This window comes from Burkholderia pseudomultivorans, assembly GCF_001718415.1.
In the GTDB taxonomy this organism is placed as follows: domain Bacteria; phylum Pseudomonadota; class Gammaproteobacteria; order Burkholderiales; family Burkholderiaceae; genus Burkholderia; species Burkholderia pseudomultivorans_A.
The window spans coordinates 4,111,675-4,224,676 of record NZ_CP013378.1 but is presented as its reverse complement, the minus strand read 5'-3'; the positions used below and the strand labels follow the sequence as shown (position 1 = coordinate 4,224,676).

The following is a 113,002-nucleotide window of genomic DNA, read 5'->3' as shown; positions in this document are numbered from 1 at the left end:
GCTTCGCGAGGTCGCCGCCGGGAATCTCGACGGTGTCGCCGCACGCGTCGCAGATCAGGAACTGGCCTTCGTGCGGCACGCCGATTTCACAGCACGCGAAGAACGCGTTCTTCGACTCGATCCGGTGGATGAAGCCGTGCTCGACGAGGAAGTCGAGCGCGCGATAGACGGTCGTGGGCGGCACGCGGCCGCGCTTCGGTTCGAGTTCGGCGAGCAGGTCGTATGCGCCGATCGGGCGCTGCGCGGCGAGCACGTGCTCGTAGACCTGGCGGCGCAGCGGCGTCCAGGCGAGCCCGTGCTCGGCGGCAAATGCGTCGGCCCGGGACAGCCGGGCGGCGAGGGAGGAGGAGGTAGCCATGGCGTCAAGCAGGCGATGAAACGGAGTACGGCGATGATATAACGTATCGCCTTCCCGTGCAGCCCGATTTCCGCCCCGTTTCTTCCCCGGCGCGCCATCCAGCCCTGTTTCCGCCACGCCCGCCGCACCGCATCGACACGCAAAGCACATTGCCGGGCCTGCGTCGCGGCCCGAGACCGCACGCCGCCGTGCGGCGGCGCATCATCGAAAGCTGTCGTCCCGCCTTGACAGCGCGAATCGCGTATCCGATCATTCGACCACCAACAGAGCAATTGTTCGTGCCGCGAGCGTTCGCTCACTTCGCGGCCGTCGTACAGCAGAACGAACCGGAGACACCAGTGAGACTGGAAGACAAGGTCGCGATCCTGACGGGCGCCGCAAGCGGCATCGGCGAAGCGGTCGCGCAACGCTATCTGGACGAGGGCGCGCGCTGCGTGCTGGTCGACGTGAAGCCGCCGAGCGGCTCGCTTGCGAAACTCGTCGAGACCCATCCCGGCCGCGCGGTGGCCGTCACCGCCGACGTCACGCGTCGCGACGACATCGAGCGCATCGTCGCGACCGCGGTCGAGCGCTTCGGCGGCGTCGACATCCTGTTCAACAACGCGGCGTTGTTCGACATGCGTCCGATCCTCGACGAATCGTGGGACGTGTTCGACCGGCTGTTCGCGGTCAACGTGAAGGGCATGTTCTTCCTGATGCAGGCGGTCGCGCAGCGGATGGTCGAGCAGGGGCGCGGCGGCAAGATCGTCAACATGTCGTCGCAGGCCGGCCGGCGCGGCGAGGCGCTCGTCTCGCACTACTGCGCGACGAAGGCGGCCGTGATCAGCTATACGCAGTCGGCCGCGCTCGCGCTCGCGCCGCACCGGATCAACGTCAACGGCATCGCGCCGGGCGTGGTCGACACGCCGATGTGGGAGCAGGTCGACGCGCTGTTCGCGCGCTACGAAAACCGGCCGCTCGGCGAGAAGAAGCGGCTCGTCGGCGAAGCGGTGCCGCTCGGCCGCATGGGCGTGCCGGGCGACCTGACGGGCGCTGCGCTGTTCCTCGCGTCGGCCGACGCCGATTACATCACCGCCCAGACGCTGAACGTCGACGGCGGCAACTGGATGAGCTGACATGGCATCGTCCGTCTGCGCCGCCGCCTGCGCGATTCCGCCCTGCCTGCCGACAGCCCGCGCGTCGCACGATGCGGCGCGCGTCGCACGAGGGCTCGCATGATGGCCGAGATCGTGGTCGCCGGCGAACTGCTGGCCGAATTCGTCGCCGCCGAGCGCGGCCAGGGCTTCGATGCGCCGGGCCTGTTCGCGGGGCCGTTTCCGAGCGGCGCGCCCGCGATCTTCGCGGACCAGGCCGCGCGGCTCGGCGCGCGCGTCGCGTATGCGGGCTGCGTCGGCCGCGACGCGTTCGGCGATGCAATCGTCGCGCGGCTCGAACGCGACGGCGTCGACGTCGCGCGGATCCGCCGCGTCGAACGTCCGACCGGCACCGCCTTCGTCGCCTACCGCGACGACGGTTCGCGCAGTTTCGTATTCAGTCTCGCGACGAGTGCGGCCGCCTGCGTCGATGCGTCCGACGTCGACGCGTCGATGTTCGACGGCTGCCGCTATTTCCACGTGATGGGCTCGTCGCTGACGAGCGAATCGGCGATCGCGGCCGTGCAGCGCGGCGTGATCGAGGCGGCGCGCGTCGGCGCGAAGATCTCGTTCGACCCGAACGTGCGCCGTGAAATGCTGAGCTTCCGCCCGATGCGCGCGGCGCTCGACGAGATGCTCGCGGCCTGCCACCTGTTCCTGCCGAGCGAGGCCGACCTGCCGTTCTTCTGCGGGCCGCAGCCGGCCGAGCGCGCGATCGCCGGCCTGCTCGCGACGCATCCGCTGCTCGAACGCGTGGTGCTCAAGCGCGGCGCGGCCGGCAGCGTCGCGTTCGATCGCGCGAGCCGCGTCGACGCGCCGGCCTGGCCGGTCGACGAGGTCGATCCGACCGGCGCCGGCGACTGCTTCGGCGGTACGCTGGTCGCGAGCCTCGTCGCCGGCGCGCCGATCGACGTCGCGCTGCGCCGCGCGAATGCGGCCGGCGCGATCGCCGTCACGCGGCGCGGCCCGATGGAGGGCAACAGCAGCGCCGCCGAAATCGACCGTTTCCTGACCGAACGAGGTGTCGCATGTCCGGCCTGACGACCGTCGCCGAGCGCGTGCACGGCGCGCATGCGCAGGCCGTGCTGCGGATGATCTTCGACGCGAACCGGGCCGACGCGCAGCGCGGCATCTATGCGGTCTGCAGCGCGCACCGGCTGGTGCTGGAGGCCGCATGCGAAGCCGCGCGTGCGGACGGCTCGCCGCTGCTGATCGAGGCGACCTGCAACCAGGTGAATCATCTCGGCGGCTATACGGGCATGACGCCCGCCGATTTCCGGCGCGACGTCGACGCGATCGCCGCGCGCTGCGGGCTCGCGCCGTCGGCGCTCGTGCTCGGCGGCGACCATCTCGGCCCGAACCCGTGGCGGCACCGCCGCGCGGCCGACGCGATGCGCGAGGCCTGCGCGATGGTCGCCGCGTATGTCGAAGCCGGGTTCGAGAAGATCCACCTCGACGCGAGCATGGCCTGCGCGGACGATCCGGCGCCGCTCGACGACCGCACGATCGCCGCGCGCGCGGCCGAGCTGTGCCGTGCAGCCGAAGAGGCGGCGTCGCGCGCCGGCGTCGCGCCCGTCTACGTGATCGGCACCGAGGTGCCGACGCCGGGCGGCGAATCCGGCGGCGACGCGATCGCGCAGATCGCGGTCACGCGCAGCGACAGTATCGCGGCGACGCTCGACGCGCATCGCGCCGCGTTCGCGGCGGCCGGGCTCGACGGCGCGTGGACGCGCGTCGTGGCGATCGTCGCGCAGCCCGGCGTCGACTTCGACGATCGCCACGTGCTCGACTACGACAGCGCGAAGGCCGCGTCGCTCGGCGCGAGCATCCTGCGCACGCCGCGCCTCGTGTTCGAGGCGCACTCGACCGACTACCAGACCGAGGGCGCGCTCGCCGCGCTCGTGCGCGACCACTTCGCGATCCTGAAGGTCGGCCCCGCGCTGACCTTCGCGCTGCGCGAGGCGCTGTTCGCGCTGAGCTTCATCGAGGACGCGCTGATCGACGACGCGGCCGGGCGCTCGCGGCTGCGCGAGGTCGTCGACGAAGCGATGCGCGCGCAGCCCGAGCACTGGGCGCCTTACTACCGTGGCGACGAGACCGCACAACGGCTCGCGCGCCAGTTCAGCTACAGCGACCGGATCCGCTACTACTGGCTGCAGCCGGCGGTCGCGGCCGCGGTCGAGCGGCTGTTCGGCAATCTCGCGCGGCAGCCGGTGCCCGAGACGCTCGTCGCGCAGTGGCTGCCGGACGTCTACGCGGCGTGCCGCACGGGCGGGCTCGCGCACGAGCCGCGCGCGTGGGTGCGCCACCGGATACGCGACGTGATCGCGCACTACGCGCGCGCGTGCGGAATGCAGCGGCCGGCCTGACGGCCGGCAACGACACCACGCAACACCGACGACCCTAACAATCACAGGAGACATGCCATGCAACGAACGATGCTCGCCGCCGCCGCCCGCCGCTTCGCCGCGGTCGCGCTCGCGACGGCTGCCGGCGCCGCGAGCGCGGGCACGCTGACGATCGCCACGCTGAACAACCCCGACATGATCGAGCTGAAGAAGCTGTCGCCGGCGTTCGAGAAGGCGAACCCCGACATCAAGCTGAACTGGGTGATTCTCGAGGAGAACGTGCTGCGCCAGCGCGCGACGACCGACATCACGACCGGCAGCGGCCAGTTCGACGTGATGGCGATCGGCACCTACGAGACGCCGCAGTGGGGCAAGCGCGGCTGGCTTGCGCCGATCACCGGGCTGCCGGCCGACTACGACCTGAACGACATCGTGAAGACCGCGCGCGACAGCCTGTCGTACAACGGCCAGCTCTATGCGCTGCCGTTCTACGTCGAAAGCTCGATGACGTTCTACCGCAAGGACCTGTTCGCGGCCAAGGGGCTGAAGATGCCCGACCAGCCGACCTACGACCAGATCGCCGAGTTCGCCGACAAGCTCACCGACAAGTCGAAGGGCACCTACGGAATCTGCCTGCGCGGCAAGGCCGGCTGGGGCGAGAACATGGCGTACGTGTCGACCGTCGTGAACACGTTCGGCGGCCGCTGGTTCGACGAGAAGTGGCATGCGCAGCTCACGTCGCCGGAATGGAAGAAGGCGATCACGTTCTACGTGGACCTGTTGAAGAAGAACGGGCCGCCGGGCGCGAGCTCGAACGGCTTCAACGAGAACCTGACGCTGACCGCTTCGGGCAAGTGCGCGATGTGGATCGACGCGACGGTCGCGGCCGGGATGCTCTATAACAAGCAGCAGTCGCAGGTGGCCGACAGGATCGGCTTCGCGGCCGCACCGGTCGCCGTCACGCCGAAGGGCTCGCACTGGCTGTGGGCGTGGGCGCTCGCGATCCCGAAGACCTCGAAGCAGCAGGACGCCGCGCGCAAGTTCATCGCGTGGGCGACCTCGAAGCAGTACATCGAGATGGTCGGCAAGGACGAGGGCTGGGCGTCGGTGCCGCCGGGCACGCGCACGTCGACCTATCAGCGGCCCGAGTACAAGACGGCCGCGCCGTTCTCGGACTTCGTGCTGAAGGCGATCGAGACGGCCGACCCGAACGATCCGTCGCTGAAGAAGGTGCCGTACACGGGCGTGCAGTACGTCGGGATTCCTGAATTCCAGTCGTTCGGCACGGTGGTCGGCCAGGCGATCGCGGGTGCGGTCGCCGGGCAGATGACGGTCGACCAGGCGCTCGCCGCCGGACAGGCCGCCGCCGATCGCGCGGTGCGGCAGGCCGGCTACCAGAAGTAACGCGGACTGCGCCGTCGTGCACGGCGCGGCGGCAACGCGGGCGCGCCGTTCGCGCCCGCGCGTCAACCGGAGGGACTCCGATCATGCGTCATTTACGTCTTCCCCTGAGCCATGCGTCGTCGGTCGGCGATGCGTCGTCGCCGCCGGGCGAACCGCGTCGCGCGCGCGGCGGCGCGAGCTGGCTGGTCTCGCCGTCCGTCGCGGTGCTGCTGCTGTGGATGTCGATTCCGCTCGCGATGACGATCTGGTATTCGTTCTCGCGCTACAACCTGCTGAACCCCGACGTGAAGGGTTTCGCCGGGTTCGACAACTACCGCTTCCTCGCGACCGATCCGTCGTTCCTGCCGGCGATCTGGCACACGCTGGTGCTGATCGGCGCGGTGCTCGCGATCACGGTGATCGGCGGCGTGCTGATGGCCGTGCTGTTCGACCGCAAGTTCTACGGGCAGGGCGTCGCGCGGCTGCTCGCGATCGCGCCGTTCTTCGTGATGCCGACGGTGTCCGCGCTGATCTGGAAGAACATGATCCTGCATCCGGTGTACGGGCTCGTCGCGAACGCGATGCGTGCGCTCGGCATGACGCCGATCGACTGGTTCGCCGACTATCCGCTCACCGCGGTGATCATGATCGTCGCGTGGCAGTGGCTGCCGTTCGCGTTCCTGATCCTGTTCACCGCGATCCAGTCGCTCGACCAGGAGCAGAAGGAAGCCGCGCGCATCGACGGCGCCGGCCCGTTCGCGATGTTCTTCTACATCACGCTGCCGCACCTGAAGCGCGCGATCGCGGTGGTCGTGATGATGGAGACGATCTTCCTGCTGTCGATCTTCGCGGAGATCTACACGACGACCGGCGGCGGCCCCGGCGACGCGACCACCAACCTGTCGTACCTGATCTATGCGCTCGGCCTGCAGCAGTTCGACGTCGGCCTCGCGTCCGCCGGCGGGATCATCGCCGTGGTGGTCGCGAACGTCGTGTCGTTCTTCCTGGTGCGGATGCTCGCGCGCAACCTGAAGGGGGAGTACGAGAAATGAGCGACCTGACTTTCGAAAACCGGCGCGCGCCCGCCGTGTTCGATCTCGTGCGGCGCGCGCTGCCCGGCACGCTCGCATGGCTGATCGCGCTGCTGCTGTTCTTCCCGATCTTCTGGATGGCGATCACCGCGTTCAAGACCGAGCAGCAGGCCTACGCGTCGACGCTGTTCTTCATGCCGACGCTCGACAGCTTCCGCGAGGTGTTCGCGCGCAGCAACTACTTCGCGTTCGCGTGGAACTCGGTGCTGATCTCGGCGGGCGTCACGGTGATCTGCCTGCTGTTCGCGGTGCCGGCCGCCTACGCGATGGCGTTCTTCCCGAACCAGCGCACGCAGAAGGTGCTGCTGTGGATGCTGTCGACCAAGATGATGCCGTCGGTCGGCGTGCTGGTGCCGATCTACCTGCTGTGGAAGAACGCGGGGCTGCTCGATACCGTGTCGGGCCTGGTGATCGTCTATACGCTGATCAACCTGCCGATCGCGGTGTGGATGACCTTCACGTACTTCAACGAGATCCCGAAGGACATTCTCGAAGCGGGGCGCATCGACGGTGCGTCGACGTGGCAGGAGATCGTCTACCTGCTGATGCCGATGGCGCTGCCGGGGCTCGCGTCGACCGCGCTGCTCCTGGTGATCCTGTCGTGGAACGAGGCGTTCTGGAGCATCAACCTGTCGAGCTCCAACGCCGCGCCGCTGACCGTGTTCATCGCGTCGTACTCGAGCCCCGAAGGGCTGTTCTGGGCGAAGCTGTCCGCCGCGTCGCTGCTCGCGGTCGCGCCGATCCTGATCGTCGGCTGGCTGTCGCAGAAGCAGCTGGTGCGCGGGCTCACGTTCGGGGCCGTCAAATGAGCGCCGGTGCGACGGGCGAAGGCGCAGCCGCGTTGATCTGCGACTGCGACGGCGTGTTGATCGACAGCGAGGCCGTCGCCGCCGACGTGCTCGTGCGCGAGCTCGACGCGCGCTGGCCGGGCGTCGATGCGCGGCCGGCCGTGATGCCGCTGCTCGGGCTGCGCATCGAGCGCGTGCTGGCCGGCGCGAGCGAGGCGGTCGGCCGCACGCTGAGCGCCGCCGACGTCGACGCGATCCGTCGCACGGTCGAAGCGGCGGCCGTGCATGCACCGATGGTCGACGGCATCGACGCGGCGCTCGCGGCGATCGAGCTGACCAAGGCCTGCGCGAGCAACAGCTATCGCGGCTACGTCGAAGCGGCGCTCGCGCGCACCGGCCTCGCGCGCTTCTTCGGCGACCGGCTGTTCTGCGCGGACGCCGTCGCGCGGCCGAAGCCGGCGCCCGACGTGTATCTCGCGGCCGCGCACGCGCTCGGCGTCGCGCCCGCGCAGTGCCTCGTCGTCGAGGACAGCGCGACCGGGATCACCGCGGCGGCCGCGGCCGGCATGACCGTGCTCGGCTTCGTCGGCGGCGGGCATGCGGCGGCCGCGCAGATCGACGCGCTGCGCGGGATCGGCGCGCGCCACGTATTCGACGACATGCACGAGCTGCCCGGCTACGTCGCGCGCTGGCAGGCGACCGGCGCGGTGCTGCCGCATTAGAACCGATTGCGCGCCGCCGGAAAGCGGCGCATCACGAACGAACGGAGACAGATCATGGCAAGCGTGCTCCTGCGCAATATCGCGAAGCGCTACGACGACAACGAAGTGCTGCGCAACGTGAACCTCGACATCGCCAACGGCGAATTCGTCGTGTTCGTCGGCCCGAGCGGCTGCGGCAAATCCACGCTGATGCGGATGATCGCGGGGCTCGAGGACATTTCGAGCGGCGACCTGCTGATCGACGGCGCGAAGGTCAACGACGTGCCGAGCGCGAAGCGCGGCATCGCGATGGTGTTCCAGTCGTATGCGCTGTATCCGCACATGACGCTGTACGACAACATGGCGTTCGGGCTGAAGCTGGCGGGCGCGAAGAAGCCCGAGATCGACCAGGCCGTGAAGAACGCCGCGAAGATCCTGCACATCGATCACCTGCTCGACCGCAAGCCGAAGCAGCTGTCGGGCGGCCAGCGGCAGCGCGTCGCGATCGGCCGCGCGATCACGCGCAAGCCGAAGGTGTTCCTGTTCGACGAGCCGCTGTCGAACCTCGACGCGGCGCTGCGCGTGAAGATGCGGCTCGAATTCGCGCGGCTGCACGACGAGCTGAAGACGACGATGATCTACGTGACGCACGACCAGGTCGAGGCGATGACGCTCGCCGACAAGATCGTCGTGCTGTCCGGCGGCGCGGTGCAGCAGGTCGGCACGCCGAACGAGCTGTACCACGCGCCCGCGAACCAGTTCGTCGCGGGCTTCATCGGCTCGCCGAAGATGAACTTCCTGAAGGGCACGGTCGAGTCTGCGGATGCGGCCGGCGTGCTGGTGCGCTTCGACAGCGGCGACACGCAGCGCGTCGCGGTGGACGCGGCCGGCCTGCAGCGCGGCGCGTCGGTGACGGTCGGCGTGCGGCCCGAGCATCTGCTGGTCGGCGCGGCGGGCGAGGGCGTCGTCGCGAAGACGATGGCCGTCGAGTCGCTTGGCGATGCCGCGTATCTGTATGCCGAAGCGGCCGTCGCGCCGGACGGCCTGATCGCGCGGATTCCGCCGCTCGACACCTATCGCACCGGCGAGGCGCTGCGCGTGCACGCGGATGCCGCGCACTGCCATCTGTTCGACGAGCAGGGCCACGCGTTCCGGCGGCTCGGCGTGCATGCGAAGGCCGCGTGACGCACGGCGCGCGTCACAGGGGCAGGTGCTCGACCATGTGGTCGACGAACGCGCGCAGCTTCGGCGTCGGATGGCGGCCTGACGGCCACAGCACGTAGACCGGCGTGCGGCTCGCGACATGGTCGTCGAGCACCGTGCGCAGCGTGCCGGCGTCGATCGGCTCGCGCACGAAGAACTCGGGCAGGCACGCGATGCCGAGCCCGCGCAACGCGAAGCACAGGCGCGTTTCCGCGTTGTTGCTGACCATCGACACCGGCACGTCCGGCGGCGCGTGCGAACGCGACGTGCGCAGCGGCCAGATCTCGAGCTTGCCGCTGCTCGGGAACCGGTAGTGCAGGCAGCGATGGCGCACGAGATCGGCCGGCGTGCGCGGCGTGCCGTGCCGTTCGAGGTAGTCGGGCGACGCGACCAGATGCTGGCGGAAATGCCCGAGCAGCCGCGACGACAGCCGCGAGTCGGCCGGGCGGCCGGTGCGCAGCACGGCATCGAAACCTTCGTCGACGACGTCGACGAGCCGGTCGTTGAAATCGAGATCCAGCTCGATCTCCGGATACGCGGCCATGAAACCGGCGAGCACCGGCAGCATCAGCGTGCCGATCGTCGGCAGGCTGACGCGCAGCCGCCCGCGCGGCGCTTCGACGCTTTGCGTGAGCTCGCGCTCGGCCGCGTCGATTTCGGCGATCACGCGGCGGCATCGATCGAGAAAGCGCGCGCCTTCGGCCGTCAGCGTGACGCTGCGCGTGCTGCGGTGAAACAGCCGCACGTTCAGGCGCGCCTCGAGCCGCGCGATGCGTTTGCCGACCGCCGACGCGGACAGCCCGAGCGCGCGACCGGCCGCGACGAAGCTGCGCGTTTCCGCGACCTGAACGAATACGATGAAGCCGCCCAGATTCTCCATGCAGGTTCCCGATTACGGACGTCGGTGTCCGGATTGTCCGGAACTCTAGCCCAGTTTTTCTTCGTTTGCCGGCTCCCTACGATGAGCGTTCGTTCACTCATCGAGGTCATTGCCATGTCATCCCTGCCTGTGATTGCCCGCGACAGCGAGGCGGACGCCGCGCTGCACGTGCGGCTCGACGACGCGCTCGATCGCGTGCTCGCGGACGAGCGCGTCGTCGGCGCGGTCGTGATGGTCGCGCGCGACGGCGAGCTGCGCTATGCGCGCGCAGCGGGCCTTGCGGACCGCGAGGCCGGCACGCCGATGCGCGAGGGCACGCTGTTCCGGCTCGCATCGGTCACCAAGCCGATCGTGACGGCCGCCGCGATGCGGCTCGTCGCCGCCGGCCGCCTCGCGCTCGACGAGCCGGTTGCGCGCTGGCTGCCCGCGTTCCGGCCGACGCTGCGCGACGGCACGCCCGCCGCGATCACGTTGCGGCATCTGCTGTCGCATACGGCCGGCCTCGGCTATCGCTTCCTCGAAGCCGACGGCGACGGCCCGTATGCGCGCGCCGGCGTGTCCGACGGCATGGACGGCGCGCGCGTGTCGCTCGCGGAGAACCTGCGGCGCATCGCGAGCGTGCCGCTGCAGTTCGCGCCCGGTACGTCGTGGGGCTATTCGCTGGCGACCGACGTGGTCGGCGCGCTGATCGAGGCGGTCGACGGCCGGCCGCTCGCCGATGCGGTGGCCGCGCTGGTCACGACGCCGCTCGGGATGACCGACACCGCGTTCGTCGCGCACGACGCCGCGCGTGTCGCGACGCCTTACGTGAGCACGGCAGGCGCGCCGCGCCGGATGGCGGACGACGATCTGGTCCCCGTGTACGACGGCACGATCGGCATCCGTTTCGCGCCCGCGCGCGTATTCGACGCGGATGCGTGGCCGTCGGGCGGCGCGGGGATGGCCGGCACGGCGCGCGACTGCCTGACGCTGCTCGACGCATTGCGCACCGGTCGCGACGGCTGGCTCGGGCGCGCGTGGATCGACGAGATGGCGCGCATCCAGCCGGGCGCGCACGAACTCGCCGACGCACCGGGCTTCGGCTTCGGGCTCGGCTTTTCGGTGCTGCGCGATCCGGCGGCCGCGCAGTCGCCGGAGTCGGTCGGCACCTGGCGCTGGGGCGGCGCATACGGGCATGCGTGGTTCGTCGATCGCGCGGCGGGTCTGACCGTCGTCGCGTTGACCAATACGCTGTACGAAGGCATGCACGGGCGCATCGTGACCGACGTGCGCGATGCGGTTTACGGCACCGACGGACGGAGTGCGACATGAGCGACTGCCTGTCGGCGGACGATCGGTCCGCGCATGCAAACGGGCGCGCCGCCGCGCCGCGCGAAGGCCTGCCGGTCGCGAACCTGCTCGCGCTTGCGACGGCCGGCTTCATCACGGTCCTGACCGAAGCGCTGCCGGCCGGCCTGCTGCCGCTGATGAGCGCCGACCTGCGCGTGACCGAGGCGCTGATCGGCCAGCTCGTGACCATCTACGCGCTCGGTTCGATCGTCGCCGCGATTCCGCTCGTCGCGGCGACGCGCGGGATCGGGCGACGCCGTCTGCTGATCGCGGCGCTGGCCGGCTTCGTCGTGTCGAACGCATTGACGACCGTGTCGCCGCACTACGCGCTCACGCTCGCCGCGCGCTTCGTCGCCGGCATGTCGGCCGGGCTGCTGTGGGCGCTGCTCGCCGGTTATGCGAGCCGGATGGTCGACGAGTGCCTGCGCGGCCGCGCGATCGCGGTCGCAATGCTCGGCGTGCCGGTCGCGATGTCGGTCGGCATTCCGGCCGGCACCGCGCTCGGTGCGGTGTTCGGCTGGCGCATCGCGTTCGCAGGCATCACGCTCGCGGCGCTCGCGCTGATCGGATGGGTGCGGCTGCGCCTGCCCGATCATCCGGGGCAGCCGGCCGGTTCGCGCGAACCCGTGCTCGCGGTGATGCGGCTGCCCGGCGTGCGGGCGGTGCTGGCCGTGATGTTCGCGTACGTGCTCGCGCACAACATGCTGTACACGTACATCGCGCCGTTTCTCGCGGGGGAGCGGATGGGCGCGCAGGTCGATACGGTGCTGCTCGTGTTCGGCGTCGCGTCGCTGGCCGGGATCGCGCTGACGGGCGCATGGATCGGCGCCGCGCAGCGGCGGCTCACGTTCGCGAGCATCGCGTTGTTCGCGCTTGCCGCGCTGATGCTTGGTGCCGGCGCCGGCATGGCGGCCGTCTATGCGGGCGTCGCGCTGTGGGGGCTCGCGTTCGGCGGCGCGCCGACGCTGTTCCAGACGGCCGCCGCGCAGGCTGCCGGCGACGCAGCCGACGTCGCGCAGTCGATGCTCGTCACGGTGTGGAACCTGGCGATCGCCGGCGGCGGCATCGCGGGCGGCATGCTGCTCGACGCAGTGGGCGCCGGCCCGATACCGTGGGTGCTCGTCGCGCTGCTGGGCGCGGCCGCGCTCGGCGCGTGGCGTGCGCGCCGGCACGCGTTCGCGGCGCCGCGCACCGCATGAGCACGGCGGCGTGCCGGGAGCGGGCGGCGCGCCGCCCGCGGCGTCAGTTCGTCGCGTCGAGCGCGGCGCGCGCGCAGGTTTCGTCGGTCACCAGCCCCGACAGCCAGCCGCCGCGCAGCGCGGCGATCACCGCGTCGCGCTTTTTCGGGCCGCCGGCGAACGCGATCGTCGGGCGCTTCGGCGGCGTCGCGAGCGACACGCTGGTCACGCGTGCGCTGGTCGACACGTCGACCAGCCTGCCCTGTGCGTCGATCGGCACGCCGAGCAGCTCGGCGACCGCGCCGCGCGCGGTCATCTCGTCGCGTTCCTGCTCGGTGATGAAGCCGTCCTCGTACAGCGGGCAGTGCGGGCCGATGTTGCCGATCCCGACGAACGCGACGTCGGCCTTGCCCGACAGCGCGTCGACGATCCGGTACAGCCGGTGATTGCACCACTGCGCGCGCTCGGCGCCGCTGTCGGCGAACAGCGGCGCGGGCAGCAGGAAGTGCTTGCCGCCGGTTTTCTCGGAGATGTATTGCGCGACGTCGTAGCGGTTCGACGAGCCGTCGGCCGCGATCGCGCCGACCATCGACACGAGCCGGTGCTGCGGCCGGTCGATCTGCGCGATCTGCGCGACCGCGGCCTTCAGCGTCCGGCCGCTGCTCACCGCGATCACCATCGGCCGCGTCTCGCTCAGGTAGCGCTCCATCACCTGCGCGCCCGCGACCGCGAGCTTGCGGTCGATCGCGTCGGGCGTGTCGGCGTCGACCGGCACGACTTCGCACATCGCCAGGCCGTAGCGCTTCGACAGCTGCGCGCCGAGATCGAGGCAGTCGGCAAGCTGATGGTCGACGCGCACGCGGATCAGGTTCTTCTCGACCGCGAAGGCGACCAGGCGCTGCGCGACGGGGCGCGACACCTGCAGCTTCTCGGCGATTTCGTTCTGCGTGTCGCCCGCGACGTAGTAGAGCCACGCGGCGCGCGTGGCGAGATCGAGTTTTTCTGAGGACTTGGACACGATAGCGTTTCGGTTCGGATCGGGGCCGGCGGGCGGCGCAACGGCATCCACTGTAGCGCATGCCTGCCGCCTGCCGCGCGTGCGCCTGGCAGGCGCGACGCCTAGGCAAGCCGCGCGCGCGACGGTTCGTAAAGCGGGCGCACGTGGCGATACAGCGCGCGGAACGCGTCGAGCCGTTCGCGCAGCGTCGCGTGGCGCGCGGCGTCGGGCGCGTATTCGGCGCGCACCGGCGGCTTGGTCAGCACCGCGTGCGGATCGCCGCCGACCGCCAGCCAGCCGAGCCGTGCCGCGCCGAGCGCCGCGCCGGTCTCGCCGCCGCCGTGCTGGCGCGTGCGCACGTTCAGCGCATCGGCGATCAGCTGCGCCCAGAACGCGCTGCGCGCGCCGCCGCCGATCAGCGACAGCCGGTCGGTGGCGACGCCGGCTGCATGCAGCGCGTCGAGGCCGTCGGCGAGGCCGAGCGTCACGCCCTCGAGCACCGCGTAGCCGAGATGCGCGCGCTCGGTCGCATGCGTCATGCCGAAGAACACGCCCTGCGCGTACGGATCGTTGTGCGGCGTACGCTCGCCGGACAGGTAAGGCAGGAACAGCGGCGCCGTCGCGAGCGCGTCGGCGTCGAGCGCCTCGACTTCGGCGAGCAGCGCGGGCTCGTCGGTGCCGGTCAGCTTGCAGACCCAGCGCAGGCAGCTCGCGGCCGACAGCACGACGCTCATCAGTTGCCAGCGATCGGGAATCGCGTGGCAGAACGCGTGCACGGCCGACGCCGGATTCGGCGTGAAGCGGTCGCCGACCACGCTCAGCACGCCCGACGTGCCGAGCGACACGAAGCCGTCGCCCGCGTGGATCGCGCCAATGCCGAGCGCGCTCGTCGCGTTGTCGCCGCCGCCGCCCGCGACCACGACGGCTTCCGACAGGCCGAGCACGCGCGCGACGTCGGCGCGCAGCGTGCCGGACGGCGCGTTGCCCTCGACGATGCGCGGCATCTGCGCGCGCGTCATCTCGCATGCGCCGAGCAGCGCGTCGGACCAGTCGCGTCGCGCGACGTCGAGCCACAGCGTGCCGGCCGCGTCGGACGGGTCGGAGACTTTCGCGCCGGTCAGCCGGAAGCGCAGATAGTCCTTCGGCATCAGCACGCATGCGGTGGCCGCGAATACGTCGGGTTCGTGACGCGCGACCCACAGCAGCTTCGGCGCGGTGAAGCCCGGCATCGCGAGATTGCCGGCGAGCGCATGGAGGTCGGGCGCGCGTTCGGTGAGCAGCGCGCATTCGTCCGCGCTGCGCATGTCGTTCCACAGAATCGCCGGGCGCAGCACGCGATCGTCGCGGCCGAGCAGCACCGCGCCGTGCATCTGGCCGGACAGGCCGATTCCGCGCACCTGCGCGAACGCATGCGGATGTCGCTCGCGCAGCGCCGCGAGCGCGGCGAGCGTGCCTTGCCACCAGTCTTCCGGATGCTGTTCGGCCCAGCGCGGATGCGGGCGCGACACGGTGAACGGCGTGCCCGCGGTGCCGACGACCGTGCCGTCCGGGGCGAGCAGCAGCACCTTCACTTCCGAGGTGCCGAGGTCGATGCCGAGATACATGAGCGATCCGTTCCGTCAGTGAGGAGCCGCTACTTTAGCCGCACGACCGGGCGCCTGCCAACGCAGGTTCGCCCGGACGCGGGCCGGCTGCCGAGCGCGTCAGTGCTGCGCGAGCCACGCGTCGACGCGCGCGAGCCCGGCGCGCAGCGCCTCGAACAGCGCCGCGTTGCCGGCGAGCGAGCCCCACAGCGCGCGGCTCGCGCAGAACGCGACGACGGGATCGGGCGCCGCGACGATCGCGTGCGCGGCGTCTTCGTCCATCACGCCGTCCTGGTACGCGTAGGGCAGTGCGCCGCGCGCCCAGCGTTCGAGGAAGCGCAGGAACAGCGCGGGCAGCACCGCGGTCGCGACCGGCGTCGCGCCGCGCGCGAACGATTCGACGAGCGTCGGCGCGATGAAGCCGGGAATCTTCGAGAAGCCGTCGGCCGCGACGCGCTGGTTCGTGTCGAGCACGTACGGGTTGCCGAAGCGTTCGAGCACGACGTCGCGGTAGCGCGCGAGATCGAGCGGGCTCGGCGTGAGGCACGGGATCACGTCCTGCGTCACGTAGTCGTGCGCGAAGCGGCGGATCGGCGCGTCGTGGGTGCCTTCGTGGATATACGTGTGGCCCGCGAGCGTGCCGGCCCACGCGATGCAGCTGTGCGTCGCGTTGAGGATGCGGATCTTCGCTTCCTCGTACGGATGCACGTCGTCGACGAGCTCCGCGCCGGCCAGTTCCCACTTCGGCCGGCCGGCCGCGAAGCGGTCCTCGATCACCCACTGGATGAACGATTCGCCCATCACCGGGCACGCGTCGTCGACGCCGGTGGCCGCGCGCACGCGCTCGCGCACGTCGGCGGTCGGGCGCGGCGTGATCCGGTCGACCATTGCGCTGGGCGTGGCGACCTGGGCGTCGAACCACGCGAGCAGGTCGGCCTGGCCGCGCCGTTCGAGGAATTCGCGCATCCCTGCGCGAAAGCGTGCGCCGTTGTTGCGCAGGTTGTCGCAGCTCTGCAGCGTGAGCGGGCCCGCGCCGCGCCGCATGCGCTCGGCGAGCAGCGCCGCGAGCGCGCCGTACAACGTGGTGCGCGCGCCTTGCAGGTCGGCCGCGAGATCGGGATTCGCGACGTCGAGCCGGTTGTGCTCGTCGAGGTAGTAGCCGCCTTCGGTGACGGTGAACGACACGATCCGGCACGCGGGATCGGCGCCCGCGTCGATCAGCGCGGCGAGGTCGATCGACCAGGGCAGCACGCGCGTGATCGCGCGGATCGTCTCGTACGCGCGCTCGCCTTGCGGCGTGACGGTTTCGAGCGTGTAGGCGCCGTGCTGCGCGGCGAGCGCGTCCATCGTCGCGCGCATGTCGTCGCGGATGTTGCCGACGGTCAGCGACCAGCGTTCGTCGGCCGGCACGGCCGCGTTCACGCGATGCAGGTACCACGCCTGGTGCGCGCGGTGGAACGAGCCCGCGCCGATGTGCAGCAGCACGGGCGTGCGGGCGGAAGGCGATTCGATCATCCGGTGTCTCCTGTCGGCCCCGGTTAGCGCTTTAGCGCTTACCGGGGCCCCATGCTTTGCGGTCGGTCCCGGTTGGCGCTTTGGCGCTTGCCGGGGCCCCATGCTTTGCGGTCGGCTCCGGTTGGCGCTTCCCCGGAGCCAGTGTTTCGCGGGTTCCATGCGCGAGCGCGCGCCGCGCCATCCTTCGACGGGCGCGCCGGCTCCGATGCCGGATCGACGCTCGCGTGCGTTCGCGATGCGCGCCGTGTCGATACGATCATTTGCTCTTTACGTGAGCGAATGATCGTATCGGGGCGACCGAAAGTCAAGGCGGGGAAACGGCATTTCGATGGTGCGCCGCGGCGTGCGCGCCCGCGGCCGGTGAGCCGGCCGACGCGCAGGCACCGCGGCGAAAGGGAGGGCGCGTCAGCGCGCCTCGCGTGTCAACGCGACCAGTTCTTCCAGCAGCTTGCCGGCCGGCCCCGGCAGAATCCCGTGACGGCGGCGGAACGCGGTGAGCGTGCGCTGCGCGACCACTTCGCGCACCGGCAGCGTATCGATCGTGCCGGCGCGCTGCTCGGCGCCGTACATCGGCTCGGCCATCCAGCACAGAAAGCCCGCATGCGCGACGAGGCTCTTCAGCGTCGTGACCGAGCGCGTCTCGACCGCGATATCGGGCAGCGGCAGCCCGTGCGCCTCGAAGGTCGCGCGCATGTGGTCGAACGGCGCGGTGCCGCGCGGCGGGATCGCCCAGCGCGCGTGCAGCGTGTCGGCGAGCGTCGGCGCGCGGCCGAGCGCACGCAGCGGATGGTGCGGCGCGGCAACGATATGGCTGCGATCGGTCCAGCGGCATTCGGGAATCGCGACGATTTCATCGGTGTCGGGCCCGTGCGCGGACAGCGCGAGGTCGATCTCGTGCTTGAACAGTCCTTCGGCGAGCCGGTCCCACACGCCTTCGATGATCTCGACGCGCAGGTTCGGCCAGCGGTCGAGCACGCGGCCGACCGCGACGGGCAGCACGAGGCTCGCGATGCTGCCCACCGTGCCGACCTTGATCGTGCCCTTCGCGAGGCCGCGCATCGCGTCGAGTTCCTCGCGCGCGTGCTCGGCCTCGTGCTGCAGCAGCGTCGCGTGCGGCAGCAGCGCCTCGCCGAACGCGGTGAGCTGCACGCCCTTCGAATGGCGCTCGAACAGCGGCGCGCCGACCTGGTCCTCGAGGCGCTTCAGGATCCGGCTCAGCGCCGGCTGCGTGACGTGCAGCGCGTCGGCCGCACGGCCGAGGCTGCCGCACGCGACGATCGTCGTGAAGGCGCGCAACTGGCGGAGATCGAAAGTCATGCTGGAGCGGTATGGGTTTTTACAGAAAATACAGTATCCGAGAATGGCTTGCGCTTCGATACTGTGGAAACCGATTAGCCTTCAAGGAGACGCCGAGCATGTCCGGCCACCCAACCCCGTCCGCCGCGCCCGTCACCGTCCGCGACGCGGTGATCGACCTGCTGCGCCAGTTCGGCATCGACCGCGTGTTCGGTAATCCCGGCTCGACCGAGCTGCCGATGTTCCGCGATTTCCCGTCCGATTTCCGCTACGTGCTCGGGCTGCAGGAAGCCGTCGTGGTCGGCATGGCCGACGGCTACGCGCAGGCGTGCGGCAATGCGGCGGTCGTCAATCTCCATTCGGCGGCCGGCGTCGGCAACGCGATGGGCAATATCTTCACCGCCTACAAGAACCGCACGCCGCTGATCATTACCGCCGGGCAGCAGGCGCGTGCGATCCTGCCGTTCGATCCGTTCCTCGGCGCCGCGCAGGCCACCGAGCTGCCGAAGCCTTACGTCAAATGGAGCATCGAGCCGGCGCGCGCGCAGGACGTGCCGGCCGCGATCGCGCGCGCCTACCGGATCGCGATGCAGGAGCCGCGCGGGCCCGTGTTCGTGTCGATCCCGGTCGACGACTGGGACCAGCCGGCCGAACTGCTGCCGGCGCGCGACGTGAGCCATGTCGTGCGGCCCGACCCCGACGCGCTCGCGCGGCTCGGCGACGCACTGGATGCCGCGCGCCGTCCCGCGTTCGTGGTCGGCGCGGCGATCGATCGGGCCGGCGCATGGGATGAGGCCGTGCGGCTCGCCGAGCGGCATCGCGCTCGCGTGTACGTCGCGCCGATGTCAGGGCGCTGCAGCTTTCCCGAAGACCATCCGCTGTTCGCCGGTTTCCTGCCCGCGATTCGCGAGAAGATCGTCGCGCGGCTCGACGGGCACGACCTCGTGTTCGCGTTCGGCGCGCCCGCCTTCACCTATCACATCGAGGGTTTCGGCCCGCACGTGCCGTCCGGCGCCACGCTCGTGCAGCTCGTCGACGATCCCGGTACGGCCGCCTGGACGCCGCAGGGCGACGCGGTCGTCGGCAACCTGAAGCTCGCCGCGCGCGACCTGCTCGCGCGGCCCGCGCCGGCCGAGCGGCCGATGCCGGCCGCGCGCGCGCCGCGCGAGCGCGTCGCACCGCCGGCCGCCGGCGAGCGCATGTCGGCCGCGTTCGCGCTGCAGACGCTCGCCGACCTGCGCGATGCGCACGACATCGTCGTCGAGGAAGCGCCGAGCGCGCGGCCGATCATGCAGGCGCATCTGCCGTTCACGCAGAGCGGCACGTTCTACACGATGGACAGCGGCGGGCTCGGCTACGGGATGCCGGCTGCCGTCGGCGTCGCGCTGGCACGGCCGGGGCGGCGCGTGATCGGGCTGATCGGCGACGGGTCGAGCCTGTATTCGATCCAGGCGCTGTGGAGCGCTGCGCAGCTCAGGCTGCCGATCACATTCGTGATCCTGAACAACCGGCGCTACGCGGCGCTGCAGGATTTCGCGCCGGTCTTCGGCTTCGGGCCGGACGATCCGGTGCAGGGCACCGATCTGCCCGATCTCGACTTCGTCGCGCTCGCGGTCGGGCTCGGCTGCCGCGGCGTGCGCGTCGGCGACCCGGCGCGCCTGCGCGACACGCTGGCCGATGCGCTGCGTGCAACCGCACCGGTCGTCGTCGAAGTCGAGATTGCCTGATGCGCCCCGCGCGTCATTCCGGAGAGACCATGCAAACCGTATCGATGCTGATCGGCGGCGAACGCCGCCAATCGTCCGACGGCGCGACCTTCGTGCGCCGCAATCCGCTCGACGGCGCGATCGCGTCCGAAGCGCCTGCGTGCACCGTCGACGATGCACGCGCGGCGGCCGACGCGGCCGGCCGTGCGTTTCCCGAGTGGGCCGCGCTCGGCCCCGGCGCGCGGCGCGCGCTGCTGCTGAAGGCGGCCGACGCACTCGACGCGAAGCGCGAGCAGTTCGTCGGGGCGATGGCGGCCGAGACGGGCGCGTCGGCGCTGTGGGCGGAATTCAACGTGCAGCTCGCGGTGAGCGGGCTCGTCGAGGCCGCGTCGCTGACCACCCAGGTCGGCGGCGAGCTGATTCCGTCCGACGTGCCCGGCTCGCTCGCGATGGGCGTGCGCCAGCCGGCCGGCGTCGTGCTCGGCATCGCGCCGTGGAATGCGCCGGTGATCCTCGGCACGCGCGCGCTCGCGCTGCCGCTCGCATGCGGCAACACGGTCGTGCTGAAGGGCTCGGAGCTGTGCCCGGTCACGCACGGGCTGATCGTCGAGGCGCTGCAGGACGCCGGGCTGCCGCCGGGCGTCGTCAACTTCGTGACGAACGCGCCCGACGATGCGGGCGCCGTCGTCGACGCGCTGATCGCGCATCCGGCCGTGCGCCGCGTGAACTTCACCGGGTCGACGCGGGTCGGCCGGATCGTCGCCGAAGCGTGCGCGCGCCACCTGAAGCCGTCGGTGCTCGAACTCGGCGGCAAGGCGCCGCTCGTCGTGCTCGACGACGCGGACCTCGATGCCGCGGTCGCGGCCGCCGCGTTCGGCGCGTTCGCGAATTCCGGGCAGATCTGCATGTCGACCGAGCGAATCGTCGTGGATGCGTCGATCGCCGATGCGTTTGCCGCGAAGCTCGCCGACAAGGCCGCGTCGCTGCCGCTCGGCGATCCGCGAAACGGGCCGGTCGTGCTCGGTTCGCTGATCGACGCGAAGGCCGTCGAACGCTGCAACGCGCTGATCGACGATGCGCTCGCGCACGGCGCGACGCTGCTGTGCGGTGGCAAGGCCGACAGCACGCTGTTCCCGGCGACGCTGCTCGACCACGTGACGCCCGCGATGCGGATCTACGCGGAGGAATCGTTCGGTCCGGTGAAGGGCATCGTGCGCGTCGACGGCGAGGCGGCCGCGATCCGCTGCGCGAACGACAACGCGTTCGGCCTGTCGTCGGCCGTGTTCAGCCGCGACGTCGCGCGCGCGTTGCGCGTCGCCGCCCGCATCGAGTCGGGCATCTGTCACGTGAACGGCCCGACCGTGCACGACGAGGCGCAGATGCCGTTCGGCGGTGTGAAGGACAGCGGCTTCGGCCATTTCGGCGGCAAGGCCGGCATCGCGGCCTTCACGGACCTGCGCTGGATCACCGTGCAGACCGCGCCGCGCCACTATCCGTTCTGAGAGGCCGCCAACGATGAGAATCGCGATTCTGGGCGCCGGCGCAATGGGCTCGCTGTTCGGCGGGCTGCTCGCGGAAAGCGGCGAGGACGTCACGCTGATCGACGTCAACGACGCGCATCTCGACGCGATTCGCCGCGACGGGCTGCGCATCGACGACGACCGCGGCGAGCGCCGCGTCACGACGTTGCAGGCGCTGCGGCCCGAGGCCGCGAATGCGTCGGCCGGCACACCGTTCGATCTGCTGATCGTCTTCACGAAGTCGCTGCATACGCGCGTCGCGCTCGACGGCGTGCGCGCGCTGCTGACGCCGCACACGCATGTGCTGACGCTGCAGAACGGGCTCGGCAATGTCGAGACGCTGAACGCGTTCGTGCCGCTCGAGCGGATCCTGGTCGGCGTCACGACCTGGCCCGCCGATCTGGCCGGCCCCGGGCGCGTGCATTCGCATGGCGCGGGCACGATCCGCATGATGACGGCCGACGGCGCGGGCAGCGCGTTCGCGGCGGCGGTGGCCGACGCGCTGTCGAGCGCGGGGCTCGCCTGCACGCTCGATGCGGACGTGTGGGCCGCGATCTGGGAGAAGGTCGCGTTCAACGCGGCGCTCAACACGCTGTGCGCGGTGACGCGCTGCACGGTCGACCAGCTCGGCGAGCATCACGACGGGCCGCGCCTCGCGCAGGCGATCGTCGCCGAGACGGCCGCGGTCGCGCGTGCGAAGGGCATCGCGGTCGACGCCGCGCGCATCGCGCGCAACGTCGAGCATGCGATCCGCGAACATCGCGGCCATCGTCCGTCGATGCTGCAGGACGTGCTCGCGGGTCGCCGCACCGAGATCGACGCGATCAGCGGCAAGGTGGTCGCCGCCGCGCGCGAGGTCGGGCTGGCGGTCCCGCATACCGAAACGATGCTGGGCCTGGTGCGCGTGATCGACGCGCAGGCGGGCTGAGCGTCACGCCGGCGGCCGGCTTGCGCCGCGCGACGAGATACAAGAGCGCCGGGCATCGCCACGGCGCCGGATCGTCATCTCGCCTGGCACGAGGCTGGCGTGCGAGGCATGGGGTCCGGATCGGCGCTGCTGCGCCGGCCGGGTCGAACGGGAAGCATCGGAAGGAGACAGGATGAAAGCACTCGATTGCCGCAGTTTCGCCGCGCACGGCATGCGCACGGTTCCGCCTTGTGCGGGATGGAGGCACGCATGAGCACGCGCGACGACTCCACTGCGCCGGCCGTCGACATCGGCGCGACGCTCGACGACGGCCCGTTTACGACGATGCAGAAATGCGTGGTGCTGCTGGCCGCGCTGTCGATCGTGCTCGACGGTTTCGACGGCCAGCTGATCGGCTTCGCGATTCCGGTGCTGATCAAGGAATGGGGCATCACGCGCGGCGCCTTCGCGCCGGCGGTCGCGGCCGGGCTGATCGGGATGGGGATCGGCAGCGCGTGCGCGGGGCTCGTCGCCGACCGTTTCGGCCGGCGCGGCGCGGTGCTCGGCAGCGTGTTCCTGTTCGGGGCCGCGACCTGCGCGATCGGGCTCGCGCACAACGTCGAGACGATCGCCGCGCTGCGCTTCGTCGCCGGCCTCGGCATCGGCGGCGCACTGCCGACCGCGACCACGATGACCGCCGAATACACGCCTGCGCGGCGCCGCACGATGATGGTCACCGCGACGATCGTCTGCGTGCCGCTCGGCGGCATGCTGGCCGGGCTGTTCGCGCACGAGGTGCTGCCGCGCCACGGCTGGCGCATGCTGTTCTTCGCGGGCGGTGCGCTGCCGCTCGTGCTCGGCTTCGTGCTGGCGGCGGCGCTGCCGGAATCGCCGCGCTACCTCGCGCGGCGTCCCGCCCGCTGGGCCGAGCTCGCGGCGCTGCTGGCGCGGATGAAGCGTCCGGTCGCGCCGGGCGCCGTGTTCACCGACCTGCGGGATGCGCATGCGCACGGCGGCAGCGGCGGGTTCCGCTCGCTGTTCGCGGGCGGCCAGGCGCGCGACACGATCGCGCTGTGGTGCGCGTTCTTCATGTGCCTGCTGGCCGTCTATGCGGCATTCAGCTGGCTGCCGACGATGCTCGCCGCGAGCGGGCTGAGCGTGTCGGTCGCGGGCGCGGGGCTCACCGCGTACAACCTCGGCGGCGTGATCGGCGCGCTGCTGTGCGCATGGACGATCGCGCGCGTCGGCTCGCGCTGGCCGCTCGTGCTGTGCAGCGTCGGCGGCGCGGCGAGCGCGGCGTGGCTGATGGGCGTCGATGCGGGCAGCCATACGAGCTGGCTGATCGTCGGGCTCGGCGCGCACGGCCTGTTCGTCAACGCGGTGCAGTCGACGATGTATGCGCTTTGCGCGTACATCTACCCGACGGCGGTGCGCGCGACCGGCACCGCGAGCGCGCTCGCGTTCGGCCGGCTCGGTGCGATCCTCAGCGCGTTCGCGGGCGCGTTCGTGATCACGACGGGCGGCGCGACCGCCTATCTGACGATGCTGGCCGTCGCGATGGGCATCGTCTGCGTCGCGCTGCTGGTCGTGCGGCGGCATATCCCGAAGCTGTCGCGCGAGCCGGCGCGGCCGCGCGAGCGGGAGGAGCTGGTCCGCACGTCGTCGTGACGGCGGGCGTCGCGCGTGCGTTGCGTATTCGCGCCGCCTGCCGGATGCCGCCGGGTGCCGCCCGGCGGCGGCTTCGCGCGTTACAGCGTGGTGCGTACGTGCCAGAGCTCGGGGAACAGCACGACGTCGAGCATCTTGCGCAGATAGGGCGCGCCGCTCGTGCCGCCGGTCCCCTGCTTGAAGCCGATGATGCGCTCGACGGTCGTCACGTGCCGGAAGCGCCACTGGCGGAACGCGTCCTCGAGATCGACGAGTTCCTCGGCCATCTCGTATAGTTCCCAGTGCTGTTGCGGATGCCGGTACACCTCGAGCCACGCGGCCTCGACGGTTTCGTCGTGCTGCGTCGGCTGCGTCCAGTCGCGCTCGAGCCGCGACGGCGCGATCGGGAAGCCGCGCCGCGCGAGCAGGCGCACGACTTCGTCGTAGAACGACGGTGCGTCGAGCGTCGCGCGCACCTGTTCGAGGATGTCGGGGCGGTGCGCGTGCGGCTGCAGCATCTGCGCGTTCTTGTTGCCGAGCAGGAATTCGAGCTGCCGGTACTGGTACGACTGGAAGCCCGACGACTGGCCCAGATACGGCCGCATCGCCGAATACTCGGACGGCGTCATCGTCGACAGCACGTTCCACGCCTGCACGAGCTGCTCGAGGATGCGCGACACGCGCGCGAGCATCTTGAACGCGGGCGGCAGCGCATCGCCGCGCACCGCGTCGAGCGCGCCGCGCAGTTCGAACAGCGCGAGCTTCATCCACAGCTCGCTGGTCTGATGCTGGATGATGAACAGCATCTCGTTGTGATCGGGCGACAGCGGATGCTGCGCATTCAGGATCGCATTCAGCGACAGGTAGTCGCCGTAGCTCATCGACTTCGAGAAATCGAGCTGCGCGTTGTGCCAGCCGGCTTGCTCGCCGGCGTCGCCCGGCACGTGCGGCGCTTCGTGCGCGGCTTGCGGGCGTGCGCCCGCGAACGGGCAGCCCGCCGGCGCGTCGTTGCCGGGCGGCTGCATATGACCAGAATTCACGACTGTCTCCAGGATTGAATGACGGGGCGCGGCGCGCGCGGCGCGCGCCGCCAACGGTCGGCGATCAGGTCACCGCGCCGCGCTCGGCGAATTCGGGCGCCTTCCACGCGTCGGTGTCCAGGATCTCGCGCAGCGTCTCGACGGCGTCCCACACGTCGACGAAGCGCGTATAGAGCGGCGTGAAGCCGAAGCGCAGCACGTACGGCTCGCGGTAGTCACCGATCACGCCGCGCGCGATCAGCGCCTGCATCACTTCATAGCCGTGCGGATGCTCGAAGCTCGCCTGCGAGCCGCGCTGGTGATGCGCGCGCGGCGTGACGAGCTTCAGCGAGCGGCCCGCGCAGCGCGCCTCGACGAGCGCGACGAACGCGTCGGTCAGCGCGAGCGACTTGCGGCGGATCGCGTGCATGTCGGTCTGCAGGAACACGTCGAGCCCGCATTCGACCATCGACATCGACACGATCGGCTGCGTGCCGCACAGGAAACGCGCGATGCCCGGATCGGGCGCGAAGCCCGGCTGCATCGCGAACGGCGCGCGGTGGCCCCACCAGCCGGACAGCGGCTGCGAGAAATGCGCGTGGTGGCGCTGCGGCACCCACACGAATGCGGGCGAACCGGGGCCGCCGTTCAGGTACTTGTAGGTGCAGCCGACCGCGCCGTCCGCGCGCGCGCCGTTCAGGTCGACCGGCACCGCGCCGGCCGAGTGCGCGAGATCCCACAGCATCAGCGCGCCCGCGTCGTGCGCGAGCTGCGTGACGGCCGGCATGTCGTGCATGTAGCCGGTGCGGTAGTTCACGTGCGTGATCATCGCGACGGCGGTGTCCGCGCCGAGCGCGGCGGGCAGGTCGGCCGGATCGTCGATCAGGCGCAGTTCGTAGCCGCCGCCGAGCTGTTCGATCAGCCCTTGCGCGATATACAGGTCGGTCGGGAAGTTCGAGCGTTCCGACACGATCACGCGGCGCTCCGGCGCGCGTTCGGCCTGGTGGCGCAGCATCGCCGACAGCAGCTTGAACAGGTTGATCGAGATCGTGTCGGTCACGACGGTTTCGCCGGGCGCGCCGCCGATCAGCGTCGCGAGCTTGTCGCCGAGGCGGCGCGGCAGCGCGAACCAGCCGGCCGTATTCCAGCTGCGGATCAGGCCTTCGCCCCATTCGGCGCCGATCACCTGCTGCGCGCGGGCGGCCGATGCGCGCGGCTGCGCGCCGAGCGAATTGCCGTCGAGATAGATCACGCCGTCTGGCAGCGCGAACTGGTCGCGCAGCGGGGCGAGCGGGTCGTCGCGGTCGAGCGCGAGCGCGTCTTCACGGGTTTTGATCATGATGTGGGGTCGTGAGTCGGAATGGTCAGGCGGCGCGGGCCGGCAGCGTGCGCAGCACGGCGCGCACGGGGCTCGCATCGAGCGTCGAGAATTTCAGCGGCAGTGCGATCAGTTCGTAGTCGCCGGGCGGCACCGCGTCGAGCACGATGCCTTCGAGGATCGCCATCCGGTGCGCGCGCACGCGGTGGTGCGCATCCATCGTCTTCGATTCCTGCGGATCGAGCGACGGCGTGTCGATGCCGATCAGTTTCACGCCATGCGCGGCGAGCAGGTCGACGGTCTCCGGCGCGACCGCGCAGAAGTCGCTGTCCCATTGCTCGACGCGCGACCGCGCATAGGTGCGCAGCAGCACGCGCGGCGGCACGCCGTCGAGCGCGTCGGCGACGTCGGCCGGCCGCACGACCGGCGACGCGCCGATGCAGTGGATCACGCGGCACGGGCCGAGATAGGTCTCGAGCGGCACGGCGCCGATCGGCGCGCCGTCGGCGTCGTAGTGCAGCGGTGCGTCGCAGTGCGCACCCGTATGCGGCGACAGCGTGAGCCGCGCGACGTTGACGGGCGAGCCGGCTTCCATGCGCCACACGCGTTCGACGGAAACGGGCGTGTCGCCGGGCCATACGGGCGTGGCGGGGCTGACGGGCGGGGAGATGTCCCAGAGTGTGTCCATGGCATGACGGATCGGTGAATCGATCCTTCGAATGATAGGCGGACGCTCGCAGAAAGTGCTTGCGAAATAGACATGGACAATCCGCCGGATTGGCAGATAATTCGAATCAGAGGGAAAAGGGGGACCAAAAATGCACGCGATCACGCTCGATGCCACCGACTGCCGGATTCTCGCGGTATTGCAGGAGGAGGGCCGAATCAGCAATCTCGACCTGGCGGAACGGATCTCGCTTTCGCCATCCGCCTGCCTGCGCCGCATGCGACTGCTCGAGGACCAGGGTGTGATCGAGCACTATCGCGCGTGCCTGAGCCGAGAAAAGCTCGGTTTCGAGCTCGAGGCGTTCGTGCAGGTGTCGATGCGCAACGAGGAAAACCAGTGGCACGAGCGCTTCGCGGAGGCGCTGCGCGAATGGCCGGAGGTGGTCGGCGCGTTCGTCGTCACGGGCGAAAGCCACTACCTGCTGCGCGTGCTCGCGCACAACCTCAAGCACTATTCGGATTTCGTGCTGAACCGGCTCTACAAGGCGCCGGGCGTGATGGACATCCGTTCGAACATCGTGCTGCAGACGCTGAAGGACGAGGCGGGCGCGCCGGTCGGGCTGGCGCGCACCGGGGCGATCAAAGCGGTGTGAGGCCGTGGAAGCCGCCGCCGTGGAACACCAGCGGCGGCGCGGCGTTCGGCATGCGCACGCCGCAGCGCTCCACTTCGCCGACGAAGATCACGTGGTCGCCTTCGTCGTAGCGGCTGCGATTGTGGCATTCGAACCACGCGAGCGCGCCGTCGAGCACCGGCATCCGGGAGTTGCCGGCCGCGTGCGCGATGCCTTCGAAGCGGTCGCCCTTGTAGCTCGAGAAGCGCTTGCACAGGTCGAGCTGCGACGCGGCGAGCACGTTCACCACGTAATGGCTGTTGTTGCGGAACACCGGCGTCGACGCCGAGCGGTGCGCGAGGCTCCACAGCACGAGCGGCGGATCGAGCGACACCGAGTTGAACGAGCTCGCGGTAATGCCGATCAGTTGCCCGGACGGCGCGCGCGTCGTGATCACCGTCACGCCGGTCGCGAACTGGCCGAGCGCCTGGCGAAAGGCGGCCGAATCGAAGTCCGGCGGAGTGGCGTGGCTCATCGGGTGGCGATCCGGGACGAAACGGGCGGGCGCGCCGCGCGGTGGCGGCACGCGCGGCGGACGAAAGGCGACAAGGCGGTCGGTTGGAATGGAATGCGCATGGCCCGATTTTAGCGGAATCGGGGCCGGCGGGCCCGCCGCCGGCGGCGCTGCGCGGCGTCAGCGTGACGTAGCGAACACAGCGGGGCGCGCCTGCCGCGTTATCGCGCCGCCGCGAGGCCGAGCGACAGCGCGCCCGTCAGGATCAGGCTCGATGCCCACACGGCATCGAGGTTGAACCAGCTCCGCGACACGAATTTCAGCCCGAGGTACCGGTACACGAGCCACGCGAGCGCACCGCCGGCCGCGATCATCGCGCTCGCGTGCACGGCCGCGACGACGAGCGCCATGCCGAGATGCGCGTCGACGAGCGCGGCCGCGGCGCGGTGGCCGGCGTCCGCGTCGAGCCCGCACAGCCCGAGATAGATCGGCACGAGCATCAGCCCCGCGCCATGCGCGATCGCGACCGCGAACGACCACAGCCCGAGCCGCGCCGGCGCGATTCGCGCGAGCGCACGCGGGTGTCGGCGGCGGATCAGCAGCCGCGCGCCGAAGCCGATCACGAGCGCGCTCGCGCCGATCCGGATCGCCGACTGCCACGCGAGCAGCGCGGCGAGCAGCCCGAACGGCAGCATCACCGCGAACACCGCGAGCGCGTGGCCGAGTGCGAGATAGCCGAGCGCCGCGACCAGCGCGCCGCCGCGGCGCGTCATCAGCGCGTTCGACACCGCGAGCGGCCAGCCCATCGCCGGATTGAGGCCGTGATAGACGCCGCTCGCGAGCACGGCCGCCCACAGCGCGAACTGCGGCCCGGCCGGCGCCTGCAGGATGCCGCTCAACGCCCGACCGACGGATAGCAGAACGAGTCGGTCGAGCAGTCGCCGCCTTCGAGCCGGATCTGGTGCGCGCGATAGCCGTCGGGGAAGTCGACCCAGAAGTCGTCGGCGAGCGTCAGCCCGCCGTCGGGCCCCGCGTGCGCGAGCACCTGCGCGGCCGGCACGCCGTCCGGATAGAACTGGTCGTCCCACGTCGAGTAGAGCGAGTTGGTCCAGTACACGCGGCGCCCGTCGCGGCTGATCTCGACCATCTGCGGGCCGCCCGCGAACGCGCGGCCGTTCGAATGCGGCGTGCGGCGCACGATGCCGCCGATGCGGACCGAGCCGGCGAGCACCGGATGATGCGGATCCGACACGTCGTACTGGCGCATCTCGCCGGTGCCCCAGCACGACACGTACAGGAAGCGATCGTCGAGCGACAGGTCGATGTCGGTCACGAGCGGCGGCACCGCGCCGAACGCCTTCAGCAGCGGCGGCAGCTGGTCGGCCGCGGCCGGCTCGGGCGGGATCGTCGCGGTTTTCTTCACATGGAATTCGCCGCCTTCGCGCCACCAGGTCCAGATCGAGCCTTCGAGACTGGTCGTATCGACCACCACGCCGACGAACCCGTATTCGCGCACCGGATCGTGCGCGGGCCGCACCTCGAGCGCCATCTGGTGATGCGCGCCGAGATCGATCGTCTGTACGTTGCGCCGCGCGCGCAGGTCCCAGAAATGCAGCCGGTGCCCGTATTTGTTCGCGAGCAGGTCCTCGGGCACGATGCCGTTCTCGAACTGCGGCGGCAGCGCCCACTCGCTCGACACCATGTAGTCGCGCGGCAGGTTCCACCAGAAGTCGTAGTGCTTGTCCTGCGGGCCGCGATCGATCTCCCAGCGGCCGAGCACGTCGAAGGTCTCGCAGTCCATGATGAAGATGCCGGGCGCGCCGTCGGTGCCGTCCTTGCCTGCGCCGCCGAGCGTGCTCACGTAGATGCCCTCCGGGCCGCAGTGCACGGTGTGCGGACGCGAATAGCCGGTCTTGCGGAAGATCTCGTCGGGCTCGACGATCTTGTGGATGCGCGCCTGGGTCGGATGCGGCTTGGTGTCGATCACGTACACGCGCGACGAGCGCAGGCCCGGGATGATCAGGAAGCGGCGCTCGAGAAACGCGTGGCCCGTCAGCGGCGAGAGCGCCGATGAACACGCGTTCCAGCCGAAGTGGTGGAACTCGTCGCCGGTGTTCGGCATCGTCACCGTGTGCACGATCTTTCCGTAGCTCGGCGAGCCGGGCTTCACGTCGATCACGGCCAGCGCGTCGGGCCTGGAAAAATCGGGGCTCAGCAACAACGTATAGGCGAATGTCTCCGCCGGGGCTTGCATCGCCAGTTCGGGCGATGCGTGGAACGTCGGGTCAGGCCGCAGGTTCATGGAAAAACCCTCTCGGTTGTGCCGGATTCGGGATCGCGCGGTGAACGGATGGAGCGGCGCGCGCGACGCTGGCGGGGCGACGATCGGCCGGCCCCGCGATGCGGACGAAATCTGCTAAGGCATGCATATCGATGTTCCGGCGGACGTGGGTTGCATCGGGTTCGGGCATGCATCGGACACGGCGCCCGGCCGCACGACCAGCGGCGGCGACGGGCGTGCCTAAGTGTAGTCGAGAAACGCGCGGCGGGTCGTGCGCGGCGCCGGCCGCGGCGCGCAGGAAGGAACCGTGTCGGACTATCGCCGCGCGCGACCGGCGGCGTGCGCGCACGAGTGAGATACTTGCCGCAGTGCCGTAGCCGGCGAAGGGTCGGATGCGGCGAGACGAATCGGGGGCGCCGGCGCGTATGCGCGTCGCCGCCTGTCATCAACGTGGTATGGAACGGGATGGTGAACGAAATGCTTGAAACCGCGACTTTGGGAGGCGGGTGCTTCTGGTGTACGGAGGCGGTGTTCCTCGACGTGGACGGCGTGACGGCCGTGCAGTCGGGTTACGCGGGCGGCCATACGCGCAATCCCGGCTATCGCGACGTCTGCGACGGCGACACGGGGCATGCGGAAGTCGTCAACGTGACGTTCGATCCGGCGCGCATCGGCTATCGCGAGATTCTCGAGATCTTCTTCGCGACGCACGACCCGACCCAGCTCAACCGCCAGGGCAACGACGTCGGCACGCAGTACCGCTCGGTCGTGTTCACGCATTCGGACGCGCAGCGCGACACTGCGCTCGACGTGATCCGCGAGCTGGAGCGCGAGCAGGTGTTCGGGCAGCCGATCGTCACCGAGGTGACGCCGCTCGACGGCAACTACTGGCCGGCCGAGGACTATCACCAGAACTATTACGCGCGCAATCCGGGCCAGGGATACTGCTCGGTCGTGATCGGGCCGAAGCTCGCGAAATTCCGGCAGAAGTTCTCGCACCGGCTGAAGTCGCTGCGCGGCGCGTAAGCCGCGCGCGACCGACCCGCAGTGCTACGCCGCCTCGCCGCGCCACTGCGCGCATGCGGCGGCGATCTCGCGCGCGAGCGCGAGGCACGACAGCGGCGCGGAGCCTTCCGCCTTGTTGTTGATCGTGATGATCACCGGCTGGCCGGCCAGCGCGTAGCGCGCGGCCAGCTCGGCGAGCGCCGAGCGCGTGGCCGGGTCTTCGTCGACGAGCTTGTCGAACGGTTCGTACTTCGCCTTCGCCTGTTCGTACTTGAAGCCGCCGTGCAGGCTCCAGCGCACGATCAGCGGGCCGGGCGCGTCGCCGTCGAGCAGCGCGAGCGCGGCGGCCTGGCGCAGCGGGTCCGGCATGCGCGCGTGCAGCCCGACGCAGTAGCGCACGCCGAGCGCGGCGAGCGCGCGGATGAAGCGCGGCGTGAGCAGGCTCGCGTCGCGGATCTCGATCGCGTAGCGCGGGCCGTCGGCGTCGGACGGCAGCGGCGGCAGCGCCGCGAAGAACGCGGACAGCCGCTCGATCAGCACGGCCGGTTCGGCGAGCAGCGCATCGGGCAGCGGCGAGAACTGGAACACGAGCACACCGGCCTTGCTGCCGAGCCCGTCGAGGCACGGCCGCACGAATTCGTCGGTGGCGAGCCGCGCATCGAGGAAGGTCGGGTTCGGCCCCGACGGCTCGCCGCGGCGGCCGCGCACGACCGCGTCGGTGACCGACGCCGGCGCCTTCACGACGAAGCGGAAGTCGTCCGGCACCTGCTGCGCGTAGCGCAGGTAGTCGGCGACGGACAGCGGGCCGTAGAACGACCGGTCGAGGCTGACGCTTTTCAGCAGCGGATGCGCGCCGTACGCTTCGAGCCCTTCGCGCGACAGTTTCGTCTGCGCGAAGTCGCCGTCGTAGACGATGCCGTTCCAGCCGGGGAAATACCACGACGACGTGCCGAGCCGCACGTTCGGCGGCAGGCCGGCTGCCGCGGCGGCGACGTCGGGCGAGACCGGCGCGGGTGCTACGCCGCGGCGGCGCTTGCGTTGCTTCGGGGCGGGCGGCGGGGCAGGGTCGTCCCACAGCATGCCGGTGGACGGCGGCGCGGGTTCGTCGTGCGCACGAAGCGCTTCGTCGGCGGCAGCCGGGGCACCGGGCGACGCGCGGGTGCGTGCGGGACGGGCGGGTCCGCCGTCGCCGTCCTCCGTCGTCGCGCGTGCGCGGGAATTCGCACCGGCGCCGGCAGCGCCCGGCGGCGCGTCGCGCGCGTCGTCGGGCGAGCCGCCGAACAGGTCGAATTGTCCGTCGGCGTGCGCATCGTTCGCGTCGTCGCCTTGCCGTCGTTCCGGCGGCGCCTTGCGCCGCGTCCTGCCGTCACCCATGCCTGCCCAGCGTGAAGCGCCGCCTAGCGCGGCAGCGCGTGTTCGTACATGTAGCGCCGCGACCACGGCAGCGTTTTCGCGCTGCGTCCGGCCTTGCGGCAGACGATCTGGAAGATCGACACGTCGTCGTGCTCGAACGCATACGCGCAGCCGGCGAGGTACACGCGCCAGATGCGGAATTTTTCGTCGTCGACGAGCTTTCTCGCTTCCTCGGCCTTCGCCTCGAAGTTCTCGGTCCAGATGTCGAGCGTGCGCGCATAGTGCCGCCGCAGGCTTTCGACGTCAACCGCCTCCAGTCCGCCGCGCTGCGCGGATTCGAGCGCGAGGCTGATGTGCGGCAGCTCGCCGTCCGGGAACACGTAGCGGTCGATGAACTCGCCGCCGCCGAGCGCCGTTTCGCCGCTTTCGGCGTCGGTCGACGTGATCCCGTGGTTCATCGCGATGCCGTCGTCGACCAGCAGTTCGCGAATCCGCGAGAAATAGAGCGGCAGGTTCTTGCGGCCGACGTGCTCGAACATCCCGACGCTCGTGATGCGGTCGAACTGGCCTTCGATTTCGCGGTAGTCCTGCAGGCGGATCTCGATCTGGTCCTGCAGGCCGGCGGCCTTCACGCGCTCGGTCGCGAGATCGAACTGGTTCTGCGACAGCGTCACGCCGAGGCACTTCGCGCCGAACTTCTGCGCGGCGCGCAGCACGAGCGCGCCCCAGCCGCAGCCGATGTCGAGCAGGCGCTGGCCCGGTTCGAGCCGGATCTTGGTCAGGATGTGGTCGATCTTCTTGATCTGCGCGGTCGCGAGATCCTCGTCGCCGTTCTCGAAGTACGCGCACGAGTACACCATGTTCTCGTCGAGCCACAGCTTGTAGAACTCGTTCGAGACGTCGTAGTGATACTGGATCGCCTTCTTGTCGGTGCTCTTCGTGTGATTGAAGTAGCGCTTCACGCGCGCGAGCTTGCTGGCGCTCGTGACCGTGCTGCGCGCGAGCGAGTAGCCGATGTTGATGATGTCGGACAGCTTGCCCTCGATGTCGATCTTGCCCTTCACGTACGCCTCGCCGAGATTGTCGAGGCTCGGTTCGAGCAGCAGCGGCAGCGCCGACGCGTTGTTGACCTTCAGCGTGACCTGCGGCGCGGCGAACGTGCCGAAGTCGAGTTGGTTACCGTTCCACAGTACGAGGCGCGCCGGTATGTTCGCCGTCGTCCGTACTTCGTCCGCCCACTGTGCCAGCTTCTTTTCCCAGAACATTTGGATTCTCCGTTTGTTCGTTGAATCGAATACAGCCAAGTATCTTGACCGGCGCCCGCTGCGAAGCGGGCGCCCGGATGCAACCCGGGACACGACCGGCGCGACGCCGGCGCCGCGCTTACGGCGACAGGCGCGAGATCGTCCAGCCCTGCGCGGCATCGCTGTCGCGCGTGTAAAGCAGGCGGTCGTGCAGCCGCGACGGGCGACCCTGCCAGAACTCGATCGAATCGGGCACGACGCGGTAGCCGCCCCAGTGCGGCGGGCGCGGCGGGTTGTCGCCGTAGCGTTCGGCAATGGCCTTCTCGCGCGCTTCGAGCGTCGCGCGGCTGTCGATCACCGCGCTCTGCTCGGACGCCCACGCACCGATGCGCGAGCCGAGCGGGCGCGACGCGAAATAGCGGTCGCTTTCGTCGGCGCTGGTCTTCTCGATGCGGCCTTCGATGCGCACCTGGCGCTCGAGCTCGATCCAGTAGAACAGCAGCGCCGCGTACGGATGCGCGGCGAGGTCGCGCCCCTTGCGGCTTTCGTAGTTGGTGAAGAAGACGAAGCCGCGTTCGTCGACGCCCTTGATGAGTACGATGCGGGCCGACGGCCGGCCGTCGGCGCCGACGGTGGCGAGCGTCATCGTATTGGGCTCGGGAAGCTTGGCGGCGAGCGCCTCCTTGAACCAGCGGTCGAACTGGGCGAACGGGTCGGAGGCGGCATCGGCTTCGTCGAGCGAAGCGCGCGAATAGTTGATGCGGAGATCGGCGAGAGTCGTCATGTTATGCAAACGCTTCAATCGGGGGCCAGTATAGCGAACGCCGAAGAATCGTGCGTGCACAGTGGCGCGTGCGGGCGGGGAGATCAGGCAAAATAGAAGGCTGTACGACTTACGTTTTCCTTTCTTCCATGTCAGCCGCCGACGCTCTCCCGCCCAGTTCTTCCGATCTTACCCCGAGCCCGACAATCCAGCTTGACGTGGATCGCGGGCGCCGCTTCGGCGGCATCGCGCGGCTCTACGGCGCGCCGGCGCTCGCCGCGTTCGAGCGCGCGCACGTCGCGGTGATCGGGATCGGCGGCGTCGGCTCGTGGAGCGCCGAGGCGCTCGCGCGCAGCGCGATCGGCGAGCTGACGCTGATCGATCTCGATAACGTCGCGGAGAGCAACACCAACCGGCAGATCCACGCGCTCGACGGCAATTACGGCAAGCCGAAGGTCGACGCGATGGCCGAGCGGATCGCGCTGATCGATCCCGCGTGCCGCGTGAACCGCGTCGAGGACTTCGCGGAGCCCGACAACTTCGACGCGCTGCTCGGCGGCGGTTTCGACTACGTGATCGACGCGATCGACAGCGTGCGCACGAAGGTCGCGCTGATCGCGTGGTGCGTCGCGAAAGGGCAGCCGCTGATTACCGTCGGCGGCGCGGGCGGGCAGCTCGACCCGACGCGGATCCGTATCGATGATCTCGCGCTGACGATCCAGGATCCGCTGCTGTCGAAGGTGCGCGCGCAGCTGCGCAAGCAGCACGGCTTCCCGCGCGGGCCGAAGGCGCGCTTCAAGGTCGGCGCCGTGTATTCGGACGAGCCGCTGATCTATCCGGAAGCGGCCGCCTGCGACATCGAGGACGGCGCCGAGCCGTCGACGGCCGCGCATGTCGCGGGGCTGAACTGCGCAGGATTCGGGTCGAGCGTCTGCGTGACCGCGAGCTTCGGTTTCGCGGCCGCCGCGCATGCGCTGCGCGCGATCGCCGCGCGGGCGAACGGCGAGGCGGCGGCGCTTCGCACGGCAGGGACGGCGCAATGACGCAGCGCGGGAACGGCGCCGACTGAGCGCGGTGACGGCGGGCGCACGCACGCGTCGCGCCGAAGCGGCTCGCGCGTCGCATGCGCGCCGCTGCGCGGGCACGACGGCGGCGCCGCCGTGCGCGGGGCCGGGCTTCGGCTGCCCGGCCGCAGCGCCGCTCAGTTCAGCGCCATGCTCAGCTTGCGCCGCCACGCGGCGACGAGCTCGGGGCGATCGCCGGCCAGCTCGAACACCGAGATCATCGTGCGGCGGCCCAGGTCGTCGCCGTACGCGCGATCGCGCATGACGATTTCCAGCAGCTGCTCGAGCGCGCCTTCGTACGCGCGCCGCGCGATCAGGCTCTGCGCGAGGTCGAAGCGCGCATCGAGATCGCCGGGGTTCGCCGCGATGCGGGCTTCGAGCGCGTCGGTCGGCGGCAGGTCGGCCGTCGCATCGAGCGCGTCGAAACGGGTCTTGATCGCCTGGTAGCGCGGATCGGCGCCCTGCACGGTTTGCGGCGACAGGCGCTCGGCCTCGGCGCGCGCGTCGTCGACGCGGTTGCTCGCGAGCAGCAGTTCGATCAGGTCGAGCCGCGCTTCGTCGAAGCCCGGATTGAGCGCCAGCGCGGCTTCGAGGTGCGCGCGTGCCTCGTCGACGCGCGATTCGGCCAGCGCGAACTGCGCGGCGCGGCGCTCGGCTTCCTCGGGCGCCGGCAGCAGCCGGTCGAGGAATGCGCGCAGCTGCCCTTCGGGCAGCACGCCGACGAACTGGTCGACCGGGCGGCCGTCGGCGAACGCGATCACGTGCGGAATGCTGCGCGTCTGGAAGTGCGCGGCGAGTTCCTGGTTCTCGTCGACGTTGACCTTCACGAGCTTCCAGCGGCCCTCGTAAGCGGCTTCGAGCTTCTCCAGCAGCGGGCCGAGCGTCTTGCACGGGCCGCACCACGGCGCCCAGAAGTCGACCAGCACGGGCGTGTCCAGCGACGCCTCGATGACGTCTTTCTCGAAAGTGGCAAGCGTGGTGTCCATGTCGTTCTCTTCGGTTCGAATGTCGTCAGATTGGGGGCGGTGCGCCCGTTTTTCAACGCGGCTTCGCTTCCGGCAACGGAATCCACTCGGTCTCGCCGGGCACCTTGCCCATTTCCTGGCGGCTCCAGGCTTCCTTCGCGCGCGCGATCGCCTCGCGGCTGCTCGCGACGAAATTCCACTCGATGAAACGCTCGCCGTCGATCTTGTCGCCGCCCAGCAGCATCGCGCGCGCGCCGCTGCCGCTCGTCAGCGTGACGGCCGCGCCCGGCGCGAGCACGGCCATCTGCTCGGCCGCCACCGGCGTGCCGTCGATCGCGAGATCGCCGTCGACGACGTAGACCGCGCGTTCCTCGTGCGAGGCGTCGAGCTCGATGCTGCCGCCGGCCGCGAATTCGGCGGCGACGTACAGCGTGCGCGAGAAGGTCGTGACGGGCGAGACGAGCCCGAACGCGTCGCCGGCGATCACCGTCAGCGACACGCCGCCTTCGTCGCGCCTGGGCAGCGTCGCGCCCGGATGGTGCTCGAACGACGGTTCGACGCTCTCGTGCGCGCGCGGCAGCGCGACCCAGGTCTGGATGCCGTGCACCGTGTGGCCGCTCGCGCGTTGCGCATCGGGCGTGCGCTCCGAATGGACGATGCCGCGGCCGGCCGTCATCCAGTTCACGTCGCCCGGCACGATTTCCTGCCGCGAGCCGAGGCTGTCGCGATGCAGGATCGCGCCGTCGAACAGATAGGTGACGGTCGCGAGCCCGATATGCGGGTGCGGGCGCACGTCGAGCCCGGTGCCGGCCGGCAGCACGGCGGGCCCCATGTGGTCGAAGAAGATGAACGGGCCGACGAGGCGCGCGGCGAGCGCGGGCAGCGTGCGACGCACCTGCAGGTTGCCGATGTCGCGCACGTGCGGCTTCAGCAGGGCTTTGATCGGGTCGGTCATGGCGGATCCTGTGGGGGGCAGCTGCGATGCGGGTCATTGTACTGGCGGGCCGCGTCGGGCGCGCGTCGCGCGTCCGATGCTGCGCCGCCGCGCGCGCGCCGATTCCACGCGCGGTGCGCGGGTATCGGGGCGGGTGGGGAAAGCCCGGTAAACTCGATGCTTTCAGAACGATCATCCGACCACGAGGAGATGCCGATGATGGCCCCGAAGGACTTGTTGCTGGCGCTGGTCGTGATCCTCGCGTGGGGCGTGAACTTCGTCGTGATCAAGGTCGGCCTGCACGGGATGCCGCCGATGCTGCTCGGCGCGCTGCGCTTCACGCTCGCGGCCGTGCCCGCGGTGTTCTTCGTGCGCCGGCCGCAGATCCCGTGGCGCCTGCTGCTGCTGTACGGCGCGACCATCCAGCTCGGCCAGTTCGTGTTCCTGTTCACCGGCATGTACGTCGGGATGCCGGCCGGCCTCGCGTCGCTCGTGCTGCAGTCGCAGGCGTTCTTCACGCTCGTGTTCGCGATGCTGTTCCTCGGCGAGCGGCTGCGCGTGCAGAACCTGGTCGGCCTGGCGATTGCGGCGGCCGGCCTCGTCGTGATCGCGTCGCAGGGCGGCCGCGCGATGACGCTGGCCGGTTTCCTGCTGACGATCTGCTCGGCCGCGATGTGGGCGATCGGCAATATCGTCACGAAAAAGGTCGGCAACGCGAATCTCGTGTCGCTGGTCGTGTGGGCGAGCCTCGTGCCGCCGGTGCCGTTCTTCCTGCTGTCGCTGTGGTTCGAAGGGCCGCAGCGGATCGCGTCCGCGCTCGCGGGGCTGGACGGCGCATCGATCTTCGCGGTCGTCTATCTCGCGTTCGTCGCGACGCTGCTCGGCTACGGGCTGTGGAGCCGCCTGATGTCGCGCTATCCGGCCGCGCAGGTCGCGCAGTTCTCGTTGCTGGTGCCGATCGTCGGGCTCGCGTCGTCGGCGCTGCTGCTCGACGAGCATCTGACGCGTGCGCAGGTGCTGGGCGCCGCGCTCGTGATGGGCGGCCTCGCGGTGAACGTGTTCGGCGGGAAGCTGATACGCCGCTTCGCGGCGTCGTGATGCGCGCCGCCGGCACGCGTGACGTGCCGGCGGGCGGAAGGGGCGTGGCCGTCAGGCCATCCGGTTCTTCGCGAGCGGCGGATTGGCAGCGAAATAGCGCTTGATGCCGCGGAAGATCGCGTCGGCCATCTGGTCGCGATAGCTGTCGTCGTTGAGCTTGCGCTCTTCGTCCGGGTTGCTGATGAACGCGGTCTCGACCAGGATCGACGGAATGTCGGGCGCCTTCAGCACCGCGAACCCGGCCTGCTCGACCGAGCCCTTGTGCAGCTTATTGATGCCGCCGACTTCCTTCAGCACGTAGCCGCCGTAGCGCAGCGAATCGCGGATCTGCGCGGTGGTCGACATGTCGAACAGCGCGCGGCTCACGGCGGCGTCCTGCGTCTTGATGTTGATGCCGCCGATCAGGTCCGACGAGTTTTCCTTGTTCGCCAGCCAGCGCGCCGCGGCGCTCGATGCGCCGTGGTCCGACAGCGCGAATACCGACGAGCCGCGCGCGGACGGCGTCGTGAACGCATCCGCGTGGATCGACACGAACAGGTCCGCGCCGACGCGGCGCGCCTTCTGCACGCGCACGTTCAGCGGCACGAAGAAGTCGGCGTCGCGCGTCATCATCGCGCGCATGTTCGGCGCGCCGTCGATCTTCGCGCGCAGCTTCTTCGCGATGTCGAGCGCGATGTGCTTCTCGTACGTACCGCCGCCGCCGATCGCGCCCGGATCCTCGCCGCCGTGGCCCGGATCGATCGCGACGGTCAGCAGGCGCACGGTGCCGCCCTTGCCGGATTTCGGTGCGGTGAACTTGTAGGTGTCGCCGTCGTCGTCGCTGTCGTCGCGGCGCGCGATCACGGGCGGCGGCTTGACGGCCGGCTTCGCGGGGGCCGACGGCGCGGCCGCGGCCGGCGGCGCATGCGGCGTGGCCGGCGTGTTCTGCGCGAAGCGCTGGAAGAATGCGTCGCTGTTGTCGTTGCCCGCGACGGGCGGCGGGGTCGGGCCGTTCAGCGCGGTGGGCGGCTGCATCTGCTGCGCGCGCGCCGCGTCGTTGAGCGCCTGTTCCTTGCGTTCCGTCTGCGCGATCAGGTCGGTCAGCGGATCGGGCGCGACGGCCGGATACAGGTCGAACACGAGCCGGTACTTGTAGGTGCCCACCGGCGGCAGCGTGAATACCTGCGGCTTCACCGAGCCTTTCAGGTCGAACACCATCCGCACCACGTGCGGCTGATACTGGCCGACGCGCACCGACTGGATCTGCGGATCGTTCGGCGCGATCTTCGACACGAGGTCGCGCAGCGCCTGGTCGAGATCGAGGCCGGTCAGGTCGACGACGAGGCGGTCGGGGCCCTGCAGCAGCTGCTGGCTATTCTGCAGCGGCTGGTCAGATTCGATCGTCACGCGCGTGTAATCGCGCGCGGGCCAGACGCGCACGCCGAGCACCGACGACGCGTGCGCGAGCCGCGGCGCGACGAGACCGAGCACCAGCGTCGACGCGCCCGCGCACAGGATCTGGCGGCGCCGCCAGTTGTGCGTCGCGGTGGCCGCCGATTCGATCGAGCGGAACGGTTTGATCAACATCTTTCGAGACATGCCTTTCCTGAAGCGCTGTACGCCCGGACGGTGAGGGCGCGGCCGTCGCCATCCACGTCGAGCGAGAAGACCAGATCGGGCACGCCGAGCAGCGTCCCCGCCTGTTGCGGCCATTCGACCAGACAGATCGCGCTGGAATTGAAATACTCGCGAAAGCCTGCGTCGGACCATTCGGCCGGATCGTTGAATCGATACAGATCGAAGTGATAGACCTCGAGTTCCCCATCGTCGCGTTCGAGCGCATACGGCTCGACGAGCGTATAGGTCGGGCTGCGCACGCGCCCCGCATGGCCGAGACCGCGCAGGATCGCACGCACGAGCGAGGTCTTGCCCGCGCCGAGATCGCCGACGAGCTGGATCTGCAGCCCGTCGAACGCGTGCGCGCGCGCGAGTTCGGCGCGTGCGGCGTCGAGCGCGTGCGCGAAGCGGATGCCGAACGCCTCGGTCGCCGCTTCGTCGGCGAGCGCGATCACGCGCGTTTCGAGCGGGGCGGGCAGCGCGGCGGCATGAGACGGGTGGCTGGGCGTGGCTGGCATTCTCGTAAAATAGTGCGATGAACCGATTACCGGAACTCGCCGCATCCGACAGACCTTCGACCCGAGCCGAAGGGGCGGCACCGTGCGCGCTCGACGATGCGACGTTGACTGCGCTCGCCGCGCGCATCAGGGCGTGGGGGCGCGAATTGGGTTTCGGGGCGATCGGCATCAGCGACACCGATCTCTCGGATGCCGAAGCAGGGCTCGCCGCCTGGCTGGAAGCCGGTTGCCACGGCGAGATGGATTATATGGCCAAACATGGGATGAAACGTGCGCGGCCGGCCGAACTTGTGGCCGGTACGCGACGCGTGATTTCCGCGCGGCTCGCGTATCTGCCGGCCCAGACGCTCGCCGGCGACGCCCCCGCCGTCGCCGCCGGCGCGCTCACGCCGCGCGACTGGCGCGCGCGGGAACGGGCGCGGCTCGACGATCCGCAGGCGGCCGTCGTGTCGATCTACGCGCGCGGCCGCGACTATCACAAGGTGCTGCGCAATCGCCTGCAGACGCTCGCGGAGCGCATCGAGCACGAGATCGGCGCGTTCGGCTATCGCGTGTTTACCGATTCGGCGCCGGTGCTCGAGGTCGAGCTTGCGCAGAAGGCCGGCGTCGGCTGGCGCGGCAAGCACACGCTGCTGCTGCAGCGCGACGCCGGCTCGCTGTTCTTCCTCGGCGAAATCTACGTCGACATCCCGCTGCCGACCGATGCGCAGAGCTCGCCCGACGCGGCACCCGAGTCACCCGGCGCGCACTGCGGCAGCTGCACGCGCTGCATCGACGCGTGCCCGACCGGCGCGATCGTCGAGCCGTACCGCGTCGATGCGCGCCGCTGCATTTCCTACCTGACGATCGAACTGAAAGGCAGCATCCCCGAGCCGCTGCGGCCGCTGATCGGCAATCGCGTGTACGGCTGCGACGACTGCCAGCTCGTCTGTCCGTGGAACAAGTTCGCGCAGGCCGCGCCGGTCGCCGATTTCGACGTGCGGCACGGCCTCGATCGCGCGACGCTGGTCGAGCTGTTCGGCTGGGACGCCGACACCTTCGAGACGCGGATGCAGGGCAGCGCGATCCGGCGCATCGGCCATGAAAGCTGGCTGCGCAATCTCGCGGTCGGGCTCGGCAATGCGCTGCGCGCGCCGGCCGGGCAGCTTGCGCCGGCTGCGCGCGAGGCGATCGTCGCGGCGCTGCGGGCGCGGGCCGACGATTCGTCGCCGGTCGTGCGCGAGCATGTCGAATGGGCGCTGCGTGCCGCGTGAAGGCGGCGTAAAGTGTCGTCGGCGCGCGGCGGCGCGCCCGCATCCATCGGTTAGGAGAATGCAATGTTCAACGCAGTGATCGACGCGCCGTTCGGCAAGGTCGGCATCCGCACGGATGCCGCGGCGGTGCGCGAGATCGTCTATCTGCCCGAGTCGGTGAAGTCGGTCGACCCGGACACGCCGCTCGCGAAGCGCGCGGTCCGGCAGATCGAGCGTTATTTCGAGCGCGCGTCCGCGCGCTTCGACCTGCCGCTCGCCGACGTCGGCAGCGCGTTCCAGCATCGCGTGTGGGACGTGATCAGCGACATCCCGCCCGGCACCGTGCTGACCTACGGACAGGTCGCCAAGCGGATCGGCAGCGCGCCGCGCGCGGTCGGCCAGGCGTGCGGCGCGAACTACTTCCCGCTCGTGATCCCGTGCCATCGCGTCGTCGCAGCGGGCGGAATCGGCGGCTTTGCGAACCACGACGACGACGGCTACTACCTGAAGGTCAAGCGCTGGCTGCTCGCACACGAAGGCGTGCCGTACCGATGAACGAACCGCTGCTGTCCCCCGAAACCGACGACGACGCGATCGCGGCCTCGCCCGCGCTGCTCGCGAGCCGCGCGTCGATCGACGCCTTCTGCGACGCGCTGTGGCTCGAGCACGGGCTCGCGCGCAATACGCTCGATGCGTACCGGCGCGATCTGGTGCTGTTTTCCCGATGGCTCGCGGCGACCCACGATGCGCCGCTCGACCTGGCCGACGAAACGATGGTGACCGGCTACATCGCCGCGCGCAGCGACGGCAAGGCGACCTCGTCGAACCGGCGGCTGTCGGTGTTCCGTCGCTATTACGGCTGGGCCGTGCGCGAGCATCGCGCGAGCGCCGACCCGACGCTGCGGATCACGTCCGCGAAGCAGGCCGCGCGCTTCCCGTCGACGCTGTCGGAGGCGCAGGTCGAGGCGCTGCTCGGCGCGCCGGACATCGCGACGCCGCTCGGCCTGCGCGACCGCACGATGCTGGAGCTGATGTATGCGAGCGGGTTGCGCGTGAGCGAGCTGGTCACGCTGAAGACGGTGGAGGTCGGGCTCAACGAAGGCGTCGTGCGCGTGATGGGCAAGGGCTCGAAGGAGCGGCTCGTGCCGTTCGGCGAAGTCGCGCACGGCTGGATCGAGCGCTACCTGCGCGACGCGCGGCCCGCGCTGCTCGGCGCGCGCGCGGCCGATGCGCTGTTCGTGACCGCGCGCGGCGACGGAATGACGCGCCAGCAGTTCTGGAACATCATCAAGCGCCATGCGCAGCAGGCCGACGTGCGCGCGCACCTGTCGCCGCACACGCTGCGGCACGCGTTCGCGACGCACCTGCTGAACCACGGCGCGGACCTGCGCGTCGTGCAGTTGCTGCTCGGCCACAGCGACATCTCGACCACGCAGATCTATACGCACGTCGCGCGCGAGCGGCTGCGCACGCTGCACGCGCAGCATCACCCGCGCGGCTAGCACGCGGTTGCGCGCGAACCGGGCGCGGCCCGCGCCGCCACGCGCAACGGCACGCGGCACGGCGGCATGCGCGCCCGCGTTACGCGAGCTCGCGCAGCTTGTGCTTCAGCACCTTGCCCGTCGATGCGGCCGGCAGCGCATCGAGCACGCGGATCTGCGCGGGGCGCTTGTACGGCGCGAGCCGTTCCGCGCACCACGCGTGCAGCGTCGTCTCGGTCGCGGCGGCGCCCGGCGCCAGTTCGACGAACGCGAGCACTTCCTCGTTGCCCTCGACCGCGCGGCCGACGACCGCTGCCTGCACGACGTCCGGATGCGCGTTCAGCACCTGCTCGACCTCGACCGGATAGACGTTGAAGCCCGAGCGGATGATCAGCTCCTTGCTGCGCCCGGCGATCGTCACCGCGCCGTCGGCGTCCTGCCGCGCGAGATCGCCGGTACTCAGCCAGCCGTCCGGCGAGACGGCCGCGCGCGTCGCGTCCGGATTGCGGTAGTAGCCGAGCATCACGTTCGGCCCGCGCACGAGGATCTCGCCGACCTCGCTGCGCGGCACGTCGCTGCCGTCCGGCGCGACCACGCGCATTTCGACGCCGGGAATCGGCACGCCGACCGAGCAGTCGGTGCGCGGCGCGTCGAGCGGCGTCTGCGTGATCGTCGGGCTGCTTTCGGTCATGCCGTAACCGTTGTGCAGCGGCACGCCGTACACGCGCTCGACGCGCGCCTTCAGGTCGGCGTCGAGCGGCGAGCCGCCCGAATACGCGAAGCGCAGGCGCGGCGCGCGCCATGCGTGGCCGTGCGTGTGCAGATGCTCGAGCAGCTTCGCGTGCATCGCGGGCACGCCCTGGAAGATCGTGACGCCCTCGTCGGCGAGCGCGACGCGCACGGCCTCCGGCGCGAAACGCGGTGCGAGCCGCAGCGTCGCGCCGGCGTAAAGACTGCCGAGACACACGGACGCGAGCCCGTACACGTGCGACACGGGCAGCACCGTATAGACGAGGTCGTCGGGCGACACGCGCCGCAGCGTGCTCGACATCGCCGCAATGAACAGCAAGTTGCGATGCGACAGCATCACGCCCTTCGGCGAACCCGTCGTGCCGGTCGTGTAGATCAGCGCTGCGCACTGCGCGGCGCCGTCGGCGGCCACCGCTTCGGCGGGCGCGTCGGCATCGATCCGGTGCGACCACGCGCCGATGTCGATCGGCAGCGCGTCCGCGGGCGTCGCGTCGTGGCGTGCCGCATGCGCGCGCGCATCGGCCGAGGTTTCGGTTGCGAACGCGATCAGCCGCGGGCGCGCGTGCGCGGCGATCGCATCGAGCTCGCCGGCCGACAGCCGCGCATTCGACACCAGCGCCCATGCGTCGATCCGCGCGGTGGCGAGCAGCAGCACGATCTGCGCGACGCTGTTTTCCGCGACGATCATCACGCGGTCGCCGCCGCGCACGCCGAGCGCCGCGAGCCGCGCGGCGGCCGCATCGACGGCCTGCGACAGCTCGCCGTAAGACAGGCGCCGCGCGTCCTCGATCAGCGCGGGATGCGCGGGTGCTTGTGCGGCCCGGCGTGCGGGCAGGTCGGCGATGCGGGCCGGCAGCGCGGCCAGCAGCGTGTCGACGTCGGGCGGCGCGGCGCAACGAATGGACGAAGTCATGGCGTCTCCAGAAGAGGGCCGGGCGGCGTCGGCCCGGCGCGGCAATATTTTCGAACGATCGTGCCATGACTGGGCGCGCGCCACAATCGGTCGATCGGGCAATAGCGCTGCGCGAGGTTCGCAATGATGCCGGGCGGCGGCCGCACGGTCGAAAGCGGGCGGCGAGTATACCGCCTGCGCGCCGACGGTCCGCGGCGCGTCGTTCGCCATTAGAATGCCGCCATGAGCAAATCCAGACACGTGTCCGAAACCCCCGCGACCCAGCTGCTGAGACGCCATGCCGTCGCGTTCGGCGAGCATCCGTACGAATACGTCGAGCATGGCGGCACCGGCGAATCGGCGCGCCAGCTCGGCGTCGACGAGCACAGCGTCGTGAAGACGCTCGTGATGGAAGACGAGCATGCGAAGCCGCTGATCGTGCTGATGCACGGCGACCGCACGGTATCGACGAAGAACCTTGCGCGGCAGATCGGCGCGAAGCGCGTCGAGCCGTGCAAGCCCGAGGTCGCGAACCGCCATTCCGGCTATCTGGTCGGCGGCACGTCGCCGTTCGGCACCCGCAAGGCGATGCCGGTCTACGTCGAGTCGACGATCCTCGAGCTGCCGACGATCTACCTGAACGGCGGCCGTCGCGGCTACCTCGTCAGCCTCGCGCCGACGGTGCTCACGACGCTGCTCGGCGCGAAGCCCGTGCAGTGCGCGAGCGTCGACTGAGGGTTTCACCTTCGTGGCAGCCTGCGCCCGTTCGGTAGAATGGGCGCCGCTTCGGCCGCGACGGCGCCGGCGTTGCCGGCCTGCCGCGCGAGCCGTCCCTTCACCGATACGTTGAAAGAAGAGTCCCCCGCATGCAGATCCTGCTCGCCGCCCTCGTTGCCTACCTGATCGGCTCGGTGTCGTTCGCCGTCATCGTCAGCGCCGCGATGGGCCTTGCCGACCCCCGCTCGTACGGGTCGAAGAACCCCGGCGCGACCAACGTGCTGCGCAGCGGCAACAAGAAGGCCGCGATCCTGACGCTGCTCGGCGACGCGTTCAAGGGCTGGATCGCCGTCTGGCTCGCGCGGCGCTTCGGCCTGTCCGACGTCGCGATCGCGTGGGTCGCGATCGCGGTGTTCCTCGGCCACCTGTATCCGGTGTTCTTCCGCTTCCAGGGCGGCAAGGGCGTCGCGACCGCGGCCGGCGTGCTGCTCGCCGTGCACCCGGTGCTCGGCCTCGCGACCGCGCTCACCTGGCTGATCGTCGCGTTCTTCTTCCGCTATTCGTCGCTCGCGGCGCTGGTCGCGGCCGTGTTCGCGCCGCTGTTCGACGTGTTCCTGTTCGGCATGCCGGGCCACAACCCGATCGCCTGGGCGGTGCTCGCGATGAGCGTGCTGCTGATCTGGCGTCACCGCGCCAATATTTCGAAGCTGCTGGCAGGGCAGGAAAGCCGGATCGGCGACAAGAAGAAGGCGGCCGCGAACGGCGGCGCGCAGGACGGCGGCAAGGCCTGAAGGAAGGAGAGACGCCGGCCGGCGCGCCTGATGAGGTGCGCGCACCGGGCGGCGTGACGCGACCGGTCAGTCGCGGAAGTTGTTGAAGTCGAGCGGGGTGTCGGTCACGTCCTTGCGCAGCAGCGCGATCACGCTTTGCAGGTCGTCGCGCTTGGCGCCTGACACGCGCACCGCGTCGCCCTGGATGCTCGCCTGCACCTTGATCTTGCTGTCCTTCACGAGCCGCACGATCTTCTTCGCGAGGTCGCCGGTCACGCCCTTCTTCACGGTGACGAGCTGCTTGACCTTGTCGCCGCCGATCTTCTCGACCTTGCCGTAGTCGAGGAAGCGCACGTCGACGTTGCGCTTGGCCAGCTTGCCGATCAGCACGTCCTTCACCTGGCCGAGCTTGAAATCGTCGTCGGCGAACAGCGTCAGCTCGCGCTCCTTCTGCTCGACGCGCGCGTCGGAGCCCTTGAAGTCGAAGCGCGTCGAAATTTCCTTGTTCGACTGCTCGATGGCGTTCTTCACTTCGATCATGTTCGCTTCGGAAACGACGTCGAACGATGGCATGGCATTCTCCCTTGAGGCGCGGGCGCCCGGCTGGTGCGCGGGCACTCGCTATAATTGCGGACTGTTTGCCATTTTACCGATGCCCCTCCGTTTGCCCAAGGCCGTCCATCCGCGGCACGGGCACGCATGACCGCGAATGCCGATGCCCCCTGACGATTCCGCCCTGTCGCTGCTCCCCGACCATCCGCTCGCCGCGCACAACACGTTCGGCATCGCCGCGACCGCGCGCTACGCCGCGCGCATCACGCAGGCCGACCAGTTCGCCGCGCTGCATCGCGACGCGCGCATCGCGAACCTGCCGCTGCTGGTGCTCGGCGGCGGCAGCAACGTCGTGTTCACGCGCGACTTCGACGGCGTCGTGCTGCTCGACGAGATCGCCGGCCGGCGCGTCGTGCGCGAGGACGCCGAAGCCTGGTATGTCGAGGCGGGCGGCGGCGAGAACTGGCATGCGTTCGTCGCGTGGACGCTCGAGCGCGGCATGGCGGGCCTCGAGAATCTCGCGCTGATTCCGGGCACCGTCGGCGCGGCGCCGATCCAGAACATCGGCGCGTACGGGCTCGAGATGAAGACGTATTTCGACTCGCTCGTCGCGGTCGAGCTCGCGAGCGGGCGCAGCGAGCGCTTCGACGCCGCACGCTGCGCGTTCGGCTATCGCGACAGTTTCTTCAAGCGGGAAGGGCGCGCGCGCTTCGCGATCGTGTCGGTCACGTTCCGCTTGCCGAAGCGCTGGACGCCGCGGCTCGGCTATGCGGACGTCACGCGCGAGCTCGATGCGCGCGGCATCGCGCCCGACGCGGCGACGCCGCGCGACGTGTTCGACGCGGTGGTCGCGATCCGTCGCGCGAAGCTGCCCGATCCGCTCGTGCTCGGCAACGCGGGCAGCTTCTTCAAGAACCCGGTGATCGATGCCGCGCAGTTCGACGCGCTGCGCGCGCGCGTGCCGGAGATCGTGTCGTATCCGCAGCCGGACGGCGGGGTGAAGCTCGCGGCCGGCTGGCTGATCGACCGCTGCGGCTGGAAAGGGCGTGCGCTCGGCGCGGCGGCCGTGCACGACCGGCAGGCGCTCGTGCTCGTCAATCGCGGCGGTGCGACGGGCGCCGACGTGCTTGCGCTCGCGCGGGCGATCCAGGACGACGTGCGCGCGCAGTTCGGCGTCGAGCTGGAAGCGGAGCCCGTCTGCCTGTAGCCGATCGGCGCGGCGCCGGCCAATAAAAAACGCCGATCCGGGGATCGGCGTCGTGGCGACGGATCGCGCGCGGCGGCATGCCGCGCGCCGGTCGGTGTCAGTGCTTCAGGCGGCCGAGCAGCAGGAACTCCATCAGCGCCTTCTGCACGTGCAGGCGGTTTTCCGCCTCGTCCCAGACGACGCTCTGCGGGCCGTCGATCACGCCGGCCGTCACTTCCTCGCCGCGGTGCGCGGGCAGGCAGTGCATGAACAGCGCGTCCGGGTTCGCGTGACCCATCATTTCCTCGTCGACGCACCAGTCGGCGAACGCCTTCATCCGCGCTTCGTTCTCGGCCTCGAAGCCCATGCTCGTCCACACGTCGGTCGTCACGAGATCGGCGCCGCGGCACGCTTCGTTCGGATCGTCGAACACCTCGTAGAACGGCGCGCTGTCCGGCGACACCAGCTTCATGTCGAGCGCGTAGCCCGGCGGCGTCGACAGGCGCAGCTTGAAGCCGAGGATCTGGGCGGCTTCGATCCACGTATAGAGCATGTTGTTCGCGTCGCCGACCCACGCGACCGTCTTGCCGGCGATCGGGCCGCGATGCTCGTAGTACGTGAAGACGTCGGCGAGCACCTGGCAGGGATGGTATTCGTTGGTCAGGCCGTTGATCACCGGCACGCGGGAGTTTTCCGCGAAGCGCCGGATCACGTCCTGTTCGAACGTGCGGATCATGATGATGTCGACCATTCGCGAGATGACCTGCGCGGAATCCTCGACGGGCTCGCCGCGGCCGAGCTGCGTGTCGCGCGTGCTCATGAACACCGCGTGGCCGCCGAGCTGGAAGATCCCGGCTTCGAACGACAGGCGCGTGCGCGTCGAGCTCTTCTCGAAGATCATCGCGAGCGTGCGGTCGTGCAGCGGGTGATAGGTCTCGTAGTTCTTGAACTTGCGCTTCAGGATACCCGTGCGTTCGAGCACGTACTCGTAGTCTTCCAGCGAGAAATCCTTGAACTGCAGGTAGTGACGAATGGTTTTGGCGGTCATGAAACGAAATACGGCGGGCTTCACCCGGCAGCGAGGCCGGACGGCGCCGCCGTCGGATGTGGATGACTCAGAGCAGCATAAAGGATTTTCGGTGCTTTGACGAGCCGCGCCGAAAAGCGGGGCGCGATCGATCTGCGGGCCGGACGGCGTCGCGAGCGGGGCCGCGAGCCGACGCGCAATGGCGCGCTGCGGTATAATCCAAAAGTTTTCTCCAGCCCGGCAGGCAAGCCGCTTCGCGCTCTGCCGGACACAAGCCGTGCGCTGCACAAATCCCGTGCGGCGTGCCGGCGGCACGTGCCGACAGCCTGTTTTTTCGCGGGTTCGGCGCGCGGGCTGCCGGTGTCGATTCCAGCTTTGTGTTCGCGTACCCAGGCGCCGTCGCCTGGCTATCGCCGGGCCGTCACTTGGGTAACCACATGGCTGAAACCCCTCCGACCGAATACTTCATCCAGGGCATCACGAAAGACGGGAAAAAGTTTCGCCCGAGCGACTGGTCGGAGCGTCTGGCCGGCGTGATGTCCTGCTTCGGGCCGGGGGCGAGCGGGCCGAATGCGCGTCTCCAGTATTCGCTGTACGTGCGCCCGACGCTGCTCGGCGACACCAAATGCGTGATCCTCGATTCGCGGTTGCGCGACTGCGAGCCGATGGCCTTCGATTTCGTGATGAATTTCGCGAAGGACAACAATCTCGTCGTCACCGAGGCGTGCGAGCTGCCGGACTATAGCGCGAAGAAGTAACGAGGCGCGGGCGGCGGGCGAGGGCATCCTCGCCGGGCCGCCGATGGTGCGCCGCGCCGCCGACGGCATGGTCGTTCGCCGGACGCACCCGCAAAAAAGCCCGCCGAAGCGGGCTTTTTTGCGATCGCAGGAAACAGGAGTGCCCGCGCGAGGCGGGCACACCGGAATTTACGCTGCTGCCTGCAGGCCCTTGACGGCTGCGGCGAGGCGGCTCTTGCTGCGAGCGGCCTTGTTCTTGTGAACGATCTTCTTGTCGGCGATCGTGTCGATCGTCTTGACGGCAGCCTTGAACAGCTCGGCAGCCTTTGCCTGGTCGCCGGCGTCGACAGCCTTGCGAACGGCCTTGATCGCGGTACGGAATTTCGAGCGCAGCGCCGAGTTGTGCGAGTTTGCCTTCGCGGCCTGGCGGGCGCGCTTGCGTGCTTGTGCGGAGTTAGCCATGACGGTTCCTTATCCTGTCCTGTTTCCAGAGCTTGGAGCCTGACGGCCAAGCGCTGCTTTTCGATCCGTCCCCTGAGAACGATTGCCCAGGGGCGCATAAAAAAACGGTGATTTTAACCGAGGCCGGGACATGGAAACGGCAATTGCCGCGCATGTACAGGCTCAGAAACCGGCAATTATAGCAACAAAATCAAGCGTGTGGCAAGCGCGAAGTGAGTCGTGCGGAACGGCGCGCGGGCGGCCGCCGCGCTTTTCCGCATCCGGCCGTGCCGGGTCACGCAAGGTCCGTATAATAAGCGCCCCATGAATCTATTCCGAGCCCTGCTGACGGTCAGCGGCTTCACGCTGCTGTCGCGCGTGACCGGACTGGCCCGCGAGACGCTGATCGCCCGTGCGTTCGGCGCCAGTCAATACACCGACGCGTTCTACGTCGCCTTCCGCATTCCGAACCTGCTGCGCCGGCTGTCGGCCGAAGGCGCGTTCTCGCAGGCGTTCGTGCCGATCCTTGCCGAGTTCAAGAACCAGCAGGGGCACGATGCGACCAAGGCGCTCGTCGACGCGATGTCGACCGTGCTCGCGTGGGCGCTCGCCGTGCTGTCGGTGCTCGGCATCGCCGGCGCGTCGTGGGTCGTGTTCGCGGTCGCGTCGGGCCTGCACACCGACGGCCAGGCGTTCCCGCTTGCCGTCACGATGACGCGCATCATGTTCCCGTACATCGTGTTCATCTCGCTGACGACGCTCGCGTCCGGCGTGCTGAATACGTACAAGAGCTTCTCGCTGCCCGCGTTCGCACCGGTGCTGCTCAATGTCGCGTTCATCGCCGCCGCCGTGTTCGTCGCGCCGCACCTGAAGGTGCCGGTGTTCGCGCTCGCGTGGGCCGTGATCGTGGGCGGCGTGCTGCAGTTCCTCGTGCAGCTGCCGGGGCTGAAGAAGATCGACATGGTGCCGCTGATCGGCCTGAACCCGCTGCGCGCGCTGCGTCACCGCGGCGTGAAGCGCGTGCTCGCAAAGATGGTGCCCGCGACGTTCGCGGTGTCGGTCGCGCAGCTGTCGCTGATCATCAACACCAATATCGCGTCGCGGCTCGGGCAGGGCGCGGTGTCGTGGATCAACTACGCGGACCGCCTGATGGAATTCCCGACGGCGCTGCTCGGCGTCGCGCTCGGCACAATCCTGCTGCCGAGCCTGTCGAAGGCGCACGTCGACGCCGATACGCACGAATATTCGGCGCTGCTCGACTGGGGGCTGCGCGTCACGTTCCTGCTCGCGGCGCCGAGCGCGCTCGCGCTGTTCTTCTTCGCGACGCCGCTCACCGCGACGCTGTTCAACTACGGCAAGTTCGACGCGCACACCGTGACGATGGTCGCGCGCGCGCTGGCGACCTACGGCATCGGCCTGGTCGGCATCATCCTGATCAAGATCCTCGCGCCGGGCTTCTACGCGAAGCAGGACATCAAGACGCCGGTGAAGATCGCGGTCGGCGTGCTGATCGTCACGCAGATCTCGAACTACGTGTTCGTGCCGCTGATCGGCCATGCGGGCCTGACGCTGAGCATCGGCGTCGGCGCGTGCCTGAACTCGCTGCTGCTGTTCCTCGGGCTGCGCAAGCGCGGCATCTACCAGCCGTCGCCGGGCTGGCTGCGCTTCTTCGTCCAGCTGGTCGGCGCGGCGCTCGTACTCGCCGGCCTGATGCACTGGTGCGCGATCAGCTTCGACTGGACCGGCATGCGCGCGCAGCCGCTCGACCGCATCGTGCTGATGGCGGCGTGCCTCGTGCTGTTCGCTGCACTATATTTCGGTATGTTGTGGGTAATGGGCTTCAAATACGCTTACTTCAGAAGGCGCGCCAAGTGACGACCGCAATGACCCGCGTCCTCGACTACTTCAGCACGCTCGTGGCGGACGACGACAGTCTTCCCGTCACCGAAACGGCGCTGTCGCTGGCGCAGGACGCGTATCCCGACCTCGACCTGCAGGGCACGCTCGCCGAGATCGACATGCTGGCCGCGCGGCTGAGCCGCCGGCTGGCCGACGATGCGGACCTGAAGGGCCGCGTCGCCGCGCTGAACGACTTCTTCTTCCGCGAACTCGGCTTCGCGTGCAATCACAACGACTACTACGACCCCGACAACAGCCACCTGAACGCGGTGCTGAGGCGGCGGCGCGGGATTCCGATCTCGCTGTCGGTGCTGTATCTCGAACTCGCCGAGCAGATCGGCGTGCCGGCGCGCGGCGTGTCGTTCCCCGGCCATTTCCTGCTGCGCGTGACGCTGCCGGACGGCGACCTGATCATCGATCCGACCAACGGTCATTCGCTGTCGGAGGCCGAGATGGTCGAGATGCTGGAGCCGTACGTCGCGCGGGCCGCCGGCGCGGTCGACAGCGCGTTGCGCGCGCTGCTGCAGCCGGCGACGAGCCGCGAGATCATCGCGCGGATGCTGCGCAACCTGAAGACGATCTATCTGCAGACCGAGCGCTGGCAGCGGCTGCTCGCGGTGCAGCAGCGGCTCGTGATCCTGTTGCCGGACCATCTCGACGAGGTGCGCGATCGCGGCTTCGCCTATGCACGGCTCGACTACCTGCGCCCGGCGCTCGAGGATCTGGAGCAGTATCTCGGCGAACGGCCCGATGCCGAGGATGCAACCGTCGTCGAATCGCAGGTGAGCGAATTGCGGCAGCGGATGCAGCGCGACGCGGAAGACTGAGGCCGCGCGCCGCGCGCCCCCGCCGCCGGAACGCCGGCGCGTAAAAAAAGCCGCCCTGCAACAGGGCGGCTTCGCCGGAACGGAAGGCGGCGTTGACGGCGCTTACTTCAGCGCGTCGAACGCCCGTTCGCGGATTTCCTCGACGCTGCCGAGGCCGGAGATCTTGCGATACTGCGGCGCCTTCAGCCCGTTTTCCTCGCCGCGCTTCGCCCAGTCGCCGTAATACGTGATCAGCGGCTTGGTCTGCGCTTCGTACACTTCCAGACGCTTCTTGACGGTTTCTTCCTTGTCGTCGTCGCGCTGGATCAGCGGCTCGCCCGTCACGTCGTCCTTGCCCTCGACCTTCGGCGGGTTGAACTTCACGTGGTAGGTGCGGCCCGAAGCCGGGTGGGTGCGGCGGCCGCTCATGCGCTCGATGATTTCCGAGAACGGCACGTCGATCTCGAGCACGTAGTCGATCGCGACGCCGGCCTCCTTCATCGCGTCAGCCTGCGCGATCGTGCGCGGGAAGCCGTCGAACAGGTAGCCGTTCGCGCAATCGGATTCCTTCAGACGTTCCTTGACGAGCCCGATGATCAGCGCGTCCGGGACCAGCTTGCCGGCGTCCATGTAGCCCTTCGCCTCGACGCCGAGCGGCGTGCCGGCCTTCACGGCCGCGCGCAGCATGTCGCCCGTCGAGATTTGCGGGATGCCGAATTTTTCCTTGATGAAGTTTGCCTGGGTGCCCTTTCCCGCGCCGGGCGCGCCCAACAGGATCAAACGCATGGTGATATCTCCAGTATGTAGATTCGTATGGCGAGACATCGAAGATGTCGACGACAGCGGGCGCGGGGCTTGCATGGCGCGCGGCGGACCGGTCTGACGCGGCGCGTCGGCTGGGCGACGCGCGGCTGCCGGTAGGGGCCGCGGCGGGGGCAAGCGAGGACGCGCAGGTCGCGGACAGCTCGCACAATCGCCTGATTATGCCACGGGTTATTTTGATTCCGGCCGAAAAAGGGCCTGCACCCGTGCGAGATCGGCCGGCGTATCGACGCCCGCTGCGGGCGCGTGCGCGGTGAGCATCACCGCGATCCGTTCGCCGTGCCACAGCGCGCGAAGCTGTTCGAGCTGCTCGGCCTGCTCGATCGGCGCCTGCGCGAGCGACGGATAGGTGCGCAGGAAACGCGCGCGATATGCATAGAGGCCGATGTGCCGATAGACCGGAAACGCAGGCGCCGGCATGGCCGCGACGTCGGGCCAGTGCGGCTGGTAGGCGTCGCGGCTCCACGGAATCGGCGCGCGCGAGAAGTACAGCGCGACGTTCTGCGCGTCGAGTGCGACTTTGACGACGTTCGGGTTGAACACGTCGGACGCGTCGTGGATCGGATGCGCGGCAGTGGCGATTGCGCACGCCGGATGCGCGGCGAGGTGCGACGCTACGTCGCGCACCAGCGCCGGGTCGATCAGCGGCTCGTCGCCCTGCACGTTGACGACCACCGTGTCGTCGCTCCAGCCGCACGCGGCCGCGACTTCCGCGAGCCGGTCGGTGCCGGAAGGGTGGTCGGCGCGCGTCAGCATCGCTTCGAAGCCGTGCTCGCGCGCCGCGTCGAGCACGCTTTGCGCGTCGGACGCGACCAGCACCTGCTGCGCGCCCGCTTCGCGCGCGCGCTCGGCGACGCGCACGACCATCGGCTTGCCGCCGAGATCGGCGAGCGGCTTGTTCGGCAGGCGCGTCGACGCGAGCCGGGCGGGAACGACGGCGATGAAGGGTTGCGGATGAGTCATCGGGATCGGGCGGTGAGAGGGCGGGGCGGGCGGCGCCGTCGCGGCGGCGCGGCGCCCGGCAGTGCGGGGCGGGCCGGCACGGGCCGGGCCGCGGTACGACGGCGGCCGGCGGCTTAGCGGCCGGCCGGGTCGACCGGCGTGCCTTCGACGGTCTGGCGCGCTTCGTCGACGAGCATCACGGGGATGCCGTCGCGGATCGGGTAGGCGAGCTTGTCCGCGTTGCAGATCAGCTCCTGCGCGGCGCGGTCGTAGTGGAGCGGGCCTTTGCAGATAGGGCACACAAGGATTTCAAGCAGGCGAGCGTCCACGGAGTTTCTCCACAACGAGGGCAATGAGGCGAGGGTCGAGCGCGGCTTCGACGGGGACCACCCACAGTCGAGCGTCGCGCCAGGAAGCGCCCAATTTTACTGCATCCTTCTCGGTGATCAGGATCGCGTCGACCGCATCGTCGACGAACGGGTTGTCGGCGAACGCGTAGTGGTCGGGCAGCGCGCGCGTCGCGGGTGCGAGGCCCGCCGCGCGCAGCGTCGCGAAGAAGCGTTCCGGCGCGCCGATCCCGGCCGCGGCGAGCACGCGCTCGCCGGCGAACTGCGACAGCGGGCGGCGCAGCGCGGGCTGGTCGAGGTGCCAGGCGGCGCCCGGCGTCAGCTTGAGCGCGTAGGTGTCGGGCCATGGCGGCAGCGCGCCGCTGTACGGATCGTTGACGAGCGTCGCGTCGCGATGCCGCGACAGCGGCTCGCGCAGCGGGCCGGCGGGCAGCAGGAAACCGTTGCCGCCGAGCCGGTGGTCGAACACGACGAGTTCCACCGTGCGCGCGAGGCGGTAGTGCTGGAGCCCGTCGTCGCTGACGATCACGTCGACGTCGGGGTGCGCGGCGCGCAGCGCCTGCGCGGCCGCGACGCGGTCGGGACACACCCACACGGGCGCGCCGGTGCGGCGCGCGATCAGCAGCGGTTCGTCGCCGGCCGCGCCGGCGCGCGAGGCGGGCGTGACGGCGGTCGGCGTGCGCACGTTCGCGCCGTAGCCGCGCGACACGACGCCGGGCGTGAAGCCGGCCGCCCGCAGCGCATCGACCAGCGCGATCACGGTCGGCGTCTTGCCGGTGCCGCCGACGGTCACGTTGCCGACCACGACCACCGGCACGCCGACGTCGACCGGCTGCTTCCAGCCTTGCGCATACGCGGTGCGCCGCAGCGCCGCGCACAGGCCGAACACGCATGCGAACGGCGTGAGCGCCCACGCGAGCGCGCCGCGGCGCTGCCATTCGCGCGTCACGCGCGCTTCGAGCCGCGCGAGCGGGCCGCCGGGCGCGCTCATCGGGCCGGGCGCGGCGCGTCGTGCGCCGCGGCGAGGGACGGATTCGTCAACACGGATTCTCCGTTGGGCGGCAGATGCCGCAAGGTCTGCGGAAGGCGGCACTCTAGCGCGCCGCACGCGGGCGCGGCAAGCGCGGCGGGCTGCCGCGGCCGACAGGGCCGGATCGGGAGAGCCTGTGGATAACTCTGTGAAAAACTCCCCGGTCGCTGGCCGCAGACGCCCGTGGGGCGGGCATCGAGTCGGATGGCAATCGACTTGTAAGGTTTAAAAAATTATAAAAATCAACGGGTTACAAGGAATTGTCTGGCGTTTCCGGCGGTTTTGCGGGGTTTTTCCGGGGTGCGTGCCGAAATGTGGACACATTCCGCGCGAGCGAGGGGCCCGGCGCGGCGCTGGACGCCGGACGGATGTCGGACTATCGTGTCGCCGCCAGCATTCATTCGAGCTTCCATGCTTTCCGACTCCCCTTTTGCCGCGCCCGGCGCGACGCGCGGCGGCGATGAAGTGATTCCCGTTTCGGCGCTCAACCGCGCGATTTCGACGATGCTCGAGCGCTCGTTTCCGCTGCTGTGGATCTCCGGCGAAGTGTCGAACTTCACGCGCGCCGCGAGCGGTCACTGGTATTTCTCGATCAAGGACCAGCAGGCGCAGATGCGCTGCGTGATGTTCCGCGGCCGCGCGCAGTACGCGGAGTTCACGCCGCGCGAAGGCGACCGCATCGAGGTGCGCGCGGTCGTCACGATGTACGAGCCGCGCGGCGAGGTGCAGCTCAACGTCGAGGCCGTGCGGCGCACCGGGCAGGGGCGCCTGTACGAGGCGTTCCTGCGCCTGAAGGCGCAGCTCGAGGCCGAAGGGCTGTTCGCGCCGGAGCGCAAGCGGCCGCTGCCGGTGCATCCGCGCGCGATCGGTATCGTCACGTCGCTGCAGGCCGCCGCGCTGCGCGACGTGCTGACCACGCTCGCGCGCCGCGCGCCGCACATTCCGGTGATCGTCTATCCGGCGCCCGTGCAGGGCGCAGGCGCGGCCGAGAAGCTCGTCGCCGCCGTGCAGACGGCCAATGCGCGGCGCGAGGTCGACGTGCTGCTGGTGTGCCGCGGCGGCGGCTCGATCGAGGATCTGTGGTCGTTCAACGACGAGGCGCTCGCGCGCGCGATCGCGGCGAGCGAGCTGCCGGTCGTCAGCGGCGTCGGGCACGAAACCGATTTCACGATCGCGGACTTCGCGGCCGACGTGCGCGCGCCGACGCCGACCGGCGCGGCCGAGCTCGCGAGCCCGCAGCGCGCGCTGCTGCTGCGCGAGGTCGCCGAACGGCAGCGCGCGCTGGCGCGCGGCCTGGCGCGCGGGCTCGAACAGCGCGCGCAGCAGCTCGACTGGCTCGCGCGCCGGCTTGTCAGCCCCGCCGAACGCCTGCGGCGGCAGCGCGTCCATGTCCGGCAGCTCGCGGTGCGGCTCGCATCGGCCGGCGGCCGGCCGGTGCGCGATGCGCGCGCGCGCTTCGCGCTGGCGCAGCTGCGCTGGCAGCGCGCGCGCCCCGATCCGGCGCATGCGCGCCATGCGCTCGCGGGCCTGTCGCAGCGTCTGGCGGCCGCGCTGCAGCGCCGTCACGAACGCGACACGGCGCGCGTCGCCGCATGCGCGGCGCGGCTCGAGGTGCTGAGCCCGCAGCGCACGCTCGAGCGCGGCTATGCGGCGCTGATCGATGCGCAGACCGGCCGCGCGGTGCGCACGCCGAACGCGCTGAAGCCGCAGCGCCGGCTGACCGTGCATCTCGCGGAAGGCTCGGCCGACGTGTCGCTCGCCGACGTGCAGCCGCGGCTGACCGATACGATCTGACGCAGGCGCGCACGCCGACGCGCATCCGTCATACCCGGCGTCGTCTGAATCGAGCCGGCGCGGGAACGGATGCTGCGCGCGTGGTCGGCTCGTCCTGCCGGACGTTGCGCCAGCACCGCTTTTCCGCATACCGCAGATAAATGGCCGACGAGTTTGCGGGGTTATTCGTCCTCGCCTACAATCGGACGCTCGGCAGCATTCAACACAGCCTCCCTACATACTCAACGAAGGAATTCGCCATGGCTCATACGCTCCCGCCGCTCCCGTACGCTGAAGACGCACTCGCGCCGACCATCTCGAAAGAGACGATCGAGTACCACTACGGCAAGCATCACCAGGCTTATGTGACGAACCTGAACAACCTGATCCCGGGCACGGAATTCGAAAACCTGCCGCTGGAAGAGATCGTGAAGAAGTCGTCGGGCGGTATCTTCAACAACGCCGCGCAAGTCTGGAATCACACGTTCTTCTGGAACAGCCTGTCGCCGAACGGCGGCGGCGCCCCGACCGGCGCGCTCGGCGACGCGATCAACGCGAAGTGGGGTTCGTTCGACGCGTTCAAGGAAGCGTTCACGAAGGCCGCAGTCGGCACGTTCGGCTCGGGCTGGGCATGGCTCGTGAAGAAGGCCGACGGTTCGCTCGACATCGTGTCGACGAGCAACGCCGCCACGCCGCTGACGACCGCCGACAAGCCGCTGCTGACGATCGACGTGTGGGAACACGCGTACTACATCGACTACCGCAACGCCCGTCCGAAGTTCGTCGAAGCGTTCTGGAACATCGCGAACTGGGACTTCGCAGCGAAGAACTTCGCGTAAATCCGACGCCATGCGCGCCGCTGCGGCGGCGCGCGGCACCCCGAAAAAGCCCTCGCAACGAGGGCTTTTTTCATGTTTGCGCCTGCCCGCGCGCGCCGGCCGCGTCCGCTTACGCGAGCGTCGCCGCCAGCCAGCCGAGCGTGGCGCTCGCGATCACGACGGCCCACGGCGGCACGCGCCAGAACGTCAGCGCGACGAAGGCGACGAGCGCCGCGCCGAAGTCGCGCGGCGACACGATCGTGTCCGACCAGACCGGGTGATAGAGCGCGGCGAGCAGCAGCCCGACGACGGCGGCGTTTACGCCCGCGAGCGCCGCCTGCATGCGCGCGCTGCGGCGCAGGCGTTCCCAGAACGGCGCGGTGCCCGCGACGAGCAGGAACGACGGCGCGAAGATCGACACGAGGGCGAGCGCGCCGCCGAGCCAGCCGTTCGGCGCGATTCGCAGCGACGCGCCGAGGAACGCCGAGAACGTGAACAGCGGCCCCGGCACCGCCTGCGCGACGCCGTATCCGGCGAGGAACGCCGAGTCGCCGACCCAGCCGGGCGCGACGACCGCCGCCTGCAGCAGCGGCAGCACGACGTGGCCGCCGCCGAACACGAGCGCACCGGTGCGGAAGAACGCGTCGGCGACGGCGAGCGCGTCGGCATGCAGCGCGCGCGCCGCGAACGGCAGCGCGACCAGCAAGACCGCGAACGACGCGAGCCACAGCATCCCCGCGCGCTGCGACACATGCAGCGGCAGCGGATCGTGCGCGCTGCGCGCGGCCTGCGGCAGCAGCACGAGGCCGGCCGCGCCCGCCGCCGCGATCACGGCGACCTGCAGCCACGCGCCCGGCGCGAGCAGCGCGACGCACGCGGCCGCGGCCATCAGCGTCACGCGGCGCGCATCCGGGCACAGCGTGCGCGCCATCCCCCAGACCGCCTGCGCGATCACGGCGACCGACACGATGCGAAGACCGTGCAGCGCACCCGCTTCGATCGGCGCGCCGGTCGCGTGCATGCCGAGCGCGAACAGCACCATCAGCAGCGCGGACGGCAGCGTGAAGCCGAGCCATGCGGCGAGCATCCCCGCATAACCGGCGCGCGCGAGGCCGATCGCCATGCCGACCTGACTGCTCGCAGGGCCGGGCAGGAACTGACACAGCCCGACCAGATCCGCATAGGTGCGCTCGGTCAGCCAGCCGCGCCGCGTGACGAATTCGTCGCGGAAATAGCCGAGGTGGGCGACCGGTCCGCCGAACGACGTGAGGCCGAGCCGCAGGAACGCGACGAAAACGAGCCACGGGCGGTGCGACGGGATGGTAGCGGTCGAGGGTTTCAACACGGGGCGGAGTGGCGAACGGACGAGCCGCCACGATAGCGCAACGCGAGGGCGGCGGGGCGGCGTTCGGCGTCGGCCAGCGGCGCGCGGATTGCGCCGGCGTGCCGCTTCAGTGTACGCCGCCGTCCGGCAGCCCGCTCGCGCGTCGCAGCGCCTCGACGTCGACGAGTTCGATCTCGCCGACATGCAGCCGCACGACGCCGTCGGCCTGCAGCGCCTTCAGCAGCTGGTTGGTGGTCTGCCGCGTCAGCGACAGCATCGCCGCGAGCTTCTCCTGCGACAGCCGGATGCGCGTGCGGCCCGCGCTGATGCCGCCGTAGCCGTCGGCGATCATCAGCAGCCGCGCGGCGAGCCGCTGCGCGGCCGGCATCACGCTCATCGACTCGACGGTCAGGAAGCTCAGGCGCAGCTTCTGCGCCATCAGCAGCGCGAACTGCCGCCAGTATTGCGGCGTCGCATCGAGGATTTCGAGCAGCGCGGCCTGCGGTACGTGCAGCAGCAGCGCGTCGTCGAGCGCGATCGCGTCGTGCGTGCGCGGCTGGCCGTCGAACAGCGCGATCTCGCCGAACCAGGTGACGGGTTCGGCAACCGTCAGCAGCGCTTCCTTGCCCTGCGGATCGACCGCGCCTATCGTGAGGGAGCCGGCCAGCACCGCATACAGCCCGCATGGCGGGTCGCCGCGCCGGAACAGCGCATGGCCGGCCGGCAGGCGGCGCAGCACCGCGCGGGCGAGTAGGTCGGCGCCGAGCGCGGGCGGCAGCGCGGCAAACCACGGATTGGCTTCGATCTGCGGCAGGTAAGGAGCGAGCGGCGACGGCATGGGCATGCGATGTCGGGTAGCCGACAGAGGTTCTCGGGCGTGACGCGCATCATAGCGCTCAACGACCGTATGACCGTACAGGAGACGCGATGAAGACGCTCGAAGACCACCTTTCCCAGTACGCGGCCTACCACCGCGACGCGCGCAACATCGCGACGCATCTGGTCGGCATCCCGCTGATCGTGTTCGCGGTCGAGGTGCTGCTGTCGCGGCCGGCGTTCGGCATGCTGGCCGGCGTCGCGCTGTCGCCGGCGCTGCTGCTCGCCGTCGTGTTCGCGGCGTTCTACCTGCGGCTCGACCTGCGCTTCGGCGTGGTGATGAGCGCGCTGTTCGCGCTGGGCCTGTGGGGCGCGCAGTCGCTCGCGCTGCTGCCGACCGCGCAATGGGTCGGCATCGGCGTCGGCGCGTTCGTCGTCGGCTGGATCGTGCAGTTCGTCGGGCACTGGTTCGAAGGGCGCAAGCCCGCGTTCGTCGACGACCTGGTCGGGCTGATGGTCGGGCCGCTGTTCGTCGTCGCCGAGGTCGCGTTCTTCGTCGGGCTGCGCGGCGACCTGCGCCGCGAGGTCGAACGGCGCGCGGGGCCCGTGCACGGCGCGGCGCATTCGCATGTCTGATGCGCGGGCGGCGCCGGTCTGCGTGTTCGGCGCAGGCGCGGTCGGCTGCTATCTCGGCGGCCGGCTCGCGGCGGCCGGCGCGCCCGTGCAGCTGATCGGCCGGGCAAGGATCGGCGACGCGATTCGCGCGCACGGGCTCGTGCTGACCGACCGGCGCGGCTATCGCGCGGCGCTCGCGCCGGCCGAGGTCGCGTTCTCGACCGATCCGGCCGCGGCGACCGCAGCGCGGCTCGTGCTCGTCACGGTGAAATCGGCGGCGACGCACGACGTGGCGATGCAGCTGGCCGGCGTGCTGCGGCCCGGCGCGATCGTGATCAGCTTCCAGAACGGGCTGCACAACGCGCGCGTGCTGCGCGATGCGCTGCCGCGGGCGACCGTGCTGGCCGGCATGGTGCCGTTCAACGTGATCGAACGCGGGCCGGGCGCGTTTCACCAGGGCTCGGCCGGCACGCTCGCGGCCGACGCGTCGCCTGCGCTTGCGCCGTTCACGCAGCTGTTCGCGAGCGCCGGGCTGCCGCTGGCGCTGCACCGCGACATGCAGGCCGTGCAATGGGCGAAGCTGCTGCTGAACCTGAACAACGCGGTCAACGCACTCGCCAACCTGCCGCTGCGCGACGAGCTCGCGCAGCATGCATACCGGCGCTGCGTCGCGCTCGCGCAGCGCGAGGCGCTGCACTGGCTCGCGCGCGCGGCGATCCGGCCCGCGCGGCTCACGCCGCTGCCGGCCGCGTGGGTGCCGGCCGTGCTTGACCTGCCCGATCCGGTGTTCCGCGTGCTCGGCGGCGCGATGCTCGCGATCGATCCGCTCGCGCGGTCGTCGATGTCCGACGATCTGGCCGCGCGCCGCGCGACCGAAGTCGAGTGGATCAACGGTGAGGTGGTGCGGCTCGCGCAGCGCGTCGGCGGGCATGCGAGCGTCAATGCGCGGCTGTGCGCGCTCGTGCACGACGCCGAAGCCGCCGCGGTGCGTCCGGCATGGCGCGGCGACGCGCTGTGGGCGACGCTCGCGGCGGCCGCGTCGCGCGACGGCGCGGCGCCGGCCGTGTGACCGGGAGGATGAGCGGGAGGACGGGCAGGCGGTCGCGGCCGGCAGCGTGCGCGCCGCGCAACGGCTAAGATGCCGGGATGCGTCGCACGACGCGCTTGCGGAGCAATCGACATGGTGGATCGCCCGACCCTCGACGCCTACGACGCCCATGCCGCGCAATTCGCGCAGGACTGGCTCGACCAGGCCCCGCCCGACGACATGTATGCGCTGCTCGAGCAGTATTTTTCGCCCGGACCGACCGCGGACGTCGGCTGCGGCGCGGGGCGCGATACCGCGTGGCTGACGGAGCGCGGATTCGACGCGCGCGGCTACGACGCGAGCGCGGCGCTGCTCGACGAGGCGCGGCGGCACCATCCCGCGCTGCGGTTCGAACAGGCCGCGCTGCCGGCGCTGGCCGGCGTGCCGTCCGGCGCGTTTCGCAACGTGCTGTGCGAGACGGTCGTCATGCATCTCGAACCGGCGGACGCGGTGGCGGCGGCCACGCGGCTGGCCGAACTGCTGATGCCGGGCGGCACGCTGTACCTGAGCTGGCGGGTGGCCGGCAGCGGCGCGCTGCGCGACGAGCGCGGGCGCCTGTACACGCCGCTCGACGCCGCGCGCATGCGTGCCGCGCTTGGCGCCGGCATGCGCGTGATCGACGAGCATGAAGTGGTCAGCGCGTCGTCCGGCAAGCGCGTGCACCGGTTGATCGCGCGCAGGGCGGAGGCGGCCTAGGGCCGGCGCAAGCCCGTCGTTGGCGTGAACGGGCCCTGGCGCTTATTCGCGGTTCAGCGCCGCTTCCCAGTTGATGTCGACGCACAGCACCTGCATGCCGGTCGCGGCCGGCGCGGCGACCGACGCGGTCACGCACAGGTGCGCCTCGTTGATCGACAGGTAGGGCGGCGTCAGATGCACGCGGCCCGGCGCGCGCATCGCGTGGATGAAGTACGGGCGGCGCTCCCAGCTCGCGCCTTCCGAATGCAGCAGCGGCCGGAAGCGCTTCGCGCGCTGCGATACGCTGCCGCGCGCGAGCACGTTGTCGCCGATCTGGCGGCCCGACGCGTCGAGCAGGAAGCAGCGCGCGGTCTCGGGCAGCCCCAGCACCGCGGCGGCCGCATCGAGCAGCGTCGCGCCCGCGCCGATCTTCCGGCTGGCCTCCTCGAGCGCGGCGACGTACGGCGCGAGTCGTTCCGCCTGGGTGCGCTCGCGCGCGGCGACGCGCAGCCGCAACGCGGCCGACAGCGTGTCCATGCAACCCGCGGCGGCCTGCGGCTGCACGGGCTCGACGCTCGGCCCCGCGAAATACTGGCCCTGCACGAAATCGACGTCGCACTCGAGCGCGATCAGCGCGTCGCGTTCGGTCGCGAGCCCGCCCATCAGCACGAGCTGACCGGATTCGTGCAGCAGCGACACGAGCTTCGGCAGCACGCGTTCGAGATGCGAGTGTTCGCTCGCCTGCGCGAGGATCCCGCGGTCGAGCGTGACGATGTCCGGGTGCAGGTGCCACACGCGGTCGATGTTCGAATGCTTCGCGCCGAAGCCGCCGAGCGCGATCAGGAAGCCGGCCTTGCGCAGCCCGTCGACGATCGCCGCGTAGCGCGGCGTCTCGCCGCCCGCCTGCTCGGGCACCTCGAGCACCACGCGGTGCGGCGGCAGCCCGAGCGCCTTCAGGTTCGCGAGCAGCGCGTCGCCATAGACGGTGTCCATCAGCGCGGCCGGATGCAGGCTCAGGAAGAGCCATTCGTCGTGGCTGTCGAACGCGTGGAAGTTGCCCAGGTGCAGCGATTCGGCGAGCCGGCCGAGCTCGAGCAGGTCGCCGCGCCGCGCCGCCTGCGTAAACACCTCGTGCGACGCGACCTGGCGGTTTTCCTCGTCGTGCGCGCGCAGCGACGCGTGATAGCCGATCGCGCGCCGGTGCGACACCGAGAAAACCGGCTGGAACACGCTGAACACGGTATAGCCGCCGTACAGCACGGTGCGCCGGTTGCCGTCGTCGCCGGCGACGGGGCGGGGCGGCTGAAAGCCGGGGGGATCGATGTCGATCATGCTCATGATGTCGGCCGAGGGAAGGCTGCCAGTTTACCTACAGAATAGGCGAGCAAGAAGCATGCACGGCATCCGGCCCCGTGCGGCGGGCCGCCGCGGCGCACCGCGCGGCCTGATTGCACCGCCGTGGTGCGCGATGCGCCGCCGCGCGTCACGTGCGCTCGGACGGGTCGGTCTTGCGCGCGGTGCTGCGGATCTCCGGCGCGAGCTGCGCGAAGATCCACGCGGACGCGGCCGTGATGATGCCGACGCAGATGAAGGTCGCATGGAACGCGGGCAGCGTGTTGCTCGGCGTCACGGTGCGCAGCATCCCCGTGAAGGTCGCGAGCAGCGCGCCCGCGACGGTCACGCCGAGGCTCATCGACAGCATCTGCACCAGCGAGAACAGGCTATTGCCGCTGCTCGCGCCGCCGGTGCCGAGATCCTTCAGCGTCAGCGTGTTCATCGCGGTGAACTGCATCGAGTTGAAGCCGCCGAACAGCGCGAGATGGACGACCTTCACCCACACCGGCACCGTGTCGCGCATCAGCGCGAAGCTCGCCATCATCACGCCGACCATGATCGTGTTCGCGAGCAGTACCTTGCGGTAGCCGTGCTGCGTGATCAGGCGCGTGATGAGCCGCTTCGAGAACATCCCGGCCGCGGCCACCGGCAGCATCATCAGCCCGGCCTCGAACGCCGAATAGCCGAGGCTCACCTGCAGCAGCAGCGGAATCAGGTAGGGCATCGCGCCGCTGCCGATCCGCGCGAACAGGTTGCCGAGCAGCCCGACGCTGAACGTATGGATCTTGAACAGTTCGAGCGAGAAGATCGGCTGCGGCGCGCGCACCGCGTACAGCCCGTACGCGACGAAGCACGCGAGGCTCAGGATCAGCAGCACCAGCACGGCCGCGTGCTGCATGCCGAGATCGGCGAGGCCGTCGAGCGACAGCGAGATCGCGATCATGCCGATCGTCAGCAGCAGGTAGCCTTTCACGTCGAAGCGGCCGACGGCCGGATTGCGCGCGTCGGGCATCGAATAGAAGGTCGCGATGCAGCCCGCGACGCCGACCGGCACGTTGATCAGGAAGATCCAGTGCCACGACGCGATCTTCACGAGCCAGCCGCCGAGCGTCGGCCCGATCAGCGGCCCGATCAGGCCGGGGATCGCGACGAACGACAGCGCGGGCAGGTAGCGCTCGGCCGGGAAGGTGCGCAGCACCGCGAGCCGGCCGACCGGCAGCAGCATCGCGCCGCCGACGCCCTGCACCACGCGGAACGCGACCAGCTGCGTCAGCGTATGCGCGTTCGCGCACAGCAGCGAGCCGAGCGAGAACACCAGGATTGCGCTGAAGAACACGCGTCGCGTGCCGAAGGTATCCGCGAGCCAGCCGGACACCGGAATCATCACGGCCATCGTCAGCGAATACGCGATCACGACCGACTGCATCCGCAGCGGCGATTCGCCGAGGCTCGCGGCCATCGACGGCAGCGCGGTGTTGACGATCGTCGAGTCGAGCGTCTGCATGAAGAAGCCCGTCGCGACGAGCCAGAGCATGACGGTGAGGTTTTTTTCGCCGGGAGCGGCGGCAGGCGGGCGTTGGAACATGTCGGCGGGGCGGTGGCGCGGGACAGTCGCCATTGTAGGGAAAGCGGCCGCGCCTTGCAGATTCGACCCCGTGTGCGCGCCGGCCGGCGTGGGTCCGGGCCGCGAGCGGATGCCCGTCCGCCGGCGGGCCGGTACAGTTCAGCCGAAAGTGTCCGCAGGCGTATCTGTCCGCGTGCTGCCGCTGTCCGAAATACTGCTGTCATCGGACGAATGCGACCAGGAGGCGGCCATGCGTGAATTGCGACTCTACGTGATGGACGGCGACGAGCCGGCCGCGCGGTGGCGGATCGTCGATCGCACCGCGCTGCAGGTGGCGGACGGTGCGCTGTGGGCGACGGTCGAGGGGCGGCCCGACGATCACTGGCTGCGCGCCGGCGACGTGCTGACACTGACACCCGGGATGCGCGTATGGATCAGCGCGGCGCGCGGCGGCGCGACCTTCGCGTTCGGGCCGCAGGCGGCGCCGGTCGTGCAGGCCGCGCACGCGTGGTGGCGGCCGCTCGCCGCCTGGCGCGACAGCCGGCGTCAGACGGCCGCGTCGCTGCCGACATAGCGGGCGCGCGGGCGGATCAGCTTGCCGTCCGCGTACTGCTCGAGCGCGTGCGCGATCCAGCCGGCCGTGCGGCCGGCCGCGAACAGCGTGAACGCGGCGCCGTCCGGCAGCGCGAGCGTGCGTTCGAGCACCGCGAGCGCGTAGTCGATCGCCGGCCGCAGGCCGGTCGCCGCTTCGACGCGTGCGGCGAGCGCGCGGGCCATGCGCAGCGCGGGGCGGTCCGGCACGGCGGCCTCCAGTGCGTCGAGCAGCGATCGCGCGCGCGGGTCGCCGTCCGGATAGAGCGGATGCGCGAAGCCGGACAGCAGGGTGCGGCCGCCGTCGGCGCGTTCGTCGTGCGCAAGGCGCAGCGCGAGAAAGCGGTCGAGATCGGCGGCGCGGGCCGCATCGTCGAGCAGCGCCGCGGCGCGGAAGGTCTCGCCGCCATGGCGCGGGCCGGACAGCGCCGCGAGCCCGCCCGCGATCGCGCCGAACAGGTGCGTGCCGGTCGACGCGATGCAGCGCACCGCGAACGTCGACGGATTCAGTTCGTGGTCGGCGCACAGCACGAGCGCGCGGCGCAGCAGGTCGGCTTCGTCGCGCCGCCGCACGCGCCACGCGGCCGCGAGCTGACGGTGCACGGGCGCATCGTCCGGCGCGATGCCGGCCAGCGCGGCGGCGGTCACGCGCAGCAGCAGCGCGGCGGAGTCGAGTTGCGCGTCGCGGCCCTGCGCCCAGCGGCGCGGCAGCGACGCGGCCGCCGCCGGCAGCAGCACCAGCGTGCGCTCGAGCGGCGCGAGATGCGCCCAGCGCACGGCCCAGTCCTGCCATTGCGCGGCGTCGAAGCCGGCCGCCGCGAGCGACGCGGCGGCGAGCCGCGCGGGCGCGCAGTCCCAGAGCCGGGCCGCGACCTGTTCCAGCGTCGCGTCGTCGGCGAGCGCGAGCGCATCGGCGCCGCGGTAGCGCAGACGGCCGTCGGCGATCTGCGTGATCCGCGATTCGAGCACCGGCACGCCCCAGTCGAGCGAGCGCTCCGCGACGCCGCCCGCGCGCTTCGCGTCGGCGCGCCGGCGCGCGAGCAGCCGCACCTCGTCCGCGTCGTAACGGCGGCGCTTGCTCGCGCCGTCGGGCAGCGAGCGCAGCAGGCCGCGGCTCACATACGCGTAGAGCGTGCTGACGCTGACACCGAGGATGCCGGCCGCTTCCGGCGCACTGAGGGAGGTCATGCCGATGGCTCCAGTCGGCGCGCATGAAGCGCGGCCGCGCTACAACTATTCGTTATGTATTGATTCGTGCAATCAAGATTGATCGCGCCTGTCGCGAATTCTAGACTCGATTCCGTCTCCCCAACGGTTCGTCTCTCCCGCCATGACACCCGCACTCGCACTGAATCAGCTGTGGCAACTCGCGCACGGCGAGGCCGACGCCCGCGCCCGCGCGACCCTCACCGGACAGGATCCGACGCTGCCGTCGGCGTTTCATGTCGGCACGCTCGCCGCAGCGACGATCGCCGCGGCCGGGCTCGCGGCGGCCGAATGCCACCGGCTGCGCACGGGCGTCGCGCAGCGCGTCGAGGTGTCGGTGCGCGATGCGCTCGTCGCGTTTCGCAGCGAACGCTACCTGCGCGTCGACGACGGCCCGCCCCCCGAGCTGCGTCATCCGGTGACCGGTTTCTACGAGACGCGCGACGGGCGCTGGATCCAGCTGCATGCGAACTTTGCGCATCACCTGCACGGCATACTCGACGTGCTCGGCTGCGGTGCGCAGCCGGACGACGTCGCCAGGGCGATCCGCAGCTGGGACGGCGCGGCGCTCGATACCGCGCTCGCCGAAGCCGGGCTGTGCGCGGCCTTGATCAGAACCCCTGAAGAATGGGCCGCGCACGAGCAGGCGCAGGCGATCGCGTCGCTGCCGCTGTTCGAGATCGAGCGGATCGGCGATGCGCCGGTCGAGCCGATCGGCCGCGGCGAGGCGGACCGGCCGCTCGCGGGCGTGCGCGTGCTCGACCTGACGCGCATCATCGCGGGGCCGGTCGCCGGACGCACGCTGGCGTCGCACGGCGCGCAGACGCTGCTGGTCAACGGTCCGCACCTGCCGAACATCGCGCCGCTTGTGATCGACAACGGACGCGGCAAGCGCTCGACGTGGATCGACCTGCGCGACGCGGCCGGCGTCGAGACGCTGCGCGGGCTCGTGCGCGACGCCGACGTGTTCCTGCAGGCATACCGCCCGGGCGCGCTCGCCGCGCGCGGCTTCGCGCCGCAGGCGCTGGCGCAGCAGCGGCCCGGGATCGTCTGCGTGTCGGTGTCCGCGTACGGGCACGCGGGGCCGTGGGCGAAGCGGCGCGGTTTCGACAGTCTCGTGCAGTCGGCGAGCGGGATCGCGTGGCGCGAGCAGCAGGCCGCGCACGCGAACGGGCCGCGTCATCTGCCGTGCCAGGCGCTCGATCATGCGACCGGGTATCTGGCGGCGTTCGGCGCGATGATCGCGCTCGCGCGCCGCGCGCGTGAAGGGGGCAGCTGGCACGTGCGGCTGTCGCTCGCGCAGACCGGACACTGGCTGCAGTCGTTCGGCCTCGTGCCGGACGGCGCGGGTGCGCCCGATCTCGCGCCTGCCGACGTGCGCGACCGGATCGACCGCATCGCGTCGCCGTTCGGCACGATCGACGCGGTGCGTCCGGCCGAGCGGTTGTCGGCGACGCCGCCGTCGTTCGCGCGGCCGCCGGTGCCGCTCGGCACCGACGACGCGTGCTGGCTCTGAGTGCCGGCGGCCCGGCGCCCGTTCCCGCGTCGCGCGCGCGCATGCAGGATGCGACTTACTTGCGCAGCTCGACGACGAAGTCGTAGTAGTCGTTGCGGCAGTAGGTATCGGTCAGCTCGATCGCGCGCTGGTCCGCCGTATAGCCGATCCGCGTGATCAGCAGCAGCGCGTCGTGCGGCGCGATGCCCATCTGCTCGGCGATCTCGTCGCTCGCATTGACCGCGCGGAAATGCTGGAGCGCGCGCACGATCGGCGTGCCGCGCGCTTCGAGATAGCTGTACAGCGAGCCGCCGATCGCCTGCGGATCGGGAATCAGCGTTGCGGGGAACGTCGAGTTCTCGACCGCCATCACGATGCCGTCGGCAAGGCGCAGCCGCTTCAGGCGCGTGACCGACGCGGCCGGCGACAGCCCGAGCTGGATCACTTCGTCGCGGTTGGCGGGCTGGATCTCGCGCGCGAGCCATTGCGAACTCGGCTTGAAGCCGCGCCGCTCGAGCATCTCGCTGAAGCTCGACAGCCGCGACAGCGGATCTTCGTAGCGTGGCTGGATGAAGTTGCCCGCGCCCTGCGTCCGGCGGATCAAGCCCTGCTCGACCAGCAGCGCGATCGCCTTGCGCGCGGTGATGCGCGACACGCCGAGCGCATCGCACAGCACCCGTTCCGAAGGCAGTGCCTCGCCGGCCGTCCAGCGGTTGTCGTGGATCGCGTCGCCGAGCTTGCGGGCGAGCTGCAGGTAGAGCGGCGTATCGTTGTCGGGGTCGGGGCGCAGGTCCTGCCAGCGGTCGTCCGTGGGTGCCTTCATGGGATGGGTGTCGATCAGGTTGCGGCCATTCTAAGTCATCGTGCGGCGCCGTTATAGCCGGTTTTTGCCGTGCAATAGGCGCCGCGCGCGCCGATTGACTACACTGATGCGTCGTATTCCATGCTTCGGCCGCGATGGGGCGGCCACGAATCCGCAGCGAGGAGCGCATGACAGACACGATCGCCACGGTTGCGTTGCCAGACGGCGAGACGATCCCGAAGCTCGGCCAGGGCACCTGGGAAATGGGCGAGCGGCCGGCCCGGCGCGCCGACGAGATCGCCGCGTTGCGCGAAGGGATCGCGCTCGGGATGACCCTGATCGATACGGCCGAGATGTACGGCGACGGCGCGACCGAAACCCTGCTCGGCGAAGCGCTGCACGGCCTGCGCGACGAGGTGTTCCTCGTCAGCAAGGTCTATCCGCACCATGCGAGCCGGCGCGGCGTGGTCGCCGCGTGCGAGGCGAGCCTCAAGCGCCTGCGCACCGACCGCCTCGACCTGTACCTGCTGCACTGGCGCGGCTCGGTGCCGCTCGAGGAGACGGTCGAAGGGTTCGAGGCGCTGAAGCAGGCCGGCAAGATCCGTCACTGGGGCGTGAGCAACTTCGATACGGCCGACATGGCCGAGCTCGTCGACGAGGCGGGCGGCGGCGCATGCGCGACCAACCAGGTCCTCTACAACATCGCGCGGCGCGGCCCGGAATTCGACCTGCTGCCGTGGCTCGCCGATCACCGCATGCCGGCGATGGCGTACAGCCCGGTCGATCATGCGCGCCTGCCGAAGCGCTCGCCGCTCGACGAGATCGCGCGCGAGCGCGGCGTATCGGTGATGCGCGTGGCGCTCGCGTGGGTGCTTGCGCGGCCGGGCGTGTTCGCGATCCCGAAGGCGGCGCGGCTCGAACACGTGCGCGACAATCGCGCGGCGCTCGATCTCGTGCTGACCGACGACGAGCGTGCGCAGCTCGACGCGTATTTCCGCGCACCGCGCAGCAAGCGTGCGCTGGAGATGCTGTGAGCGATGCCGGTGCGTAGCGCCGCATGAGGTGCGGCGCGCGCATCGGCCCGTCAGCGCGCCGGCGCGTCGGCCGCCCGCTGCCAGCGATGGAACAGGATCGACGCGATCCAGCAGACGATGAACAGAGCGACGATCCCGTAGCCGATCGCGCCGAAGCGGTCGCCGATCGCATCGAGCGCGTCGCGCACGGGGCCCGTCAGCGACAGCTTGTCGGCGAGCAGGCCGGCTGCTTCGATCCCGCCGATCGCGAGCGCGACGGCCGCCGACACGAACGTGATGCTCGCGTTGTACAGCAACTTGCGCTGCGGATCGTCCATTGCCCACCCGTACGCATGAATCATCAGCACGTTGTCGGTCGAATCGATCAGCGTCATGCCGGCCGTAAACAGCGCGGGAAACAGCATCACCGTATAGATCGGCAGCCCTTGGCTCGCCTGCGCGGCGGCGATCGCGAGCAGCCCGATTTCGGTCGCGGTATCGAAGCCGAGCCCGAACAGCACGCCGACCGGATACATGTGCCAGCTCTTCGACACGAGCCTGAACAGCGGACGCAGCAGCCGCGCAACGAGGCCCGCCGGGCGATGCGCATGCACGGCGTCGTGCGCGTGGCGCTCCGGCGCGCCGCTGCGATAGCGGCGCCACAGATCGCGCAGGATCATCAGGTTCGCGCACGCGAGCACGAGCAGGAAGGTGGCCGACACCGCGGTGCCGACCGTGCCGCCGATCTCGCGGAACGCGTCGAAGCGATCGCGCAGCGCGAACGCGGTCAGCGCGATGCCGAGCGTCGCGCCGAGCACGATCGTCGAATGGCCGAGCGAGAAGCACAGGCCGACCGTCAGCGGGCGCCGGCCGTCCTGCATCAGCTTGCGCGTCGCGACGTCGATCGCCGCGATGTGATCCGCGTCGACCGCGTGGCGCAGCCCGAGCCCGTAGGCGATCGCCGCGGTGCCGAGCAGCAGCGGATGGTCGCGCAATACCGCCAGCGCCCACAGCCACACGGCCGCGTTCGCGGCGATCAGACCGGCATAGAGCAACAGCAGGCGGCGCAGGGCAGGGGAGGCGGACGGCATCGGGACGGTTCCATCGGACGAATCGCGAAATATTGTGGCACGTGAAAAAAATGCGCGGCGTGCCGATCGAAAATGCAGTCCGCTCGTCGGCGCGACGAAAAAAAGCCCGTCCGGAACCGGACGGGCTTCGTGCACTGCGCGGCGGGCGGCTTACTTCGGCTTCGCGTTGATCACCGCTTCCGACACGTTCGCCGGCGTTTCCGCGTACTGCTTGAACTCCATCGTGTAGGTCGCGCGGCCCTGCGTGGCCGAGCGCAGCGACGTCGAGTAGCCGAACATCTCGGCGAGCGGCACTTCGGCGCGCACCAGCTTGCCGCCGCCGCCCGCGATGTCCTCCATCCCCTGCACGATGCCGCGCCGGCTCGACAGGTCGCCCATCACGTTGCCCATGAAGTCCTCGGGCGTCTCGACCTCGACGGCCATCATCGGTTCGAGCAGCACCGGCTTCGCCTTGCGCATCGCTTCCTTGAAGGCCATCGAGCCGGCCATGCGGAACGCGTTTTCGTTCGAGTCGACGTCGTGGTACGAGCCGAACGTCAGGTGCACCTTCACGTCGACGACCGGATAGCCCGCGAGCACGCCGCTCTTCAGCGTTTCCTCGATGCCCTTGTTGACCGCCGGGATGAATTCGCGCGGAATCACGCCGCCCTTGATCTCGTCGAGGAACTCGTAGCCCTTGCCCGGGTTCGGCTCGAGCGTGATCACCGCGTGACCGTACTGGCCGCGCCCGCCCGACTGCTTGACGAACTTGCCCTCGACGTCGGTGGCCGTCGTACGCACCGTCTCGCGATATGCGACCTGCGGCTTGCCGACGGTCGCTTCCACGCCGAATTCGCGCTTCATCCGGTCGACCAGGATTTCGAGGTGCAGCTCGCCCATCCCCGAAATGATGGTCTGGCCGGATTCCTCGTCGGTCTGCACGCGGAACGACGGGTCTTCCTGCGCGAGACGGTTCAGCGCGAGGCCCATCTTTTCCTGGTCGGCCTTGGTCTTCGGCTCGACGGCCTGCGAGATCACCGGCTCCGGGAATTCCATCTTCTCGAGGATGATCGGCTTCGCCGGGTCGCACAGCGTGTCGCCCGTGGTCGCTTCCTTCAGGCCGACGGCCGCCGCGATGTCGCCCGCGCGCACCTCCTTGATTTCCTTGCGCTCGTTGGCGTGCATCTGCAGGATCCGGCCGAGCCGCTCCTTCTTGTCCTTGGTCGCGTTGAGCACCGTGTCGCCCGATTCGACGACGCCCGAATACACGCGGAAGAAGATCAGCTGGCCGACGAACGGGTCGGTCATGATCTTGAACGCGAGCGACGAGAACGGCTCGTCGTCGCTCGGATGACGTTCCGCCGGCTTTTCCGGATCGTGGAAGTCGTGGCCGAGGATCGCGGGCACGTCGACGGGCGACGGCAGGTAGTCGATCACCGCGTCGAGCATCGCCTGCACGCCCTTGTTCTTGAACGCGCTGCCGCACAGCATCGGCACGATCTCGTTGGCGATCGTGCGCTGGCGCAGCGCGGCCTTGATCTCGTCCTCGGTCAGCGATTCGTGGTCGTGCAGATACTTCTCGAGCAGTTCCTCGCTCGCCTCGGCGGCCGCCTCGACCATCTTCTCGCGCCACTCGTGCGCGAGATCGACGAGGTTCGCGGGGATGTCCTCGTACGTGAATTTCACGCCCTGGCTTTCGTCGTCCCAGACGATCGCCTTCATCTTGACGAGGTCGACGACGCCCTGGAAATGCTCTTCCGCGCCGATCGGAATCTGGATCGGCACCGCGACGCCCTTCAGCCGCTCGCCGATCTGCCGCTGCACGCGGAAGAAGTCCGCGCCGATGCGGTCCATCTTGTTGACGAACGCGATGCGCGGCACCTTGTACTTGTTCGCCTGGCGCCACACGGTTTCGGACTGCGGCTGCACGCCACCGACCGAGTCGTAGACCATGCACGCGCCGTCGAGCACGCGCATCGAGCGCTCGACCTCGATCGTGAAGTCGACGTGCCCGGGGGTGTCGATGATGTTGATGCGGTGTTCCGGATAATTGCCGGCCATGCCTTTCCAGAAGGCCGTGGTCGCCGCCGACGTGATCGTGATGCCGCGTTCCTGCTCCTGCTCCATCCAGTCCATCGTGGCCGCGCCGTCGTGCACTTCACCGATCTTGTGGCTCACGCCGGTGTAAAACAGGATGCGCTCGGTCGTCGTGGTCTTGCCGGCATCGATGTGAGCGCTGATCCCGATGTTGCGATAGCGCTCGATGGGGGTTTTGCGGGGCACGTGAACCTCCTGGTGGTTCGGATCGTAAGCGGGCCGGCTGGGCCGGCCCGGGCTGGAACAAGCGAGACTTCAAGCATAGCGCTTGCGCGTGGCTTTTGCAGATGCGGGCCGTGTCGGCGGAATCAAGCCGGCCGCCGCCGGCGCACGAAAAAAAAGCCGGCGCGCGCAGGCGGCCGGCCGGGCGGGGCGTCGCGGCGCGTGCGCCGCGGCGGCGGCCGTTACTGGAGCTTCGGCAGCCCGTCGAGCTTCATGCCGGGCTTGATGCCCTTCGCGGCGAACCAGCCCTTGCTCATTTCGAGCGCATAGACGCCGTTGTTGCGCGGGCAGTGGTTGTCGGTCGTCTCGGCCTGCATCTCGGCGATGTCGGTGATGGTGCCGTCCGCGCGGATGAACGCGATTGACAGCGGGATCAGCGTGTTCTTCATCCAGAAGCAGTGCACCGCATTTTCGTTGAACACGAACAGCATGCCTTCGTTCGGCGCGAGCTGCGAGCGGTACATCAGCCCCTGTTCGCGGTCGGCGTCGTTCGCGGCGACGGCCGCGTCGATCACGTACATGCCGGCGCGCAGCTTGACGCGCGGGAATTCGCTCGGCTGCTTGGCGCCGGGCGGCATCTGCGCGCCGGCGCTCTGCATGCCGAACGCGAGGACGGCGAGCGCGGCGGGGAACACGGCGGCGCGCGCAAGGCGGCCGAGCGACGAGCGCAGGGAGAATCGCACAGCTGGACTCCTGTCTGGAAAACGAGACCCGCATGGTACGCGATGCGCGCAGGCGGGCACAAAAAAGAAAAAGGCAGATCGCCTCGCGGTGATCTGCCTTTCAACGCCGTAAGAACGGCAAGACTGCGTGTTCTTGACTGCGTTATTACAGCAAGCCTGCTTAGTTCGAAGCAGCTGCCGGTGCTTCGGCTTCGCTAGCTGCCTTCTTGGCTGCGTGGTGCTTCTTTGCGTGGTGCTTCTTGGCAGCCTTGTGCTTTGCCGGTGCCGAAGCAGCTGCCGGAGCAGCAGCCGAAGCAGCTTCCGGAGCCGATGCTTGTGCGAAAGCAGCCGTTGCGAAGAGACCAGCGACCAGAGCGGCGATCAGTTTGTTCATGTTGTGTTCCTCAGCTTTAGTTAATTAACCAAATGACCCGGCAATAGGAGTCATGTCGTCTAACGGTGCCATCCACCTTTCGGTTGACAGACGCTTCGAGAAATTTCTCTTTGCGCTGCGGGCGCCGAATCGTATTCGAAGAAAACGTCGCTTTCGTGACGCAAACACGGCTTCGGCTGCCAATGCCGGATAGCTAAGGTTGGCATCTGCGTGGTTTAACGCGCGATCTTCGCAGGCGGTTGACGAAAAAGATGACGAAAAATCCGGGTCTGCCGGCGCGGTTCATTCGACGCGGGCGAAACCGTCCCACGGCGCGCGCGGCGGCAGCGCGATTGTTTCGCCGGGCGCAATGCCGAGCGCGAATATGTCGAGCGCGCCGATGCCGACGCGCACCAGGCGCAAGGTCGGGAAGCCGACCGCTGCCGTCATCCGGCGCACCTGCCGGTTCTTGCCTTCGGTGATCGCGAGTTCGATCCAGGTCGTCGGGATCGCGGCGCGGTAGCGGATCGGCGGGTTGCGCGGCCACAGCGTGTCGGGCGGCTCGATGAATTCGGCGCGGCACGGGCGCGTCACGTAGTCGCCGAGATCGACGCCGCGCGCGAGCGCCTTCAGGTCGGCCGCGCCCGGCGCGCCGTCGACCTGCGCCCAGTAGCGCTTGACCAGCTTGTGGCGCGGCTCCGCGATGCGCGCCTGCAGCGCGCCGTCGTCGGTCAGCAGCAGCAGGCCCTCGCTGTCCGCGTCGAGCCGGCCGGCCGGATAGACGCCGGGCGTTTTTACCCAGTCGCCGAGCGACGGCCGCGTCTCGTGCGCGGAAAACTGGCAAATCGTGCCGAACGGCTTGTTGAGGGCGATCAGGGGCATGGCGGAGGTCCGGCCGGCGGGCCGCGCGAGGCGGGGCGGGCAGTCTATGGCAAATGGCGGAATCTTAATGCATAATACGGAACGGCAAGTCCTCTGTCTTATATAAGACATAAGGGAAGACTTGATACGCAGCGCCGCGCTTCGTGCCGCCGTGCCCGGTTGGGGCGCTAGAATAGCGGCTCGCTGTTGCCGTCAAGGGCACGCATCCGTCGCCCCGCCGCGCACGCAGCTTCGACCAGCAACACCTGCTCAGCCACGTCACTGGAGTCGATCATGCCGTATCAGCACATCAAGGTTCCGGAAGGCGGTGACAAGATCACCGTCAACAAGGATTTCTCGCTCAACGTTTCCGATCAGCCGATCATTCCCTATATCGAAGGCGACGGTACGGGCTTCGATATCACGCCGGTCATGATCAAGGTCGTCGATGCGGCGGTGGCGCACGCTTACAAAGGCAAACGCAAGATCCACTGGATGGAGATCTTCGCGGGCGAGAAGGCGACCAAGGTGTACGGTCCGGACGTGTGGCTGCCGGACGAGACGCTGCAGGTGCTGAAGGAGTACGTGGTGTCGATCAAGGGGCCGCTGACGACCCCGGTCGGCGGCGGGATCCGTTCGCTGAACGTCGCGCTGCGCCAGGAGCTCGACCTGTACGTGTGCCTGCGCCCGGTCCAGTACTTCAACGGCGTTCCGTCGCCGGTGCGCGAGCCGCAGAAGATCGACATGGTGATCTTCCGCGAGAACTCGGAAGACATCTACGCGGGCATCGAATGGGCGGCCGGCTCGGAGCAGGCGAAGAAGGTCATCAAGTTCCTGCAGGACGAGATGGGCGTGAAGAAGATCCGTTTCCCGGAAACGTCGGGGATCGGCGTCAAGCCCGTGTCGACCGAAGGCACCGAGCGCCTGGTGCGCAAGGCGATCCAGTACGCGATCGACAACGATCGCAAGTCGGTCACGCTGGTGCACAAGGGCAACATCATGAAGTTCACGGAAGGCCTGTTCCGTGACGCCGGCTATGCGCTCGCGCAGAAGGAATTCGGCGGCGAGCTGATCGACGGCGGCCCGTGGATGCGCGTGAAGAACCCGAAGACGGGCGGCGAGATCGTGATCAAGGATTCGATCGCCGACGCGTTCCTGCAGCAGATCCTGCTGCGCCCGGCCGAATACGACGTGATCGCGACGCTGAACCTGAACGGCGACTACATCTCCGACGCGCTGGCCGCGCAGGTCGGCGGCATCGGCATCGCGCCGGGCGCGAACCTGTCGGATTCGGTCGCGATGTTCGAGGCGACGCACGGCACCGCGCCGAAGTACGCAGGCAAGGATTACGTGAACCCCGGTTCCGAGATCCTGTCGGCGGAAATGATGCTGCGCCACCTCGGCTGGACCGAAGCGGCCGACACGATCATCGCCGCGATGGAGAAGTCGATCCTGCAGAAGCGCGTCACGTACGACTTCGCGCGCCTGATGGAAGGCGCGACGCAGGTGTCGTGCTCGGGCTTCGGCGAAGTGCTGATCGAGAACATGTAAGGCCCCTTGCGGGGTGGGCCGGCGCGCAGCCGGCCGCCCCGGCGCTGCTGCCGGCGCCGGGGCGTTTCGTGGATGGCAGGTTTGGCAGGGCGGCCCGGGATCCGGGCCGCGGCGCCGCGAGGCGGCCCGCAAGCCCTGCAAGGTAGAACATGACGGCCCTCGCAACACCACCGCCCGGTTGAGCCGGCGCCCCTTTCGCGACCGACCCGGTCGCTCCCCGCCGGTTACCGCCGGCGCTCTTCAGTCCCATTTTCACGTAGCAACGCATCGACCATGTCCACATCGCCCAAGATCATCTACACCCTCACCGACGAAGCGCCCGCGCTCGCGACCTATTCGCTGCTGCCGATCGTCAAGGCCTTCACGCGTTCGTCCGGCGTCGCCGTCGAGACGCGCGACATCTCGCTCGCCGGCCGCATCATCGCGGCATTCGCAGACGTGCTGCCGCCCGAGCAGAAGGGTTCCGACGATCTGGCCGAACTGGGCCAGCTCACGCTGAAGCCGGAAGCGAACATCATCAAGCTGCCGAACATCAGCGCATCGGTGCCGCAGCTGAAGGCCGCGATCGCCGAACTGCAGGCGCAGGGCTACAAGCTGCCGGCCTATCCGGAAGAGCCGTCGACCGAAGAAGAGAAGGCCGTCAAGGCCCGTTACGACAAGATCAAGGGCAGCGCGGTGAACCCGGTGCTGCGCGAAGGCAATTCCGACCGCCGCGCGCCGCTGTCGGTCAAGAACTACGCCCGCAAGCATCCGCACAAGATGGGCGCCTGGAAGCCGACCTCGAAGGCGCACGTCGCGCACATGAGCGAAGGCGACTTCTACGGCAGCGAGAAGTCGGCGCTGATCGCCGACGCCGGCAGCGTGAAGATCGAGCTGACGACCGCCGACGGCGTGAAGAAGGTGCTGAAGGAAAAGACGGCCGTGAAGGCCGGTGAAGTGATCGACGCGTCGGTGATGAGCCGCAAGGCGCTGCGCAGCTTCATCGAGGCGCAGATCGCCGACGCGAAGGCGCAGGACGTGCTGTTCTCGGTGCACCTGAAGGCGACCATGATGAAGGTCTCCGATCCGATCCTGTTCGGCCATTTCGTGTCGGTGTTCTACCGCGACGCGCTCGCCAAGCACGCGGACGTGCTGGCGCAGGCCGGCTTCAACCCGAACAACGGGATCGGCGACCTGTACGCGCGCCTGAAGGACCTGCCGGCCGACACGCGCGAAGCGATCGAAGCCGACGTCAAGGCCGAGTACGCGGTGCGCCCGCGCCTCGCGATGGTCAACTCGGACAAGGGCATCACGAACCTGCACGTGCCGAGCGACGTGATCGTCGACGCATCGATGCCGGCGATGATCCGCGAGTCGGGCTGCATGTGGGGTCCGGACGGCGAGCTGTACGACGCGAAGGCCGTGATTCCGGACCGCTGCTACGCCGGCGTGTACCAGGCCGTGATCGACGACTGCAAGCAGCACGGCGCGTTCGATCCGGTCACGATGGGCAGCGTGCCGAACGTCGGCCTGATGGCGCAGGCGGCCGAGGAATACGGTTCGCACGACAAGACGTTCCAGATCCCGGCCGACGGCGTCGTGCGCGTGATCGACGAAGCCGGCAACGTGCTGCTCGAGCACGCGGTCGAGTCGGGCGACATCTGGCGCATGTGCCAGACCAAGGACGCACCGGTGCAGGACTGGGTCAAGCTCGCGGTGAACCGCGCACGCGCGACCGGCGCGCCGGCCGTGTTCTGGCTCGATCCGGCCCGCGCGCACGACGCGCAGATCATCGCGAAGGTCGAGCGCTACCTGAAGGATCACGACACGAACGGTCTCGACATCCGCATCATGACGCCGGTCGAAGCGACGCGTTTCTCGCTCGAGCGCATCCGCGCGGGCAAGGACACGATCTCGGTCACCGGCAACGTGCTGCGCGACTACCTGACCGACCTGTTCCCGATCATGGAACTGGGCACCAGCGCGAAGATGCTGTCGATCGTGCCGCTGATGGCCGGCGGCGGGATGTTCGAGACGGGCGCCGGCGGTTCCGCGCCGAAGCACGTGCAGCAGTTCGTCGAGGAAGGCTTCCTGCGCTGGGATTCGCTCGGCGAATTCCTCGCGCTCGCCGCTTCGCTCGAGCATCTCGGCAACGCGTACCAGAACCCGAAGGCGCTCGTGCTCGCGAAGACGCTCGACCAGGCGACCGGCAAGTTCCTCGACGAGAACAAGTCGCCGGCGCGCAAGGTCGGCGGCCTCGACAACCGCGGCAGCCACTTCTACCTGTGCCTGTACTGGGCGCAGGCGCTGGCCGAGCAGACCGAGGACGCGGCGCTGAAGGCGCAGTTCGAAGGCGTCGCGAAGGCGCTCGCCGACAACGAGGCGCGCATTCTCGAAGAGCTGTCGGCCGCGCAGGGCAAGCCGCAGACCATCGGCGGCTACTACCGTCCGAACGTCGAGCTGACGAGCCAGGCGATGCGCCCGAGCGCGACGCTGAACGGCATCGTCGACGCGGCCTGACGCCGGCCGGCGCGCGGATGCGCCGGAAACGGCAGACGTCGACGCGGCGGGCCTGACGGATCGCCGCCCGACGGAAACAAAAAACGCCCCGGATGCCCGGGGCGTTTTGCCTGGCAGGCTTGCCATTCAGACGTGGACGATTTCCCACTCGGCGATTTCGTCCGGCACTTCGAGCGTCGCGGTGTCGAGTTCGGACAGGGCCGCGCAGTCGCCGCGCGAGATGTGGTCGGCCGCATGTTCGGGGCACGAGAACGCGCCGAGCACGGCGTTGCCGAACGTCGCTTCCCAGCCGCCGTTACCCGGCAGGATGTAGAACGACCCGAGCGCTGAACCAAAGCGAAATCCCATCATTTCCGTTCTCCCTTTCTGATCACAAGCGATTCTGTGGTGGCGTGCGCCGGTTCGACCGGCGGTGGCCCGACTGGCTGCTTGCGTCGGGTTCCGTGTCGACCGCCGTCGCGAAGCGTCAGTGCATGGGACAAAGTCTACGTCCGCGACCCGTTCGAATGGTGCGCGTAGAGCGACTTGTCGAAACGAAAAATATCATTCAAAAACAATGCGTTGAAGTCGTCGTTTTGTATTGCGGAACGTTTTTCGGCATCGCGAAACGTCGAATTTGTGCCGTGCACCACAAATTTTTATAACGCAGGGGTTCTTTCCGCATCGTGAAATATTGGCGGTTTCCGGTGAGCGAGCCAAGGGGAGCGACAGCGGCTGTGGAAACAGAAGGGACGGCGGCGCCTGGGGGCCGCGCTACTGCAGCGAAACGATACCGGTCACCGATGGCACACACGGGCGCGTCGGCGCGGCGCGACGGCCGAGCTGCCTGCGACGTATCGCCGCTCGACCGGCGCACACGATTTTCGATAGGGGCCGCCGGTTATGATGGCGCGGGCCCGCAGTTTCGCGTCGCGGCTGTCGCGCGGCCGAGCATGAATAACGAGGAACGATTGATGATACGGAGAACCTTTCTGTCGCACGCCGTCGGCGTGGCGGCCGCATCGCTGTTCGCGCGCACCGCATGGGCGCAGCACGCCGGTCACGCGGGCATGGCCGGTATGGACGGGATGGACGACATGGCCGGCATGTCGGGGCACGGACACGGCAACGGACACGGCAAGCCCGCGCCCGCGCCGCTCGCGGCCGTCGATGCGCTGCCGGCCGGCGCGCCGCTCGCGTCGTTGCGCACGCTGGCCAACGAAAGCCGCGAGCCGGGCCTGTTCCGGGCCACGCTGGTCGCCCAGCCGGTCGCGCGCCCGCTGCTGCGCGGCGCGCGACCGACCACGTTCTGGCAGTACGGCGCGGGCGCCGACGGCCCCGTCGTCGGTCCGCTGATCGACGTGCGCGAGGGCGATACGGTCGAGATCCGGTTCGTCAACAAGCTGCCGCAGCCGTCGACGATCCACTGGCACGGGCTGCCGGTGCCGCCAGAGCAGGACGGCAACCCGTCCGATCCCGTCGCGCCCGGCGCGTCGCGCGTGTACCGCTTCACGCTGCCGAAGGGGAGCGCCGGCACCTACTGGTATCACCCGCATCCGCACATGATGACGGCCGAGCAGGTGTTTCGCGGGCTCGCGGGGCCGTTCGTCGTGCGCGCCGCCGACGATCCGCTGGCGGGCTGGCCCGAGCGCCACCTGTTCGTGTCCGACCTGAAGCTGGCACGCGACGGCACGATCCCGCCGAACGACATGATGGACTGGATGAACGGCCGCGAAGGCCAGTTCGCGCTGGTCAACGGCGCGCGCCGCCCGCGGATCGACGTCGCGGGCGACGAGCGCTGGCGCGTGTGGAATGCGTGCAGCGCACGCTATCTGCGCATCGCATTCGACGACGGCCGATCGTTCGCGCACGTCGGCACCGACGGCGGCCTGTTCGACGCGCCGCGCACGGTCACGTCGCTGCTGATCGCGCCGGGCGAACGCGCGGAGCTGCTGGTGCGCGCCGGCGATCGCGCGTCCCGCGCGGTGCTGCTGGCGGCCGAATACGATCGCCGCAAGATGGCGATGTCGCACGACGATGGTCACGGCAGCCTGCCGCCCGACCCGGCGCTGCCGCTCGCCGACGTCGCGTTCGCACCGGCCGCGCCGCGCGCGCTGCCGGCGACGCTGCGTACGGTGCCGGCGCTCGGCGAACCGGTCGCGAACAAGACGGTCGCGTTCGGCGAGGAGATGGACATGGACGCGATGATGAAGGGCGCGGCGCAGGGCCGGCCGGCGGGCATGCGCTTCACGATCAACGGCGAGACCTACGCGCCGCACCGCGCGACGCTGACCAGCCGGCGCGGCGACGTCGAGCGCTGGACGATCCGCAACACCACCGACATGGATCACCCGTTCCATCTGCACGGCACGCAGTTCCAGGTGATCGAGCGTGCCTCGGACGGCGCGCGCACGCCGGAGCCGTTCCGCGCGTGGCGCGATACCGTGAACGTGCGCAGCGGCGAAACCGTGACGATCCTGACGACGCAGGACATGCCCGGCGAGCGCATGTTTCATTGCCACATTCTCGAACATGAGGATCTGGGGATGATGGGCACGCTGAAGGTCGTCTGACGGAGCGTTCGTCGCGGCGTCGGCGAGATGCCCGACGCAGGCGGCATCGTGTCGTCGGCAGCAGGCCGCGCATCGGTTTCGATGCGCGGCCTTTTCATTCTGGAGGCGCGCGCAGCTTCGGGCCGATTCCGCGCGATGCTATCGGTCAAGTGCGAATTCGCATAGCCGACCGGGAAAGATTGGGACTTGTCATATATATCGGGACGTCTGCCGTCCCTATACTCGATTTCGACCGCCCGTTCGTGCGACCAGTCCTGATCATCGGTAGTCGCGTGTCCGCGGTGTCCTTGATGTGATCGGCCACGGGAACGGCGGCGGTCGACGCGCGGCGTGAATCGGTTCCGGATTCGAGCCGGAATCGGCGCGTGCCGAATATCGAAAAACATAATCAGGATAACTATGGAAAACGGGAAAAACCGGAATGGCAGGCCGACCACGTTCGGGTCGAATGTCGGTTCAACGCGGGCGCACGCCGCGCGTGCGCGGACCCGGCGGATGCTCGCCTCGGGCGTGGCGGGCATGCTCGGATGGGCCGTCCCCGACGCGTATGCGCAACGCGGTTTCGACGAACCGTCCGCGACCGGTTCGAATGCCAGTGCGGCCGATACGTCGGTCATCGCGACCGCAACGCGTGCGCGGGCGCCGGGTCACGACAGCTTCGCGACAGGCGCCCGGGCGCTCGCGGCGGGCGTGAACAGCGCGGCGCTCGGCACCGGTGCGTGGGCGGCGGGCGACGGGAGCCTCGCGGTGGGCGTCGCGGCGGCCGCGCATCACGACGATGGCGTCGCGCTCGGCGCCGGCGCGCAGGCGAAGGGCGAGCAAAGCATGGCCGCCGGCACGCTGGCGACGGCGCGCAGTTCGAGCAGCACGGCGGTGGGCGTGCTGTCGAGCGCGACCGGCGCGGCCAGTACGGCGCTTGGCGCAGATGCGTCCGCGTTCGGTGACGGGAGCGTGGCGCTCGGCAGCGGCGCGAGCGCCATCGAGTTCGACGCGATCGCGATCGGCGTCGCCGCGCAAGCGTCGGCGGATCAAGGCACCGCGCTCGGCGCACACGCGAATGCGGCCGGAATCGACGGCACGGCCGTCGGCGCGCAAGCCGCTGCAACCGGCGCCGGCAGCACGGCGTTCGGCGCGGAGGCGTCGGCATCGGGGGACGGCGCGCTTGCGGTCGGCAGCGGCGCGAGCGCGGCGCAGTTCGACAGCATCGCGATCGGAATGGCCGCGAATGCGGCGGCGGATCGCGGCACCGCGGTGGGCGCGCACGCGAATGCGAGCGGCATGGATGGCGCGGCGGTCGGCGTGTCGGCGCGCGCCGCGGGCGTCGGCGCTGCCGCATTCGGCGCCGATGCGGCCGCAGCAGGCGCGGCGAGTCTGGCGCTCGGGCAGAGCGCGGTCGCGGCGACGGACCGCAGCGTTGCGGTCGGCGCCGGCGCGCATGCGACCGCCGTCAACGGCGTCGCGGCCGGCGCGGGCGCACGGGCCGACGGTGTCGGCAGCACCGCGCTCGGTGCGGGCGCCCGCGCGAGCGCCGACAGCGGCGTCGCGCTCGGCGCCCGCGCGCAGGCGCACGGTTCGCGCAGCATCGCGCTCGGGGGCGACGCGGCGGCTGGCGGCGATGCCGCTGCGAGCCTCGGCAGCGGAGCGTCGGCGGCGGGCGTGCAGAGCGTGGCGCTGGGCGCGCACGCCGTGGCGAGCGGCGCGAACGCGGTCGCGCTCGGTCACGGCGCGATCGTGGATCGGGACGATACGGTGTCGATCGGTGCACCCGGACGCGAGCGCAAGCTCGCCCACGTCGCGGATGGCGTGCTGCCCTCCGACGCCGTCAACCTGCGTCAGCTCCACGCCGTGGCGCGGCGCGCATACGGGGGCGTCGCGGCTGCGACCGCGCTGTCGATGATTCCGGATGCCGATGTCGGCAGGACGGTCGCGCTCGGCATCGGGACGGGCGGCTACATGGGCTACCAGGCCGTTGCGCTGGGCGCATCGATGCGCATCGGCGCGAACCTGAAGCTGCGTGCCGGCGCGAGCCTGAATGCGGCGACGACGTGGGGCGCCGGCGCGTCGTACAACTGGTAGCGGCGCGCAGAAAAACGCTCGCGCGAATATTGCGCCGTGATGACGGCAATCGCGATCGTGAAACGAAGGCGCGCATTGCCGAAGCGATCTGTGCGTCCATTCCGACAATCACGGCGCATGCGCCGTGATTGTGCAAAATGACCGGCCAATCGCCGCAGCGCTTTGGCGAATCACAAAAAAAGAAACCCGGCATTCAGCCGGGTTTCTTCATCCGAAATCCGTTGCCCTCAGGCGGCCTGGATATTCGAAGCTTGCTTGCCTTTCGGTCCTTGGACGACCTCGAAGCTGACCTTCTGACCTTCCTTCAGGGTCTTGAAACCCTGCATGTTGATGGCCGAGAAGTGCGCAAACAGATCTTCACCGCCCTCGTCGGGGGTGATGAAACCGAAGCCCTTCGCGTCGTTGAACCATTTGACAATACCAGTTGCCATACCTACTTCCCCTGTCACACAGTCGCTACTTACCACGAGCACGCTCGAAAAGCTAAACGACCGGAAAATACAGCCGTTCCCCCCTCACAAGCTCACCTCGGCCTCTTTCATATCGCCTGCCGGCAATTTGAAAAAAGTGCCAGCTTGATTGTTGGCGCTCTTTATTTGGGTGTCAAGAAAATTTTTAGACGTATAGGGGGACGTTGTAAAGAACCCATTTTCAGGGTTTTTCCGGCTTTGCTTTGCAGCATGCGGCCAAGCGCGGGGACTTGAAAAGTCGCATAATCGGCTCATATACCAGGCTCGAGTGACACGCGTTCGAGTCGTCCCGGCTTGTGGGATACTGGATGCGGATACGACGTTCCGGTGCGATTCCCCGAGAAGGTTCGTGTTCCGCGCCACGCGTGAAAGCCGGCACCGCAGCCGGCTTTCGCATGGCGCGAGGACGTTCGCGTGTTCCGGGAGACCGGGGAGGGCGCCGGCCGATCGGTCGGGTAATGGCAGGATTGCGGGCCTGTCCGAGTTGTTTAGAATGGGTGTATGGCGATTATCCCGGACAAGCAGGACAGCACCGTCCTGGAACGCAAGGAGCAGAAGCTGAAGCCACCTTCGATGTACAAGGTGGTGTTGCTCAACGACGACTTCACGCCGATGGAGTTCGTCGTGATGGTTGTGCAGGAGTATTTCAAGAAGGATCGCGAGACGGCCACGCAGATCATGCTGAAGGTCCATCGCGAAGGGCGAGGGGTTTGTGGGGTCTATACGCGGGACATCGCGTCGACCAAGGTTGAGCAAGTCGTTACCCATGCGCGGCAGGCCGGGCATCCGCTGCAGTGCGTGATGGAGGAAGCATGATTGCCCAGGAATTGGAAGTCAGCCTGCACATGGCGTTCATGGAAGCACGCCAGGCGCGCCATGAGTTCATTACGGTCGAGCATCTGCTGCTGGCCCTGCTGGATAATCCCACGGCAGCCGAGGTGTTGCGCGCATGTGCGGCCAACATCGAGGATCTGCGTCAGAACCTGCGCAATTTCATCCACGACAACACACCGACCGTGCCGGGCACCGACGATGTCGATACCCAGCCGACGCTCGGTTTCCAGCGCGTGATCCAGCGCGCGATCATGCACGTCCAGTCGACGTCGAACGGCAAGAAGGAAGTCACCGGCGCGAACGTGCTGGTCGCGATCTTCGGCGAGAAGGATTCGCACGCCGTCTACTACCTGCAGCAGCAGGGCGTGACGCGTCTCGACGTCGTGAACTTCATTTCGCACGGCATCGCCAAGACCAACAGCGGCGAAGCCGCGAAGTCGAGCGATGCGAGCGCGGAAAGCGAAGACGCGAACGCGCAGAAGGAAACCCCGCTCGCGCAGTTCACGCAGAACCTGAACCAGATGGCGAAGGACGGCCGGATCGATCCGCTGATCGGGCGCGAGCCCGAGGTCGAGCGCGTCGTGCAGGTGCTGTGCCGTCGCCGCAAGAACAATCCGCTGCTGGTCGGCGAGGCCGGCGTGGGCAAGACCGCGATCGCCGAAGGCCTCGCGTACCGCATCACGCGCGGCGAGGTGCCGGACATCCTCGCGAACGCGCAGGTGTACTCGCTCGACATGGGCGCGCTGCTCGCGGGCACCAAGTATCGCGGCGATTTCGAGCAGCGTCTGAAGACGGTGCTGAAGGAGCTGAAGGAGCGTCCGCACGCGATCCTGTTCATCGACGAGATCCACACGCTGATCGGCGCGGGCGCCGCGTCGGGCGGCACGCTCGATGCGTCGAACCTGCTGAAGCCGGCGCTGTCGTCGGGCACGCTCAAGTGCATCGGCGCGACCACCTTCACCGAGTATCGCGGCATCTTCGAGAAGGATGCGGCGCTGTCGCGGCGTTTCCAGAAGGTCGACGTGACGGAGCCGAGCGTCGAGCAGACGGTCGCGATCCTGCGCGGGCTGAAGTCGCGCTTCGAGGAGCACCACGGCGTCAAGTATTCGTCGGGCGCACTGTCGGCCGCTGCCGAACTGTCAGCGCGCTTCATCACCGACCGTCACCTGCCGGACAAGGCGATCGACGTGATCGACGAAGCGGGCGCCGCGCAGCGCATCCTGCCGAAGTCGAAGCAGAAGAAGACGATCGGCAAGAGCGAGATCGAGGAAATCATCTCGAAGATCGCGCGCGTGCCGGCGCAGAGCGTGTCGCAGGACGATCGCAGCAAGCTGCAGACGCTCGACCGCGACCTGAAGAGCGTCGTGTTCGGCCAGGATCCGGCGATCGACGCGCTCGCGGCCTCGATCAAGATGGCGCGCGCGGGCCTCGGCAAGATGGACAAGCCGATCGGCGCGTTCCTGTTCTCCGGCCCGACCGGCGTCGGCAAGACCGAAGTGGCGCGCCAGCTCGCGTTCACGCTCGGCATCGAGCTGATCCGCTTCGACATGTCGGAATACATGGAGCGTCACGCGGTGAGCCGCCTGATCGGCGCGCCGCCGGGCTATGTCGGGTTCGACCAGGGCGGCCTGCTGACCGAAGCCGTCACGAAGAAGCCGCATTGCGTGCTGCTGCTCGACGAAATCGAGAAGGCGCATCCGGACATCTTCAACGTGCTGCTGCAGGTGATGGACCACGGCACGCTGACGGACAACAACGGCCGCAAGGCGGATTTCCGCAACGTCATCATCATCATGACGACGAACGCGGGCGCCGAGTCGATGCAGAAGGCGACGATCGGCTTCACGACGCGCCGCGAGACGGGCGACGAGATGACCGACATCAAGCGCCTGTTCACGCCGGAGTTCCGCAACCGTCTGGACGCGATCATCAGCTTCCGCTCGCTCGATGAGGAAATCATCATGCGCGTGGTCGACAAGTTCCTGATCCAGCTCGAGGAGCAGCTGCACGAGAAGAAGGTCGATGCGCTGTTCACCGACGCGCTGCGCAAGCATCTGGCGAAGCACGGCTTCGACCCGCTGATGGGCGCGCGGCCGATGCAGCGGCTGATCCAGGACACGATCCGTCGCGCGCTGGCCGACGAGCTGCTGTTCGGCAAGCTGGTCAACGGCGGCCACGTGACGGTCGACGTCGACGAGAACGACAAGGTGCAGCTGTCGTTCGACAAGCTGGCGAATCCGCCGCACAAGCCGAACGAAGAGACGGTCGAAGTCGAGTAAGCGATAATTCGTTGTTCATGCGAACGGCGCGGGAAGTCCTCCGCGCCGTTTCGTTTTATCCGGCGCCGGCGGCGCGATGGTGGGGCAGGGGAGTGGCAACGCAGTGACACAACAACAAGGGTCGTTCGACACTATCGTCGAACGCGAACAAGGCTTGCGCCACGCGCTGACGTCGGGGCAGATGGCGATGATCGCGATCGGCGGCGCGATCGGCACGGGGCTGTTCCTCGGCAGCGGGTTCGCGATCGGGCTCGCCGGCCCGAGCGTGCTGGTTTCGTATGCGATCGGCGCGCTGATCGCGCTGCTGCTGATGGGCGCGCTCGCGGAAATGACGGTCGCACATCCGACGGCCGGTTCGTTCGGCGCGTACGCGGAGCACTACGTCGGCCCGCTGGCCGGCTTTCTCGTGCGCTATGCATACTGGTTCGCGGTCGTGTTCGCGATCGGCACCGAGATCAGCGCGATCGCCGTGTTCATGAAGTACTGGTTTCCGGCCGTGCCCGGGTGGTACTGGGTGATCGGCTTCTCGGCGCTGCTGATCGCGGTGAACCTGGCGAGCGTCACGCTGTACGGATCGGTCGAATATGCGTTCTCTTTGCTGAAGATCGCGGCAATTGTCGTGTTCGTGGTGCTGGGCGCCTATCTGGTATGGTCGGCGCCGGCCGCGTCCGGCATCGGCTTCGCCAACTACACCGCGCACGGCGGCTTCATGCCGAAGGGGCCATGGGGCACCTGGGTCGCGGTGATCGTCGCGATCTTCAGCTACATGAGCATCGAGGCGGTCGCGATTGCGGCCGGCGAAGCGCGCGATCCGCAGCACGCGGTGACGCGCGCGTTTCGCTCGACGGTATTCCGCCTCGTGCTGTTCTACCTGCTGACGCTGTCGCTGATGCTCGCGATCGTGCCGTGGACGCAGGCCGGCACCGACGAGAGCCCGTTCGTGAAGGTGATGGCTGCGACGCACGTGCCCTATGCGGCGGGCGTGATCAACTTCGTGCTGCTGATCGCGGCGCTGTCGGCGATGAACAGCCAGCTGTACGTGACGACGCGGATGATGTTCAGCCTGTCGCGTGCGCGGCTCGCGCCGGCCGTGTTCGGCCGCCTCGGCGCGAACGGCGTGCCGCGCGCGGCGCTGTGGATCTCGACCAGCGGCGTCGCGGTTGCGGCCGTGCTGGTCGCGCTGTCGCCCGATACCGCGTTCACCGTGATGATGGCGATCGCGATGTTCGGCGCGCTGTTCACGTGGATGATGATCTTCGTCACGCACCTCCGCTTTCGTGCGAAGTATCGCGGCCCCGCGCTCGCGTTCCGGATGTGGGCGCACCCGTTCGGCAGCCTGCTCGGTGCGGGGCTCGTCGCGGCGATCCTGCTGACGACCGCGTTCACGCGCGAGTTCCGGATGACGATGGTGGTCGGCGTCGCGTTCGTCGTGCTGCTCGTGGGCGCGTATGTGCTGCGTTACCGGCACGAACACGCACGCTGAGGCCGCGGCGGTGCGCTGCGCGATACGGCGCCGGCACGCGGCGCCGCCTGTCCGGCGAATGCTAAGGTTGCGTTAAGCCGTCGGCGATTACATTCGAGCCTGTCTGCGATGCGCGCGGTACGGCCGCGCGCTGCGTTTCCGCACGAGGTTCGAATGAAAAAACTTCCCGAAATCACGCTCGCGTTCTGGATCATGAAGATCTGCGCGACGACGCTCGGCGAAACCGGCGGCGACCTGCTGTCGATGACGCTGAACGTCGGCTATGCGATGAGCTCGATCCTGCTGTTCGGTTTCTTCCTCGTCACGCTCGGCGCGCAGATGCGCACCACACGCTATCGGCCGGCGATCTACTGGGCGGTGATCGTCGCGACCAGCACGGCCGGCACGACGATGTCCGACTTCATGGACCGCACGCTCGGGCTCGGCTACGCGCTCGGCGCATCGATTCTCGTCGCGATCCTGCTGTCGATCTTCGTGATCTGGCGACTGAGCGGCGAATCGCTGTCGGTCGACCGGATCCGGACGCGCAAGGTCGAGATGCTCTATTGGATCGCGATCCTGTTCTCGAACACGCTTGGCACCGCGCTCGGCGATTTCCTCGCGGACAGTTCCGGCCTCGGCTTCGGCGGCGGTGCGCTGCTGATCGGCGGCCTGATTGCGGCGATCGTGGTCGCACACTACTTCACGCGGATCTCCGGTGTGCTGCTGTTCTGGGCCGCGTTCGTGCTGACGCGGCCATTCGGCGCGACGGTCGGCGACTTGCTGACGAAGCCGATCGCCAAGGGCGGCCTCGCGCTCGGCACGGTCGGATCGTCGGCGGTGCTGCTCGGCGTGCTCGTCGCGATGGTGGCCTATGCGATGCTCGCGCAGCAGCGGCAGCGCGGCATGACGCCCGCACGGATCGCACAGCGCGTCGACGACTGACGCGCGGCGCGCCCGGACGGCGAGCAACAAAAAAGGGCCCGCGGGCCCTTTTGCGTATCCGGTACGACGCTCAGTGGCGACCGGTGCTGCCGAACCCGCCGGCACCGCGCTCGCTCTGCGCGAAGTCGTCGACGATGTTGAACTGCGCCTGCACGACCGGCACGATCACGAGTTGCGCGAGCCGCTCGAACGGGTTCAGCACGAACTCGGTCTGGCCGCGGTTCCACGTCGAGATCATCAGCTGGCCCTGATAGTCGGAGTCGATCAGCCCGACCAGATTGCCGAGCACGATGCCGTGCTTGTGGCCGAGGCCCGAGCGCGGCAGGATCAGCGCCGCGTAGCCGGGGTCGGCCAGGTGGATCGCGAGACCGGTCGGCACGAGCGCCGTTTCGCCCGGCTTGAGCGTCAGCGGCGCGTCGAGGCACGCGCGCAGGTCGAGGCCGGCGCTGCCGGTGGTCGCGTAGGCGGGCAGGTAGTCGCGCATGCGCGCGTCGAGAATCTTCAGGTCGAGTTTCATGCGGTCGTCGATTCGGTCGGAAAGGGCGCGGCGGCGCGTGCCGCCGCGCGAGGGATCAGATCAGGCGGTTGTCGGGCAGGCGCTTCGCGATTTCGTCGACGAGCGCGTGCGCGAGTTCGTCCTTCGGCGCACGCGGCAGCCGCGTGAGGCCGGACGCCTCGAACAGCACGACCTCGTTGTCGTCGCGGCCGAACGTCAGCGGGCCGAGGTTGCCGACCAGCAGCGGCACGTTCTTGCGCTTGCGCTTCTCGTCGCCGTGCACGTCGAGGTCGCCGCTCTCGGCTGCGAACCCGACGCAGAACGGCGGATCGGGCAGCGCGGCGACCGACGCGAGGATGTCGGGGTTCTCGACGAATTCGAGCTGCGGCATCTTGCGGTCGGTCGTTTTCTTCATCTTGTGCTCGGCCGGCTGCGCGACGCGCCAGTCGGCGACTGCGGCGACCGCGATGAAGATGTCGGCATCGTTGACCGCGTTCATCACGGCGTCGTACATCTGCTGCGCGGTCTGCACGTCCTCGCGGTACACGCCCCACGGCGTGTCGAGCGCGACCGGCCCCGCGACCAGATGGACTTCGGCGCCGGCCTGCTGCGCGGCGCGCGCGAGCGCGAAGCCCATCTTGCCGCTCGAGCGGTTCGTCAGGCCGCGCACCGGGTCGAGCGGTTCGAAGGTCGGGCCGGCCGTGATCAGCACGCGGCGGTGCGCGAGCCGCTTCGGCTGGAAATGGGAAACGATCGCTTCGTAGATCGCCTCGGGCTCGAGCATGCGGCCGTCGCCGACTTCGCCGCACGCCTGCGCGCCCGAATCGGGGCCGAGCACCGACACGCCGTCGGCGCGCAGTTGCGCGACGTTGCGCTGCGTGGCCGGGTTCTGCCACATCTGGCGGTTCATCGCGGGCACGACCAGCAGCGGGCAATCGCGTGCGACGCACAGCGTCGACAGCAGATCGTCTGCGAAGCCGTGCGCGAGCTTCGCGAGGAAATCGGTCGACGCGGGCGCGATCACGATCGCGTCGGCTTCGCGCGACAGGTCGATGTGCGCCATGTTGTTGTCGATGCGCGCGTCCCACTGGCTCGTGTAGACGGGCCGGCCGGACAGCGCCTGCATCGTGACGGGCGTGATGAACTGGGCGGCCGCTTCGGTCATCGCGACCTGCACGGTCGCGCCTGCCTTGGTCAGCAGCCGGGTGAGCTCGGCGATCTTGTAGCAGGCGATGCCGCCCGTCAGGCCGAGAACGAGGTGTTTTCCTGCGAGTTCCGCGTGTGCCAACTCAGGTCTCCAAGGGTCGAACGAGACGGCCGGCGGCCGGCGCGCGGCCGGCCGTCGACGCAGAGTATGCGCGCTTAGCGCGCGCCGCGCACGCGACGCAGTTCGTCGTAGACCAGCAGCACCGCGCCGATCGTGATCGCGGAATCGGCAAGGTTGAACGCCGGGAAGTGCCACGTGCCGAGATGGAAATCGAGGAAGTCGATCACGTGGCCGTAGATGATCCGGTCGATCACGTTACCGAGCGCGCCGCCGAGGATCAGCGCGAGCGACAGGCTGAACAGCCGCTGGTGGCCGTGGCGCTTCAGCAGGAAGCAGATCACGAGCGTCGCGCCGATGCCGAGCGCGGTGAACGCCCAGCGCTGCCAGCCGCTCGCGGTCGACAGGAAGCCGAACGCGGCGCCGCGGTTGTACACCAGCACGAGGTTGAAGAACGACGTCAGCGCATGCTGCGCGCCGTACGCGAACGTTTTCAGGATCGCGATCTTCGACAGCTGGTCGAACAGGATCACGATCAGCGAAATGCCGAGCCAGGGCGCGAGTGCGCCGCTGGCCGGTTTCGACAGGGTTTTCGCCATATTTAAGCAGCGCTCCGGATTTCGCCGTTTTCAAACAGGTTCGAGAAGCAGCGGCCGCACAGCGTCGGGTGGTCGGCGTGCGCGCCGACGTCCTCGCGGTAGTGCCAGCAGCGTTCGCACTTTTGATATTTCGACGCAGCCACGTCGACGCCTTCCTGCGCTTCGTCGTCGACCTTGACGACCGTCGCGGCCGACGTGATCAGCACGAACTTCAGATCCTCGCCGAGGCTCGCGAGCGCATCGTAGCGCGCGCCGCTCGCGTGCACCGTCACTTCGGCCTGCAGCGACGAGCCGATGCGGTTCGCGGTGCGCGCTTCCTCGAGCGCCTTCGTCACGTTGCCGCGCACGTCGCGCAGCAGCGCCCACTTGTCGATCAGCGCGGCGGCGTCGGCGACTTCCGGATACGCGTAGTAGGTTTCCGTGAAGATCGTGTCGCTGGCCGGCTGGAACACCTTCCAGGCTTCTTCGGCCGTGAACGACAGGAACGGCGCGAGCACGCGCAGCAGGCCCTGGGTCAGGTGGAACAGCGCCGTCTGCGCGGAGCGGCGCGCGCGCGAGTCGGGCGCGCTCGTGTACAGGCGGTCCTTCAGCACGTCGAGGTAGAAGCCGCCGAGGTCTTCCGAGCAGTACGTCTGCAGCTTCGCGACGACCGGGTGGAATTCGTACTTCTCGTAGTGCGCGAGCAGCTCGGTCTGCAGCTGCGCGGAGAACGCGACCGCGTAGCGATCGATCTCGAGCCATTCGTCGGCCGGCACCGCGTGCTGCGCGTAGTCGAAGTCGGACAGGTTCGCGAGCAGGAAGCGCAGCGTGTTGCGGATGCGGCGATAGCCTTCCGTGACGCGCTTCAGGATTTCCTCGGAGATCGCGAGCTCGCCCGAATAGTCGGTCGATGCGATCCACAGGCGAATGATTTCCGCGCCGAGGCGGTTCGCGACTTCATGCGGATCGATGCCGTTGCCGAGCGACTTGCTCATCTTGCGGCCTTCGCCGTCGACCGTGAAGCCGTGCGTGAGCAGGCCCTTGTACGGCGCGCGGCCGTCGAGCATCGACGCGGTCAGCAGTGACGAGTGGAACCAGCCGCGATGCTGGTCCGAGCCCTCGAGGTAGAGGTCGGCCGGGAACTGCAGCTGGTCCTTGTGCGAGCCGCGCAGCACGTGCCAGTGCGTCGTGCCGGAGTCGAACCACACGTCGAGCGTGTCGCGGTTCTTCTCGTACAGGTTCGCGTCGTCGCCGATCAGCTCGCGCGCGTCGAGCGTCTGCCACGCCTCGATGCCCGACTGCTCGACGCGCTTCGCGACTTCCTCGAGCAGCTCGAGCGTGCGCGGATGCAGCTCGCCGGTTTCCTTGTGCACGAAGAACGCCATCGGCACGCCCCACTGGCGCTGGCGCGACAGCGTCCAGTCGGGACGGTTCGCGATCATGCTGAACAGGCGCTGCTTGCCCCACGACGGATAGAACGCGGTGGCCTCGACGCCTTCGAGCGCGGTCTCGCGCAGCGTCTTGCCGCCTTCGCGCGGCGTGACGTCCATCCCGGCGAACCACTGCGACGTCGCGCGATAGATGATCGGCGTCTTGTGGCGCCAGCAGTGCATGTAGCTGTGCGTGTACTTCTCGCTGCGCAGCAGCGTGCCGGCGTCGCGCAGCGCGTCGACGACCTTCGGGTTCGCGTCCCAGATCGACAGGCCGCCGAACAGCGGCAGCGATTCGATGTAGCGGCCGTCGCCCATCACCGGGTTGATGATGTCGGAGTCGGTCATGCCGTGCGTCTTGCACGAGATGAAGTCCTCGACGCCGTATGCGGGCGACGAGTGCACGACGCCGGTGCCGGTGTCGGTCGTCACGTAGTCGCCGAGATAGACGGGCGCCGTGCGCTTGTAGCCCGGGTGAGCCGAGGCGAGCGGATGGTGGAAGCGCAGGTTGACGAGCTTCACGCCCGGCGCGGTCGCGACGACGCTGCCGGTCAGCTTGAACTCTTCCAGGCACGCGGCGACGCGCTCTTCGGCGACGATCAGCAGCCCGCGCTCGGTATCGACCAGCGCGTAGACGATTTCCGGATGCAGGTTCAGCGCCTGGTTCGCGGGGATCGTCCACGGCGTGGTGGTCCAGATCACGATGCCGCCTTCCGCGCGCGGAAGCGCCGGCAGGCCGAATGCCTGCGCGGTCTTTTCCGGTTCCGCGAACGGGAACATCACGTCGATCGTCGGGTCGGTGCGGTCCTTGTACTCGACTTCCGCTTCGGCGAGCGCCGAGCCGCAGTCGAAACACCAGTTCACCGGCTTCAGGCCGCGATAGACGTAGCCCTTCTCGATGATCTTGCCGAGCGCGCGGATTTCTTCCGCTTCGTTGACGAAGTTCATCGTCTTGTACGGGTTCGCCCAGTCGCCGAGCACACCGAGACGCTTGAAGCCGACCTTCTGCTTCTCGATCTGCTCGGTCGCGTACGCGCGCGCCTTGGTCATCACTTCGGCGGCCGGCAGCGACTTGCCGAACTGCTTCTCGATCTGGATCTCGATCGGCATCCCGTGGCAGTCCCAGCCCGGCGCGTACGGCGCGTCGAAGCCGGCCATGTTGCGCGACTTCACGACGATGTCCTTCAGGATCTTGTTGACGGCGTGGCCGAGGTGGATGTCGCCGTTCGCATACGGCGGGCCGTCGTGCAGGATGAACTTCGGCCGGCCCTTGCTGGCCGCACGGATCTTCTCGTAGATGCCGCGCTCCTCCCATTCCTTGACCCACTGCGGCTCGCGCTTGGGCAGGTCGCCGCGCATCGGGAACGGCGTGTCGAGCAGGTTGACCGGATACTTGGCCTGCGGTTTCGAATCGGCTTTCTTGTTGCTCATGATGGGATCGCTATCTCAATCGGGGGGACGCTCGTGCGTCGTGAATCGGGTGTGCGCGCGCAAGCGGCGGCGCGGGGATGCGGCGCACGCGCGCCGCCGGCCGGATCAGCTAATTCGGTCGGTCGCCGACGTCGCGAAGCCGGTCGCGCGGCTGCCCGGCGCACGGTCGCGCCCGGCGAAGTACGCGCGCGCATTCGCGACGTCCAGCGCGATCGCGCGCGACAGCGCCTCGAGATCGTCGAACTTCGCCTCGTCGCGCAGCTTCTTCAGGAATTCGACGCGGATCAGCTTGCCGTATGCGTCGCCGTGCCAGTCGAGCAGGTGGACTTCGAGCAGCACGCGGCCGGAATCGTCGACGGTCGGGCGCAGGCCGAGGCTCGCGACGCCCGGCAGCGGCGCCGGGCCGAGGCCGTGCACCTGCACGACGAAGATGCCCGCGAGCGCCGGCCGCTTGTGCGCGATCGGCAGGTTCAGCGTCGGGAAGCCGAGGTCGCGGCCGAGCTTCAGCCCGTGCGCGACATGGCCGCTGATCGCATAGCCGTGGCCGAGCGCGCTCGCGGCCGCGTCGAGATCGCCCGCCGCGAGCGCGGCGCGCACGCCGGAACTCGAGATGCGCGTGCCGTCGCTGCCGGCGATCGTGCCCATCTGCTCGACTTCGAAACCGTACTGCTCGCCGGCCGCCTTCAGCGTGTCGAAGGTGCCCGCACGCTTCGCGCCGTAGCAGAAATCGTCGCCGACCATCATCCAGCGCGTGTGCAGCCCGCCGACCAGCGTGCGCTCGACGAACGCCTGCGGCGTCTGGCTCGCGAACGTGTGGTTGAAATGCTCGACGACGACGCGGTCGACGCCGTGGTCGCGCAGCGCCTCGAGCTTGTCGCGCAGCATCGCGATGCGCGGCGGCGCGCCGGCCGGATTGAAGAACTCGCGCGGGTGCGGCTCGAAGGTCATCACGCACACGGGCAGGCCGCGCGCATCCGCTGCCGCGCGCACGCGCGCGAGCAGGGCCTGGTGGCCGCGATGGACACCGTCGAAGTTGCCGATCGTCAGCGCGCACGGCGCGCGGCTCTCGGCGTTGGGCAGGCCGCGGAAGACTTTCACGATAGCGGATGCAGCGTCGGGGAATGGGCGGTGAAGTGCCGCAAAGCAGAAGATTATAAACGTTCGGGCGGCCGGGCGGCTGAGGAGGCGGGAAACGCAGGGCCGAATGGTAAAATTCGCGGATGAAAAAACTCGTGATCCTGATTTCCGGTCGCGGCAGCAACATGGAGGCCATCGTCCGCGCATGCGCGCAGGAGCGTTGGCCGGCCCAGGTTGCGGCCGTGATCGCCAACCGGCCCGATGCGGCCGGCCTGGCCTTTGCCGCGTCGCACGGGGTGGCGACCGCGGTGGTCGACCATCGCTCGTTCGACAGCCGCGACAGCTTCGATGCGGCGCTCGCCGCCGAGATCGACCGCTTCGCGCCCGATCTGGTCGTGCTCGCCGGCTTCATGCGCATCCTGACGCCCGAATTCGTCAGACGATTCGAGGGGCGGCTGCTGAACATCCACCCGTCGCTGCTGCCGAGCTTCAAGGGCATCCATACGCACCAGCAGGCGCTCGACGCCGGTGTTGCGCTGCATGGCGCGACCGTGCATTTCGTGATTCCCGAACTCGACAGCGGCGCGATCGTCGCGCAGGGCGCGGTGCCGGTGCGCGCCGGCGACGACGCGGCCGCGCTCGCGCAGCGCGTGCTGACGGTCGAGCATGTGCTGTATCCGCGCGCGGTGCGCTGGTTCGTCGAAGGGCGCCTGCGCCTCGAGGACGGCCGTGCGGTCGTGGCGCCGGAAGAGGCGCGCTGGATTTTCGCGGACCAACTGCAACCCGAAACGAGTGAGGGCGTATGAAGCTGCACGGATTCCTGATCGGCCAGACCGAGACTTTGCTGGCCGAAGTGCTGAAGTTCGCCGGCCCCGCCGACGCGACGACGAGCCGGTTCTTCCGCGCGCATCCGAAGCTCGGCCACGCCGAGCGCGGCGTGATCGCCGAGGCCGTGTTCGCGGTGCTGCGCCGGAAGATGGAGTTCGCGCATCTCGCCGAAAGCGGCACGGGCAGCCCCGCACGGCGCCTGACGCTGCTCGGGCTGATGCAGACGATGGGCCGCAACGCGCTGAAGCCGTTCGTGTCGCCGGCCGAGGCGGCGTGGCTCGAGCACGTGTCGAAGATCGATCCGGCCAGCCTGCCGGTGCGCATCCGCACGAACCTGCCGGACTGGATCCAGCAGGCGCTGTCCAACCGCTTCGAAGCCGAGGAGCTTGCGCAGCTCGCGGCCGCGCTGAATTATCCGGCGCCGCTGGACCTGCGCGCGAACGCGCTGAAGGCGTCGCGCGACCAGGTGATCGACGCGCTGCGCGCGAACGGCATCGATGCCGGCGCGACGCCGTTCGCGCCGTTCGGCGTGCGCGTGGTCGGCAAGCCGGCGCTCACGCGCCTGAAGCTGTTCGAGGAGGGCCAGATCGAGGTGCAGGACGAGGGCAGCCAGCTGCTGTGCTCGCTGGTCGCACCGCGCCGCGGCGAGATGGTCGTCGATTTCTGCGCGGGCGCGGGCGGCAAGACGCTCGCGCTCGGCGCGATGATGCGCTCGACCGGCCGCCTCTACGCCTTCGACGTATCGGAAAAGCGTCTCGCCAAGCTGAAGCCGCGCCTCGCGCGCAGCGGGCTGTCGAACGTGAACCCGGTGCTGATCGACAGCGAGCACGACGCGAAGATCAAGCGGCTCGCCGGCAAGATCGACCGCGTGCTGGTCGACGCGCCGTGCAGCGGCCTCGGCACGCTGCGCCGCAATCCGGATCTGAAATGGCGCCAGACGCGCACGTCGATCGACGAGCTGACGCCGAAGCAGGCGTCGATCCTCGCGAGCGCGGCGCGCCTCGTGAAGAAGGGCGGCCGGCTCGTCTACGCGACCTGCAGCGTGCTCGACGCGGAGAACGAGCGCATCGTCGAGCAGTTCCTCGCCGATCATCCGGACTTCGTGCTGGTGCCCGCGCAGAAGGTGCTGGCCGACCAGCGCATCGAACTCGAGACGGGCGACTACCTGTCGCTGTGGCCGCATCGCCACGCGACCGACGGCTTCTTCGCCGCGGTGCTCGAGCGGCGCGCGGCGCAGTAACGGAGCAGGGCACGGATGATGGAGAACCGACTGCTGTCGCACCGCCTCGCGTCGGTGATCCGCGACTTCAACCAGCCGGTGATGATCTGGCAGGCGGCGATCCTGGTCGGCGCGCTGTGCTTCGCGTGGGTCGCGGCGCGCTTCGTGCACGGCCGCATCGACGCGCGCCGGCGGGCTGCCGGCCGCATGCCCGGCGCGGGCGCGCAAAGCCTGAAGCGCGCGCTGTTCCCGCTGTTCGGCGGCCTCGTCGTGCTGGCCGCGCAGCTCGCGTTCGAGCCGTTCATGTCGACGTCGCTGCTGTCGCTCGCACTCGTGCCGCTGTTCGGCATCGGGCTGATCTACGTGCTGTTCTTCTTCGCGCGGCGCGTGTTCGCGCGCGACGGCCACACGCATGCGTGGCTGTCGATCGTCGAGAAGATCGTGTCGGTGATCGTGTGGGCCGCGATGGTGCTGACCGTGCTCGGCATCCAGCGCGACGTGCTCGACTGGCTCGACAGCGTGCAGTTCCGCGTCGCGAACGCGCACCTGACGCTGCTGTCGCTGATCTCCGGCGCGCTGTGGGTGTGCGTGACGCTGATGGTCGCGATGTGGCTCGGCTCGGTGCTCGAGGAGCGGCTTGCGCGCGCGAGCACGCTCGATGCGAACCTGAAGGTCGTGCTGTCGCGGGTCGGCCGCGCGCTGCTCGTGTTCGCGGCGATCCTGATCGGGCTGTCGCTGGTCGGCATCGACGTGACGGTGCTCGGCGTGTTCGGCGGCGCGGTGGGCGTCGGCCTCGGCTTCGGGCTGCAGAAGATCGCGAGCAACTACGTGTCGGGCTTCATCATCCTGCTCGACCGGTCGCTGCGGCTCGGCGATGCGATCAGCGTCGGCGGCCTGCAGGGCGTCGTCACGCAGATCCGTACGCGCTATACGGTCGTGCGCGGCCTCGACGGCAACGAGACGCTGATTCCGAACGAGAAGCTGATCACCGACGTCGTGCAGAACCAGTCGTCGTACCTGACGCGCGGCTATGCGAAGCTCGCGGTGCAGGTCGCGTACACGAACGACGTCGAGCAGGCGCTCGCGCTGCTCGCCGAGGCGGCGAAGGACGTGCCGCGCGTGCTCGCCGAGCCGGCGCCGACGCCGTATCTGGTCGGCTTCGGCGCGGACGGCATCGACCTCGAACTCGGCTTCTGGATCGAGGATGCGGCAAAAGGCACGGGAGGCGTGCGTTCGGCCGTGAACCGGAACATCTGGCGGCTGTTCGTCGAGCACGGGATCTCGATTCCGTTCCCGCAGCGCGAGGTGCGCGTGATCGGGCTGCCGGACGGGTTCGCGGGCGCCGGTGCGGGCGCAGGCGAACCGGACCCGGGGCCGGGTTCCGGCCGGCCGGCGAGCGCCGCCGGCGCGCCGCCCGACGGCGCGGCGAACGGGCAATCGGCGGCGGTTTAGGCGGCCGGCGCGCGGGCGACCCGGCCAGAACCGGAGCGCCGCGCCTTCCCGGTCCGTCCGTGGACTGTCCGCGTTGCGTCATGACAAGAAAATATTCATTTTTTACAAAGACTTGGAACGGTTGAAGTAAAATTTCGGTCTATCCGCGGTATGCTTTCATCTTTCTGACGCCGGCCTGTCGCCGGCGCCGCACTCACCACAGGTAACTGCCTTGTTGAATTCCCTGCTCGATTTTCTTTCCCACGGGCTCCTGCGTTTTTCGTGGTGGCAGGTCGTGCTGTTCGCGCTCGCCGTCACGCACGTCACGATCATCGGCGTGACGGTCTATCTGCACCGCTGCCAGGCGCACCGCGCGCTGGAGCTGCATCCGATCGCCAGCCATTTCTTCCGTGCGTGGCTGTGGATGACCACGGGCATGCTGACCGGCCAGTGGGCCGCGATCCATCGCAAGCACCACGCGAAGTGCGAAACCGAAGAGGATCCGCACAGCCCGCAGACGCGCGGCATCTGGAAGGTGTTCCTCGAAGGCGCCGAGCTCTATCGCGCGGAAGCGAAGAACGAGGAGACGATGCGCAAGTTCAGCCACGGCACGCCGAACGACTGGATCGAGCGCAATCTCTACTCGAAGTACCCGATCCTCGGCGTGAGCCTGATGATGGTGATCGACGTCGCGCTGTTCGGCGTGCTCGGCCTCACCGTGTGGGCCGTGCAGATGGTCTGGATCCCGTTCTGGGCCGCGGGCGTCGTCAACGGTTTCGGCCACTTCTGGGGCTACCGCAACTTCAACTCGGCCGACGCGAGCACGAACCTGTTCCCGTGGGGCATCGTGATCGGCGGCGAAGAGCTGCACAACAACCACCACACGTTCGCGACGTCGGCGAAGCTGTCGAACAAGTGGTACGAATTCGACATCGGCTGGATGTACATCCGCATCATGTCGGCGTTCGGTCTCGCGAAGGTCAAGAAGGTCGCACCGACGCCGCGCCTGAACAAGCCGAAGACGGTGCTCGACCAGGAAACGCTGCAGGCCGTGCTGTCGAACCGCTACGAGGTGATGGCGCGCTACGGCAAGGCCGTGAAGCGTGCATACCGTCAGGAGCTCGCGCACCTGAAGGAAATCGGCGGCGAGAAGTACCAGCTGATGCGCGGCGCGCGCAAGTGGTTCCACAAGGATGCCGACGGCCTCGACGAGCCGCAGAAGAAGCTGCTGCCGGAAATCTTCGCGAACAGCCAGAAGCTGCATACGTACTTCCAGCTGCGCCAGGATCTCGCCGCGATCTGGGACCGCTCGACCGCGTCGCGCGAACAGCTGCTCGCGCAATTGCAGGATTGGTGTCATCGCGCGGAACAAAGCGGCATCAAGGCGCTGCAGGAATTCGCGATGCGCCTGCGCCGCTACGCCTGATTCGAAATCGATTAGAATCTGAGGACGTCACAAACCCCGCGCTGGCGGGGTTTTTTCTTTTCGGCCGCCGGTTTTTGCGGGCGGCCGGCGACGCTGGTAGGTGTGGGGCCGGGCATGCGCTGCGCGTGCGTTCCGGCCGGTGCGAAGCATGGGATCGCGGGCTGCGCCGACGCGCGCTGCGGTCGACAGGAGACTTGGAGATGCAATCGACGATCAAATCCGTCGAGTACGACCGACCGGTCGCGGCAGGGGCCGTGTGCGGAGTCGGGCAGGCCTGGGCGAAGGTGCCGGAAACGCCGTCCGCCGAGGAGCGCGCTGCGCTGAAGGCGCGCATCAAGGCATTGCTCGTGCGCGAAAAGGCCGTGCTGGTCGCACACTATTACGTGGATGCCGAACTGCAGGAATTGGCTGACGAAACCGGCGGCTGCGTCGCCGATTCGCTCGAGATGGCGCGCTTCGGCCGCGATCACGACGCGCAGACGCTCGTCGTCGCGGGCGTGCGCTTCATGGGCGAGACCGCGAAGATCCTGAGCCCGAACAAGCGCATCCTGATGCCCGATCTCGATGCGACCTGCTCGCTCGATCTGGGCTGCCCGGTCGACGAATTCTCCGCGTTCTGCGATGCGCATCCCGATCGCACCGTCGTCGTCTACGCGAACACCAGCGCCGCCGTGAAGGCGCGCGCGGACTGGATGGTCACGTCGTCGATCGGCCTCGAGATCGTCGCGGACCTGCACGCGCGCGGCGAGAAGATCATCTGGGCGCCGGATCGTCATCTCGGCAGCTATATTCAGAAGAAAACCGGCGCGGACATGCTGATGTGGCAGGGCTCGTGCCTCGTTCACGACGAATTCAAGGGCATCGAGCTCGACCTGCTGCGCGCCGAGTATCCGGACGCGAAGGTGCTGGTCCATCCCGAATCGCCGGAGAACGTCGTCGCGCAGGCCGACGTCGTCGGTTCGACGACGCAGCTGATCGATGCGGCAGTCAGGTTCGACGCGACGCGCTTCATCGTCGCGACCGATCTCGGCATCCTGCACAAGATGCAGCTCGCGGCGCCCGGCAAGACCTTCATCGCCGCACCGACGGCCGGCAACAGCGCGACCTGCAAGAGCTGCGCGCATTGCCCTTGGATGGCGATGAACGGCCTCGCGAACCTCGCCGACGTGCTCGAACGCGGCCACAACGAGATCTTCGTCGAGCCGGCGATCGGCGAACGCGCACGCGTGCCGATCGACCGGATGCTCGCCTTCGCGGCCGCGCACAAGAAGCGCGTGCAGGCGAGCGGCGACCTGCAGCGCGACCAGCAGCTGTTCGCGAACGTGGGGGCGGCATGACGAGCGCCGTTTCTCCGCTTTACGACATCGTGCGCGCGCAATACGGCGCGGCATTCGAGGACGCGATCGCGCGCAACGTCGCCGATGCGATCGCCGAAGACGTCGGCGCCGGCGACCAGACGGGCCGGCTCGTGCCGGACGGCGAACGCCGCCGTGCGCGCATCATCGTGCGCGAGGAAGCCGTGCTGTGCGGCGTGCCGTGGTTCGAGGCCGTGATCGGCCGGATCGACCCGGCGATCACCGTGCAGTGGCGCTACCGCGAAGGCGACCGGATGTCGGCCGATTCGACCGTCTGCGAGCTCGAAGGGCCGGCGCGCGCGCTGCTGACTGCCGAGCGCAACGGGCTGAACTTCCTGCAGCTGCTGTCGGGCGTCGCGACCGCGACGCGCCGCTACGTCGACCGCGTCGAAGGCACGCGCGCGAAGATCCTCGATACGCGCAAGACGCTGCCGGGCCTGCGGCTCGCGCAGAAGTACGCGGTGCGCGTCGGCGGCGGCGAGAACCAGCGTCTCGCGCTGTACGACGGCATCCTGATCAAGGAAAACCATATCGCGGCGGCGGGCGGCGTCGGCGAGGCGCTCGATGCGGCGTTCGCGTTGAACGCCGGCGTGCCGGTGCAGGTCGAGGTCGAGACGCTCGCGCAGCTCGACACGGCGCTTGCGCACGGTGCGCAGTCGGTGCTGATCGACAACTTCACGCTCGACATGATGCGCGAAGCGGTGCGCGTGGCGGCGGGCAGGGCGCTGCTCGAAGTGTCGGGCGGCGTCAATCTCGACACGGTGCGCGCGTTCGCGGAGACGGGCGTCGATCGCATCTCGATCGGCGCGTTGACGAAGGACGTGCGCGCGACCGACTATTCGATGCGCATCGTCGACTGAACGCCGGCGCGCGCGATGCGCGCCGACGAAACGACAAAGCCGCTGGCATGCAACTGCCAGCGGCTTTTTTCATGGTGCGACGGGAACGGTGCGCGTGCGCCGCTCAGCGTCGCGCGCGCGGCTGCAGCACGCTCGGCAGCGCCTTGGGCAGCGTGTTCGGCCAGTCGCGGCTGTAGTGCAGCCCGCGGCTTTCGCGGCGCGAGTGCGCGCTTTTCACGATCAGCGTCGCGACGTCGACCAGGTTGCGCAGTTCGAGCAGGTCGCGCGTCACGCGGAAGTTCGCGTAGTACTCGTGGATCTCGTCGCGCAGCAGCGACAGGCGGTGCTTCGCGCGTTCGAGGCGCTTGTCGGTGCGCACGATGCCGACGTAGTTCCACATCAGCCGGCGCAGTTCGTCCCAGTTGTGCGCGACGACCACTTCCTCGTCCGCATCCGACACGCGGCTTTCGTCCCATGCGGGCAGCTCGCCGGTCGCTTGCGCGTCGAAGCCGGCCGCCTCGATCGCGCCGGCCGCCGCGCGGCCGATCACCAGGCATTCGAGCAGCGAGTTGCTGGCGAGCCGGTTTGCGCCGTGCAGCCCGGTGTACGAGGTCTCGCCGACCGCATACAGCCCCGCGAGATCGGTGCGCCCGGCCAGGTCGGTCACGACGCCGCCGCACGTGTAGTGCGCGGCCGGCACGACGGGGATCGGGTCTTTCGCGATGTCGATGCCGAATTCGAGGCAGCGTGCATGAATCATCGGGAAGTGCTCGCGCAGGAACGCTTCCGGCTGGTGGCTGATGTCGAGGTACACGCAGTCGATCCCGCGCTTCTTGATCTCGAAGTCGATCGCGCGCGCGACGATGTCGCGCGGCGCCAGCTCTGCGCGCGGGTCGTGCGCGGGCATGAAGCGCGTGCCGTCGGGCAGTTTCAGCAGGCCGCCTTCGCCGCGCACGGCTTCCGAGATCAGGAACGATTTCGCATACGGGTGGAACAGGCAGGTCGGGTGGAACTGGATGAATTCCATGTTCGCGACGCGGCAACCCGCGCGCCACGCCATCGCAATGCCGTCGCCGGTCGCGGTGTCGGGGTTGGTCGTGTACAGGTAGACCTTGCCGGCGCCGCCGGTCGCGAGCACCGTATGCGGCGCCTCGATCGTGATCGTGCGGTCGTGTTCGACGTCGAGCGCATAGAGCCCGTGACAGCGGCGGCCGGCGAGGCCGAGCCGCTCCGACGTGATCAGGTCGATCGCGTGATGGTTTTCGAAGAACGTGATGTTCGGATGGCGGCGCGCGCGCTCGGACAGCGTCGCGAGCACCGCGTGGCCCGTCGCGTCGGCCGCATGGATGATGCGGCGGTGGCTGTGGCCGCCTTCGCGCGTCAGGTGGAAGCCGAGTTCGGCCGCGTCGTCCTTCGTGAACGGCACGCCCTGCGAGATCAGCCATTCGATCGCTTCGCGGCCGTGCTCGACGATGTAGCGCGTCGCGCCTTCGTCGCACAGGCCGCCGCCGGCGACCAGTGTGTCGTCGACATGGTTCTCGATGCTGTCGGCCGAATCGAGGACGGCGGCGATGCCACCCTGCGCGTTATCGCTCGCGCCCTCCATCATCGAACGTTTCGCGATCAGCGCGACACGTCGCGTGCTGGCCAGGTTGAGTGCGACCGACAGCCCTGCCAGGCCGCTGCCGACGATCGCCACGTCGAATTTCATGCTGCATCTCCATCGTTACGCTTTTGATCTTGTGCGTTCCCTGCGGCCGGCGCTCAGGCGGCCGGCGCGCGGGAAGGGGAGAGCATACCGCGTCGGGGGCCAGCGTGCGCGCAAAACAAAAAGCCCCGCATTCGCGGGGCTTTTCGTTGTCGTCAGGCTGGCAGAAACCGGAGATTACTTGATCTTGGTTTCTTTGTATTCCACATGCTTGCGGACGACGGGATCGAACTTCTTGATCGCCATCTTTTCCGGCATGTTGCGCTTGTTCTTCGTGGTCGTATAGAAGTGACCCGTGCCAGCGGTCGACTCAAGCTTGATCTTGTCGCGTGCGCCTTTTGCCATGATTGTGCTCCTGAGGCTTAGGCTTCGCCGCGTGCGCGCAGGTCAGCGAGCACGGAATCGATGCCGTTCTTGTCGATCAGGCGCAGGCCGGCGTTCGAAACGCGCAGGCGCACCCAACGGTTTTCGCTTTCAACCCAGAACCGGCGGTTTTGCAGGTTCGGCAGAAAACGACGCTTGGTCTTGTTGTTCGCGTGGGAAACGTTGTTGCCGCTCATCGGCGCTTTCCCAGTTACTTGGCATACGCGTGCCATGAGAGCACTCCTAATACGCTAAATTCGGGGTTCGATCGCCGGTGAAGGTTCCATCGTACCGCCACGTGATCCATGGCCGCACTCAGAACGCCCAAGCCCTTGCAGACAAGGCCCTTCGATGGCTAGAACTGGTTGGAAAAAAGACAGACGGCGATTCTAGCAGAAAAAGATCAGGAAAATCAAACCTAATTTCGCTTCACCGTTGCGGCGGCCGCAGGACGGGTCGCCGCGCCACAGTCTACAGCCAACCGGCGCGCGCGAACGAGAAAGTGTCGCCGACGCCTACGACCACGTGATCGAGCAGGCGCGTGTCGATCAGCGCGAGCGCGTCGCGCAGCACGCGGGTCAGGCGGCGATCCTCGGCGCTCGGCCGCACCGCGCCCGACGGATGATTGTGCGCGACGATCGCCGCGGCGGCGTTCAGCGTCAGCGCGCGGCGCGCGATCTCGCGCGGATAGACGGCCATGCGCGTCAGCGAGCCGCGCGCGCTTTCCTCCACGTCGATCAGGCAGTGGCGCGCGTCGAGATAGAGCGTGACGAACACTTCGTGCGTGCGCGCGCCGATCATCAGCCGCAGATAATCCTCCACCGCGCCCGGCGAATCGATCGGCTGTCGCGCGGTGGCCTTTTCGGCGAGCGCGCGGCGCGCGAGCTCGGTCACCGCGCTCAGCAGCGCGGCGCGCGCCGGGCCGATGCCCGGGTACGCGGCGAAATCGTCCGCCGTCGCGTCGAGCATCCCGCGCAGCGTGCCGAACTGCCGGAGCAGCTTCGTGGCGCTGTCGAACACGTTGTGGCCGCGCACGCCCGAGCCGAGCAGCAGCGCGACCAGCTCCTCGTCGGTCAGCGCGGCCGGCCCGCGTTCCAGCAGCCGCTCGCGCGGCAGGTCGGACTGCCAGCCCGGCCTCCGGCGCGGCTTCGCCGGGCGCGTGCGGCGGGGCGGATCGGGCCGCCGCGCGATCGAGCGGGTCGCCGGCCGGCCGGCGTCGTCGCGGCACTCGGCGAAGGGGAAAACCAGGCAGGGTGTCGGCATCGTCGAAACTCCATTGGCGGCGGCCTGCTGCGCGACGTCGTCGCACTTTCAGCCTTGCGCGCTCAGGTGACTTACAATATTGGCTTTGCGCTGGGCCTCGCGGCCGTTTCGGGCGCCGACTGAACGAGTAATTCATGAGCCTCATCGATCTATCCGAAGTGAAGCCCGGTTCCCATGTCACGCTGCATTACCGGCTTGCACTGGCCGACGGCGCGGACATCGTCAACACCTTCTCCGACAAGCCCGCCACGCTGCTGCTCGGCGCCGGGCAGCTGGCGCCCTCGCTGGAACAGATTCTGCTCGGGCTCAAGGTCGGCGACCACTCGACTTTTCAGCTAACGCCCGAACAGGGGTTCGGTCCCCGAAATCCCGACATGCTGCAGCGCGTGACGCTGTCGACGTTGCGCGAGAACGGGATGGTCGGCGACGATTTCACGCCGGGCGAACTGATCGAGTTCAACGCGCCGGACGGCGGACGGTATGCAGGGGTGCTGAAGGAAGTCGGCGAAACCTCCGCGCTGTTCGATTTCAATCATCCGCTCGCGGGCCAGTCGCTCACGTTCGAAGTGAAAATCATCGGAATCCTGTAATCATGAGCACCACCGATACGCTGTCCGGACAGACCGTCGCAGCCGACGCCGAAATCCTGCTCGCGCAGCCGCGCGGCTTTTGCGCGGGGGTCGACCGTGCGATCGAGATCGTCGAGCGCGCGATCGCGATGCACGGCGCGCCGATCTACGTCCGTCACGAGATCGTCCACAACAAGTACGTGGTCGAGGATCTGAAGAAGAAGGGCGCGATCTTCGTCGAGGAACTCGAGGAAGTGCCGGCCGGCAATACCGTGATCTTCAGCGCGCACGGCGTGTCGAAGTCCGTGCGCGACGAAGCCGGCGTGCGCGGGCTGCGCATCTACGACGCGACGTGCCCGCTCGTCACCAAGGTGCACGTCGAAGTCGCGAAGATGCGCCAGGACGGCGTCGACATCGTGATGATCGGCCACAAGGGCCATCCGGAAGTCGAAGGCACGATGGGGCAGGTCGAGCGCGGCATGCACCTGGTCGAGAGCGTCGAGGACGTGCAGAAGCTCGAGCTCGCGGATCCCGAGCGCATCGCGCTCGTCACGCAGACGACGCTGTCGGTCGACGACGCGGCCGAGATCATTGCGGCGCTGAAGGCGAAGTATCCGAAGATCCGCGAGCCGAAGAAGCAGGACATCTGCTACGCGACGCAGAATCGCCAGGACGCGGTGAAGTTCATGGCGCCGCAGTGCGACGTCGTGATCGTCGTCGGCAGCCCGAACAGCTCGAATTCGAGCCGGCTGCGCGAAGTGGCCGAGAAGCGCGGCGTGGACGCGTACATGGTCGACGCGCCCGAGCAGATCGATCCGGCATGGGTCGCCGGCAAGCGCCGCATCGGCGTGACGGCCGGCGCGTCGGCGCCCGAGGTGCTCGCGCAGGCCGTGATCGCGCGGCTGCGCGAACTCGGCGTGCGCAACGTGCGTGCGCTCGACGGGATCGAGGAAAACGTGTCGTTTCCGCTGCCGCGCGGGTTGAACCTGCCGCCCGCCGCCTGATTGCCGCATCGCACCCGGTGGACACCGAAGCGCGCCTCACGGCGCGCTTTTTTTTCGTGCACCGAAAGCGCAATCGCAACCATTGTTCACAATCATGGTGCAACCGGGTTGCTCCACTGATTCCGGCCTGTCTCTCAAAATTGGTTGCAATGCAGGAAAACCCCATCAAATCAGGAATATTGGCGTTCTATAAATGGAGTTACAATGCGCCCGTTTTGAGGCCGGAATGGCTTTGAAAACGGGTTTTGGCAAGGCGCGGGAGACCTATTCGATGCATGTGAAGTCGGCTTACGCCGTGTCCGTCGCCGTACCGGTTGCAATGCCTGCCGGTTGCAGCAAAAAGAGCGACGACGGGGCGGGCAACGAGGCTGCGGCATTCGCGGCACCGCCGGCCGGCGACGTGCGCGTCGCCAGAACCGGTCGGGCGGCGTCGTTCGGGCGCCGCATCGCGCAATCGGGCAAGGACAAGGGAAACGGGGCACGTTTGGCGATCGAGGACATGCACACAGCCGGCCGTACGCGACCCGTCGTGCGGCGCGCGGCGGCTCGCGCAGGCCAGGCGGCCGGTCGGGCGTCGGCGGGCACGCGAACTGCGTTCGAAGGCGCCGGCGACCCGGGCGCGACATCGGACGGGCGACGCATCCCGGCCCCCCATCATTTCGATTCGACGAAGCAGTTGCCCGCGACGGCCGATCCCGTCGCCGCGGGCCGGCTGGTTCGTGCGATGGATTCCGATGCAGTCCTGACGAATGTCGGGTGCGGTTTTCGCGTTGCCCTGACGGGCGGCGCGGCGGCGGGCGGCTCGCTTGCGAAGCAGGCGACGGCGTCCGGCACCGGAATGCAAACCCTTGGCGGCAGCGGCGTGCATGCCGGCAAGGTGGTCGAGCCCGCGAACCACGCGGCGCGGAACCTGATCTGTGCGGAAGCGGGGTTCGCCTCGCGCCGGACGGAAAAAGGCCCGGACTCCGGGAACCCGGACGACGGCCGTTTCGGCATGCTGCCCAACGACTTCAAGGAGGCCAAGCACACCGTCCTCGATGTCGTGACGATTTAGCGACGGGACTCACGGCGGCACCGGAACAGTGCGGTGCCGTTTTTGTATCCGCTCCGGCGGCAGGTCCGGCCGTACAGGCCGGGCGACGCGCGCCGGGACGATTCACCCTTACCGGTATCGACTAGTACCCGCAGTGTCGTCGAGAAGGCGCGATTCCTCGCTTACCCGCGGGGCGCAACGTCCTCCGGCGGCACGGGCCAAGGAGCTTTAAATGGATATTTTCGTCCAGCAGATCCTCAACGGGCTGGTGCTCGGCAGTGTGTACGCCATCATCGCGTTGGGCTACACGATGGTGTACGGCATTCTCGGCATCATCAACTTCGCGCACGGCGACGTGCTGATGATCGGCGCGATGGTCGCGCTGTCCGCGATCACCGTGCTGCAGAACCATTTCCCCGCACTCGGCAACGTCGCGACGCTGACGATCGGCCTGGGCATCGCCGCGATCGTCTGCGCGTTCGTCGGCTTCACGATCGAACGCGTCGCGTACCGGCCGCTGCGCCGCGCGCCGCGTCTCGCGCCGCTGATCACCGCGATCGGCGTGTCGATCCTGCTGCAGACGGCCGCGATGATCATCTGGTCGCGCAACCCGCTGCCGTTCCCGCAGCTGCTGCCGACCGACCCGATCAACGTGATCAAGGCGACCGACACGACGCCCGGCGCCGTGATCTCGGTCACTGAAATCGTGATCATCGCCGTCGCGTTCATCGTGATGGGCGGCCTGCTGCTGCTGGTGCACAAGACCAAGCTCGGCCGCGCGATGCGCGCGATCGCGGAAAGCCCGAACACCGCGAGCCTGATGGGCGTGAACCCGAACTTCGTGATCTCGGCCACCTTCATGATCGGCTCCGCGCTCGCCGCGCTGGCCGGCGTGATGATCGCGTCCGAATACGGCAACGTGCACTTCTACATGGGCTTCATCCCCGGCATGAAGGCGTTCACCGCCGCCGTGCTCGGCGGGATCGGCAACCTCGGCGGCGCAATGGTCGGCGGCGTGCTGCTCGGCCTGATCGAGCAGCTGGGCGCCGGCTACATCGGCAACCTCACGGGCGGCGTATTCGGCAGCAACTACCAGGACGTGTTCGCCTTCATCGTGCTGATCATCGTGCTGGTATTCCGTCCGTCGGGCCTGCTCGGCGAACGTGTCGCGGATCGCGCGTAACGGAAGGGGAGCAAACAACATGACATCCATTCAACCGATCGAATCGTCGACGTCGCTCGTCGAAGAACGCAACACCACGAAGACCGTCGTCATCGGCATCCTGACCGCGGCATTCGTGATCGCCGCGCCGATCATCATCGGCTCGGCCGGCGGCAACTACTGGGTCCGCGTGCTCGACTTCGCGATGCTGTACGTGATGCTCGCGCTGGGCCTGAACGTGGTGGTCGGCTTCGCCGGCCTGCTCGACCTCGGCTACATCGCGTTCTACGCGGTGGGCGCGTACACGGCGGCGCTGCTGAGTTCGCCGCACCTGAGCTCGCAGTTCGAGTGGATCGCGGCGCTCGCACCGAACGGGCTGCACGTGCCGTTCCTGATCATCGTGCCGATCGCGATGGCGCTCGCGGCGACCTTCGGGATCCTGCTGGGCGCGCCGACGCTGCGCCTGCGCGGCGACTACCTGGCGATCGTCACGCTCGGCTTCGGTGAAATCGTGCGGATCTTCATGAACAACCTCGACCGTCCGGTGAACATCACCAACGGCCCGAAGGGGATCACGGGCATCGATCCGGTGCACGTCGGCGGCTTCAGCCTCGCGCAGACGCACACGATCTTCGGCTTCCAGCTGCCGTCGGTCTACTTGTACTACTACCTGTTCGTGCTGTGCGCTCTGCTGGTGATCTGGGTCTGTACGCGCCTGCAGCACTCGCGTATCGGCCGTGCCTGGGCCGCGATCCGCGAGGACGAGATCGCCGCGAAGGCGATGGGCATCAACACCCGTAACGTGAAGCTGCTCGCGTTCGCGATGGGCGCGTCGTTCGGCGGTCTGTCGGGCGCGATGTTCGGCGCGTTCCAGGGCTTCGTGTCGCCCGAGTCGTTCACGTTCTGGGAGTCGATCGTCGTGCTGGCCTGCGTGGTGCTCGGCGGCATGGGCCACATCCCGGGCGTGATCCTGGGTGCGGTGCTGCTCGCGATCTTCCCGGAATTCCTGCGCTCGACGATGAGCCCGCTGCAGCACGCGCTGTTCGGCCACGACGTCGTCGATACCGAAGTGATCCGTCAGGCGCTGTACGGCCTCGCGATGGTGGTGATCATGCTGTACCGCTCGGAAGGCCTGTGGCCGGCGCCCAAGCATGAGGACCGGATCGCGAAACTGGCGAAGCGCAACAGCAAGAAGCCGGTGCGCGCTTAACCGACGGACAAGGGGATACACACATGAGCGACAAGCAAATCCGACTGTCCGTGCAGGGCGTGAACAAGCGCTTCGGCGGGCTGCAGGCGCTGTCCGACGTCGGCCT

104 protein-coding genes (2 of these 104 running past the window's edge) are annotated in these 113,002 nt (G+C 69.0%); 55 read left to right on the top strand and 49 right to left on the bottom strand.

Translation table 11 applies throughout. The features are described 5' to 3' along the window. Positions 1 to 358: the 5' portion of a Fur family transcriptional regulator gene (locus tag WS57_RS31835; protein WP_009688267.1), read on the bottom strand. 104 nt of this gene lie to the left of the window's left edge; the window shows 358 of its 462 coding nt (coding positions 1-358); it begins with the start codon at positions 356 to 358; its stop codon lies beyond the left edge, outside the window. Positions 359 to 696: 338 nt separating this feature from the next. On the opposite strand from WS57_RS31835, the gene WS57_RS31830 reads away from it, so the two are divergent. The 8 genes from WS57_RS31830 to WS57_RS31795 all read left to right on the top strand — a co-directional run bounded on the left by WS57_RS31830 (position 697) and on the right by WS57_RS31795 (position 8,987). Then, the gene (locus tag WS57_RS31830; protein WP_009688268.1) at positions 697 to 1,473 is read left to right on the top strand and encodes an L-iditol 2-dehydrogenase; all 777 of its coding nucleotides are present in this window, start codon (positions 697 to 699) and stop codon (positions 1,471 to 1,473) included. A 102-nt stretch (positions 1,474 to 1,575) separates the two neighbouring features. After that, positions 1,576 to 2,532 (top strand): sugar kinase, encoded by a 957-nt coding sequence (locus WS57_RS31825; RefSeq protein ID WP_059603486.1) that lies wholly within the window; start codon positions 1,576 to 1,578, stop codon positions 2,530 to 2,532. Then, positions 2,520 to 3,860, top strand: a complete 1,341-nt coding sequence (locus WS57_RS31820; RefSeq protein WP_059603425.1) for a D-tagatose-bisphosphate aldolase, class II, non-catalytic subunit — start codon at positions 2,520 to 2,522, stop codon at positions 3,858 to 3,860. The genes WS57_RS31825 and WS57_RS31820 overlap by 13 nt, the downstream gene beginning before the upstream one ends. A gap of 57 nt (positions 3,861 to 3,917) precedes the next feature. Continuing rightward, a complete protein-coding gene (locus WS57_RS31815) occupies positions 3,918 to 5,243 on the top strand; it encodes an ABC transporter substrate-binding protein (protein WP_040128063.1) in 1,326 nt (441 codons plus the stop codon). Between the two features lie 83 nt (positions 5,244 to 5,326). Beyond that, complete coding sequence (locus WS57_RS31810) at positions 5,327 to 6,274, top strand: carbohydrate ABC transporter permease (protein WP_059478913.1); 948 nt, start codon at positions 5,327 to 5,329, stop codon at positions 6,272 to 6,274. Beyond that, entirely contained in the window at positions 6,271 to 7,122 is an 852-nt protein-coding gene (locus tag WS57_RS31805; protein WP_040128061.1) for a carbohydrate ABC transporter permease, read from the top strand. Before WS57_RS31810 ends, WS57_RS31805 begins: the two co-directional genes overlap by 4 nt. Continuing rightward, the gene (locus WS57_RS31800; protein WP_069245299.1) at positions 7,119 to 7,823 is read left to right on the top strand and encodes an HAD family hydrolase; all 705 of its coding nucleotides are present in this window, start codon (positions 7,119 to 7,121) and stop codon (positions 7,821 to 7,823) included. Before WS57_RS31805 ends, WS57_RS31800 begins: the two co-directional genes overlap by 4 nt. Before the next feature lie 54 nt (positions 7,824 to 7,877). After that, complete coding sequence (locus WS57_RS31795; RefSeq protein WP_059603431.1) at positions 7,878 to 8,987, top strand: ABC transporter ATP-binding protein; 1,110 nt, start codon at positions 7,878 to 7,880, stop codon at positions 8,985 to 8,987. A gap of 13 nt (positions 8,988 to 9,000) precedes the next feature. On the opposite strand, the gene WS57_RS31790 is transcribed toward WS57_RS31795, so the two are convergent. After that, positions 9,001 to 9,885: a LysR family transcriptional regulator gene (locus WS57_RS31790; protein ID WP_059603434.1), complete on the bottom strand. Its 885-nt coding sequence runs from the start codon at positions 9,883 to 9,885 to the stop codon at positions 9,001 to 9,003. Positions 9,886 to 9,999: 114 nt separating this feature from the next. Here WS57_RS31790 and WS57_RS31785 point away from each other — a divergent pair, with 114 nt between their 5' ends. Both WS57_RS31785 and WS57_RS31780 read left to right on the top strand, forming a co-directional pair. Beyond that, entirely contained in the window at positions 10,000 to 11,196 is a 1,197-nt protein-coding gene (locus WS57_RS31785; protein ID WP_059513204.1) for a serine hydrolase domain-containing protein, read from the top strand. Continuing rightward, positions 11,193 to 12,413 carry an MFS transporter gene (locus WS57_RS31780; RefSeq protein WP_059603437.1) on the top strand — a complete coding sequence of 407 codons (1,221 nt, stop codon included), beginning with the start codon at positions 11,193 to 11,195 and terminating at the stop codon, positions 12,411 to 12,413. The genes WS57_RS31785 and WS57_RS31780 overlap by 4 nt, the downstream gene beginning before the upstream one ends. A gap of 43 nt (positions 12,414 to 12,456) precedes the next feature. On the opposite strand, the gene WS57_RS31775 is transcribed toward WS57_RS31780, so the two are convergent. The 4 genes from WS57_RS31775 to WS57_RS31760 all read right to left on the bottom strand — a co-directional run bounded on the left by WS57_RS31775 (position 12,457) and on the right by WS57_RS31760 (position 17,804). Next, a complete protein-coding gene (locus WS57_RS31775; protein ID WP_009695282.1) occupies positions 12,457 to 13,410 on the bottom strand; it encodes a sugar-binding transcriptional regulator in 954 nt (317 codons plus the stop codon). Positions 13,411 to 13,511: 101 nt separating this feature from the next. Next, positions 13,512 to 14,993, bottom strand: coding sequence for a xylulokinase (gene xylB / locus WS57_RS31770; protein WP_040128055.1), 1,482 nt, complete (start codon positions 14,991 to 14,993; stop codon positions 13,512 to 13,514). A 99-nt stretch (positions 14,994 to 15,092) separates the two neighbouring features. After that, a complete protein-coding gene (dalD, locus tag WS57_RS31765; protein WP_009690586.1) occupies positions 15,093 to 16,487 on the bottom strand; it encodes a D-arabinitol 4-dehydrogenase in 1,395 nt (464 codons plus the stop codon). A 405-nt stretch (positions 16,488 to 16,892) separates the two neighbouring features. After that, positions 16,893 to 17,804: a LysR family transcriptional regulator gene (locus tag WS57_RS31760; RefSeq protein ID WP_069245298.1), complete on the bottom strand. Its 912-nt coding sequence runs from the start codon at positions 17,802 to 17,804 to the stop codon at positions 16,893 to 16,895. A 98-nt stretch (positions 17,805 to 17,902) separates the two neighbouring features. Between WS57_RS31760 and mdlC the strand changes: the two genes are divergently transcribed. The 4 genes from mdlC (at position 17,903) to WS57_RS31740 (ending at position 23,584) form a co-directional block, all read left to right on the top strand. Then, entirely contained in the window at positions 17,903 to 19,510 is a 1,608-nt protein-coding gene (gene mdlC, locus WS57_RS31755; RefSeq protein ID WP_040128052.1) for a benzoylformate decarboxylase, read from the top strand. A 29-nt stretch (positions 19,511 to 19,539) separates the two neighbouring features. After that, entirely contained in the window at positions 19,540 to 20,991 is a 1,452-nt protein-coding gene (locus tag WS57_RS31750; protein WP_059513211.1) for an aldehyde dehydrogenase, read from the top strand. Positions 20,992 to 21,004: 13 nt separating this feature from the next. Further along, positions 21,005 to 21,937 carry a ketopantoate reductase family protein gene (locus WS57_RS31745; RefSeq protein WP_059513212.1) on the top strand — a complete coding sequence of 311 codons (933 nt, stop codon included), beginning with the start codon at positions 21,005 to 21,007 and terminating at the stop codon, positions 21,935 to 21,937. A 249-nt stretch (positions 21,938 to 22,186) separates the two neighbouring features. Next, positions 22,187 to 23,584, top strand: a complete 1,398-nt coding sequence (locus WS57_RS31740; RefSeq protein WP_069245507.1) for an MFS transporter — start codon at positions 22,187 to 22,189, stop codon at positions 23,582 to 23,584. A gap of 80 nt (positions 23,585 to 23,664) precedes the next feature. On the opposite strand, the gene kynA is transcribed toward WS57_RS31740, so the two are convergent. From kynA to kynB, 3 genes are all read right to left on the bottom strand, one after another. Continuing rightward, entirely contained in the window at positions 23,665 to 24,588 is a 924-nt protein-coding gene (gene kynA / locus WS57_RS31735; RefSeq protein WP_040128049.1) for a tryptophan 2,3-dioxygenase, read from the bottom strand. Between the two features lie 79 nt (positions 24,589 to 24,667). Continuing rightward, positions 24,668 to 25,921, bottom strand: coding sequence for a kynureninase (gene kynU, locus WS57_RS31730; RefSeq protein WP_040128048.1), 1,254 nt, complete (start codon positions 25,919 to 25,921; stop codon positions 24,668 to 24,670). A 25-nt stretch (positions 25,922 to 25,946) separates the two neighbouring features. Beyond that, the gene (kynB, locus tag WS57_RS31725; protein WP_009688846.1) at positions 25,947 to 26,588 is read right to left on the bottom strand and encodes an arylformamidase; all 642 of its coding nucleotides are present in this window, start codon (positions 26,586 to 26,588) and stop codon (positions 25,947 to 25,949) included. 130 nt (positions 26,589 to 26,718) lie between these two features. On the opposite strand from kynB, the gene WS57_RS31720 reads away from it, so the two are divergent. Further along, complete coding sequence (locus WS57_RS31720; protein ID WP_009688847.1) at positions 26,719 to 27,219, top strand: Lrp/AsnC family transcriptional regulator; 501 nt, start codon at positions 26,719 to 26,721, stop codon at positions 27,217 to 27,219. On the opposite strand, the gene WS57_RS31715 is transcribed toward WS57_RS31720, so the two are convergent. The 3 genes from WS57_RS31715 to WS57_RS31705 form a co-directional block, all read right to left on the bottom strand. Continuing rightward, entirely contained in the window at positions 27,206 to 27,712 is a 507-nt protein-coding gene (locus WS57_RS31715; RefSeq protein ID WP_069245297.1) for a flavin reductase family protein, read from the bottom strand. The genes WS57_RS31720 and WS57_RS31715 overlap by 14 nt on opposite strands. A gap of 200 nt (positions 27,713 to 27,912) precedes the next feature. Then, positions 27,913 to 28,590: a hypothetical protein gene (locus WS57_RS31710; protein WP_059513215.1), complete on the bottom strand. Its 678-nt coding sequence runs from the start codon at positions 28,588 to 28,590 to the stop codon at positions 27,913 to 27,915. After that, the gene (locus WS57_RS31705) at positions 28,587 to 29,993 is read right to left on the bottom strand and encodes a selenium-binding protein SBP56-related protein (protein ID WP_060299374.1); all 1,407 of its coding nucleotides are present in this window, start codon (positions 29,991 to 29,993) and stop codon (positions 28,587 to 28,589) included. Before WS57_RS31705 ends, WS57_RS31710 begins: the two co-directional genes overlap by 4 nt. Before the next feature lie 444 nt (positions 29,994 to 30,437). On the opposite strand from WS57_RS31705, the gene msrA reads away from it, so the two are divergent. Then, positions 30,438 to 30,998, top strand: a complete 561-nt coding sequence (msrA, locus tag WS57_RS31700) for a peptide-methionine (S)-S-oxide reductase MsrA (RefSeq protein ID WP_009693279.1) — start codon at positions 30,438 to 30,440, stop codon at positions 30,996 to 30,998. Between the two features lie 24 nt (positions 30,999 to 31,022). On the opposite strand, the gene WS57_RS31695 is transcribed toward msrA, so the two are convergent. The 3 genes from WS57_RS31695 to pdxH form a co-directional block, all read right to left on the bottom strand. Beyond that, on the bottom strand, positions 31,023 to 32,351 hold the full coding sequence (locus WS57_RS31695) for a DUF72 domain-containing protein (protein WP_069245296.1): 1,329 nt from the start codon (positions 32,349 to 32,351) through the stop codon (positions 31,023 to 31,025). Positions 32,352 to 32,374: 23 nt separating this feature from the next. Continuing rightward, on the bottom strand, positions 32,375 to 33,595 hold the full coding sequence (locus WS57_RS31690) for an SAM-dependent methyltransferase (protein WP_009688319.1): 1,221 nt from the start codon (positions 33,593 to 33,595) through the stop codon (positions 32,375 to 32,377). A 118-nt stretch (positions 33,596 to 33,713) separates the two neighbouring features. Continuing rightward, a complete protein-coding gene (gene pdxH, locus WS57_RS31685; protein WP_069245295.1) occupies positions 33,714 to 34,358 on the bottom strand; it encodes a pyridoxamine 5'-phosphate oxidase in 645 nt (214 codons plus the stop codon). 128 nt (positions 34,359 to 34,486) lie between these two features. Between pdxH and tcdA the strand changes: the two genes are divergently transcribed. Next, complete coding sequence (tcdA, locus tag WS57_RS31680; protein WP_069245294.1) at positions 34,487 to 35,380, top strand: tRNA cyclic N6-threonylcarbamoyladenosine(37) synthase TcdA; 894 nt, start codon at positions 34,487 to 34,489, stop codon at positions 35,378 to 35,380. Between the two features lie 158 nt (positions 35,381 to 35,538). Here the strand turns inward: tcdA and trxA are convergent, their stop codons facing one another. Both trxA and WS57_RS31670 read right to left on the bottom strand, forming a co-directional pair. Next, positions 35,539 to 36,387 (bottom strand): thioredoxin, encoded by an 849-nt coding sequence (gene trxA / locus WS57_RS31675; protein ID WP_009694616.1) that lies wholly within the window; start codon positions 36,385 to 36,387, stop codon positions 35,539 to 35,541. A gap of 52 nt (positions 36,388 to 36,439) precedes the next feature. Then, positions 36,440 to 37,321, bottom strand: a complete 882-nt coding sequence (locus tag WS57_RS31670) for a pirin family protein (RefSeq protein ID WP_069245293.1) — start codon at positions 37,319 to 37,321, stop codon at positions 36,440 to 36,442. 198 nt (positions 37,322 to 37,519) lie between these two features. Between WS57_RS31670 and WS57_RS31665 the strand changes: the two genes are divergently transcribed. Then, positions 37,520 to 38,398 carry an EamA family transporter gene (locus WS57_RS31665; protein ID WP_196482396.1) on the top strand — a complete coding sequence of 293 codons (879 nt, stop codon included), beginning with the start codon at positions 37,520 to 37,522 and terminating at the stop codon, positions 38,396 to 38,398. Positions 38,399 to 38,449: 51 nt separating this feature from the next. On the opposite strand, the gene WS57_RS31660 is transcribed toward WS57_RS31665, so the two are convergent. Both WS57_RS31660 and tsaE read right to left on the bottom strand, forming a co-directional pair. Then, positions 38,450 to 39,976, bottom strand: a complete 1,527-nt coding sequence (locus tag WS57_RS31660) for an N-acetylmuramoyl-L-alanine amidase (RefSeq protein WP_069245292.1) — start codon at positions 39,974 to 39,976, stop codon at positions 38,450 to 38,452. Then, positions 39,958 to 40,512: a tRNA (adenosine(37)-N6)-threonylcarbamoyltransferase complex ATPase subunit type 1 TsaE gene (tsaE, locus tag WS57_RS31655; RefSeq protein WP_069245291.1), complete on the bottom strand. Its 555-nt coding sequence runs from the start codon at positions 40,510 to 40,512 to the stop codon at positions 39,958 to 39,960. Before tsaE ends, WS57_RS31660 begins: the two co-directional genes overlap by 19 nt. Before the next feature lie 17 nt (positions 40,513 to 40,529). Here tsaE and queG point away from each other — a divergent pair, with 17 nt between their 5' ends. The 3 genes from queG to xerD all read left to right on the top strand — a co-directional run bounded on the left by queG (position 40,530) and on the right by xerD (position 43,246). Continuing rightward, positions 40,530 to 41,765 (top strand): tRNA epoxyqueuosine(34) reductase QueG, encoded by a 1,236-nt coding sequence (gene queG, locus WS57_RS31650; protein WP_069245290.1) that lies wholly within the window; start codon positions 40,530 to 40,532, stop codon positions 41,763 to 41,765. A 63-nt stretch (positions 41,766 to 41,828) separates the two neighbouring features. Further along, positions 41,829 to 42,299, top strand: coding sequence for a methylated-DNA--[protein]-cysteine S-methyltransferase (locus WS57_RS31645; protein WP_009693841.1), 471 nt, complete (start codon positions 41,829 to 41,831; stop codon positions 42,297 to 42,299). Beyond that, on the top strand, positions 42,296 to 43,246 hold the full coding sequence (gene xerD, locus WS57_RS31640) for a site-specific tyrosine recombinase XerD (protein WP_040128038.1): 951 nt from the start codon (positions 42,296 to 42,298) through the stop codon (positions 43,244 to 43,246). Before WS57_RS31645 ends, xerD begins: the two co-directional genes overlap by 4 nt. 79 nt (positions 43,247 to 43,325) lie before the next feature. Here xerD and WS57_RS31635 read toward each other — a convergent pair whose 3' ends face one another. Continuing rightward, the gene (locus WS57_RS31635; RefSeq protein ID WP_059513225.1) at positions 43,326 to 44,888 is read right to left on the bottom strand and encodes a class I adenylate-forming enzyme family protein; all 1,563 of its coding nucleotides are present in this window, start codon (positions 44,886 to 44,888) and stop codon (positions 43,326 to 43,328) included. Between the two features lie 222 nt (positions 44,889 to 45,110). On the opposite strand from WS57_RS31635, the gene ybaK reads away from it, so the two are divergent. Then, the gene (gene ybaK / locus WS57_RS31630; RefSeq protein ID WP_009692627.1) at positions 45,111 to 45,602 is read left to right on the top strand and encodes a Cys-tRNA(Pro) deacylase; all 492 of its coding nucleotides are present in this window, start codon (positions 45,111 to 45,113) and stop codon (positions 45,600 to 45,602) included. A gap of 131 nt (positions 45,603 to 45,733) precedes the next feature. Further along, the gene (gene plsY / locus WS57_RS31625; protein WP_059513226.1) at positions 45,734 to 46,375 is read left to right on the top strand and encodes a glycerol-3-phosphate 1-O-acyltransferase PlsY; all 642 of its coding nucleotides are present in this window, start codon (positions 45,734 to 45,736) and stop codon (positions 46,373 to 46,375) included. Positions 46,376 to 46,441: 66 nt separating this feature from the next. On the opposite strand, the gene WS57_RS31620 is transcribed toward plsY, so the two are convergent. Continuing rightward, the gene (locus WS57_RS31620) at positions 46,442 to 46,927 is read right to left on the bottom strand and encodes a YajQ family cyclic di-GMP-binding protein (protein ID WP_009692625.1); all 486 of its coding nucleotides are present in this window, start codon (positions 46,925 to 46,927) and stop codon (positions 46,442 to 46,444) included. A gap of 136 nt (positions 46,928 to 47,063) precedes the next feature. Here WS57_RS31620 and murB point away from each other — a divergent pair, with 136 nt between their 5' ends. Further along, a complete protein-coding gene (gene murB, locus WS57_RS31615) occupies positions 47,064 to 48,113 on the top strand; it encodes a UDP-N-acetylmuramate dehydrogenase (RefSeq protein ID WP_040128034.1) in 1,050 nt (349 codons plus the stop codon). Positions 48,114 to 48,210: 97 nt separating this feature from the next. On the opposite strand, the gene argF is transcribed toward murB, so the two are convergent. Beyond that, positions 48,211 to 49,140 carry an ornithine carbamoyltransferase gene (gene argF, locus WS57_RS31610; RefSeq protein ID WP_059603448.1) on the bottom strand — a complete coding sequence of 310 codons (930 nt, stop codon included), beginning with the start codon at positions 49,138 to 49,140 and terminating at the stop codon, positions 48,211 to 48,213. Positions 49,141 to 49,556: 416 nt separating this feature from the next. On the opposite strand from argF, the gene WS57_RS31605 reads away from it, so the two are divergent. After that, the gene (locus WS57_RS31605; RefSeq protein WP_009692622.1) at positions 49,557 to 49,877 is read left to right on the top strand and encodes a DUF3579 domain-containing protein; all 321 of its coding nucleotides are present in this window, start codon (positions 49,557 to 49,559) and stop codon (positions 49,875 to 49,877) included. 168 nt (positions 49,878 to 50,045) lie between these two features. Here WS57_RS31605 and rpsT read toward each other — a convergent pair whose 3' ends face one another. Further along, positions 50,046 to 50,318 carry a 30S ribosomal protein S20 gene (gene rpsT / locus WS57_RS31600; protein ID WP_006398494.1) on the bottom strand — a complete coding sequence of 91 codons (273 nt, stop codon included), beginning with the start codon at positions 50,316 to 50,318 and terminating at the stop codon, positions 50,046 to 50,048. 219 nt (positions 50,319 to 50,537) lie between these two features. Here rpsT and murJ point away from each other — a divergent pair, with 219 nt between their 5' ends. Then, entirely contained in the window at positions 50,538 to 52,172 is a 1,635-nt protein-coding gene (murJ, locus tag WS57_RS31595; protein ID WP_404990396.1) for a murein biosynthesis integral membrane protein MurJ, read from the top strand. Between the two features lie 8 nt (positions 52,173 to 52,180). Further along, positions 52,181 to 53,023 (top strand): SirB1 family protein, encoded by an 843-nt coding sequence (locus tag WS57_RS31590; protein ID WP_009692620.1) that lies wholly within the window; start codon positions 52,181 to 52,183, stop codon positions 53,021 to 53,023. A gap of 102 nt (positions 53,024 to 53,125) precedes the next feature. Here the strand turns inward: WS57_RS31590 and adk are convergent, their stop codons facing one another. The 4 genes from adk to lpxK all read right to left on the bottom strand — a co-directional run bounded on the left by adk (position 53,126) and on the right by lpxK (position 56,104). Then, the gene (gene adk / locus WS57_RS31585) at positions 53,126 to 53,788 is read right to left on the bottom strand and encodes an adenylate kinase (RefSeq protein ID WP_009692619.1); all 663 of its coding nucleotides are present in this window, start codon (positions 53,786 to 53,788) and stop codon (positions 53,126 to 53,128) included. Between the two features lie 207 nt (positions 53,789 to 53,995). Further along, positions 53,996 to 54,787 (bottom strand): 3-deoxy-manno-octulosonate cytidylyltransferase, encoded by a 792-nt coding sequence (kdsB, locus tag WS57_RS31580; protein ID WP_059513232.1) that lies wholly within the window; start codon positions 54,785 to 54,787, stop codon positions 53,996 to 53,998. Positions 54,788 to 54,900: 113 nt separating this feature from the next. Beyond that, positions 54,901 to 55,095, bottom strand: coding sequence for a Trm112 family protein (locus tag WS57_RS31575; protein WP_010090898.1), 195 nt, complete (start codon positions 55,093 to 55,095; stop codon positions 54,901 to 54,903). Next, on the bottom strand, positions 55,076 to 56,104 hold the full coding sequence (lpxK, locus tag WS57_RS31570; protein WP_059478954.1) for a tetraacyldisaccharide 4'-kinase: 1,029 nt from the start codon (positions 56,102 to 56,104) through the stop codon (positions 55,076 to 55,078). Before lpxK ends, WS57_RS31575 begins: the two co-directional genes overlap by 20 nt. A gap of 450 nt (positions 56,105 to 56,554) precedes the next feature. On the opposite strand from lpxK, the gene xseA reads away from it, so the two are divergent. Further along, a complete protein-coding gene (xseA, locus tag WS57_RS31565) occupies positions 56,555 to 57,937 on the top strand; it encodes an exodeoxyribonuclease VII large subunit (RefSeq protein WP_069245289.1) in 1,383 nt (460 codons plus the stop codon). 239 nt (positions 57,938 to 58,176) lie between these two features. Then, positions 58,177 to 58,755, top strand: a complete 579-nt coding sequence (gene sodB / locus WS57_RS31560; RefSeq protein ID WP_040128027.1) for a superoxide dismutase [Fe] — start codon at positions 58,177 to 58,179, stop codon at positions 58,753 to 58,755. Between the two features lie 109 nt (positions 58,756 to 58,864). On the opposite strand, the gene chrA is transcribed toward sodB, so the two are convergent. After that, complete coding sequence (gene chrA / locus WS57_RS31555) at positions 58,865 to 60,076, bottom strand: chromate efflux transporter (protein ID WP_069245288.1); 1,212 nt, start codon at positions 60,074 to 60,076, stop codon at positions 58,865 to 58,867. Between the two features lie 109 nt (positions 60,077 to 60,185). After that, entirely contained in the window at positions 60,186 to 60,896 is a 711-nt protein-coding gene (locus tag WS57_RS31550; protein ID WP_069245287.1) for a Crp/Fnr family transcriptional regulator, read from the bottom strand. An 89-nt stretch (positions 60,897 to 60,985) separates the two neighbouring features. On the opposite strand from WS57_RS31550, the gene WS57_RS31545 reads away from it, so the two are divergent. The 3 genes from WS57_RS31545 to WS57_RS31535 all read left to right on the top strand — a co-directional run bounded on the left by WS57_RS31545 (position 60,986) and on the right by WS57_RS31535 (position 63,272). Next, positions 60,986 to 61,510, top strand: a complete 525-nt coding sequence (locus WS57_RS31545) for a DUF962 domain-containing protein (RefSeq protein ID WP_009695104.1) — start codon at positions 60,986 to 60,988, stop codon at positions 61,508 to 61,510. After that, positions 61,503 to 62,558 (top strand): 2-dehydropantoate 2-reductase, encoded by a 1,056-nt coding sequence (locus WS57_RS31540; protein WP_069245286.1) that lies wholly within the window; start codon positions 61,503 to 61,505, stop codon positions 62,556 to 62,558. The genes WS57_RS31545 and WS57_RS31540 overlap by 8 nt, the downstream gene beginning before the upstream one ends. 111 nt (positions 62,559 to 62,669) lie before the next feature. Then, positions 62,670 to 63,272 (top strand): class I SAM-dependent methyltransferase, encoded by a 603-nt coding sequence (locus WS57_RS31535; RefSeq protein WP_059513240.1) that lies wholly within the window; start codon positions 62,670 to 62,672, stop codon positions 63,270 to 63,272. 42 nt (positions 63,273 to 63,314) lie between these two features. Here the strand turns inward: WS57_RS31535 and WS57_RS31530 are convergent, their stop codons facing one another. Beyond that, positions 63,315 to 64,589, bottom strand: a complete 1,275-nt coding sequence (locus WS57_RS31530) for an EAL domain-containing protein (protein ID WP_040128021.1) — start codon at positions 64,587 to 64,589, stop codon at positions 63,315 to 63,317. 145 nt (positions 64,590 to 64,734) lie between these two features. Continuing rightward, complete coding sequence (gene mdtD / locus WS57_RS31525) at positions 64,735 to 66,171, bottom strand: multidrug transporter subunit MdtD (protein ID WP_009693687.1); 1,437 nt, start codon at positions 66,169 to 66,171, stop codon at positions 64,735 to 64,737. 229 nt (positions 66,172 to 66,400) lie between these two features. Between mdtD and WS57_RS31520 the strand changes: the two genes are divergently transcribed. Continuing rightward, positions 66,401 to 66,724 (top strand): DUF2917 domain-containing protein, encoded by a 324-nt coding sequence (locus WS57_RS31520; RefSeq protein WP_059513284.1) that lies wholly within the window; start codon positions 66,401 to 66,403, stop codon positions 66,722 to 66,724. Here WS57_RS31520 and WS57_RS31515 read toward each other — a convergent pair. Then, positions 66,697 to 67,929, bottom strand: a complete 1,233-nt coding sequence (locus tag WS57_RS31515; protein ID WP_059513242.1) for a citrate/2-methylcitrate synthase — start codon at positions 67,927 to 67,929, stop codon at positions 66,697 to 66,699. The two genes, WS57_RS31520 and WS57_RS31515, sit on opposite strands and share 28 nt — an antisense overlap. A gap of 142 nt (positions 67,930 to 68,071) precedes the next feature. On the opposite strand from WS57_RS31515, the gene WS57_RS31510 reads away from it, so the two are divergent. Further along, positions 68,072 to 69,463 carry a CoA transferase gene (locus WS57_RS31510; RefSeq protein WP_059603457.1) on the top strand — a complete coding sequence of 464 codons (1,392 nt, stop codon included), beginning with the start codon at positions 68,072 to 68,074 and terminating at the stop codon, positions 69,461 to 69,463. Positions 69,464 to 69,518: 55 nt separating this feature from the next. Here the strand turns inward: WS57_RS31510 and WS57_RS31505 are convergent, their stop codons facing one another. After that, positions 69,519 to 70,265: a GntR family transcriptional regulator gene (locus WS57_RS31505; protein WP_059513246.1), complete on the bottom strand. Its 747-nt coding sequence runs from the start codon at positions 70,263 to 70,265 to the stop codon at positions 69,519 to 69,521. 167 nt (positions 70,266 to 70,432) lie between these two features. Between WS57_RS31505 and WS57_RS31500 the strand changes: the two genes are divergently transcribed. Beyond that, positions 70,433 to 71,278, top strand: a complete 846-nt coding sequence (locus WS57_RS31500; protein WP_059603460.1) for an aldo/keto reductase — start codon at positions 70,433 to 70,435, stop codon at positions 71,276 to 71,278. Positions 71,279 to 71,328: 50 nt separating this feature from the next. Here WS57_RS31500 and WS57_RS31495 read toward each other — a convergent pair whose 3' ends face one another. From WS57_RS31495 to WS57_RS31480, 5 genes are all read right to left on the bottom strand, one after another. Then, positions 71,329 to 72,348, bottom strand: coding sequence for a HoxN/HupN/NixA family nickel/cobalt transporter (locus WS57_RS31495; protein ID WP_009689873.1), 1,020 nt, complete (start codon positions 72,346 to 72,348; stop codon positions 71,329 to 71,331). 150 nt (positions 72,349 to 72,498) lie between these two features. Next, positions 72,499 to 74,610: an elongation factor G gene (gene fusA / locus WS57_RS31490; RefSeq protein ID WP_040128016.1), complete on the bottom strand. Its 2,112-nt coding sequence runs from the start codon at positions 74,608 to 74,610 to the stop codon at positions 72,499 to 72,501. A gap of 218 nt (positions 74,611 to 74,828) precedes the next feature. Further along, entirely contained in the window at positions 74,829 to 75,329 is a 501-nt protein-coding gene (locus WS57_RS31485) for a DUF192 domain-containing protein (protein WP_009689868.1), read from the bottom strand. A 160-nt stretch (positions 75,330 to 75,489) separates the two neighbouring features. Further along, positions 75,490 to 75,702, bottom strand: coding sequence for a hypothetical protein (locus tag WS57_RS36520; protein ID WP_006398520.1), 213 nt, complete (start codon positions 75,700 to 75,702; stop codon positions 75,490 to 75,492). Positions 75,703 to 75,984: 282 nt separating this feature from the next. Continuing rightward, positions 75,985 to 76,563 (bottom strand): pseudouridine synthase, encoded by a 579-nt coding sequence (locus WS57_RS31480; RefSeq protein WP_059478972.1) that lies wholly within the window; start codon positions 76,561 to 76,563, stop codon positions 75,985 to 75,987. 273 nt (positions 76,564 to 76,836) lie between these two features. On the opposite strand from WS57_RS31480, the gene icd reads away from it, so the two are divergent. Both icd and WS57_RS31470 read left to right on the top strand, forming a co-directional pair. Continuing rightward, complete coding sequence (gene icd, locus WS57_RS31475) at positions 76,837 to 78,093, top strand: NADP-dependent isocitrate dehydrogenase (protein WP_009689865.1); 1,257 nt, start codon at positions 76,837 to 76,839, stop codon at positions 78,091 to 78,093. Between the two features lie 273 nt (positions 78,094 to 78,366). Then, the gene (locus WS57_RS31470) at positions 78,367 to 80,592 is read left to right on the top strand and encodes an NADP-dependent isocitrate dehydrogenase (protein WP_059513250.1); all 2,226 of its coding nucleotides are present in this window, start codon (positions 78,367 to 78,369) and stop codon (positions 80,590 to 80,592) included. A gap of 126 nt (positions 80,593 to 80,718) precedes the next feature. On the opposite strand, the gene WS57_RS31465 is transcribed toward WS57_RS31470, so the two are convergent. Next, complete coding sequence (locus tag WS57_RS31465) at positions 80,719 to 80,943, bottom strand: hypothetical protein (protein ID WP_009689862.1); 225 nt, start codon at positions 80,941 to 80,943, stop codon at positions 80,719 to 80,721. Positions 80,944 to 81,545: 602 nt separating this feature from the next. Between WS57_RS31465 and WS57_RS31460 the strand changes: the two genes are divergently transcribed. Continuing rightward, entirely contained in the window at positions 81,546 to 83,144 is a 1,599-nt protein-coding gene (locus WS57_RS31460) for a multicopper oxidase family protein (protein WP_069245285.1), read from the top strand. A 330-nt stretch (positions 83,145 to 83,474) separates the two neighbouring features. Next, a complete protein-coding gene (locus WS57_RS31455) occupies positions 83,475 to 85,220 on the top strand; it encodes a YadA family autotransporter adhesin (protein WP_236871930.1) in 1,746 nt (581 codons plus the stop codon). Positions 85,221 to 85,447: 227 nt separating this feature from the next. On the opposite strand, the gene WS57_RS31450 is transcribed toward WS57_RS31455, so the two are convergent. After that, the gene (locus WS57_RS31450; protein WP_004196460.1) at positions 85,448 to 85,651 is read right to left on the bottom strand and encodes a cold-shock protein; all 204 of its coding nucleotides are present in this window, start codon (positions 85,649 to 85,651) and stop codon (positions 85,448 to 85,450) included. A gap of 540 nt (positions 85,652 to 86,191) precedes the next feature. Between WS57_RS31450 and clpS the strand changes: the two genes are divergently transcribed. The 4 genes from clpS (at position 86,192) to WS57_RS31430 (ending at position 91,210) form a co-directional block, all read left to right on the top strand. Continuing rightward, positions 86,192 to 86,506 carry an ATP-dependent Clp protease adapter ClpS gene (gene clpS, locus WS57_RS31445; RefSeq protein WP_009689693.1) on the top strand — a complete coding sequence of 105 codons (315 nt, stop codon included), beginning with the start codon at positions 86,192 to 86,194 and terminating at the stop codon, positions 86,504 to 86,506. Beyond that, positions 86,503 to 88,803, top strand: coding sequence for an ATP-dependent Clp protease ATP-binding subunit ClpA (gene clpA / locus WS57_RS31440; protein ID WP_040128011.1), 2,301 nt, complete (start codon positions 86,503 to 86,505; stop codon positions 88,801 to 88,803). Before clpS ends, clpA begins: the two co-directional genes overlap by 4 nt. A 103-nt stretch (positions 88,804 to 88,906) precedes the next feature. Next, a complete protein-coding gene (locus tag WS57_RS31435; RefSeq protein WP_060254904.1) occupies positions 88,907 to 90,286 on the top strand; it encodes an amino acid permease in 1,380 nt (459 codons plus the stop codon). Positions 90,287 to 90,439: 153 nt separating this feature from the next. Beyond that, positions 90,440 to 91,210 (top strand): hypothetical protein, encoded by a 771-nt coding sequence (locus WS57_RS31430; RefSeq protein WP_009689688.1) that lies wholly within the window; start codon positions 90,440 to 90,442, stop codon positions 91,208 to 91,210. A gap of 70 nt (positions 91,211 to 91,280) precedes the next feature. Here the strand turns inward: WS57_RS31430 and dut are convergent, their stop codons facing one another. The 5 genes from dut to WS57_RS31405 form a co-directional block, all read right to left on the bottom strand. Continuing rightward, on the bottom strand, positions 91,281 to 91,727 hold the full coding sequence (gene dut / locus WS57_RS31425) for a dUTP diphosphatase (RefSeq protein ID WP_009689687.1): 447 nt from the start codon (positions 91,725 to 91,727) through the stop codon (positions 91,281 to 91,283). 55 nt (positions 91,728 to 91,782) lie between these two features. Next, the gene (gene coaBC, locus WS57_RS31420; protein ID WP_009689686.1) at positions 91,783 to 92,994 is read right to left on the bottom strand and encodes a bifunctional phosphopantothenoylcysteine decarboxylase/phosphopantothenate--cysteine ligase CoaBC; all 1,212 of its coding nucleotides are present in this window, start codon (positions 92,992 to 92,994) and stop codon (positions 91,783 to 91,785) included. Between the two features lie 74 nt (positions 92,995 to 93,068). After that, the gene (lspA, locus tag WS57_RS31415; protein WP_009689685.1) at positions 93,069 to 93,569 is read right to left on the bottom strand and encodes a signal peptidase II; all 501 of its coding nucleotides are present in this window, start codon (positions 93,567 to 93,569) and stop codon (positions 93,069 to 93,071) included. Positions 93,570 to 93,571: 2 nt separating this feature from the next. After that, on the bottom strand, positions 93,572 to 96,409 hold the full coding sequence (ileS, locus tag WS57_RS31410) for an isoleucine--tRNA ligase (protein ID WP_069245283.1): 2,838 nt from the start codon (positions 96,407 to 96,409) through the stop codon (positions 93,572 to 93,574). 105 nt (positions 96,410 to 96,514) lie between these two features. Further along, the gene (locus tag WS57_RS31405; protein WP_040128006.1) at positions 96,515 to 97,507 is read right to left on the bottom strand and encodes a bifunctional riboflavin kinase/FAD synthetase; all 993 of its coding nucleotides are present in this window, start codon (positions 97,505 to 97,507) and stop codon (positions 96,515 to 96,517) included. Between the two features lie 122 nt (positions 97,508 to 97,629). On the opposite strand from WS57_RS31405, the gene purN reads away from it, so the two are divergent. From purN to nadC, 6 genes are all read left to right on the top strand, one after another. Beyond that, the gene (gene purN / locus WS57_RS31400; protein ID WP_069245282.1) at positions 97,630 to 98,292 is read left to right on the top strand and encodes a phosphoribosylglycinamide formyltransferase; all 663 of its coding nucleotides are present in this window, start codon (positions 97,630 to 97,632) and stop codon (positions 98,290 to 98,292) included. Continuing rightward, positions 98,289 to 99,554 (top strand): RsmB/NOP family class I SAM-dependent RNA methyltransferase, encoded by a 1,266-nt coding sequence (locus WS57_RS31395; RefSeq protein ID WP_059513259.1) that lies wholly within the window; start codon positions 98,289 to 98,291, stop codon positions 99,552 to 99,554. Before purN ends, WS57_RS31395 begins: the two co-directional genes overlap by 4 nt. A gap of 18 nt (positions 99,555 to 99,572) precedes the next feature. Continuing rightward, positions 99,573 to 100,985, top strand: coding sequence for a mechanosensitive ion channel family protein (locus tag WS57_RS31390; RefSeq protein WP_069245281.1), 1,413 nt, complete (start codon positions 99,573 to 99,575; stop codon positions 100,983 to 100,985). 211 nt (positions 100,986 to 101,196) lie between these two features. Continuing rightward, positions 101,197 to 102,390, top strand: coding sequence for an acyl-CoA desaturase (locus tag WS57_RS31385; protein ID WP_040128002.1), 1,194 nt, complete (start codon positions 101,197 to 101,199; stop codon positions 102,388 to 102,390). Positions 102,391 to 102,590: 200 nt separating this feature from the next. Next, positions 102,591 to 103,727, top strand: coding sequence for a quinolinate synthase NadA (nadA, locus tag WS57_RS31380; RefSeq protein WP_009687723.1), 1,137 nt, complete (start codon positions 102,591 to 102,593; stop codon positions 103,725 to 103,727). After that, positions 103,724 to 104,605, top strand: a complete 882-nt coding sequence (gene nadC, locus WS57_RS31375; RefSeq protein ID WP_040128000.1) for a carboxylating nicotinate-nucleotide diphosphorylase — start codon at positions 103,724 to 103,726, stop codon at positions 104,603 to 104,605. The genes nadA and nadC overlap by 4 nt, the downstream gene beginning before the upstream one ends. A gap of 103 nt (positions 104,606 to 104,708) precedes the next feature. Here nadC and nadB read toward each other — a convergent pair whose 3' ends face one another. The 4 genes from nadB to radC all read right to left on the bottom strand — a co-directional run bounded on the left by nadB (position 104,709) and on the right by radC (position 107,918). Continuing rightward, on the bottom strand, positions 104,709 to 106,295 hold the full coding sequence (gene nadB, locus WS57_RS31370) for an L-aspartate oxidase (RefSeq protein ID WP_040127999.1): 1,587 nt from the start codon (positions 106,293 to 106,295) through the stop codon (positions 104,709 to 104,711). A gap of 174 nt (positions 106,296 to 106,469) precedes the next feature. Beyond that, positions 106,470 to 106,637, bottom strand: a complete 168-nt coding sequence (gene rpmG, locus WS57_RS31365; RefSeq protein ID WP_006478046.1) for a 50S ribosomal protein L33 — start codon at positions 106,635 to 106,637, stop codon at positions 106,470 to 106,472. 17 nt (positions 106,638 to 106,654) lie between these two features. Then, positions 106,655 to 106,888, bottom strand: a complete 234-nt coding sequence (gene rpmB / locus WS57_RS31360) for a 50S ribosomal protein L28 (RefSeq protein ID WP_004186391.1) — start codon at positions 106,886 to 106,888, stop codon at positions 106,655 to 106,657. Positions 106,889 to 107,126: 238 nt separating this feature from the next. Beyond that, a complete protein-coding gene (radC, locus tag WS57_RS31355) occupies positions 107,127 to 107,918 on the bottom strand; it encodes a RadC family protein (RefSeq protein WP_059513262.1) in 792 nt (263 codons plus the stop codon). 134 nt (positions 107,919 to 108,052) lie between these two features. Here radC and WS57_RS31350 point away from each other — a divergent pair, with 134 nt between their 5' ends. The 6 genes from WS57_RS31350 to WS57_RS31325 form a co-directional block, all read left to right on the top strand. Next, positions 108,053 to 108,508 carry an FKBP-type peptidyl-prolyl cis-trans isomerase gene (locus tag WS57_RS31350; RefSeq protein ID WP_009688995.1) on the top strand — a complete coding sequence of 152 codons (456 nt, stop codon included), beginning with the start codon at positions 108,053 to 108,055 and terminating at the stop codon, positions 108,506 to 108,508. 2 nt (positions 108,509 to 108,510) lie between these two features. Further along, positions 108,511 to 109,491 carry a 4-hydroxy-3-methylbut-2-enyl diphosphate reductase gene (gene ispH / locus WS57_RS31345; protein WP_009688994.1) on the top strand — a complete coding sequence of 327 codons (981 nt, stop codon included), beginning with the start codon at positions 108,511 to 108,513 and terminating at the stop codon, positions 109,489 to 109,491. 226 nt (positions 109,492 to 109,717) lie between these two features. Next, the gene (locus WS57_RS31340; protein ID WP_069245280.1) at positions 109,718 to 110,545 is read left to right on the top strand and encodes a hypothetical protein; all 828 of its coding nucleotides are present in this window, start codon (positions 109,718 to 109,720) and stop codon (positions 110,543 to 110,545) included. A gap of 211 nt (positions 110,546 to 110,756) precedes the next feature. Further along, entirely contained in the window at positions 110,757 to 111,707 is a 951-nt protein-coding gene (locus WS57_RS31335) for a branched-chain amino acid ABC transporter permease (protein ID WP_009688992.1), read from the top strand. A gap of 19 nt (positions 111,708 to 111,726) precedes the next feature. Then, complete coding sequence (locus tag WS57_RS31330; RefSeq protein ID WP_009688991.1) at positions 111,727 to 112,896, top strand: ABC transporter permease subunit; 1,170 nt, start codon at positions 111,727 to 111,729, stop codon at positions 112,894 to 112,896. Positions 112,897 to 112,919: 23 nt separating this feature from the next. Continuing rightward, on the top strand, positions 112,920 to 113,002 hold the 5' end (the start) of the coding sequence (locus WS57_RS31325) for an ABC transporter ATP-binding protein (protein ID WP_009688990.1). The gene runs 694 nt beyond the window's last position; only the first 83 of its 777 coding nucleotides appear in the window; the start codon lies at positions 112,920 to 112,922; its stop codon lies off the right edge, out of view.

Coding starts and splice junctions, on each gene's coding strand:
- WS57_RS31825 (WP_059603486.1), top strand. CDS start 1,576: ATGGCCGAGATCGTGGTCGCCGGCGAACTGCTGGCCGAATTCGTCGCC.
- WS57_RS31820 (WP_059603425.1), top strand. CDS start 2,520: ATGTCCGGCCTGACGACCGTCGCCGAGCGCGTGCACGGCGCGCATGCG.
- WS57_RS31815 (WP_040128063.1), top strand. CDS start 3,918: ATGCAACGAACGATGCTCGCCGCCGCCGCCCGCCGCTTCGCCGCGGTC.
- WS57_RS31810 (WP_059478913.1), top strand. CDS start 5,327: ATGCGTCATTTACGTCTTCCCCTGAGCCATGCGTCGTCGGTCGGCGAT.
- WS57_RS31805 (WP_040128061.1), top strand. CDS start 6,271: ATGAGCGACCTGACTTTCGAAAACCGGCGCGCGCCCGCCGTGTTCGAT.
- WS57_RS31800 (WP_069245299.1), top strand. CDS start 7,119: ATGAGCGCCGGTGCGACGGGCGAAGGCGCAGCCGCGTTGATCTGCGAC.
- WS57_RS31795 (WP_059603431.1), top strand. CDS start 7,878: ATGGCAAGCGTGCTCCTGCGCAATATCGCGAAGCGCTACGACGACAAC.
- WS57_RS31790 (WP_059603434.1), bottom strand. CDS start 9,885: ATGGAGAATCTGGGCGGCTTCATCGTATTCGTTCAGGTCGCGGAAACG.
- WS57_RS31785 (WP_059513204.1), top strand. CDS start 10,000: ATGTCATCCCTGCCTGTGATTGCCCGCGACAGCGAGGCGGACGCCGCG.
- WS57_RS31780 (WP_059603437.1), top strand. CDS start 11,193: ATGAGCGACTGCCTGTCGGCGGACGATCGGTCCGCGCATGCAAACGGG.
- xylB (WP_040128055.1), bottom strand. CDS start 14,993: ATGTATCTCGGCATCGACCTCGGCACCTCGGAAGTGAAGGTGCTGCTG.
- dalD (WP_009690586.1), bottom strand. CDS start 16,487: ATGATCGAATCGCCTTCCGCCCGCACGCCCGTGCTGCTGCACATCGGC.
- WS57_RS31760 (WP_069245298.1), bottom strand. CDS start 17,804: ATGACTTTCGATCTCCGCCAGTTGCGCGCCTTCACGACGATCGTCGCG.
- mdlC (WP_040128052.1), top strand. CDS start 17,903: ATGTCCGGCCACCCAACCCCGTCCGCCGCGCCCGTCACCGTCCGCGAC.
- WS57_RS31750 (WP_059513211.1), top strand. CDS start 19,540: ATGCAAACCGTATCGATGCTGATCGGCGGCGAACGCCGCCAATCGTCC.
- WS57_RS31745 (WP_059513212.1), top strand. CDS start 21,005: ATGAGAATCGCGATTCTGGGCGCCGGCGCAATGGGCTCGCTGTTCGGC.
- WS57_RS31740 (WP_069245507.1), top strand. CDS start 22,187: ATGAGCACGCGCGACGACTCCACTGCGCCGGCCGTCGACATCGGCGCG.
- kynA (WP_040128049.1), bottom strand. CDS start 24,588: ATGCAGCCGCCCGGCAACGACGCGCCGGCGGGCTGCCCGTTCGCGGGC.
- kynU (WP_040128048.1), bottom strand. CDS start 25,921: ATGATCAAAACCCGTGAAGACGCGCTCGCGCTCGACCGCGACGACCCG.
- kynB (WP_009688846.1), bottom strand. CDS start 26,588: ATGGACACACTCTGGGACATCTCCCCGCCCGTCAGCCCCGCCACGCCC.
- WS57_RS31720 (WP_009688847.1), top strand. CDS start 26,719: ATGCACGCGATCACGCTCGATGCCACCGACTGCCGGATTCTCGCGGTA.
- WS57_RS31715 (WP_069245297.1), bottom strand. CDS start 27,712: ATGAGCCACGCCACTCCGCCGGACTTCGATTCGGCCGCCTTTCGCCAG.
- WS57_RS31705 (WP_060299374.1), bottom strand. CDS start 29,993: ATGAACCTGCGGCCTGACCCGACGTTCCACGCATCGCCCGAACTGGCG.
- msrA (WP_009693279.1), top strand. CDS start 30,438: ATGGTGAACGAAATGCTTGAAACCGCGACTTTGGGAGGCGGGTGCTTC.
- WS57_RS31695 (WP_069245296.1), bottom strand. CDS start 32,351: ATGGGTGACGGCAGGACGCGGCGCAAGGCGCCGCCGGAACGACGGCAA.
- WS57_RS31690 (WP_009688319.1), bottom strand. CDS start 33,595: ATGTTCTGGGAAAAGAAGCTGGCACAGTGGGCGGACGAAGTACGGACG.
- pdxH (WP_069245295.1), bottom strand. CDS start 34,358: ATGACGACTCTCGCCGATCTCCGCATCAACTATTCGCGCGCTTCGCTC.
- tcdA (WP_069245294.1), top strand. CDS start 34,487: ATGTCAGCCGCCGACGCTCTCCCGCCCAGTTCTTCCGATCTTACCCCG.
- trxA (WP_009694616.1), bottom strand. CDS start 36,387: ATGGACACCACGCTTGCCACTTTCGAGAAAGACGTCATCGAGGCGTCG.
- WS57_RS31670 (WP_069245293.1), bottom strand. CDS start 37,321: ATGACCGACCCGATCAAAGCCCTGCTGAAGCCGCACGTGCGCGACATC.
- WS57_RS31665 (WP_196482396.1), top strand. CDS start 37,520: ATGGCCCCGAAGGACTTGTTGCTGGCGCTGGTCGTGATCCTCGCGTGG.
- WS57_RS31660 (WP_069245292.1), bottom strand. CDS start 39,976: ATGTCTCGAAAGATGTTGATCAAACCGTTCCGCTCGATCGAATCGGCG.
- tsaE (WP_069245291.1), bottom strand. CDS start 40,512: ATGCCAGCCACGCCCAGCCACCCGTCTCATGCCGCCGCGCTGCCCGCC.
- queG (WP_069245290.1), top strand. CDS start 40,530: ATGAACCGATTACCGGAACTCGCCGCATCCGACAGACCTTCGACCCGA.
- WS57_RS31645 (WP_009693841.1), top strand. CDS start 41,829: ATGTTCAACGCAGTGATCGACGCGCCGTTCGGCAAGGTCGGCATCCGC.
- xerD (WP_040128038.1), top strand. CDS start 42,296: ATGAACGAACCGCTGCTGTCCCCCGAAACCGACGACGACGCGATCGCG.
- WS57_RS31635 (WP_059513225.1), bottom strand. CDS start 44,888: ATGACTTCGTCCATTCGTTGCGCCGCGCCGCCCGACGTCGACACGCTG.
- ybaK (WP_009692627.1), top strand. CDS start 45,111: ATGAGCAAATCCAGACACGTGTCCGAAACCCCCGCGACCCAGCTGCTG.
- plsY (WP_059513226.1), top strand. CDS start 45,734: ATGCAGATCCTGCTCGCCGCCCTCGTTGCCTACCTGATCGGCTCGGTG.
- WS57_RS31620 (WP_009692625.1), bottom strand. CDS start 46,927: ATGCCATCGTTCGACGTCGTTTCCGAAGCGAACATGATCGAAGTGAAG.
- murB (WP_040128034.1), top strand. CDS start 47,064: ATGCCGATGCCCCCTGACGATTCCGCCCTGTCGCTGCTCCCCGACCAT.
- argF (WP_059603448.1), bottom strand. CDS start 49,140: ATGACCGCCAAAACCATTCGTCACTACCTGCAGTTCAAGGATTTCTCG.
- WS57_RS31605 (WP_009692622.1), top strand. CDS start 49,557: ATGGCTGAAACCCCTCCGACCGAATACTTCATCCAGGGCATCACGAAA.
- rpsT (WP_006398494.1), bottom strand. CDS start 50,318: ATGGCTAACTCCGCACAAGCACGCAAGCGCGCCCGCCAGGCCGCGAAG.
- WS57_RS31590 (WP_009692620.1), top strand. CDS start 52,181: ATGACCCGCGTCCTCGACTACTTCAGCACGCTCGTGGCGGACGACGAC.
- adk (WP_009692619.1), bottom strand. CDS start 53,788: ATGCGTTTGATCCTGTTGGGCGCGCCCGGCGCGGGAAAGGGCACCCAG.
- kdsB (WP_059513232.1), bottom strand. CDS start 54,787: ATGACTCATCCGCAACCCTTCATCGCCGTCGTTCCCGCCCGGCTCGCG.
- lpxK (WP_059478954.1), bottom strand. CDS start 56,104: ATGAGCGCGCCCGGCGGCCCGCTCGCGCGGCTCGAAGCGCGCGTGACG.
- xseA (WP_069245289.1), top strand. CDS start 56,555: ATGCTTTCCGACTCCCCTTTTGCCGCGCCCGGCGCGACGCGCGGCGGC.
- sodB (WP_040128027.1), top strand. CDS start 58,177: ATGGCTCATACGCTCCCGCCGCTCCCGTACGCTGAAGACGCACTCGCG.
- WS57_RS31550 (WP_069245287.1), bottom strand. CDS start 60,896: ATGCCGTCGCCGCTCGCTCCTTACCTGCCGCAGATCGAAGCCAATCCG.
- WS57_RS31545 (WP_009695104.1), top strand. CDS start 60,986: ATGAAGACGCTCGAAGACCACCTTTCCCAGTACGCGGCCTACCACCGC.
- WS57_RS31540 (WP_069245286.1), top strand. CDS start 61,503: ATGTCTGATGCGCGGGCGGCGCCGGTCTGCGTGTTCGGCGCAGGCGCG.
- WS57_RS31535 (WP_059513240.1), top strand. CDS start 62,670: ATGGTGGATCGCCCGACCCTCGACGCCTACGACGCCCATGCCGCGCAA.
- WS57_RS31530 (WP_040128021.1), bottom strand. CDS start 64,589: ATGAGCATGATCGACATCGATCCCCCCGGCTTTCAGCCGCCCCGCCCC.
- mdtD (WP_009693687.1), bottom strand. CDS start 66,171: ATGTTCCAACGCCCGCCTGCCGCCGCTCCCGGCGAAAAAAACCTCACC.
- WS57_RS31520 (WP_059513284.1), top strand. CDS start 66,401: ATGCGTGAATTGCGACTCTACGTGATGGACGGCGACGAGCCGGCCGCG.
- WS57_RS31515 (WP_059513242.1), bottom strand. CDS start 67,929: ATGACCTCCCTCAGTGCGCCGGAAGCGGCCGGCATCCTCGGTGTCAGC.
- WS57_RS31510 (WP_059603457.1), top strand. CDS start 68,072: ATGACACCCGCACTCGCACTGAATCAGCTGTGGCAACTCGCGCACGGC.
- WS57_RS31505 (WP_059513246.1), bottom strand. CDS start 70,265: ATGAAGGCACCCACGGACGACCGCTGGCAGGACCTGCGCCCCGACCCC.
- WS57_RS31500 (WP_059603460.1), top strand. CDS start 70,433: ATGACAGACACGATCGCCACGGTTGCGTTGCCAGACGGCGAGACGATC.
- WS57_RS31495 (WP_009689873.1), bottom strand. CDS start 72,348: ATGCCGTCCGCCTCCCCTGCCCTGCGCCGCCTGCTGTTGCTCTATGCC.
- WS57_RS36520 (WP_006398520.1), bottom strand. CDS start 75,702: ATGAACAAACTGATCGCCGCTCTGGTCGCTGGTCTCTTCGCAACGGCT.
- WS57_RS31480 (WP_059478972.1), bottom strand. CDS start 76,563: ATGCCCCTGATCGCCCTCAACAAGCCGTTCGGCACGATTTGCCAGTTT.
- icd (WP_009689865.1), top strand. CDS start 76,837: ATGCCGTATCAGCACATCAAGGTTCCGGAAGGCGGTGACAAGATCACC.
- WS57_RS31470 (WP_059513250.1), top strand. CDS start 78,367: ATGTCCACATCGCCCAAGATCATCTACACCCTCACCGACGAAGCGCCC.
- WS57_RS31465 (WP_009689862.1), bottom strand. CDS start 80,943: ATGATGGGATTTCGCTTTGGTTCAGCGCTCGGGTCGTTCTACATCCTG.
- WS57_RS31460 (WP_069245285.1), top strand. CDS start 81,546: ATGATACGGAGAACCTTTCTGTCGCACGCCGTCGGCGTGGCGGCCGCA.
- WS57_RS31450 (WP_004196460.1), bottom strand. CDS start 85,651: ATGGCAACTGGTATTGTCAAATGGTTCAACGACGCGAAGGGCTTCGGT.
- clpS (WP_009689693.1), top strand. CDS start 86,192: ATGGCGATTATCCCGGACAAGCAGGACAGCACCGTCCTGGAACGCAAG.
- clpA (WP_040128011.1), top strand. CDS start 86,503: ATGATTGCCCAGGAATTGGAAGTCAGCCTGCACATGGCGTTCATGGAA.
- WS57_RS31430 (WP_009689688.1), top strand. CDS start 90,440: ATGAAAAAACTTCCCGAAATCACGCTCGCGTTCTGGATCATGAAGATC.
- dut (WP_009689687.1), bottom strand. CDS start 91,727: ATGAAACTCGACCTGAAGATTCTCGACGCGCGCATGCGCGACTACCTG.
- lspA (WP_009689685.1), bottom strand. CDS start 93,569: ATGGCGAAAACCCTGTCGAAACCGGCCAGCGGCGCACTCGCGCCCTGG.
- ileS (WP_069245283.1), bottom strand. CDS start 96,409: ATGAGCAACAAGAAAGCCGATTCGAAACCGCAGGCCAAGTATCCGGTC.
- purN (WP_069245282.1), top strand. CDS start 97,630: ATGAAAAAACTCGTGATCCTGATTTCCGGTCGCGGCAGCAACATGGAG.
- WS57_RS31395 (WP_059513259.1), top strand. CDS start 98,289: ATGAAGCTGCACGGATTCCTGATCGGCCAGACCGAGACTTTGCTGGCC.
- WS57_RS31390 (WP_069245281.1), top strand. CDS start 99,573: ATGGAGAACCGACTGCTGTCGCACCGCCTCGCGTCGGTGATCCGCGAC.
- nadA (WP_009687723.1), top strand. CDS start 102,591: ATGCAATCGACGATCAAATCCGTCGAGTACGACCGACCGGTCGCGGCA.
- nadC (WP_040128000.1), top strand. CDS start 103,724: ATGACGAGCGCCGTTTCTCCGCTTTACGACATCGTGCGCGCGCAATAC.
- nadB (WP_040127999.1), bottom strand. CDS start 106,295: ATGAAATTCGACGTGGCGATCGTCGGCAGCGGCCTGGCAGGGCTGTCG.
- rpmG (WP_006478046.1), bottom strand. CDS start 106,637: ATGGCAAAAGGCGCACGCGACAAGATCAAGCTTGAGTCGACCGCTGGC.
- rpmB (WP_004186391.1), bottom strand. CDS start 106,888: ATGGCACGCGTATGCCAAGTAACTGGGAAAGCGCCGATGAGCGGCAAC.
- radC (WP_059513262.1), bottom strand. CDS start 107,918: ATGCCGACACCCTGCCTGGTTTTCCCCTTCGCCGAGTGCCGCGACGAC.
- WS57_RS31350 (WP_009688995.1), top strand. CDS start 108,053: ATGAGCCTCATCGATCTATCCGAAGTGAAGCCCGGTTCCCATGTCACG.
- ispH (WP_009688994.1), top strand. CDS start 108,511: ATGAGCACCACCGATACGCTGTCCGGACAGACCGTCGCAGCCGACGCC.
- WS57_RS31340 (WP_069245280.1), top strand. CDS start 109,718: ATGGCTTTGAAAACGGGTTTTGGCAAGGCGCGGGAGACCTATTCGATG.
- WS57_RS31335 (WP_009688992.1), top strand. CDS start 110,757: ATGGATATTTTCGTCCAGCAGATCCTCAACGGGCTGGTGCTCGGCAGT.
- WS57_RS31330 (WP_009688991.1), top strand. CDS start 111,727: ATGACATCCATTCAACCGATCGAATCGTCGACGTCGCTCGTCGAAGAA.